Origin of the sequence: Dermatophilus congolensis, assembly GCF_900447215.1 — a bacterium.
Lineage (GTDB): Bacteria > Actinomycetota > Actinomycetes > Actinomycetales > Dermatophilaceae > Dermatophilus > Dermatophilus congolensis_A.
On sequence record NZ_UFYA01000001.1, the window covers coordinates 2,188,030 to 2,303,372 of the forward strand.

The 115,343-nt window shown below is 60.0% G+C and carries 93 protein-coding genes and 3 pseudogenes (2 of these 96 only partly in view); 49 read left to right on the forward strand and 47 right to left on the reverse strand.

Going from position 1 to position 115,343, the window contains the following annotated elements; all coding sequences use genetic code 11:
* Both DXZ77_RS09590 and DXZ77_RS09595 read right to left on the reverse strand, forming a co-directional pair.
* Positions 1–628, reverse strand: the beginning of a protein-coding gene (locus DXZ77_RS09590) for a putative bifunctional diguanylate cyclase/phosphodiesterase (protein WP_181816109.1). Its footprint begins 1,676 nt before the window's first position; only the first 628 of its 2,304 coding nucleotides appear in the window; it begins with the start codon at positions 626–628; the stop codon falls past the left edge of the window.
* Positions 625–1,428, reverse strand: coding sequence for an EAL domain-containing protein (locus DXZ77_RS09595; protein ID WP_115031754.1), 804 nt, complete (start codon positions 1,426–1,428; stop codon positions 625–627). The genes DXZ77_RS09590 and DXZ77_RS09595 overlap by 4 nt, the downstream gene beginning before the upstream one ends.
* 332 nt (positions 1,429–1,760) lie before the next feature.
* Here DXZ77_RS09595 and DXZ77_RS09600 point away from each other — a divergent pair, with 332 nt between their 5' ends.
* On the forward strand, positions 1,761–2,435 hold the full coding sequence (locus DXZ77_RS09600) for a nucleotidyltransferase domain-containing protein (RefSeq protein WP_115031756.1): 675 nt from the start codon (positions 1,761–1,763) through the stop codon (positions 2,433–2,435).
* An 85-nt stretch (positions 2,436–2,520) separates the two neighbouring features.
* Here the strand turns inward: DXZ77_RS09600 and DXZ77_RS09605 are convergent, their stop codons facing one another.
* From DXZ77_RS09605 to DXZ77_RS12490, 11 genes are all read right to left on the reverse strand, one after another.
* Positions 2,521–4,320 carry a bifunctional metallophosphatase/5'-nucleotidase gene (locus tag DXZ77_RS09605; RefSeq protein WP_115031758.1) on the reverse strand — a complete coding sequence of 600 codons (1,800 nt, stop codon included), beginning with the start codon at positions 4,318–4,320 and terminating at the stop codon, positions 2,521–2,523.
* 248 nt (positions 4,321–4,568) lie between these two features.
* A complete protein-coding gene (locus tag DXZ77_RS09610) occupies positions 4,569–5,045 on the reverse strand; it encodes a hypothetical protein (protein WP_147279260.1) in 477 nt (158 codons plus the stop codon).
* 146 nt (positions 5,046–5,191) lie between these two features.
* Complete coding sequence (locus tag DXZ77_RS09615) at positions 5,192–6,250, reverse strand: ABC transporter substrate-binding protein (protein WP_115031761.1); 1,059 nt, start codon at positions 6,248–6,250, stop codon at positions 5,192–5,194.
* Positions 6,247–7,062 carry an ABC transporter ATP-binding protein gene (locus DXZ77_RS09620; RefSeq protein ID WP_115031763.1) on the reverse strand — a complete coding sequence of 272 codons (816 nt, stop codon included), beginning with the start codon at positions 7,060–7,062 and terminating at the stop codon, positions 6,247–6,249. Before DXZ77_RS09620 ends, DXZ77_RS09615 begins: the two co-directional genes overlap by 4 nt.
* Positions 7,059–8,120, reverse strand: coding sequence for a FecCD family ABC transporter permease (locus DXZ77_RS09625; protein ID WP_115031765.1), 1,062 nt, complete (start codon positions 8,118–8,120; stop codon positions 7,059–7,061). Before DXZ77_RS09625 ends, DXZ77_RS09620 begins: the two co-directional genes overlap by 4 nt.
* Before the next feature lie 350 nt (positions 8,121–8,470).
* Complete coding sequence (locus DXZ77_RS09630; protein WP_115031767.1) at positions 8,471–8,746, reverse strand: hypothetical protein; 276 nt, start codon at positions 8,744–8,746, stop codon at positions 8,471–8,473.
* Positions 8,743–9,993, reverse strand: a complete 1,251-nt coding sequence (locus DXZ77_RS09635; RefSeq protein ID WP_051277555.1) for an inorganic phosphate transporter — start codon at positions 9,991–9,993, stop codon at positions 8,743–8,745. The genes DXZ77_RS09630 and DXZ77_RS09635 overlap by 4 nt, the downstream gene beginning before the upstream one ends.
* 231 nt (positions 9,994–10,224) lie before the next feature.
* Positions 10,225–11,691, reverse strand: coding sequence for an amino acid permease (locus DXZ77_RS09640; RefSeq protein ID WP_115031769.1), 1,467 nt, complete (start codon positions 11,689–11,691; stop codon positions 10,225–10,227).
* A 128-nt stretch (positions 11,692–11,819) separates the two neighbouring features.
* Entirely contained in the window at positions 11,820–12,188 is a 369-nt protein-coding gene (locus DXZ77_RS09645; RefSeq protein WP_034401215.1) for an FKBP-type peptidyl-prolyl cis-trans isomerase, read from the reverse strand.
* A 141-nt stretch (positions 12,189–12,329) separates the two neighbouring features.
* A complete protein-coding gene (locus DXZ77_RS09650) occupies positions 12,330–14,150 on the reverse strand; it encodes an ExeM/NucH family extracellular endonuclease (RefSeq protein ID WP_115031771.1) in 1,821 nt (606 codons plus the stop codon).
* A 91-nt stretch (positions 14,151–14,241) separates the two neighbouring features.
* Positions 14,242–14,364, reverse strand: a complete 123-nt coding sequence (locus DXZ77_RS12490) for a hypothetical protein (protein ID WP_258553257.1) — start codon at positions 14,362–14,364, stop codon at positions 14,242–14,244.
* A 36-nt stretch (positions 14,365–14,400) separates the two neighbouring features.
* On the opposite strand from DXZ77_RS12490, the gene DXZ77_RS09655 reads away from it, so the two are divergent.
* Positions 14,401–15,390: a S41 family peptidase gene (locus tag DXZ77_RS09655; RefSeq protein ID WP_115031774.1), complete on the forward strand. Its 990-nt coding sequence runs from the start codon at positions 14,401–14,403 to the stop codon at positions 15,388–15,390.
* Between the two features lie 19 nt (positions 15,391–15,409).
* On the opposite strand, the gene DXZ77_RS09660 is transcribed toward DXZ77_RS09655, so the two are convergent.
* A complete protein-coding gene (locus DXZ77_RS09660; protein WP_208304076.1) occupies positions 15,410–16,072 on the reverse strand; it encodes an HAD family hydrolase in 663 nt (220 codons plus the stop codon).
* Between the two features lie 142 nt (positions 16,073–16,214).
* Here DXZ77_RS09660 and DXZ77_RS09665 point away from each other — a divergent pair, with 142 nt between their 5' ends.
* Positions 16,215–17,414 carry a globin domain-containing protein gene (locus DXZ77_RS09665; RefSeq protein ID WP_115031775.1) on the forward strand — a complete coding sequence of 400 codons (1,200 nt, stop codon included), beginning with the start codon at positions 16,215–16,217 and terminating at the stop codon, positions 17,412–17,414.
* 195 nt (positions 17,415–17,609) lie between these two features.
* Complete coding sequence (ald, locus tag DXZ77_RS09675; RefSeq protein WP_115031779.1) at positions 17,610–18,725, forward strand: alanine dehydrogenase; 1,116 nt, start codon at positions 17,610–17,612, stop codon at positions 18,723–18,725.
* 55 nt (positions 18,726–18,780) lie between these two features.
* On the opposite strand, the gene DXZ77_RS09680 is transcribed toward ald, so the two are convergent.
* Positions 18,781–19,485: a GntR family transcriptional regulator gene (locus DXZ77_RS09680; RefSeq protein ID WP_258553258.1), complete on the reverse strand. Its 705-nt coding sequence runs from the start codon at positions 19,483–19,485 to the stop codon at positions 18,781–18,783.
* Between the two features lie 175 nt (positions 19,486–19,660).
* Here DXZ77_RS09680 and DXZ77_RS09685 point away from each other — a divergent pair, with 175 nt between their 5' ends.
* The 3 genes from DXZ77_RS09685 to nagA are packed head-to-tail and all read left to right on the forward strand — an operon-like array spanning position 19,661 to position 23,690.
* The gene (locus DXZ77_RS09685; RefSeq protein WP_115031781.1) at positions 19,661–21,730 is read left to right on the forward strand and encodes a glucose PTS transporter subunit IIA; all 2,070 of its coding nucleotides are present in this window, start codon (positions 19,661–19,663) and stop codon (positions 21,728–21,730) included.
* A gap of 20 nt (positions 21,731–21,750) precedes the next feature.
* Positions 21,751–22,536, forward strand: coding sequence for a glucosamine-6-phosphate deaminase (gene nagB, locus DXZ77_RS09690; protein ID WP_115031783.1), 786 nt, complete (start codon positions 21,751–21,753; stop codon positions 22,534–22,536).
* The gene (gene nagA, locus DXZ77_RS09695; RefSeq protein ID WP_220181629.1) at positions 22,521–23,690 is read left to right on the forward strand and encodes an N-acetylglucosamine-6-phosphate deacetylase; all 1,170 of its coding nucleotides are present in this window, start codon (positions 22,521–22,523) and stop codon (positions 23,688–23,690) included. Before nagB ends, nagA begins: the two co-directional genes overlap by 16 nt.
* A 37-nt stretch (positions 23,691–23,727) precedes the next feature.
* Here nagA and DXZ77_RS09700 read toward each other — a convergent pair whose 3' ends face one another.
* Positions 23,728–25,584, reverse strand: a complete 1,857-nt coding sequence (locus DXZ77_RS09700) for a substrate-binding domain-containing protein (RefSeq protein ID WP_115031785.1) — start codon at positions 25,582–25,584, stop codon at positions 23,728–23,730.
* Positions 25,585–25,861: 277 nt separating this feature from the next.
* Between DXZ77_RS09700 and DXZ77_RS09705 the strand changes: the two genes are divergently transcribed.
* The 6 genes from DXZ77_RS09705 to DXZ77_RS11880 all read left to right on the forward strand — a co-directional run bounded on the left by DXZ77_RS09705 (position 25,862) and on the right by DXZ77_RS11880 (position 35,647).
* The gene (locus tag DXZ77_RS09705) at positions 25,862–27,334 is read left to right on the forward strand and encodes an NAD-dependent succinate-semialdehyde dehydrogenase (protein ID WP_115032860.1); all 1,473 of its coding nucleotides are present in this window, start codon (positions 25,862–25,864) and stop codon (positions 27,332–27,334) included.
* 1,241 nt (positions 27,335–28,575) lie between these two features.
* Positions 28,576–31,830: a DEAD/DEAH box helicase gene (locus tag DXZ77_RS09715; protein ID WP_115031789.1), complete on the forward strand. Its 3,255-nt coding sequence runs from the start codon at positions 28,576–28,578 to the stop codon at positions 31,828–31,830.
* A 210-nt stretch (positions 31,831–32,040) separates the two neighbouring features.
* A complete protein-coding gene (locus DXZ77_RS09720) occupies positions 32,041–32,676 on the forward strand; it encodes an ABC transporter ATP-binding protein (protein WP_371667521.1) in 636 nt (211 codons plus the stop codon).
* Positions 32,673–33,713, forward strand: coding sequence for a hypothetical protein (locus DXZ77_RS11870; protein ID WP_147279261.1), 1,041 nt, complete (start codon positions 32,673–32,675; stop codon positions 33,711–33,713). Before DXZ77_RS09720 ends, DXZ77_RS11870 begins: the two co-directional genes overlap by 4 nt.
* Positions 33,710–34,288: a hypothetical protein gene (locus tag DXZ77_RS11875; protein WP_147279262.1), complete on the forward strand. Its 579-nt coding sequence runs from the start codon at positions 33,710–33,712 to the stop codon at positions 34,286–34,288. The genes DXZ77_RS11870 and DXZ77_RS11875 overlap by 4 nt, the downstream gene beginning before the upstream one ends.
* A gap of 252 nt (positions 34,289–34,540) precedes the next feature.
* Entirely contained in the window at positions 34,541–35,647 is a 1,107-nt protein-coding gene (locus DXZ77_RS11880) for a hypothetical protein (RefSeq protein ID WP_147279263.1), read from the forward strand.
* A 56-nt stretch (positions 35,648–35,703) separates the two neighbouring features.
* On the opposite strand, the gene DXZ77_RS09740 is transcribed toward DXZ77_RS11880, so the two are convergent.
* From DXZ77_RS09740 to DXZ77_RS09750, 3 genes are read right to left on the reverse strand one after another with little or no spacing between them, the layout of a single operon-like run.
* A complete protein-coding gene (locus DXZ77_RS09740) occupies positions 35,704–36,486 on the reverse strand; it encodes an ATP-binding cassette domain-containing protein (RefSeq protein ID WP_115031798.1) in 783 nt (260 codons plus the stop codon).
* The gene (locus DXZ77_RS09745; RefSeq protein ID WP_115031800.1) at positions 36,483–37,532 is read right to left on the reverse strand and encodes an ABC transporter permease; all 1,050 of its coding nucleotides are present in this window, start codon (positions 37,530–37,532) and stop codon (positions 36,483–36,485) included. The genes DXZ77_RS09740 and DXZ77_RS09745 overlap by 4 nt, the downstream gene beginning before the upstream one ends.
* The gene (locus tag DXZ77_RS09750) at positions 37,529–38,380 is read right to left on the reverse strand and encodes a sugar ABC transporter substrate-binding protein (protein WP_258553259.1); all 852 of its coding nucleotides are present in this window, start codon (positions 38,378–38,380) and stop codon (positions 37,529–37,531) included. The genes DXZ77_RS09745 and DXZ77_RS09750 overlap by 4 nt, the downstream gene beginning before the upstream one ends.
* Before the next feature lie 398 nt (positions 38,381–38,778).
* Between DXZ77_RS09750 and DXZ77_RS09755 the strand changes: the two genes are divergently transcribed.
* The 4 genes from DXZ77_RS09755 to DXZ77_RS09770 all read left to right on the forward strand — a co-directional run bounded on the left by DXZ77_RS09755 (position 38,779) and on the right by DXZ77_RS09770 (position 43,105).
* Positions 38,779–39,522 carry a GntR family transcriptional regulator gene (locus DXZ77_RS09755; RefSeq protein WP_115031804.1) on the forward strand — a complete coding sequence of 248 codons (744 nt, stop codon included), beginning with the start codon at positions 38,779–38,781 and terminating at the stop codon, positions 39,520–39,522.
* A gap of 304 nt (positions 39,523–39,826) precedes the next feature.
* Positions 39,827–41,440 carry an MFS transporter gene (locus DXZ77_RS09760; protein WP_115031806.1) on the forward strand — a complete coding sequence of 538 codons (1,614 nt, stop codon included), beginning with the start codon at positions 39,827–39,829 and terminating at the stop codon, positions 41,438–41,440.
* A gap of 44 nt (positions 41,441–41,484) precedes the next feature.
* Positions 41,485–42,405, forward strand: coding sequence for a dihydrodipicolinate synthase family protein (locus DXZ77_RS09765; protein ID WP_115031808.1), 921 nt, complete (start codon positions 41,485–41,487; stop codon positions 42,403–42,405).
* 10 nt (positions 42,406–42,415) lie between these two features.
* Positions 42,416–43,105, forward strand: coding sequence for an N-acetylmannosamine-6-phosphate 2-epimerase (locus DXZ77_RS09770; protein WP_115031810.1), 690 nt, complete (start codon positions 42,416–42,418; stop codon positions 43,103–43,105).
* Between the two features lie 12 nt (positions 43,106–43,117).
* On the opposite strand, the gene DXZ77_RS09775 is transcribed toward DXZ77_RS09770, so the two are convergent.
* Positions 43,118–43,867, reverse strand: coding sequence for a FadR/GntR family transcriptional regulator (locus tag DXZ77_RS09775; RefSeq protein ID WP_220181630.1), 750 nt, complete (start codon positions 43,865–43,867; stop codon positions 43,118–43,120).
* A gap of 41 nt (positions 43,868–43,908) precedes the next feature.
* On the opposite strand from DXZ77_RS09775, the gene DXZ77_RS09780 reads away from it, so the two are divergent.
* Positions 43,909–44,817, forward strand: coding sequence for an N-acetylglucosamine kinase (locus DXZ77_RS09780; protein WP_115031812.1), 909 nt, complete (start codon positions 43,909–43,911; stop codon positions 44,815–44,817).
* 148 nt (positions 44,818–44,965) lie between these two features.
* Positions 44,966–46,234 carry a threonine/serine exporter family protein gene (locus tag DXZ77_RS09785; RefSeq protein ID WP_115031814.1) on the forward strand — a complete coding sequence of 423 codons (1,269 nt, stop codon included), beginning with the start codon at positions 44,966–44,968 and terminating at the stop codon, positions 46,232–46,234.
* Here the strand turns inward: DXZ77_RS09785 and DXZ77_RS09790 are convergent, their stop codons facing one another.
* Positions 46,235–46,837 carry a GNAT family N-acetyltransferase gene (locus DXZ77_RS09790; protein WP_115031815.1) on the reverse strand — a complete coding sequence of 201 codons (603 nt, stop codon included), beginning with the start codon at positions 46,835–46,837 and terminating at the stop codon, positions 46,235–46,237.
* A 331-nt stretch (positions 46,838–47,168) separates the two neighbouring features.
* Between DXZ77_RS09790 and DXZ77_RS12630 the strand changes: the two genes are divergently transcribed.
* Positions 47,169–47,447, forward strand: coding sequence for an IS110 family transposase (locus tag DXZ77_RS12630; protein WP_115031817.1), 279 nt, complete (start codon positions 47,169–47,171; stop codon positions 47,445–47,447).
* Here DXZ77_RS12630 and DXZ77_RS11885 read toward each other — a convergent pair.
* Positions 47,381–47,872: a hypothetical protein gene (locus tag DXZ77_RS11885; RefSeq protein WP_147279264.1), complete on the reverse strand. Its 492-nt coding sequence runs from the start codon at positions 47,870–47,872 to the stop codon at positions 47,381–47,383. The two genes, DXZ77_RS12630 and DXZ77_RS11885, sit on opposite strands and share 67 nt — an antisense overlap.
* Before the next feature lie 127 nt (positions 47,873–47,999).
* Here DXZ77_RS11885 and DXZ77_RS09805 point away from each other — a divergent pair, with 127 nt between their 5' ends.
* On the forward strand, positions 48,000–48,338 hold the full coding sequence (locus DXZ77_RS09805) for a PadR family transcriptional regulator (RefSeq protein WP_115031821.1): 339 nt from the start codon (positions 48,000–48,002) through the stop codon (positions 48,336–48,338).
* Positions 48,335–49,060 carry a hypothetical protein gene (locus DXZ77_RS09810; protein WP_115031823.1) on the forward strand — a complete coding sequence of 242 codons (726 nt, stop codon included), beginning with the start codon at positions 48,335–48,337 and terminating at the stop codon, positions 49,058–49,060. The genes DXZ77_RS09805 and DXZ77_RS09810 overlap by 4 nt, the downstream gene beginning before the upstream one ends.
* 113 nt (positions 49,061–49,173) lie before the next feature.
* Here DXZ77_RS09810 and DXZ77_RS09815 read toward each other — a convergent pair whose 3' ends face one another.
* Together DXZ77_RS09815 and DXZ77_RS09820 are read right to left on the reverse strand one after the other, a co-directional pair.
* Positions 49,174–49,497: an MFS transporter gene (locus tag DXZ77_RS09815; protein WP_115031825.1), complete on the reverse strand. Its 324-nt coding sequence runs from the start codon at positions 49,495–49,497 to the stop codon at positions 49,174–49,176.
* Positions 49,497–50,078 (reverse strand): TetR/AcrR family transcriptional regulator, encoded by a 582-nt coding sequence (locus tag DXZ77_RS09820; RefSeq protein ID WP_115031827.1) that lies wholly within the window; start codon positions 50,076–50,078, stop codon positions 49,497–49,499. Before DXZ77_RS09820 ends, DXZ77_RS09815 begins: the two co-directional genes overlap by 1 nt.
* 230 nt (positions 50,079–50,308) lie before the next feature.
* Here DXZ77_RS09820 and DXZ77_RS09825 point away from each other — a divergent pair, with 230 nt between their 5' ends.
* The 5 genes from DXZ77_RS09825 (at position 50,309) to DXZ77_RS09845 (ending at position 55,124) form a co-directional block, all read left to right on the forward strand.
* Positions 50,309–51,973, forward strand: a complete 1,665-nt coding sequence (locus DXZ77_RS09825; protein ID WP_115031829.1) for an FAD-binding dehydrogenase — start codon at positions 50,309–50,311, stop codon at positions 51,971–51,973.
* 118 nt (positions 51,974–52,091) lie between these two features.
* Positions 52,092–52,934 carry an undecaprenyl-diphosphate phosphatase gene (locus tag DXZ77_RS09830; RefSeq protein ID WP_115031830.1) on the forward strand — a complete coding sequence of 281 codons (843 nt, stop codon included), beginning with the start codon at positions 52,092–52,094 and terminating at the stop codon, positions 52,932–52,934.
* A 153-nt stretch (positions 52,935–53,087) separates the two neighbouring features.
* Positions 53,088–53,441, forward strand: a complete 354-nt coding sequence (locus DXZ77_RS09835; protein WP_181816110.1) for a VOC family protein — start codon at positions 53,088–53,090, stop codon at positions 53,439–53,441.
* A gap of 26 nt (positions 53,442–53,467) precedes the next feature.
* Positions 53,468–54,004 (forward strand): YdcF family protein, encoded by a 537-nt coding sequence (locus DXZ77_RS09840; protein WP_115031834.1) that lies wholly within the window; start codon positions 53,468–53,470, stop codon positions 54,002–54,004.
* Between the two features lie 82 nt (positions 54,005–54,086).
* Positions 54,087–55,124 (forward strand): lactonase family protein, encoded by a 1,038-nt coding sequence (locus DXZ77_RS09845; protein WP_115031836.1) that lies wholly within the window; start codon positions 54,087–54,089, stop codon positions 55,122–55,124.
* A gap of 16 nt (positions 55,125–55,140) precedes the next feature.
* On the opposite strand, the gene DXZ77_RS09850 is transcribed toward DXZ77_RS09845, so the two are convergent.
* Positions 55,141–58,533 carry a DEAD/DEAH box helicase gene (locus tag DXZ77_RS09850; RefSeq protein WP_181816111.1) on the reverse strand — a complete coding sequence of 1,131 codons (3,393 nt, stop codon included), beginning with the start codon at positions 58,531–58,533 and terminating at the stop codon, positions 55,141–55,143.
* Positions 58,534–58,542: 9 nt separating this feature from the next.
* Positions 58,543–59,313, reverse strand: coding sequence for an IclR family transcriptional regulator (locus DXZ77_RS09860; RefSeq protein ID WP_115031840.1), 771 nt, complete (start codon positions 59,311–59,313; stop codon positions 58,543–58,545).
* Between the two features lie 319 nt (positions 59,314–59,632).
* Here DXZ77_RS09860 and DXZ77_RS09865 point away from each other — a divergent pair, with 319 nt between their 5' ends.
* Both DXZ77_RS09865 and putP read left to right on the forward strand, forming a co-directional pair.
* Positions 59,633–60,094: a PaaI family thioesterase gene (locus DXZ77_RS09865; RefSeq protein WP_115031842.1), complete on the forward strand. Its 462-nt coding sequence runs from the start codon at positions 59,633–59,635 to the stop codon at positions 60,092–60,094.
* A 22-nt stretch (positions 60,095–60,116) separates the two neighbouring features.
* Positions 60,117–61,610, forward strand: a complete 1,494-nt coding sequence (putP, locus tag DXZ77_RS09870; protein WP_115031844.1) for a sodium/proline symporter PutP — start codon at positions 60,117–60,119, stop codon at positions 61,608–61,610.
* Here putP and DXZ77_RS11890 read toward each other — a convergent pair.
* Positions 61,607–62,371 (reverse strand): hypothetical protein, encoded by a 765-nt coding sequence (locus tag DXZ77_RS11890; RefSeq protein WP_147279265.1) that lies wholly within the window; start codon positions 62,369–62,371, stop codon positions 61,607–61,609. The genes putP and DXZ77_RS11890 overlap by 4 nt on opposite strands.
* Before the next feature lie 108 nt (positions 62,372–62,479).
* On the opposite strand from DXZ77_RS11890, the gene DXZ77_RS12495 reads away from it, so the two are divergent.
* Together DXZ77_RS12495 and DXZ77_RS12500 are read left to right on the forward strand one after the other, a co-directional pair.
* Complete coding sequence (locus tag DXZ77_RS12495; protein ID WP_258553260.1) at positions 62,480–62,761, forward strand: hypothetical protein; 282 nt, start codon at positions 62,480–62,482, stop codon at positions 62,759–62,761.
* Positions 62,762–63,048: 287 nt separating this feature from the next.
* Entirely contained in the window at positions 63,049–63,561 is a 513-nt protein-coding gene (locus DXZ77_RS12500) for a DUF418 domain-containing protein (RefSeq protein WP_258553326.1), read from the forward strand.
* On the opposite strand, the gene DXZ77_RS09890 is transcribed toward DXZ77_RS12500, so the two are convergent.
* A complete protein-coding gene (locus DXZ77_RS09890) occupies positions 63,537–66,188 on the reverse strand; it encodes an alpha/beta fold hydrolase (RefSeq protein ID WP_115031851.1) in 2,652 nt (883 codons plus the stop codon). The two genes, DXZ77_RS12500 and DXZ77_RS09890, sit on opposite strands and share 25 nt — an antisense overlap.
* 440 nt (positions 66,189–66,628) lie before the next feature.
* Here DXZ77_RS09890 and DXZ77_RS11895 point away from each other — a divergent pair, with 440 nt between their 5' ends.
* Together DXZ77_RS11895 and DXZ77_RS09905 are read left to right on the forward strand one after the other, a co-directional pair.
* A complete protein-coding gene (locus DXZ77_RS11895) occupies positions 66,629–67,825 on the forward strand; it encodes a hypothetical protein (RefSeq protein ID WP_147279266.1) in 1,197 nt (398 codons plus the stop codon).
* Between the two features lie 149 nt (positions 67,826–67,974).
* The gene (locus DXZ77_RS09905) at positions 67,975–68,730 is read left to right on the forward strand and encodes a DUF305 domain-containing protein (protein WP_115031858.1); all 756 of its coding nucleotides are present in this window, start codon (positions 67,975–67,977) and stop codon (positions 68,728–68,730) included.
* Positions 68,731–68,753: 23 nt separating this feature from the next.
* On the opposite strand, the gene DXZ77_RS09910 is transcribed toward DXZ77_RS09905, so the two are convergent.
* Positions 68,754–69,530 (reverse strand): CrcB family protein, encoded by a 777-nt coding sequence (locus tag DXZ77_RS09910; RefSeq protein ID WP_115031860.1) that lies wholly within the window; start codon positions 69,528–69,530, stop codon positions 68,754–68,756.
* A 128-nt stretch (positions 69,531–69,658) separates the two neighbouring features.
* Here DXZ77_RS09910 and DXZ77_RS09915 point away from each other — a divergent pair, with 128 nt between their 5' ends.
* Complete coding sequence (locus DXZ77_RS09915) at positions 69,659–71,485, forward strand: ABC transporter ATP-binding protein (protein WP_115032864.1); 1,827 nt, start codon at positions 69,659–69,661, stop codon at positions 71,483–71,485.
* 1,523 nt (positions 71,486–73,008) lie between these two features.
* Here DXZ77_RS09915 and DXZ77_RS09930 read toward each other — a convergent pair.
* From DXZ77_RS09930 to DXZ77_RS09940, 3 genes are all read right to left on the reverse strand, one after another.
* On the reverse strand, positions 73,009–74,232 hold the full coding sequence (locus DXZ77_RS09930; protein ID WP_115031866.1) for an ABC transporter permease: 1,224 nt from the start codon (positions 74,230–74,232) through the stop codon (positions 73,009–73,011).
* A complete protein-coding gene (locus DXZ77_RS09935; RefSeq protein WP_115031868.1) occupies positions 74,229–75,398 on the reverse strand; it encodes a peptidoglycan-binding domain-containing protein in 1,170 nt (389 codons plus the stop codon). The genes DXZ77_RS09930 and DXZ77_RS09935 overlap by 4 nt, the downstream gene beginning before the upstream one ends.
* Before the next feature lie 215 nt (positions 75,399–75,613).
* Positions 75,614–76,192 (reverse strand): NUDIX hydrolase, encoded by a 579-nt coding sequence (locus DXZ77_RS09940; protein WP_115032865.1) that lies wholly within the window; start codon positions 76,190–76,192, stop codon positions 75,614–75,616.
* A gap of 42 nt (positions 76,193–76,234) precedes the next feature.
* Here DXZ77_RS09940 and DXZ77_RS12505 point away from each other — a divergent pair, with 42 nt between their 5' ends.
* Positions 76,235–76,363, forward strand: a complete 129-nt coding sequence (locus tag DXZ77_RS12505) for a hypothetical protein (protein ID WP_258553261.1) — start codon at positions 76,235–76,237, stop codon at positions 76,361–76,363.
* 251 nt (positions 76,364–76,614) lie between these two features.
* On the opposite strand, the gene DXZ77_RS09950 is transcribed toward DXZ77_RS12505, so the two are convergent.
* Entirely contained in the window at positions 76,615–77,379 is a 765-nt protein-coding gene (locus tag DXZ77_RS09950) for an alpha/beta fold hydrolase (RefSeq protein ID WP_181816112.1), read from the reverse strand.
* 68 nt (positions 77,380–77,447) lie between these two features.
* A complete protein-coding gene (locus tag DXZ77_RS09955; protein ID WP_115031873.1) occupies positions 77,448–78,386 on the reverse strand; it encodes a DUF808 domain-containing protein in 939 nt (312 codons plus the stop codon).
* 908 nt (positions 78,387–79,294) lie between these two features.
* Between DXZ77_RS09955 and DXZ77_RS09960 the strand changes: the two genes are divergently transcribed.
* From DXZ77_RS09960 to DXZ77_RS09970, 4 genes are all read left to right on the forward strand, one after another.
* A complete protein-coding gene (locus DXZ77_RS09960; protein ID WP_115031875.1) occupies positions 79,295–80,374 on the forward strand; it encodes a trypsin-like serine peptidase in 1,080 nt (359 codons plus the stop codon).
* 23 nt (positions 80,375–80,397) lie between these two features.
* Positions 80,398–80,574, forward strand: coding sequence for a hypothetical protein (locus tag DXZ77_RS12115; RefSeq protein ID WP_181816113.1), 177 nt, complete (start codon positions 80,398–80,400; stop codon positions 80,572–80,574).
* A gap of 336 nt (positions 80,575–80,910) precedes the next feature.
* Positions 80,911–85,002: an MFS transporter gene (locus DXZ77_RS09965; protein WP_115031877.1), complete on the forward strand. Its 4,092-nt coding sequence runs from the start codon at positions 80,911–80,913 to the stop codon at positions 85,000–85,002.
* Positions 84,999–86,006 carry an alpha/beta hydrolase gene (locus tag DXZ77_RS09970; RefSeq protein ID WP_181816114.1) on the forward strand — a complete coding sequence of 336 codons (1,008 nt, stop codon included), beginning with the start codon at positions 84,999–85,001 and terminating at the stop codon, positions 86,004–86,006. The genes DXZ77_RS09965 and DXZ77_RS09970 overlap by 4 nt, the downstream gene beginning before the upstream one ends.
* Here DXZ77_RS09970 and DXZ77_RS09975 read toward each other — a convergent pair.
* Positions 86,003–87,274 (reverse strand): glutaminase, encoded by a 1,272-nt coding sequence (locus tag DXZ77_RS09975; protein WP_115031881.1) that lies wholly within the window; start codon positions 87,272–87,274, stop codon positions 86,003–86,005. The two genes, DXZ77_RS09970 and DXZ77_RS09975, sit on opposite strands and share 4 nt — an antisense overlap.
* Before the next feature lie 165 nt (positions 87,275–87,439).
* Between DXZ77_RS09975 and cobN the strand changes: the two genes are divergently transcribed.
* Complete coding sequence (gene cobN, locus DXZ77_RS09980; RefSeq protein WP_115031883.1) at positions 87,440–91,246, forward strand: cobaltochelatase subunit CobN; 3,807 nt, start codon at positions 87,440–87,442, stop codon at positions 91,244–91,246.
* Between the two features lie 81 nt (positions 91,247–91,327).
* Here cobN and DXZ77_RS09985 read toward each other — a convergent pair whose 3' ends face one another.
* Positions 91,328–92,068 carry a polysaccharide deacetylase family protein gene (locus DXZ77_RS09985; RefSeq protein WP_115031885.1) on the reverse strand — a complete coding sequence of 247 codons (741 nt, stop codon included), beginning with the start codon at positions 92,066–92,068 and terminating at the stop codon, positions 91,328–91,330.
* A 317-nt stretch (positions 92,069–92,385) separates the two neighbouring features.
* Here DXZ77_RS09985 and DXZ77_RS11900 point away from each other — a divergent pair, with 317 nt between their 5' ends.
* Positions 92,386–92,850 (forward strand): hypothetical protein, encoded by a 465-nt coding sequence (locus DXZ77_RS11900; protein WP_147279268.1) that lies wholly within the window; start codon positions 92,386–92,388, stop codon positions 92,848–92,850.
* Here DXZ77_RS11900 and DXZ77_RS09995 read toward each other — a convergent pair.
* Positions 92,847–93,377: a hypothetical protein gene (locus DXZ77_RS09995; RefSeq protein WP_115031889.1), complete on the reverse strand. Its 531-nt coding sequence runs from the start codon at positions 93,375–93,377 to the stop codon at positions 92,847–92,849. The genes DXZ77_RS11900 and DXZ77_RS09995 overlap by 4 nt on opposite strands.
* 36 nt (positions 93,378–93,413) lie before the next feature.
* On the opposite strand from DXZ77_RS09995, the gene DXZ77_RS10000 reads away from it, so the two are divergent.
* Complete coding sequence (locus DXZ77_RS10000) at positions 93,414–93,719, forward strand: hypothetical protein (protein ID WP_115031891.1); 306 nt, start codon at positions 93,414–93,416, stop codon at positions 93,717–93,719.
* A 42-nt stretch (positions 93,720–93,761) separates the two neighbouring features.
* On the opposite strand, the pseudogene DXZ77_RS12725 reads toward DXZ77_RS10000, so the two are convergent.
* Positions 93,762–94,244, reverse strand: a pseudogene (locus tag DXZ77_RS12725) (DEAD/DEAH box helicase family protein); the annotation flags it as partial.
* Between DXZ77_RS12725 and DXZ77_RS10010 the strand changes: the two are divergent.
* From DXZ77_RS10010 to DXZ77_RS10025, 4 genes are all read left to right on the forward strand, one after another.
* The gene (locus DXZ77_RS10010; RefSeq protein ID WP_220181631.1) at positions 94,180–96,750 is read left to right on the forward strand and encodes a VWA domain-containing protein; all 2,571 of its coding nucleotides are present in this window, start codon (positions 94,180–94,182) and stop codon (positions 96,748–96,750) included. The pseudogene DXZ77_RS12725 and the gene DXZ77_RS10010 sit on opposite strands and share 65 nt — an antisense overlap.
* A 58-nt stretch (positions 96,751–96,808) precedes the next feature.
* A complete protein-coding gene (locus DXZ77_RS10015; RefSeq protein WP_181816115.1) occupies positions 96,809–97,792 on the forward strand; it encodes a magnesium chelatase ATPase subunit I in 984 nt (327 codons plus the stop codon).
* Positions 97,793–98,012: 220 nt separating this feature from the next.
* The gene (locus DXZ77_RS10020) at positions 98,013–99,509 is read left to right on the forward strand and encodes a M1 family metallopeptidase (protein ID WP_181816116.1); all 1,497 of its coding nucleotides are present in this window, start codon (positions 98,013–98,015) and stop codon (positions 99,507–99,509) included.
* Between the two features lie 64 nt (positions 99,510–99,573).
* Positions 99,574–100,479: a hypothetical protein gene (locus DXZ77_RS10025; protein ID WP_147279269.1), complete on the forward strand. Its 906-nt coding sequence runs from the start codon at positions 99,574–99,576 to the stop codon at positions 100,477–100,479.
* A gap of 10 nt (positions 100,480–100,489) precedes the next feature.
* Here DXZ77_RS10025 and DXZ77_RS10030 read toward each other — a convergent pair whose 3' ends face one another.
* Positions 100,490–100,780 carry a YciI family protein gene (locus DXZ77_RS10030; RefSeq protein ID WP_115031899.1) on the reverse strand — a complete coding sequence of 97 codons (291 nt, stop codon included), beginning with the start codon at positions 100,778–100,780 and terminating at the stop codon, positions 100,490–100,492.
* 348 nt (positions 100,781–101,128) lie between these two features.
* Here DXZ77_RS10030 and DXZ77_RS10035 point away from each other — a divergent pair, with 348 nt between their 5' ends.
* On the forward strand, positions 101,129–102,607 hold the full coding sequence (locus DXZ77_RS10035; RefSeq protein WP_115031900.1) for a M20/M25/M40 family metallo-hydrolase: 1,479 nt from the start codon (positions 101,129–101,131) through the stop codon (positions 102,605–102,607).
* Between the two features lie 54 nt (positions 102,608–102,661).
* On the opposite strand, the gene DXZ77_RS10040 is transcribed toward DXZ77_RS10035, so the two are convergent.
* The 4 genes and pseudogenes from DXZ77_RS10040 to DXZ77_RS12770 form a co-directional block, all read right to left on the reverse strand.
* On the reverse strand, positions 102,662–103,444 hold the full coding sequence (locus DXZ77_RS10040) for a hypothetical protein (RefSeq protein ID WP_115031902.1): 783 nt from the start codon (positions 103,442–103,444) through the stop codon (positions 102,662–102,664).
* 39 nt (positions 103,445–103,483) lie between these two features.
* Positions 103,484–103,660: pseudogene (locus tag DXZ77_RS12760) on the reverse strand (hypothetical protein); the annotation flags it as partial.
* Complete coding sequence (locus DXZ77_RS12765) at positions 103,582–103,875, reverse strand: CLIPPER-2 domain-containing protein (protein WP_115032868.1); 294 nt, start codon at positions 103,873–103,875, stop codon at positions 103,582–103,584. The pseudogene DXZ77_RS12760 and the gene DXZ77_RS12765, both read right to left, overlap by 79 nt.
* On the reverse strand, positions 103,791–105,605 hold the full coding sequence (locus tag DXZ77_RS12770; RefSeq protein ID WP_442778418.1) for a CLIPPER-2 domain-containing protein: 1,815 nt from the start codon (positions 105,603–105,605) through the stop codon (positions 103,791–103,793). The genes DXZ77_RS12765 and DXZ77_RS12770 overlap by 85 nt, the downstream gene beginning before the upstream one ends.
* 47 nt (positions 105,606–105,652) lie before the next feature.
* On the opposite strand from DXZ77_RS12770, the gene DXZ77_RS11915 reads away from it, so the two are divergent.
* Complete coding sequence (locus DXZ77_RS11915; RefSeq protein ID WP_147279271.1) at positions 105,653–105,877, forward strand: hypothetical protein; 225 nt, start codon at positions 105,653–105,655, stop codon at positions 105,875–105,877.
* 304 nt (positions 105,878–106,181) lie between these two features.
* On the opposite strand, the gene DXZ77_RS12635 is transcribed toward DXZ77_RS11915, so the two are convergent.
* Positions 106,182–108,311: a CLIPPER-2 domain-containing protein gene (locus tag DXZ77_RS12635; RefSeq protein ID WP_115031906.1), complete on the reverse strand. Its 2,130-nt coding sequence runs from the start codon at positions 108,309–108,311 to the stop codon at positions 106,182–106,184.
* Positions 108,312–108,579: 268 nt separating this feature from the next.
* Here DXZ77_RS12635 and DXZ77_RS10070 point away from each other — a divergent pair, with 268 nt between their 5' ends.
* Complete coding sequence (locus tag DXZ77_RS10070; protein ID WP_115031908.1) at positions 108,580–109,851, forward strand: glycoside hydrolase family 10-like protein; 1,272 nt, start codon at positions 108,580–108,582, stop codon at positions 109,849–109,851.
* A gap of 78 nt (positions 109,852–109,929) precedes the next feature.
* Here DXZ77_RS10070 and pflA read toward each other — a convergent pair whose 3' ends face one another.
* The 3 genes and pseudogenes from pflA to DXZ77_RS10090 form a co-directional block, all read right to left on the reverse strand.
* Entirely contained in the window at positions 109,930–110,793 is an 864-nt protein-coding gene (gene pflA, locus DXZ77_RS10075) for a pyruvate formate-lyase-activating protein (RefSeq protein ID WP_115031910.1), read from the reverse strand.
* A 90-nt stretch (positions 110,794–110,883) separates the two neighbouring features.
* Positions 110,884–113,283, reverse strand: a pseudogene (gene grcA2, locus DXZ77_RS10085) (autonomous glycyl radical cofactor GrcA2).
* A 262-nt stretch (positions 113,284–113,545) separates the two neighbouring features.
* Positions 113,546–115,343, reverse strand: the 3' portion of a protein-coding gene (locus DXZ77_RS10090; protein ID WP_220181633.1) for a neutral/alkaline non-lysosomal ceramidase N-terminal domain-containing protein. 374 nt of this gene lie beyond the right edge of the window; 1,798 of the gene's 2,172 nt are visible here — the last part of the coding sequence; the start codon falls outside the window, past its right edge; the stop codon is at positions 113,546–113,548.

The window sequence follows — 115,343 nt, forward strand, 5'->3', positions numbered from 1 at the left end:
TCCAGGCCGCGGCGCAGACCATGAACCAGCGCAGTGATGTGCGTAGGACGTTGGCGTCGGTAGCGAGGTGAAGGGCTAGTACGAGGAAGACGAAGTCTAGGGGTGGGTAAATGGCCCAGACGAGGCCGGAGGCGAGGGGAGTTTCGTTTAGGGGCGCGAGGACGCAGATCCACAGGGTGAGGGTGCTGCCGATGACGGAGGCTGCGGCGTCGAGGCGGGCGAGTCCGTCGTAGCTGCCGAGTTTGTAGGCGCCGCGCGCGAACCAGGTGCCGAGTATGGCGTAGCTGGCGAGGAAGAAGAGGTCGGCGGGGGTGAATTGTCCGAAGATTGTTTTTTCGGACTCGGCTAGAACGGTGCAGGCTAGCAGAGCGCAGGCGATGCTGGTTTGTATCCAGGATCGCAGTGGGGTGGCGCGTAGAAGGATGGGGCCGGCGGCGGCACCGAGGAAAAAGATGAGATTGGTGATGGTGGCGGCGGTGTGGCCGACTCCTTCGGGGTCAAAGGTAATGAGGGTGCTGGCGAGCAGGAGCAGCAGAGTCGCGAGGGCGGGGATAACGCGGTCGGTCGTTCGTCTGGTTGGGGGTGTGTGGCCTCGGGGCGTGGTGCGTGCCCCAAGTGCCAGGTTCATTCGAGGTTGAGGTCGGGGACGGAGTTGGCCAGGGCTTGGTCTGCTTGGACGGGTTTGCCTAGGTAAAAACCTTGGGCCCATTCGAATCCGAGGTCGCGCATGAGGGCTAGTTGGGCTTGGGTTTCAATGCCTGCCGCGACCATGGGTAGTCCTACTTCGCCGACGGTGTCGGCGATGCGGCGGACTCGGCTTTCTTTGGGGTCGGGGTCGGCCAAGAGTGCTTGCGGGTGGAGTTTGAGGATGTCGACGGGAAAGTCCGCAGCGGCTTCGAGTAGGTCGAGGTCGTCTGCGGTGAATCCGTCGAGGCAGAAGGAGATTTCTTCTTCTTGGAGGCGGTGCAGTCGGGTGGTGACTGCGGGGTCCGCTTCGAGGATGTGTCGGAAGGTAGTGGTGGTGATGTCGACGAGTAGTCGGTCACCAGGGATCCCGAATTTTTCGAGGGCAAGGATGATGTCGCTGGGGGCGGTGCGGTGGGTGACGAATTGTTCGGAAAGGTTGACGGACAGGATGAGGGTGCGTTTTTCGGATGTTTGCCAGCGCGCGAAGTGGTAGAGGGAGTCGTGGAGGACGGTGATGTCGATGTCGCGCATGCGTCCGTTTTTCTCCGCGGTGGCGAAGAAGTCGGCGGGCCAGTCCGTGGTGCCGTCGTTGTTGCGGTGGCGGGCCAGAGCTTCGAGACCTTGTAGGTGGCCGGTGTTGAGGTTGTAGAAGGGCTGGAAGTAGGTGATGAGGGGCAGGGGGTCCCGCTGACCGTTGTGGAGGGCGCCGGTATCTACGGGTTCCCTTGAGGGTTGTGTCACTGCCCCACCTTTCTACGTTTCGTTTTTTGATCGGCCGGTAGGCGACCGTTTTGAGGTATCACACCTATTGTTGCGGCGTGGGGGGTCGCTTGTCGGGTTGTTTGTTGTTCTCGAGGGTGGCGTGTCGCGTTATTGTCACTGATTTTCAAAATACAGCGTTGTGCGCGCAGGTTGTGTTGTTTGTCCGAGGATGTGGTTTGTTGATTATTTGAGCGACCGTTTGCTCTGGCACGTCGCGGTGGGTGGACGTAGGTTGGGCGTAAATATGGTGCGCGTTGTGTGTTCCGGTTTGGTGTCGTGGCGCGTGCTTGGACGGTTTCCCGGAGGTAGCGATGGATCCTTTTGAGCTTGATGATGTAGCGCAGGCTGATCTGTATGGGCCGTGGGTGAGTCGGTCCCCGGGTGATGTGGCGGAGTTGTTTCGGGGGTATTTGGGGTCGTGGTGGATTTCGGGTGGGTGGGCGGTGGAGGCCTTTACGGGCGTGTCACGTAAGCATGTAGATCTGGATGTGTACGTGTTGCGTAGCCAGTTGAAGAGTTTGCGGGTGCAGTTGAGCGGGCGTCAGCATGTGTGGGCGGTGACTCCTGGTGGTGCGTTGTATCCGATTGCTCCGGAGAAAAATCCGGAAGGTTCGGCTGAGGAGGTGTTGCCGGAGGGGACGCGAGATGTGTGGACTCGTCGTAATGGCCGTCAGCCGTGGGAGTTCGATATTGCGTTGTCGGAGTCTTCGCAGGAGGAGTGGGTGTATCAGCATGACGGGTCGGTGCGGCGTCCGATGTCCGAAGCGTTGTGGGAGAAGGATGGTGTTTTTTATGTGCAGCCGGAGATGGCGTTTTTGAGTAAGGCGCGCACGATGACGCCGCGGGATGTATCTGATTTTGAGGTGGTGTTGCCGTTGTTATCGGATGAGCGGCGAGCGTGGCTGCGGGGGGCGATCGAGTCGACGTTGGGTGATCATCCGTGGTTGGCGCCGTTGGCGGAAAGCGCTGGGGATAAGGCTGTGTAGGAGTGATTTTATGTGTGCCGCCTCCTCCCGAGGTGTTTGTTGGGGGGAGGCGGCACTTTTATGGCGTTGCCGTTTTGGTCGTTGTTCAGCGGCGGGTTACTCGCTGGGTGGTGACGGGGCTGTAAGGCTGGTGTGCACCGAGGTAGCGGGTGAAGGAATCGATGTCCAGGCCGCCTTGGTGACGTTTGGTGCCTTTGCTGAAGGTGGTGAATCCGTCTCCGCCGTCGGCGAGGAAGGAGTTCGTGACAACTCGGTAGGTGGCGGCGCGGTTGATGGGGGTGCCGTTGAGTTTGACCGAGTTGGGGATGACTTTGCCTTTGCCGGAGCCTTCGGCGCGGTATTCGTAGGTGAATCCGTTACTGACCTGGAGGATTTTGGCTTCGGATCCGGCCCATTGTTGATCGAGGATCTCGTAGATCTGGGCTCCAGTCAGGTCCAGGGAGACGATGTTGTTTCCGAATGGCTGGACGGAGAAGGCCTCTTTATAGGTGACTACGCCTTTTCCTTCACCGGCGGGTGAGGACGCGTGGGTGAGGTCGGCGCGGATACCGCCGGGGTTCATGAATGCAATTTGGGGGGCTTTGCCGTTGGTCGCGGCGCTGGGCTCGCTGCGGAATGCGTCGGCGATCAGGTTGCCTAGGGGGGTGGATCCGGTAGCGTCGCGGTCTGCGGTGACGTCACCGGTGATGGTGCCGACTTTTTTGTTGGCGATGGTTTTGACTTTGCCGGTGTAGGCAGAGATCAGCGCGGTCATGGCGGGGTCTTTGGCTACGTCACGGGTGACGACGTGGTTGGAGGCCCGCATCGTTTCGCGCACAAAGTCTTTGGTCGAGGGGTTGTAGGTGGCATCGACCTGCGCGAAGAGCCGGCCGTAGTGACCTGCCTGGGTGACTAGGCGTGGTTTGCCAGCGGGGTCCAGGACCGAGCAGGTGTAGGACTCGTGGGTGTGGGAGGACATGATGAGGTCGATGTCTGCGGAAAGGTTCCGCGCGATCGGTGTGATGTCGCCGGTGAGTGATTTGCCGTCTTTGCAGTGGTAGTTCCAGGGGCTTTTTGCTGGGACGTTTCCGCCTTGGTGAACCAAAGCCACCATCGCGTTGACGCCTTTTTTCTTCAGGAACGCGGCGGTGCGGTTGCCAGCGGCGACCTCGTCTTCGAAGGTGAGGGAGCGCACCCCGGATTGGGAGACGATGTCGGGGGCTCCTTTGAGGGTCAGGCCGATGAACGCGACCGGTGCCCCGTTGACTTTGCGGATGGCGAAGGGGGCGAGGTTTTTACCTTCTTTGTCTTTGATGTTGGCTGCGACGTAGTCGAATTTGGCGCCTTCGAAGGTGTGCAGCGCACAGGAGGCCTTGTTGGAGTCTTTTTTGTCTTTGAAGCATCCGCCGTTGGCGATGCGGCGCAGTTCGGTCCACCCATGGTCGAGTTCGTGGTTACCGACAGCGGCGACGGACAAGCCGATCCGGTTGAGTGCTTCGATGGTGGGTTCATCGTGGAATGCTTGAGACAGGAATGGGGAGCCGCCAATGTTGTCTCCAGCGGAGACGGTGATGCTTCCTGCTCCGGATGCTGCGGCTTTCTGGCGTGCTTTCTGCAGGTGTGTGGAGAGGTATTCCACTCCACCAGCTGGGATCTTTTTGCCTTGCGCGTCGGTAACGACACCGCCGCTACCGGCAGGAGGTTCTAGTGCGCCGTGGAAATCGTTGATTCCCAGGATCTGCACCTTGCGCATCCCGTTTGTGTTTTTTTCGGGTGCGTCGGGGGATGCTGTCAATGCTGGCTGGGTCGATGTGGCAGCGGCGGCATATCCGGCCGGTGATAGGGCTAGAACAGCGACCGTAGCGATTCCACAGGCCAGGGCTGCACGTGATCGTGAATGTGTCATGACATTCCTTATTTCAGGAGGGGCTGTATTCCAAAGGGTGTCGAGAGCGTTGGGGTGTGCCTGTGGCGGGGCCTGCTCGATCACGTGATCGTGTAGTTGGCTGCCATCGAGCACGTTCCTAATGCTGCTCTTCAATGCCACACGGTACGGCGAAAACGCTCCCGGGTAAGTGGTTCTCGTGACCCACGCAGAGTGAGTTGTCCCGCGATAGTGGCCTGTGGTGTCGCACCTCGCCGTGGCTGTTCAGCTCAGTGGATGCGGTACAGCTCTCGGCATTCTCCTTCGGAGTCGATGTCATCTATGCCGTTAGGGCTGCTTGTTGCGGAGACCATCCATCCTTTGCCGTCGTTGACTGCCACCACACCGACAGGTTCTCTGCCCGGGAGTGTGACGGAGTAGGTGGCGCAGCTGTTGAACTGCACAAATGCGTCGATTTCGGTGTCGGGGCGGAAAAGTCCTTGGGAGTCAGCCCATCGCTGCACGGGAACCCGCACTCGTGCGTCTTGGAAGGTGTCGAATGGTGGGGCGAACAGTCCTCCTAGAAGCAAGCCTGTCACGGATGCTACTGCTGCTAGCGCTCCTGCTGCGATGATCACACCGGTCGCCACACCTGCCCGCTTCATACTGCTTTGCCCTTCGTTACGCATCGTTGCTACGAAGCCCCCCTTTTTCTGCTTCTCCCATCCGTCATCGATTACCGGCCGTGGTGTGGATGAGAGAAGCACCTTATGTCTGTGCCTGCCCCACACTCCCGTAAGGGGATTCGGTTCTTGTAATGAACCGAACCCCCATACGGTGAATCAGATCATGCCGCGTGTATGCCGCTACGGACCAGGGCTATAGCCGCCCTATTTGGCTGGTACTTCGGTGTTTAGAAAGCGTCTTTGGTGTCATCGAACTTGGGTTTTGGCAGTTTCGATTCAGGTACGAGTTCCCATTCTTCGAGGTGAGAACGCAGTTGCTCAGATGCATCGATGTTCAGCGGGCTAGAAACCCACATTGCGTAGGGCAGGTTGACGTAGCGCTTTTCTTTTACTGCAGGGAGGTCTTTGGTTGAGGGGTTAGCTTCGAGCAAAGCAATCTTTTGAGCCATGGATTGTTCGCCGTAGCTGACGAAAACGATGGCGTCTGGTTTGCTGGCTGCAACACGTTCCCAGGACACGGTTGTCCATGTGTCGTTGACGTCTTCCATCACATTGCGGCCGCCTGCGGTGTCGATGACTGCTTGCGGTCCACCGAACTTACCGCTGGTGAATACGGTTTCTGTTCCAGAGTCGAAGACGAGCACGTTGGGCTTTTTCTCGGCTTGCGGTGCGTCTTCGAGGGCTTTACGGCGTTGGCTGATGTCTTCGATGACTTTGGCTGCTTGGTCTGATTTGCCAGTCAGGGTGCCGAGGTTTTTCAGGTCTGTGTCCAGAGCAGTCCATGGGTCGGTGACGCCGCGTGCTTTCTGACCGTCTTTTTGGCGGCAGCTTTCGGTGAGGATGTAGGGGGCAATGTTTTTGCCTTGGAGAACCTTGGGGGTGACTTGGTTTTCCTTGTAACCGTAGTTCCATCCAGCGACGACAACATCCGGGCGCTGCGCGATAAGGGTTTCGAGCGCAGGCATGTTGTTGCTGACTTCCTGTTTACCGCCAAGGGCGTCTTTACCGTAGTGACGGGAGAGGGTTTCGGCGTTCTTTTCGAGGCTGGAGAAGCCGCTGATCTTCTCTCCTGCTCCGATGGCGAGCATCATCGCGATCATTCCAGAGTCGTTAACAAAGAAACGCTTCGCAGAGGCGGGGAATTGGGCCGGTTGACCGCAGTTGGTGATGGTAGTTCCGCCTGCGGCTGAGTTCGTGCCGGGGGCCGAACCACTGCTGCAGGCACTGACTCCTAGTGCAAGGGCTAAGGCTGCGCTGGTGAGGGGAACGAGGTGACGACGTTTCATTGGCTTTCTCCCATGAGGTGACTGTTAGGACGCGGGTGGGCCATGCTTTCGAGAAGCAGATGCTCTTGTCCGCTGTGGGGGTGGGGGGCAGTGGCGATGTGCACACCGAATGCGCGGGCTGTGGCCTCACCGGTGATGACGGTGTGGGATTCGCCTGCATCTTGAATACGGCCGTCGTGAATAACGGCGACGTTGTCGAAATATGCCAAAGCAAGATCAAGGTCGTGGATGGCGGCGATGACGGTTTTGTCGAGTTCGCGCACGAGGTCCAGGAGCGCAATCTGTTGGGCGATGTCGAGGTGGTTTGTTGGCTCGTCAAGGAAGAGCAGCGGTGTGCCTTGCACTAGGCCGCGTGCGAGGATGACTCGGCGGCGTTCACCGCCAGACATGTGTCCCATGGGGCGGTCGGCGAAGTCGGCCATGCCTACGGCGTTAAGGGCTGCCAGGACACGTTCGTGCTCACTGTGGCCGGGCCTGGACCATGGGTTGAGGTGGGGGGTGAGGCCGAGGGCTACGTATTCGCCTGCGTACTGGTCGGCGAGGGGGTTTTCGTCTTGGACGACGACGCTGACCAAGCGGGCTCGGTCGCGGGGGCGTATGGTGTGTAGGTCGGTGTCGTCAACGTGAACGTGGCCTGCTGCGGGGGTGCGGATACCGGCGAGGGCTCGGATGAGGGTGGATTTTCCGGAGCCGTTAGGGCCGACGAGGGCCAGGCTGTGGCCGGCGTGGAGGTGGATGTTGGCGTTGCTGAGGATGGTTCGTCCGTCGATGGCTACGGCTAGGTCGGTGGCGGTGAGGCTGGGGGTGTTCATCGGCTGTCTCCGAATCGGTAGGACTTGCGGCCCAGAAGGAACAGGAACACGGGGGCTCCGATGAGGCCGGTCAGGACGGAGAGGGGTAGTTCGACGGGGCGGACCGCGACGCGGGAGAGCACGTCAACCCATACGAGGAATACAGCTCCAGCCAAGGCTGCGACGGGGATGACGGCTCGATGACGTCCGCCAACAAGGAGCCTGGCGATGTGGGGAACGATGAGTCCCACGAAGCCGATTCCACCGACGACGGCGACGATTAAGCCAACAAGAAGGGCTTGCGATACGAAAAGGCAGATGCGCAGGCCACGGACGGGGACGCCAAGCGCGGCGGCGGTGTCGTCTCCGGCAGCGAGGGCATCGAGCCATCCGGACAGTCCGAGGGCGGCGAGAGCAGCGAGGATGGCGGCGATGACGGGGATCCACACATTGTCCCAAGTTGCGCCAGAGAGGCTGCCGAGCAGCCAGAAGAGTACGGAGTTGGTGGCTTGAGGGTCCGCGGCCCAGAAGACAAGGAAGCTGGCGAGGGAGGAGAAAGCACTGGAGAGAACGGTTCCGGTCAGGATGAGACGTAGCGGGGTGAGTCCGCCTTGGGCTTGGGCGACACCGAAGACGAGGAGCGCAGCGGCTAATGCGCCAGCTAGGGCACCAACGGTCAGTGCCCAGTTACCGGCCCAGGCAGCGAACCCTAGAGCGATGACGGCGGTGGCGCCGACGGAGGCGCCAGAGGAGATGCCCAGGAGGTAAGGGTCAGCTAGGGGGTTGCGGACGAGAGTTTGGATGGCGGTACCGGCGATGGCCAGTCCGGCACCGGCGGCGATGGCAAGGATGGCGCGGGGAAGACGCAGTTCCCAGACGATGAGAGAGGCCGGGTCTGTGCTGGTTACGGGACCGTTGGCGATGGCGTCGACGACAGTGGGCAGTGGAAGTGGCTCGGCACCGAACCCGAGTGAGCAGATCGCACTGATGATGAGGGCGATCAGGAGAGCGAAGCCGGTCCAGAAGGCCGGTAGTCGGCGACTGTGGGAAGGTTTCGCTCGGCAGGTGTGTGTGTCCAACGCGACTCCAGGATGGTTCGCGGTGGGGCCGAGCGGGTATTACCCCGTCGCGAGGAGCGCGACAGGATGCCCAGTGGAGCGGTGTCGTTAATCCTCCGTCGGGGATCGTCCGTCCCCACCGAGTGCGGAAGACAAGGGCGTGGTCTGACTCGCCGCTGGAGGCGGCTCACAGTGGCGGGACCGTGCCGGGGTTTCGCCGGCTTCACGCGCGATGTCGTGTGTTCAGTTAGTGACCATAACCGAGGCGTGGGTACCTATCTGGGCTCAGATATCTGCTTTGAGCTGTCAGCTGCTTCGAATTGCCTTATGGATCTAGCTGTATGGCTTTGGTCACGGCAGTAGTTGGGTGGCTATTTGGATACGAATGTGGGGATGAAACCGTTCAGCTCAACTTTGGCTCCCAGGCCGGAAGAAAGGATGACCAGAAGGCCGAAGAGAACCACAAGGAGAACCAACCCGAAGATGAAGAAAGCCAGGATTCTGTTGCTCGTGGGGGGTGGTGCTGTGTCGCTGACGCCGCTTGAAAGGGAGCGGATACCAAAGGAGTAGAGAGCGGGCAGCCCTGCTCCGACAACTAGCGCTACGGCAGTTACGGCTCCAACTTCGGAAAGGAAGTAGGCGATCATCGGTCCTCCTCGGGGACGGTGGTGACAACCACCGGGGTGATGCGGACCTCGGCGACGTCAACTGGCGGCGTTTCCCAGTCGGCGTTGACGTTGTCATGGTCGACTTTGTCTTTCTGGGAGTGACGCCACATCCACAGTGATGCGGCGACGAGGATACCCGTAACTGCTAGAGGACCAGCGACGTGCCCCAAGGCGGCGGCGAGCCACCAGGTGACGGCTCCGACGATGCCTGAGGCGGGAAGAGTGATAAGCCAGGCGATCACCATGCGGCCTGCCACGCCCCAGCGGACGTCGGCTCCCGGGCGTCCTAGTCCCGTGCCGAGGATGGACCCGGTGGCGACGTGCGTGGTTGATAGCGCAAAACCCATGTGGCTAGAGGTGAGGATGACCGCGGCCGAAGCGGACTCTGCTGCCATGCCCTGGGGAGAGTCGATCTCCACGAGTCCTTTGCCAAGAGTGCGGATGATGCGCCAACCGCCTAGCCAGGTTCCAGCGGCAATAGCTACGGCGCAGGCGATTTTGACCCAAAGGGGAACGCTCTCCAGGTCAGTCCAGTGTCCGCTGGCGATGAGGGCCAAGGTGATGATGCCCATGGTTTTTTGGGCGTCGTTGGTGCCATGCGCGAGAGAAACAAGGGAAGCGGTACCGATCTGACCCCACCGAAACCCGTTCTCCTTATGTCGTTCAGCGACACCGCGAGTGATGCGGTAGATCAGCCAGGTCCCGATTCCAGCTACAAGACATGCAACAAAAGGGGAAACGACCGCCGGTAGAAGAACTTTTCCAAGGACGCCATCCAGTTTGGTTCCGTTGCCTGCCCAGTTAACTCCTGACCATCCGATACCTGCGACGGTGGCGCCGATCAAGCCACCAAACAGGGAATGCGATGAGCTCGATGGCAGGCCGAATAACCAGGTGATGAGGTTCCAGATGATCGCGCCCACGAGTCCGCACAGCAGGATCAGCAAGAGTGTCAGGCCCCCGTCGCTGACCATCTCAGGTCGAGGAGCGCCGTCGGCGGTCTGGATCTTGATAACCGCGTTCGTCACTGTCAAAGCGACCTCGACGGACAGGAAGGCTCCAACGAGGTTGAGGATCGCAGAGAGCGCCACCGCAAACTTCGGCTTCAAGGCGCCGGTGGCGATCGAGGTCGCCATCGCGTTTCCGGTGTCGTGAAATCCGTTGGTGAAGTCGAACGTCAATGCCGTGACGATCACCAGGGTCAGGAGGAGAAGCGCAGGGTCCACCCATCCAGTCTGCGCCCCACAGCCACAGGCCCACGCTGGAAGCGGTGGGGGCGATTGTTGTCTTCCGCACAGACAGCAACCGCCCCCACTAATCCTATGACCTGCGTTTTCCTACCTCATCGGTAGTTGGGAAGGTAAATAAATCCCTACTTGCTGGTATCTCAACAGAAAAATTTGCGCAAGCATTTGCCTTGAAAGCGCCGCCAAAACGCCCCCAATAACAACCAACGATCACGGCCGAGACAGGTCAGCCTCCAACGGATCGACTTTCTTAGACTTCGTCACCAGCTTGTGCCCCCACCACACGCTGAAGAACAAAGGAAGACCGATATACGTCGCCACGATGGCCGGCAAATTTCCCAGCGGGTCAGAAAAGAAGTTGTACCCCTGCCCGACCACAACCACAGCACACATCACCAGCGCAACGAGAGGACCGATAGGGAACAACGCTGCTTTGTACGGCAAATCCTTCGGTTCACCTCCTTGAGCCATGTAGGCACGACGGAACTTCCAATGCGACCACGCAATACCCATCCAGGTAATGAACCCAGCCAGCCCTGAAGCGTTCACCAACCACGTATACGCAGTTCCCTCACCAAAGAAATTCGTAAGAAAACACAAGGCACCCACCGCAGTAGTCGCCAGCAAAGCAGGCAACGGAATCCCACCGGCAGTCACCTTCGTGAAGATCTTCGGAGCTTTCCCCGAAACCGCCAATCCGTACAGCATTCGCGTAGACACATACATGCCCGAGTTACCTGCCGATAGAATCGCTGTGAGAATCACTGCGTTCATGATGGTCGCCGCACCCAGAATGCCCGCGTTCTCAAAGATCAACGTGAACGGGGCAATCGTGATGTCCCCACCCTTCTCCGCACTGAGCAAACGCGAATCCGTGTACGGAAGAAGAAACCCAATCACAGCGATCGCACCGATATAGAACAGCATGATCCGGAAGAACACCGAACGGATCGCCCGTGGAATCGACTTCTCTGGCTCTTGCGCCTCGCCAGCAGTCACACCCACCATCTCGGTTCCCTGGAACGAGAACCCCGCAATCATGAACACCGACAACATGCCAGCAAACCCACTCACGAACGGTGCCTCACCCCGCGTCCAGTTCTCTAAACCTGGAGCATGACCGCCCAAAATCCCCAAAATCATCGCCACACCGACCACAAGGAACACGATCACCGTGACCACCTTGATCGAGGCGAAAATGAACTCACCTTCACCGAAGGTACGTACGTTAATCGCGTTCAACGACACGATGATCGCCAAAAACAGCGCCGACCACACCCAGCCAGGGGTATCTGGAAACCAGAACTGCATCACCAACGCTGCGGCCACCAACTCCACCGCCAACGTGATTGCCCAGTTAGCCCAGTAGTTCCACCCCATCGCAAACCCGAATGAGGGGCTGACAAAACGTGTTCCGTACGCCTCAAACGAACCTGCGATCGGCAAATACGTCGCCATCTCACCCAGAGACTGCATCAACAAGAACACCATGAACCCGATCGCCGCGTAGGCAACCAGCGCTCCACCAGGACCTGCATTGCTGATCGTGCCACCCGAAGCAACGAACAGACCCGTTCCGATCGCACCCCCGATCGCGATCATGTTGATATGACGCGGCTTTAGGCCCCGCTGGAGTTCTGCCTGATTACTCGTTTCCGTGCTTTCGGAACTACTCATGGGACCGCCTTGCCCGTTCGTCTTACTGCACGATTCCCGTGAATCGCGCAGAAATTATCACCCTATAAAAGAATGCAGCGCCGCTGCGCCCGCGTGTCGGGCACAGCGGCGCTGCAGAGCACGTCGTCTCAGTCGACCGCTACAAGGTCAACTACGAACACCAAAGTCTCGCCCGGCTTGATCACACCACCAGCGCCTCGATCTCCGTAACCCAAATGTGGCGGAATCGTGATGCGACGACGTCCACCGACCTTCATGCCGACGATGCCGTCTTCCCACCCTTTGATGACCATGCCCGCGCCCAACGGGAACTGCAGCGGCTCACCGCGATCGAAACTATTGTCGAATTCCTTACCCGTGGACCACGAAACCCCGACGTAATGCGCCGAGACAACGTTACCGTGCGCGGCCGGTGCACCATCGCCCTCAATGAGGTCTTCAAGCAGCAACTCAGCAGGCGCATCGCCCTCGGGAATGGTTACTTGCGGTTTTTCCATGCCCGACACCCTAACCGCAGCAACCCGACCCGTGGCACCACCTTCACCCGTTGTTGGCACACATCAGACACATGAGCGGGGCCAGACACGCACGCCTAGCCCCACTCACACCACTTCATCACAGGCAACTTGCTCCTGTGATCAACGTCCTGTCTGCACCCCCAAAATCATCGGATTGTGGTCGCTGGCACGGAAAGCATCCGGTGCGTACAACGCAGGTACACCGTTGTACTGGTACGCGTATGACTCCTGGGCATTGATATCCCACACCTTCATGCCCTGCACTTTCGCGGCGAATTCTGGCGTAGCGAATGCGTGATCCAACGAACCGGACTCACCGTTGAACACGTACGTGTCCTGCGCAGCGAATTTGGCACCCACATCAACTAGCCCGGCCTTGCGCAGCACATCTAACGGCTGCTCTTTCGTGTACGCGTTGTAGTCACCCACACTCAGCACATCCGCATCCTTGGTTTTGGCTTTCACCTCGTTAACGAATGCCACCAGACTCTTCGCCTGAGCTACCCGATCAGCGTTGGAGTTGCCTTGCCCATCACCAGAGTCAACATTGCCTTTCCCCTGACCAGAACCTTTGGACTTGAAGTGGTTCACGATCAGTGAAAACACCTCACCTTTTGCCGAAAAGGCTTGGGCAATAGGCTCTCGCGCGTTGTCCCACACACTGTTTTCCACAGGCTTCATCGCAGCCCCCACCGGCTCAACACGATCCCGGCGATAGATGATCGCCGTTGTGATGAGGTCGCTAGCCTCATGTGCCTCCACGAAACCCCACACCTGCGCACCCTCAGCTTTGTTAAGCGCCTCAGTCAACGTTCGCACTGCCTTGTACGGGTCCGAGGGAGTCGTCACTGCCGAGTTCTCCACCTCCTGCAGAGCAATCACGTCAGCATTCAATGCGCGCAGCTCAGCAATAATTTTTGCTTCCTGGCGCTTCTGTTCTTCGGGGCTACCTGCCCCTCGCGACTTGCCCCCAAACGTGACGAAGTAGTTCAAGACATTCGCATCAGCGACCTTCAAGTTTCCTGTCACCGGAGCAGGAGCAGACGTCCGGGGGCTCTTGGAGGCAAATGTTGTTCCTTCCCAAGTGCCGTCGGCAGGCTCCAGTCGGTAGGCGTCGAACCCATACGACAACACCGACGGCTGCAACACCGACACCTGATCACCCACACGCACCGGATCTTTCACCGTCAAATACGGAGGCTGCTGCTTATCCTTGGCCAAATTCCCACTACGACCATCATCGAGAATGATCCGCCGCTGACGGTTCTCCTTCATCACCACCTGAGCTGCCTTCCCCGGCTGCGCCACCTCCGTCGGGTTCTTCAACACACCCCCCTCAGAGAGCACAACCTCACCAAACCTGTTGAGGTTGTAAACATCCGTGACAGTCAACGCATCCGAAGGACGGACATACATGCCCTCCAACGCCTCCAACTGCGCAGGCGTAGCCGGCAGATCAAGCACGGTGGCGGCAGGAAGCTCCTGCTTGCCACACACCGTGTTCGCTTTCACTGAAGAGATCCGCGTTAGCCCCTTGTACTCGTTCACCACCCCCTCAACGACAACCACATCACCAACAGCAACGTTCACGTGCGTTGCGCTACCGGCCGGGTCATAAACAAACACACCATCACTAGTGCTTGCCTTGCCATCACCCTTGGCATCTTGAATGAAAAACCCGTTATAGCCACCCTCCTGCAGGTCCCCCACTACAACACCGCGCACAGTGACGGTCTTGCCCTCCATGGGAGAAACATCGCCCTCCCCCTGCACCTGCGGAATCGTCGTCGTGGGTTCGCTGCCACAGCCAGCAGCCCCCGGCATCGAGGCCAGTCCCAACGGCATCGCCACCGCACCGCCGCACACAGGACCTAGCACAAGCCCAGCCCCGGCAAGCGCAGACAAAAGAGCTAATGTTCGGCGACTTTTCTGGATGATCATGGTCTTCACTTTCTGTGAGGTGGGTGCAACTCGCCTGCGGCCACGCCACAGGCGAAACGGAATCGGAAGCAAAGGGAACTAGCCGGCTCCGTTAAGCGAAGCTTGCTCTTCCTGCCCCAAAACCAGCCATAGACATACCGATCCACAAAAACAACATTCGCCACACTCCCGCCCCGGCCAAAGCAGCCGCCACCACATATCCATCCCCTCCCACACGACACCTGCGCTGTCATTTGGCGAGAATGGCTTAATGACTGCCCCCACATCGCGCCGATACATCACGACCCTCGTCGTGCTCGCGATGCTCAACATCGCAGTAGGCGGCGGCCTCGCCTGGTCCATCACCAGCCGAGAAGGTGTCCGAATCATCCCCCCCACTGCCACCGAATACGCCGCCGACGCGCTCACCCATATGGACCACGGCCTAGGCGCACGCGGCCCCGCCTGGACAGCCACCCGAGCCCAGGCACTGCGCACCACCAGCGGTAAAAACAGCTACGAACAAACCTGGTCCGCGCTGGAAGACGCCACTCGGACCGCAGGACGCGGAAAAGGTATCTTCACTCCAGCCGCCACCATCACCCCCCGAACAGACCCCACCGGCCCCATGCCCACCGTCAACAGCGAAAACGGCATCACCACCCTCACCCTGCCCCGAGTTCCATCAAACGCCCCACCACACAACCAGAAATACGCTGACCAACTCGCCTCAAACATCGACGTCACCCGACCCCGCACTACCTGCGGATGGATCGTCGACCTACGCGAACTGAATAACAGCGACGCCCACCCCGTCCTAGCTGGCCTAACGCCCCTGTTCCCCAACGGCCCCCTCATGACCCTGACAGACAACCAGGGCACCACAACCACAGCAGCCATCGAAGGCGGAACCCTCACCATGAACGGCTCATGGCGTTTCGGCACCTACCGCGCCTACCCCAAAACACATGCCCCTGTAGCCGTCCTGCTCAGTCCCCGCACTTCAGGCCCCGGAGAAATCGCCACAGTCGCCCTCACTGGTCGCCCCAACACACGCACATTCGGCGCGCCCACCAGTGGAAACGCCACCATGGACAAAACCTGGCAGCTCTACGACGGCTCACGCCTCACCCTGCCCACCCACCAAGCCACCAGCATCCACGGAGCCCCAGCTATCGGCTCAATTACCCCCGACAGCCCCACCCCCACCGACCAGACTGAGGAACGCGCCCGCACCTGGCTCACACACCAATGCCGCTGACGCGCCCCCACCAGCAGCTCTACCGCTCATGCACCTCACGCAGCAGCATCAACAACTCATCCGGATCTGCCAGAACTAGATCAGCATCACAAGCCCCCATAACGGCGACCGTGACACAACCCGCTTCACGCCCAGCCGCCAACCCCGCAGGAGAGTCCTCAACAGCCAAAGCCTCACTAGGCAAAACCGCCAACAACTCTGCCGCATACTCGTACGGGTCCGGCGCTGGCTTAGGCGCCGTAACATCACTAGCCGTCACCAGCACTGGCGGCTGCAACCCCGCCGCCGCTAGCCGTCGACGGGCCAGCTCCGCCGGTGAATTCGTCACCACAGCCCACGGCATGTCTTGCTCATCCAGCCACTGAGTCAGCTCAAGCGCACCCGGCATAGGTGTGACATCCGCGACATCTTCAACCTCACGAGCAATGTGACGTTCCACCTCTTCAACAATCCGTTCCTCACTCCACTGCGGAGCGAAACGCCGCATAGTCACCGGCGCCGGTTGCCCATGACAAAAACTCAACACTTCCTGCGGGTCAGCCCCCACAGCCTGGGCCCATGCCGTCCAAGCACGCTCAACAGAGGCATTCGAATTCACCAAAGTGCCATCCATGTCCATCAGGAGGGCCCGACAAGGAGCAATCAATTCCGCAGCAGAAGTCATACCTCCATAGAACGCCATCAGAGCACCCGAATGCGTTCAATCACCGTGGAACTCATCTCGTGGGCGTGGCACACGAGACACCACCCAGGATTGAATCTGGCTTAAACAGCGCAAAAAGGGCTGTGCCTCCCCACCACGCACCCAACACCAAGGACCTCCCATGCTCTCCGCCCCATCAGCAACCATCGTCAAAGCAACCGCCGCCCTCGTCGCCGAACACAGCACCCTCATCACCACCCAGTTCTACAGCGACATGTTCCACGACCACCCTGAACTCACAAACATCTTCAACATGGCCAATCAAGCCATCGGAGAACAACCCAAAGCACTAGCAGCCAGCGTCGTCGCCTACGCAACCCACCTCATCTCTCCTGAGACCCCCGACTTCACCCCCGTACTGCGCCGCATCGCGCACAAACACGTCTCCCTAGGAGTCACCGCACCCCAATACACCATCGTCGGCCACTACCTCATGCAAGCCATTGGCAAAACCCTCGGCGACACCCTCACCCCCGACATCGCCGCCGCCTGGAACGAGGTCTACTGGCTATTCGCCACCCAACTTATCGCCGAAGAAGCAAAGCTCTACGCCCTCGCCGGCACCAACCCCAACACCCCCTGGCACGACTACACGGTCACTGACCGCATCCACGAAACCGACACCACCTTCTCCCTGCATCTACGCCCCACCACCGGAACACTCCCCGCCTGGCAACCCGGCCAATACATCACCCTCAACATCGAAATCGCCCCCGGCCACACCCAACCCCGCCAATACACCATCTCCGGACAACCCGACGAAAACACCTTCCGCATCACCATCAAAAAAATCGACAGCCACAACGAAAGCCCCGCCGGAGCCGTCTCCACCTGGCTCGCCGCCAACGCCCATCCAGGCACTCATCTCCAGGTCTCCCAACCCTGCGGCGACATCACCCTCGACAACACCAACACTCCCCTGGCTCTCATCTCCGCTGGCGTAGGCATCACCCCCATGGCCGCCATCCTCGAAGACCTCGCCCAACGACAGCCCGAACGCGACATCTACCTTCTCCACGCTGACCACTGCCCCGCTCTACACCCACTGCGCACAACGATCGCCACCAGCACCGCCACCATGCCCAACATCACCCGTCACTGCTGGTACGAAACACCTGACAACACCGACACCCACACCGGACACATGGACCTGAGCACCATCGACCTACCCACCAACACCCACGTCTTTATGTGCGGCCCCCTGCCATTCATGCGCAACATCCACACCCAACTCACCGCCAAAGGCATTCCCACCACCAATATCTCCTACGAAGTATTCGGCCCCGACATGTGGACCCAAAACCCCAACAACGCCGCCTAAACCACACACCGGCCACTGACAACACCCACACAACCAGTGGCCGGCACGACACCAACACCTCACAGACTCAAACAAACCCGCCAAACTCAGCCCTCACAGTGCCAGGCTTAACCCAACAGGAGCCACCACCACTCCAGCGCAACGGCACACACCGCCGCACGCGCAACCACCGTGAACAAGGCAAGGGAGCCTGACATGAAAATCGCCGTGCCCACCGAGGTCAAAAACAACGAAAACCGCGTCGCCATCACCCCCGCCGGAGTAGCCGCACTCACCCACCACGGACACGAAGTATTCGTCCAAGCAGGCGCAGGCATCGGCTCCCTCATCCAAGACCAGGACTACATCTCAGCCGGCGCAACCATCACCAAAGACGCCGAAACCACCTGGTCCGCCGGAGAAATGGTCCTCAAAGTAAAAGAACCCATCGCCTCCGAATACCCCCTACTACGCGATGACCTCCTCCTCTTCACATACCTGCACCTGGCCGCAGACCGCCCCCAAACCGAAGCCCTCCTCACCGCCGGCACCACCGCCATCGCCTACGAAACAGTCCAACTCCCCGACCGCTCCCTACCCCTGCTACACCCCATGTCCGAAGTAGCCGGATGCCTCGCCCCCCAAATGGGCGCCCTAGCCCTCATGAAATCCCAAGGCGGCATGGGCATCCTCCTTGGCGGAGTTGCCGGAGTCTCCATGGGTAACGTCGTCATCCTCGGCGCCGGAACCGCCGGACAAAACGCCGCCCAAATCGCCGTAGGCATGGGCGCCAACGTCACCATCCTCGACACAGACCTCACCAAACTCCGCACCGTCCACTGGCAATACAACGGCCGCGTCCAAGGACTAGCCTCAAACCCCCTCACCGTCCGTGAACAAGTACTCAACGCCGACCTAGTCATCGGCACCGTCCTCATCCCCGGAGCCAAAGCACCCAAACTCGTTACTAACGAGATGGTTTCCCACATGAAACCCGGATCTGCGCTCGTCGACGTCGCCATCGACCAAGGCGGATGCTTCGAAGACTCACACCCCACCACCCACGCAGACCCCACCTTCACCGTGCACAAATCCGTGTTCTACTGCGTAGCAAACATGCCCGGCGCAGTCCCCAACACCTCCACCTACGCACTAACCAACTCAACCCTGCCCTACGTACTCAAACTCGCCGACGCCGGCTGGGAAACCGCCTGCCGCACCGACCACGCCCTAGCCCTAGGCCTAAACACCCATGCCGGGAAAATCACCCACCGCGGCGTAGCAGCAGCCTTCGACGACCTCGCCTTCGAAGACTTCATCGCCACCCTTTAAAACACCCCGGGCCGGTCACGGAACCACCGCGACCGGCCCAACACCCTTACCCCACTTACAAGCTCACCTGCTGGCGCGCCACATAACGAAATCGATCACCTCGGAACACCGAACGCGTCCACTCCACCAGCGCACCATCAGCGCCCCACCCCGTGCGATGCACCAATAACAGTGGCGACCCCGTCTCCACAGCCAACAAATCCGCTTCCCGCGGACTTGCAAACGAGGTTTCAACCACATCCTCCACCGTCGTAATCACCCGCCCAAACCTCTCCTCCAACGTCAAATACAACGAACCACCCCCCTCCAATGCCTCACCCAAACCAGGTAACGGCCCCGGTAAAAACGCCGTCTCATGCGCTAACGGCTGACCAGCTGCAGTCCGTACCCGCTCCACCCTCATCACAGGTACCCCTGATACCACCCCAAGCCGCTCACACACCTCCCCGTGAGCAGCAACCTCTCCCACGGCAACAATGACCGCCCCGGGCATCGACCCTTCCGAACGCAAATCCTCCGAAAACGACGTCAACTGCCGTACCCGCATCACTTTCGGCGGAGAAACAAACGTTCCCCGCCCCTGCCTGCGCTGCAACCGCCCTTCAACCACAAGCTCAGCAATCGCCTGCCGCACCGTCGTACGTGATGTTCCGAACAGCTGCGCTAGCTCTCTTTCACCTGGTATCGCATCTCCTGCGACCAGCTCACGCATGTACTCGATGATCTCTGTTTTAACCCAGTAGTACTTGGGCACCTTCACGAGCTAAACCACCCCTCCATTAATCCGGTCAGAGAATCAACGCACAACCACCTTCTCTCGTTCTCTTCCGGCTGAAGCCAAGCCATGCCACCCTCGACCACAGCCCACCTGCACCACACCCATATTCTGGTCTAGACCAATGAAGGTAAGGGCCTACGGGCCGAGGAAGGATCCCATGAGTACCACCACCGACACGGCCCCGTCACGGGCCCCACGCAAGGGGCGCTTCAGCGGTCTACAACGCTTCGCCAAGTCTTTGATGCTACCGATCGCACTACTGCCCGCCGCGGGCCTACTGTTGCGCTTCGGACAAGAAGACGTCCTCGGCTGGATCGAAACTCCCGTAGTCAGCCCCTTCTTCGACGCGATGACCGCTGCTGGGGATTCAATCTTCAAACAGCTTGCCATTCTCTTCGCCGTCGGTATCGCCATCGGCATGGCCAAGAAAGCTGACGGTTCCACGGCCCTAGCCGCCGTGGCCGGATACATCGTCATCGAAAGCGTCTTTAAGGCCATGTCCCCGGTGGTCCTCGCCGGAAAAGTCGACATCGCCGGCGCACCTTTGACCATTAACTACGGTGTTCTCGGCGGTATCGTCGTCGGTCTCATCACCGCGAAGCTCTTCGACCGCTTCCACGACATCGAACTTCCCACCTACCTAGGGTTCTTCGGCGGCCGCAGGTTTGTGCCGATCATCGTCTCGTTCACGGTGCTCATTGTCGGCTTCGCGATGTCCTACTGCTACCCCCTGTTCAACGCAGGTCTGACCACGTTGGCAACCAGCATTGCCAGTGCAGGTGCCGTCGGTGCATTCATCTACGGTCTTTTCAACCGTCTACTCATCCCCTTCGGGCTGCACCACATCATCAACATCTACATTTGGTTCCAGTACGGCAGCTTCGCCACCCCAGATGGTGCCCTCCACGGCGAGCTAACCCGCTTCGCCGCCGGTGACCCCACCGCAGGTATCCTCACCTCCGGCTTCTACCCGATTCTCATGTTCGGTCTGCCTGGCGCCGCCCTAGCGATGATGCATTGCGCTCGCCCCAACCAGAAGAAATTCGCCGCCGGTATTTTCGGCGCTGCAGGCTTGACTGCATTCCTCACCGGCATCACCGAACCGCTCGAATTCGCGTTTATGTTCGCCGCGTTCCCGCTTTACGTGCTGCACGCGATCCTTACCGGTTTGTCCCTGGCCGCGGCATACACCCTGGACATTCACCTCGGATTCTCCTTCTCTGCCGGCCTGATCGACCTGCTTCTCTACGGAAACTCCAAGGCAGCCCAAAACATCCCGTTGCTTCTTGGCCTCGGCGTCGGGTTCTTTATCCTCTACTACGTGGTGTTCCGGTTCGCAATCACCGCATGGAACCTACGCACCCCGGGCCGTGAAGACACCACCAACAGCGGCGACAGCGAAAAAGAAGAGCAAGACTCCGCTACGACCGACCGCAACGAATTGGCCACCCAACTCGTCGAGGCTTTCGGTGGACGCGAAAACCTGCTCTATGTCGACGCGTGCATCACACGCCTACGCATCGAGGTAGAAGACACCAGCCGCATCAACAAAGAACGTCTACGTGAACTCGGTGCCGCCGGTGTCCTCGAAGTCGGTAACAACATCCAGGCTGTGTTTGGTCCGCGCGCCGAGTCGCTCAAACATGACATGCGTCAAGTTCTCACCGGCGAAGAACCTACCGCCGAGGAGAAAGAAAAGAGCTCACGTCACGACGCGACCACCGACGCAGAAAAATCTGATGCCTCTGCCTCGGATGAAAAAACTGCCACCACAGATGAACTGGTCATTTTCGCGCCAATCACCGGACGGGTCGTGCCACTGAGCGAAGTTTCCGACGAAACGTTCTCTGACGGTCTACTCGGTAACGGTCTAGCTATCGAACCGGAAGAAAAAACAAAGATTCCAGTTACTTCACCGGTCTCAGGCGAGCTAGTACAGATGTGGCCGCATGCCTTCGTTATCAAGACGCCATCAGGTCGCAAGATCCTCACGCACCTAGGCATCGAAACGGTCGGCCTCAAAGGCAAAGGTTTCACCAAACACGCGAACGTTGGTGACAGCGTGGAAGCTGGACAGCTTCTCATCGACTACGACGTCGCTGCTGTCGCTAAGTCCGGCCGCAGCGTCGTTGTGCCAGTCATGGCTCTGGAGGTCGGCCCGGAGGCAATCACTAACCCGGCAAGCGGACAGATCGAAGGCGCAGACCCCCTATACACGGTGCGCTAAATACAGCTGAGGAGAACGGTATGGAAGTTGTCATCCTGGAAAGCGCCGAGCAAATCGGTCAGGTAGCAGCAGATGCTGTACAAGCACTACTAGACCGTTCTCCTACAGCTGTTTTCGGGCTGGCTACCGGGAGTTCCCCGCAGCCCATCTATGACGAGATCGTGACTCGTTTTCAGGCCGGTACGGTCAGTTTCGCTCAAGCGCGCGCGTTCACGCTGGACGAATATGTCGGCCTGCCTGTCGGTCATCAGCAGCGGTATCGCACGGTGATCGAGAACATGTTCACCGGAAGAGTCGATTTCGCCGCCGACGCGGTTGCCGGTCCTGACGGACTCACAAACGACATACCCGCTGCGTGCCTCGCTTACGAGCGGGCGATCGAGCAAGCTGGGGGTATTGATCTGCAGTTCCTCGGGATCGGCACCGACGGTCACATCGGGTTCAACGAGCCCGGATCCTCTCTAGCGTCACGTACACGCATCAAAACGTTGACGGAGCAGACCCGCATCGATAACGCGCGGTTCTTCAACAATGACGTGAACGCCGTGCCGACACACTGTCTCACCCAGGGTTTGGGCACCATCATGCAGGCACGGCACATCATTTTGGTGGCTTCAGGCAGCGGCAAAGCTGAAGCCGTGCATCACATGATTGAAGGCGCAGTGAGCGCTTCATGGCCAGCCACTGTTCTTCAGCATCACCCTCATGTGACAGTGCTTTTGGATGAGGCAGCGGCAAGCCTGCTGGATCGATCGGACTACTACCGGCAAACGTGGACAAATAAGCCTTCATGGCAGGGGATCTGATGTCGTGTGTGATTTCTGCCGGAGCGGTTGTCTCTGGCACGGATGTGTTGCGTCCGGGGTGGGTTGAAGTAGAGACCGATCGTGTGGTTGCGGTAGGTGCCGGGGCGCCTCCACGGCCAGCTGATCAGAATTTCCCCTCTGCCGTTATCGTTCCCGGTTTTGTCGATACGCATTGCCACGGCGGAGGCGGTGGGGCTTTCACAGATGCGACTGCTGCAGAAGATGACCCAGCGGTCTTATCTGCTTTGGCGTGTCACCGTGCCCACGGGACGACACGGATGATGGCGTCGCTGGTATCAGCGTCACCGGAAGCGTTGATGACTCAGGTGATGGCGTTGCGGCCGCATGTGGAGGCTGGTCGGCTCTTGGGTATCCATTTGGAGGGGCCGTGGATGTCACCGTGTCGGTTGGGTGCCCATGACCCGACAGCGGTTCGTCATCCCAGTCTTGAGGAGATTGATGCACTGCTTGAGGCGGCGAATGGCACTATCGCGATGGTGACGCTTGCTCCGGAGTTGCCTGGTGGTTTCGATGCAGTGCGTCGTTTCGCGCAGGCTGGAGTGGCGGTGGCGGTGGGGCATACGGATGCGACCTATGACGTGACATGTGCAGCGATTGAGTCCGGTGCCAGGGTGGGAACGCATCTGTTCAATGCGATGCGGGGTGTGCATCACCGAGAACCAGGTCCGGTGATTGCTTTGACTGGAGATGCTCGGGTAACGGTTGAACTTATTGCGGATGGGGTACACGTACACCCTGCCGTGTACACGGATGTGGTTCGTTCTGTGGGCGCGCACCGGGTCGCGTTGGTCACTGACGCAATGGCCGCAGCAGGCATGCCTGATGGCAGGTACGGGCTGGGAACACTCGATGTTGATGTGGTGGACAAAGTAGCGAAAGTCGCTGGCACCGAAACAATTGCGGGCAGCACCGCCACGATGGATGGTCTGTTCCGATTTGCGATCACTCATGGCGGTTTGCGAGAAGATGACGCGTTAGTTGCTGCGGTGCAGCAGACTGCTGTGACACCGGCGCAGGCGCACGGTGTCGAGGTGGCAGCGCTACGCGTGGGTGACCGTGCTGACCTCGTTGCGCTGGATGAGCAGTGCAACGTTATCGACGTCATGCATGCGGGTGCGTGGCTGTCGAGCTGAGCACCCGCATGCACTAGCAGCATGTGCCCATTGCCGGTCAGGGCAGTGGGTTGCCCGCCTTCGCGGTTGGTGAGAAGTCCAGGAGAGCTTTGGCCACCATCGGGTCAACGTCCTCGGGTTTTTCGGCGTAGTAGAACGCTCCGTTGGTGACTTCGGCGATCTTCTTCAAAGATCCCTGATCGACGTCCTTACCGATTCCGACTGCAGCCACCGAAATACGACGACCGTTGTTGGTCATGCGCTGCAACGTTTTGGACAGACCAGAAAGGTTCATCGAATCTGGTGAGTCGTTTTTTCCGTCAGTGAGTACCAGGACAACATTCATACGTTTGGGGTCGTAGCCCTCTTGTAGCTTCAGGACGGCATCGAGCAATGTGTCGAAGAGCGGGGTGTTGCCGCCTACTGCTCCAGGGATGCTTTGTGCGGCTGCTTTGAGTTTGCCGCGCTGATCACTTTTTTCATCACCGAGCGGTCCAAAGGGAACAACTTCTCGCCAGTTGCCTGGCTTGGCTGGGTTTTGGGAGAACTCCCACAAACCGACGTCGTTGTTGCTGGGCAGACCAGCTAGACCATTCGCCGCTGACCCGGCAGCGTGGGTGATGCGGTTACCTGGGCCTGCGCCAGGGGCGCCACCGGCTGCGGCAGTGCCATCAACGGTTCCCATTGACTGGGAGGTATCTACAAGGGTGATCAAGCGCATGCCGTGGGCGACTGACATCCATTGGGTAAGGATGCTGCGGATGTGTTCGGTGGAGGGCTGGTCCATCCGGTCAGTTTTGAGGCGGGTGGGGCCATCGGGTGCAGGGACCTCTGGGGCGTCCTTGCCTTCTTCGTTACGGAACCCAGCATCGGTGGCGCGCTTCTGCCCTGCCTCGCTGCTCAGCGCTTGGATAAGAGCATCTGTTGCGTGAGCAGTGTTGGGGTCGGTGGTGGGCATGGTGACAGCCCGGTAGCTAAGGAAGACGGAGCCACCTTCGGGCGCCAACGCAACGAGTGGGGAATCGGCGTGTTCTTTGGCGTAGGCAGCGAAAGCTTGCTCTGAGGTGACGAAAAGACCCTGTCCCCATTCAGGTGCTTTGGTGGGCAGTTCGGCTGGATGCACGTTGCCGGGCTGCGATGCCTGGAAGAGAGCGATCGTGCGCGGACCAGTGGTGGGGTGTTCCAGGGGCTGGATGCCGATAGAAGCGGCTGCGGACAGCAACCCTAGGAGGCCAGCGGCGTTGGATTCAGGGTTGGGCAGCGCGAGTTCTTTGGGGTGTTCGAACAGCGCTTTCCAGGTGATTTCGTTTTTGGTTTGGGCGGCGCGTTCTTTGGGGGTAGCGACGATGATGGGCGAGGTGTAGAGCACGTCCGAGGCATTCATGTTGATGCTGGGGTTTTGGCTACGGGCGCGTTCAACTTGGGTGTCTGCTGCAGAAAGCCACAAGGCAGGTCGTTTACCTGGGTCTTTGATAGAGGCTAGGACGACGTCGTCAGTTTCGGCAGTGAGTTCAAATTTGGCGCAGGTGTTAGGGGTGACCTCATCAATCGCAGCCTGTACCAGGGGTTCGAGGGTGGGAGGAACACTCACCTTGACTGCTGGTGGCCGGGCGCACCCAGGTTTAGAGGAAGCGAAAGCAGCAGTGTTCGATTCGCTTCTAAGAGTGATGAAGGTGGACAGACCAGCGAGCAGACAGAGCGCGACAACGAAAGCGGTCATGGGAAGCCACAGGCGGGCTTTGCTGCTGTTCGTCGCAGTGTTCGAGGTGAGTTCGGTAGCTCCGCGCGTGGGTGAGGTGTCGTTACGACGGGTTCGTCGGCGTCCGCTGCGGCTGGGTGTGTCTCCGCTGGCGCGCCTTCTGGAGGCACGTGTTTGTTTAGCCGTGCCCTCTGGAGCGGTCCCGTCGTTTTCCACAATTAGTCCTTTGTGCGATCTGCTGCCGGGCCAGGTAGCTGCCCTTGGCCTGGTCGTCGTGACATTGTGCCTTGCATGTCAGGTGTGGGTATTTCAACCACGAGAGACACAAATCTGCTGGCCAGGTGTTTTTCTTTGGGGCGTGGGCGGTTCAGGCGTTCTTTAGGAGGTTCAGTGGCTACGCTCGCGGGGAAGGATGGGCCTCGTCGAGCGCGGACGAGCGGCGATGCCCGTAACCAGGTTTTCGTCCGCCACCGGTCTCGGAGGCGTTACGCGTATGTCTACTCAGTTGGTTGATCGTTCTCTTCCTGCAGATCTACCTCGTGGAATTTTTGTGGGTGGTTCGTGGCGTGAGGGAGCGCGGGGTGTGGTGGATGTAGAAAACCCAGCGACGGGTGAGGTGCTGGCGCAGGTAGCCAACTGTGATGTGGCACAGGGTGTTGAAGCGTTGGATGCGGCGGTGGATGCGGCGGCTGCGTGGGCGCGGACCTCGCCTCGGGACCGTGGTGAGTTGTTGCGGCGGGCTTTTGAGGCGGTAACTGCTCGGGCTGATGATTTCGCGCGGTTGATGACATTGGAGATGGGCAAGCCGCTGGCGGAGGCCCGGGGTGAGGTTGCGTATGGGGCGGAATTTTTGCGGTGGTTTTCTGAGGAGGCTCCGCGGGTGAGTGGGTCGTATCGTCCTTCTCCGGGTGGGGCGATGCGTCATTTAGTGACGAAACGTCCTGTGGGTCCGTGCTTGTTGATTACTCCGTGGAATTTCCCGTTGGCGATGGCGACGAGAAAGGTGGCTCCTGCGTTGGCGGCGGGGTGCACGGTGGTGTTGCGTCCGGCGACGTTGACGCCGTTGACGACGTTGTTGTTTGCGAAGGTGTTGGCTGATTGTGGGTTGCCTGCGGGGGTGGTGAATGCGGTGACGAGTGTGGATCACGATGTGACGGATGCATTGATTGCTGATCCTCGGTTGCGGAAGTTGTCATTTACAGGTTCGACGGGTGTGGGGCGGACGTTGTTGAAGCAGGCGGCGCAGGGGGTGCTGCGGACGTCGATGGAGTTGGGTGGAAATGCGCCGTTCATTGTGTTTGAGGATGCTGATCTTGATGTAGCGGTGGAGGCGGCTACAGCGGCCAAGCTGCGCAATATGGGTGAGGCGTGCACGGCAGCGAACCGGTTCATCGTGCATGAGTCGATAGCGGATGAGTTCGCGTCTCGGTTGGCGGAGGCGTTTAGTCAGTTGCGGGTGGGTGATGGGTTGGCTGATGGCACCGATGTGGGGCCGCTGGTTTCTGAGGGGGCGCGTGCGGGGGTGGCGTCATTGGTGGATGCTGCTATTGCTGAGGGCGCGTCGGTGTTGACTGGCGGTAAGCAAGTGGAGGGTGCTGGCTGGTTTTATGCGCCGACGGTGCTGTCGGGGGTGGGTAAGGATGCGGCAATTGTGGGTGAGGAGATTTTTGGCCCGGTGGCTCCGGTGGTGTCGTTCTCGGATGAGGCGGAGGCGTTGGAGATCGCGAACCGTTCTGAGGTGGGGTTGGCCGGGTATGTGTTTACCCGGGACATGGATCGGGTGTTGCGGATGGGTGATGTGTTGGAGGTGGGGATGATTGGCGTTAACCGAGGTGTGCTTTCTGATGCGGCGGCACCGTTCGGTGGGGTGAAGCAGGCTGGTTTAGGCCGAGAGGGTGGCGGTGAGGGGATTGAGGAGTATTTGGAGACTATTTATTTGTCGCTGAATGATCCACACGCAGGCTGAAGCGGTTTTTCTGACGGTGCGCTCAGAGACGTAGTTTTTGGCTATTCCATCGTTCTCTGAGCCACCGGTCATGTGAAGTAACGATGAGTGTTCCTTCGAATGTTTCGAAAGGTTTTTCTTTTCTGACCGATACTTAGGTCTGTGATTTTTTCGAAGCAGAAGCCGAGTAGTAACCCGAAGTGTTCTCGTGGTGTTTTTGTAACTGTTTCTTCACCTAGGGCATCGATGCAGGTTCCCTGGCAGTGGAGCTGGTGAGGTGTACTTCTTAATAGAGGAGCGCAACTTAATAGAGGAGTGCGACGCGGGCCTCAGCGGGAATCGAAATTGTTTTTGGCGAGCCGATTGTTCCACAGACACTTCGAGAAGTAATCTTTCCCCTGATCTATTTATACTTTCTTTGAGGAGAGATTCACCTGCGATAAGCAGAATGTTGTGGACTTGATTCTGCTATTCGCAGCTATCGCATTAACACTTACGGGACAGCCTGGAGCTTTCCTGTTTTTCTCACCTGGCATTCCTGCGAATTTGAGCCGCTGGGATGGTATCATCCTTTTTCTTTATCGAGACGTTGCAACGCGGTACGCGCATTATTCACCCTGCGTGAAACAACAGTGGCGTTGCGGTATGCGTAGAACTTTTTGGATTTCCTCACTTCAGAGCGAGGGCCGCGCCCCTCATGCCCCACACTGTGATCTGAGTGAACTCTGGAACGTCGACGTTTGAGTTAGTTTTGTTCTCGCTGGAATTGCTCCTGCCATCGTTGTCTCTCTAGTTCCACCTGAGCGACATATTCTGAATACGTTCCAGAAAATTTACACACTCCAGTAATGCCGTGGTTTTCTGTTCTAGCCGCATGTTTCTCAGGGCGGGTATCGAGGTCGATCAAGTGTGAGATTTCTGTATCAAGGAACCACCTGTCGTGGTTGGCCAGAAGGACCGGACCAGGCCAGTCACGCAACGTGTGCGCGAGTATCTCCACCGCACCGTCATCAAGATGGTTTGTCGGTTCGTCGAGAAGCGGTGTTTCTGGACGCCGAAGCAGCAGCCACAGCAAACTCAACCTGGCTAATTGGTCTCCAGAAATGCTGTCACAGCATGCCTGATCGGGGATGCTCGCTACTCCTAAACCTTTAAGAACCTCCGCTACATGAACGACTACCCCTGGCGGAACAACACAGTGGCCACACCTCCTGCCGGGCTGCCCGATAAGGTGAGCGGCAGCCACGTCATGGAGGACACCGATGTCACAGGCACGCAGCCAGAACCAGGTCATCAAAGCCTGGCAAGACATGGAGCTGTTTTCACCCCAAACAGTGAAAAAAGCAGCACCAGCAGACCAAATGTTTCCCTCCATCAACTGGCGCTCTGGAATGCCCCTGCCCTGGCAATCAGGAAGCTACCTCGCACGGCGAAACATCAAACCCGGCCACGTATGGCGCCACACGGTCTACCTATGGATATACGACCTCACGGCCATGTACGAATGCCTCGACCACATCTACGCCCCCATCCTTGAAGCACACGACGCGCGCCCCCTCGGTCAATCCGCTGCCGCCTGCTTCAGCGTCGACGAACACGGCCGCCTAATTCCAGACTCAATCGTCCTATCCAGTGCCGCCTGGGGATTGGGCCGAGCGCTGCGCTCAGCCCACCGCCACGATCACTGGTTCACGGAATTCACGAAAGCATCCAAGACATACATCGAAACAGTCACCGAACTCGTCGAACTCGACACCCACGACCCCGAAGACAGCCGCTTCATCACCCCCGAGCTACTCCTCCACCTAGGCCGCCTCACCCGCACAGCTACCGGACTTCCTCGCTCTTACACCTTCGCTCCCCCGCCAGGAGAAAACCACGAACCGGCCACCCGCGATCCCCTACCCGTGGCCACCATCGCTCGCATCCAAAGCCGCGCCATCAACCCCGATAACGACGACTACACCAGCGACTTTCTCAACAGCTTCATTCTGGAAGATCTCGCACGCGCCGCAACAGCAATCGACAATGCAACCGCCTCCCCCACCCTGACCACCTACCTCGCTGGTGCTGCCGGTCACGAACCACCACACCGAACCGATACCGTCACCACACCCCACAAGACCTACCCGGCAATCAGCCCTGCAGCAATGCCCTACGGGCGCTGGCCGACCAACCCCGCACACTCCCTAGCAACAAGCCAACAATTAGCAGTCAACCTCTCCCTGCGTGACCTGCGCGAGAACACCCGCACACTGCGCTCAGTCAACGGACCGCCAGGCACCGGAAAAACCACCCTCCTGCGCGATGTCTTCGCTGGTCTCGTTGTCGAACGGGCTCGTCGACTCGCAGCCCTGGACCATCCACGAGATGCATTCACCGGCGAAAAGAAACGCTGGAGAGTCGGCGACTACACCCGAATTGTTCACCTCATCCACCCCGAACTCACCGGCTTCGAGATGGTTGTCACCTCCAGTAACAACAAAGCCGTTGAAAACATCTCCGACGAGCTACCCGCCACCGACTCCATCGCAGAGACGTGGAAAGATGCCGACTACTTACGCGACATCGCCACCCATGTCCGCCGCTGCAACAACAACGACACCGATGCCTGGGGAATGATCGCTGCCCGGCTCGGCAACCGCAGCAACCGCAGAGCCTTCGCAGACGCGTTTTGGACCAACAAACGTCAATGGGAAAACGAACCGAAAACTTTCCGGTACTTCCTCGAAAATGCCTCCAGCAATCCCACCGCCTCCTGGGACGAAACAGTCCACGCGTTCCGCGACGCCCTCGAACGCGTCGACGAACTTATCCATGAAGCCAGCTGCGCAGATAAGCGCATCAAGCGCACCCTCGATCTACAACAGCAGCTGCACACGCTCGAAAAACATGAAGCAGAGCTCACCCAACACCATCACTACGCTACTGAGCATCACAGCGAAACCACGCGGGCACACGACATCGCAACAGCCCAGCTCGACCACGCCAACGCCCACCTAGCCGAACACCAACGTTCGCGTCCCGGATGGTGGAAAACACTGGTTACCTTCGGCGCAGCACGCCGAGCCTGGCACCAAAGCGCAGCGCCGCTACGTATCGCTGCTGAAGCCGCAGCCACAGCACACGCCCGCACCCTGGAGGCCTCAACCAATTCCCGCGAGCGCCTGGTGCGTCTACACAGTGATGTGGTGGGGGCGCAAAAACGCCAGGCGCGTTGCCGTGAAGAAATAGCAGAGCTGGCAGTGGTGACTGATAGGGACCGGCGCCGGTGGGGGGCTGCGTATCCCGATGCTGCCTGGTTTGAGGATGAGCGTTCCCGCGAGCTCACTGCGCCGTGGAGCGAGGCTGCGCTCAATCGTGCTCGTAGTGAGGTTTTTCTTGCTGCTTTGCGGCTGCATCGTGTGTGGTTTGAGCAGTGCGCCACTGGTGAGGCAGGTGAAGCGTCGCTGGTGCAGTCGATGCGGGCGGTGATGGATGTTGTCCGCGGAGATGTTCCTGAAGATGTTGATCCGTGTGCTGTGTTGGCTGCTTGGCAAACGTTCTTTCTGGTGGTGCCGGTGGTGTCGACCACTTTTGCGTCTTTTGGGCGGATGTTTAGCCATGTGGGTAGTGAGTCGTTGGGGTGGGTGTTTATTGACGAGGCTGGCCAGGCGACACCGCAAGCTGCTGTTGGGGCTTTGTGGCGTGCCCAGCGTGCTTTGGTTGTTGGTGATCCGCTTCAGCTCACCCCTATCGTGACGCTTCCTACTAAGGCTGAGGCCAATATTGCTGGTGTTCATCAGGTCCCGGATTGTGCTTTGCCGTCGTTGACGTCGGCTCAGGGTGTCGCGGATCGGTGTAATTCGTGGGGGACGTGGCTTGGTTCGGGGGATGAGCGTCTGTGGGTAGGGACTCCGTTGCGTGTGCACCGGCGCTGCGATGAACCGATGTTCACGATCTCTAACACTGTGGCTTACGGGGGGCTGATGATTCAGGGAAAGCAGTCCCGCTCCTACCAGCTGGCACATGGTGAGGAAGTGGTCGCTGAACTTCCTGAATCGTGTTGGCTGCATGTGCCTGCCGCTGCTGGAAGTGGGCACGCGCTACGTGATGATCTGGCCATTGCTGAGCAACTCACGCGGAATTTGTTGGATGGAGCTGCTCCTACAGGGGCTGCTGCTATTCCTGCCGACGAAATCATTGTTATCTCGCCGTTCCGTGACATGGCCGAGGCGCTTAGACGGTTTCCTGACCGGTTAGGCAAGCCCGTGCGTGCAGGGACTGTTCACACGGCGCAAGGGCAAGAAGCCCAGGCGGTGCTGTTTGTGCTGGGCGGTGATCCTTCTAAACCGGGAGCGCGTCATTGGGCTGCTGCGACCCCGAATCTGGTGAATGTTGCTGCTAGCCGCGCGGCCACCCGGCTGTATGTGGTCGGTGATCATCGCGCGTGGTCTGGGTTGCCGCACGTGGCCACCATGGCTAGTTACCTGCCCTGCCGGTCTTCCACGCCTCAAGACCCGTGGGGGCTGGGGTAGCCCCACCGGGGGGCACTGGCTGGAGGGGTGACGAGGTAAGAAGGAAACCTGTGAAACGGGCCCATGCTGCTGTTGTCTTCCATCGATGATCGATAGGTGAGTTCTTTTGTGCCAGAGAAGGGCGCTTCGGGCGTGGATGCATCGTTGAGGTGTGAGCAGCTCGGGGTGCGTTACCAAAGCCGGTGGGCATTGTCGGGCTTTTCTTGGTCTGTGGGTGAGGGTGTGCACGCGCTTCTGGGTCCAAACGGTGCGGGAAAGTCTTCTCTCATGTCGGTTCTGTCTACGTCCAGGCGCCCTGATGCGGGCAGTTGGTCTTTCGCTGGGCTATCTGGTGAAGACGTCACTGGAATGCGGCGCATCATGGGGTATTTGCCCCAAGACATCCGGTTTTACCCGCGGTTGAGTGTTCTAGAGAATCTGCAGTATTTCGCGTGGATGCGGCAGATACCTTCGAGTGCCACGGCGTCGAGTATTTCCCGGGCGTTGGAGTTATGTGGCTTGCACGAGCGTGCAGATGATTCTGTGCGTTCCTTGTCTGGTGGGATGCGGCGACGTTTAGGGATCGCGCAGGCAATTCTGGCCCGGCCACAGTTGGTCGTCCTGGATGAGCCGACTGCTGGTCTCGATATAGCTCAACGCATCGCCCTAGCCCGGACAGTGCGTGAACTGGCTACCGAAGGGGCTTGCGTGATCATGTCGACTCACTTGCCTGATGATGTGGAACGAAGCGCCGATTCGGTTCTGCTGCTACGTCAAGGGCACGTCGTTCATGCTGGTGATGTCGCTTCCATGACTGGCTCGGGGGAATCATTCGAGGATGCGTATGTGCGCTTGATCGGCGCATGAGACAGGCAGTGCGCATCGTTGCCCTCAGCGCGAAGGAATCTTTCGCTGTTGCTGCATTGGCTGTGCTGACATTTGTGGAAGTCGGGCTTGCCTGGATGGATATCAGCATGTGGGGTGGTTCGCCTTCGTTGGCGGTGGCAAGCATGGCTACCGGGTGGGCCGTGTCAGCCCCGGCTGTGGCTGCGTGGGCGTGCTGGTCTCAGGGGCATCGTCGTCGTTTGGGTGTGCAGAACGTGTTGCCGTCGCTGCCGCGATCACGGTGGGCTCAGTGGGTTTTAGATGGTGTGCCGTTGTTGCTTGGCGCGTGGTTGGCCAGGTTATTGGCTACAGCGGTGCTGCTGGGTGTGGCTGTTGTAGGTGGTGGTCAGGTAGGTGCCGGGTGGGTGTGGGTGTTGATGGGGTTGATGGCTGGGGATGGTTTGGCGTGCGTGGTCGGCGCTGTTGTTGGTTCGTTGACTCGTTTTCTTGTGATGCCTGCAGTTGTCGCTGTGTTTGGGTATGCCTTCGTGGTGGCGGTGCATGTTTTTCTGCCAGCTTCTGCGGTTGCTGCTGATCCGATCGATAAGGCGCCGCGGACAGCGTTGGTGTGTGCCGGTTCTGGGCCGGTGGTGTGCACCCTTGCGGAGAATCGGGGTTACGTCACAGCCGCGGCGCACACGATGCGTGAGATTTACCAGCACAGTGCTCTTGCTGATGAGCTGCCGAGGACGGTGTATCTGGTTGATACGGCCCCTGCAATCGGTGCTGCTGAAACTTTGTGGCCGAGGGTCGGGTTGCCTACTCAACGTTCGCTCACTCCCAGGCAGGCTTTACCGAACTCCAAGCGGGCGGTTGAAGATTTCGTGACGAGTCTTGCTGCTGGGCGGTGCGCCACGGCGCCTTCGGTTCCTTCGCTGGAACCGTTATTTGTGGGAAAGGGGCCTGCTTCGCGGGAGTACCGGGATTGGTTTCGGCGTTGGTTGCAGGCCTCGATCACGTGTGATGTGCCCTCAGTGCAGCGGTTGGTCGCAACAGAACCGGAGAGTGTTGGCTCATGAGGTTTATTGAGGGTGGCTGGTGGGTGTGGGCTCGGGCTCGGCACATACCGGAGTCTTTGGTGGCGACGGTGCTGATTTCGGGTGTGGGGTGGGCTGCTGCACGCGGGCTGAGGTCGGTTGATGGTTTGGCTCAGGCGGAGGGGCGGGCCCCATTGGCGCTCTGGTTACCGATTTTGATGACGGTGGCGTGGAGCAGTGGCTTGGTTTCACGAACAGCGCTGGTGGATGAGACGTGCGCACGTTCTAGCAGTTGGTTGCGTTTGTGTTATCTGGGGGTGGCGCTAATGGCCGGTGTTGCTGGTCTTGTGGCTGCGCTTCCTGCAGATCCGGGAGTTTTTGGGTGGGGTGCTGCGGCGCGTACGTATGTGGGCTGCCTGGGGTTTGCTGCTGTGGTGGGCTGCTGGGTGCCTGCGGGATTGTTATGGCTTGCCCCGACAACTATCGGTGTGGTTTGGGGTTTAGCGTCTTCGCCTTTTCTGCCGACTGCGGCACAGACTGTGCTTTTTGGCCTAAACAGCCCGGCGGGGTCGTCACGGCCACGGGCCAGCCAGATTTATCTTGGGCCGTCGCGTTAATTCTCTTCGCATGTGGTGTAGCCGCTAGCCCCAGACGAGTAAACCCTGCTGCTCTTTTCACCGAAACCGAATCAGCTTGACATCAATTTGCAAATAAAATTACTTAACTTTAACAAATATCCATTTAACCCCAGAAGGAGAAACAGGTGAAAATGAGATTATTTCCATTTCAGAAAAAAGAGACTCAAGAGGAGAGACTCAGGAAGCCTTCCCTAATGGAGCGAGTTCTAGTAGGAAAAAGGACTCCCCCATGTGGAGCTCATCAACCCAAAGGATGATCTACATGAAGTGAACTCTGAAATAAAAAAGATACACACATCCGATGCATTCTTTTTATTCTCAATTGTCATTACAACACATGGCCCCACTGCTCTAAATACCTTAATAGAACACTCAAACAATATAACCCTACTAAGGGGATGGGATGCCTTATTTGCTTACCCAACTCTAAAATTCCTTAATTTACCCGCAGAGCAGAGCTCACTTACAGTATCCATATCATTACTAATCGCGGGAACCGGCTTACTATACAAGCAAAAAGAAACAGTCAAGAATAAATCCCCAAGGGAAGAACATGCTGAAGGTACAGCAAGAGAAGTTACGCTCGATCGAGTTTGCCCTCTTTGGCTCTATGTTGCAGCAACACTCAGCTGCCTTAGCATCAGAATACCCGACAAAGAAAGCCTTATGGTCTTTATATTGCCCCTCATAAGCACTATACTTCACTGCTTCTTATTAGCCATACAAGAACAGTCAGAAGAAACAAAAAACATACGAAGACTGACCGAGGAAGCTCGATTAAAAAACCTCAAAGAGGCGTATAAAACCTACTCCACATACACCCCAGACCGAGCAAACCTAACCCTACTGATACCCTTCAGAAAGAGAGTACTCATATACATAAAGAACTCCCCTTGGTTAGCACTACTAGCGGTGTTCATAATCAGCACCATGATACCGTTCGCCCCAGTTTTCCAAATCCCTAAAGAAAAATCCTTAGCCTTACTGATAATATTAATATTTTTAATGATTTTCCTAGTGTTTGCTGTCGATTCAGCCGTCGATTCAATTATTAATCGAGCAAAAAACGGGAAAACTGGACTAGTGCATTTCTTTTTCCTGCTCCATATACTGATGATATTAAGCTTTCTTCTTCAAGTAGTGGTGATTCTCCCCTACTTTCCCGATACCATTATTCCAGGAATGGTTTCTGTTGTTATTCCATTTTTAGCACTGTGCTTCTTCTTAAGGAGCGATAAATTCCTTACATTGATAGGGCTGTATTTACACAGGAATATCCAGCTCGCAGAACTACCTTCTGGCACGGAATCGAAAAATCAAATAGAGAATCCCACATAGAGAAAAACAATTATTAGCTATCAATGGCAGCTTTTTGCATCTACTGATGCTCGTTGTTAGGGGCGGGTGAGTTCTGCTGCGAGGTCAGCGAGCTCGGTCCCGCCAGCCATGTGTGTGGTGAGCTCATCAACGGTGATATCGGCGCGGTCAGCTGCCAACGCAACCCTGCCCAGCGTGAGCACCACGAAATGATCACCCACCAAATAAGCATGCTGCGGGTTATGCGTAATAAACACCACCCCAATACCGTCCCTGCGCATCCGGTCGATATACCGCAACACCACACCAGACTGCTTCACCCCCAACGCAGCCGTCGGCTCATCCAACACTACCACCTTCGCGCCGAAAAACACCGCCCGCGCGATAGCGATACATTGCCGCTGCCCACCAGAAAGCGCCCCCACCGGACGATCCACATCAGGCACATCGATCCCGATCCTGCGCAACTCACGCCCCGCCACCTCCTTCATCGCCGCGACATCAAGACGACCAAACCCCCGTGTCAACTCATGGCCAAGGAAAAAATTCCGCCACACACTCAACAACGGCGCCAACGCCAAATCCTGATACACAGTCGCGATACCAGCAGCATGCGCCTGACGCGGCGAAGAAAACACTGTCGAAACGCCCTCCACCTCAAACGTGCCCGACGTATGCGAATGAAGACCCGCAATGATCTTGATCAACGTGGACTTACCGGCACCGTTATCGCCCAGAACACACGTCACCTCCCCCGCCCGGACAGTCAGATCCACGCCGCGAAGAGCATCAACATTGCCGTACGACTTACCAACCCCACTCAACCGCAACAGCGGCGCACCAGCAGCGACCTCACTCATCGCCCAGCCACCCTCCGCCGAATGTACAAATTCACCACACACGCCAAAAGCAACATCACCCCAAGAAAACTGGAGAACCAATCAGGGTTCCATCCCGCATAGTTGATGCCCAGCTGGGTCATACCGAAAATCAGCGCACCCGTGAACGCCCCCACCACAGACCCATACCCACCAGTCATCAAACAGCCTCCCACCACCGCGGCAATGATGAACACGAACTCCTTACCAACCCCCTCACCGGACTGCACTACCTGGTACTCAAACAACAAATGCATACCGAGAAGCCAGGCACAAAAACCAACAAACATGAACAACCCCACCTGCACAGCCCGCACCGGCACCCCCATCGCCCGCGCCGCATCCGGATCACCCCCCACCGCGAAAACCCAGTTCCCCACCCGTGTGCGCAGCAGCACCCACGACGCCACCGCCGTCAACACCACCCAATACACCACGATCGCGCGGACTGTCACCGGACCCACCTGCACACTGCTAGCAAACACGGCATGCGCGCTATCCCAGCCCTGCATGTCAGAGATCGTCGGAGAAGCAACAGAACCCGTCACCCAGCGAGTAACACCAAGGTTCACGCCCTGCAAAGCGAAAAAAGTCCCCAACGTCACCAAGAAACTCGGCAACCCGGTGCGTGTGAGCAGCCACCCGTTCAGGTAACCGACCCCCACAGAAACAAGCAGCGCGAACACCACCCCTACCCACACGTTCAACCCGAAATACCACGCCCCCAACGACGCCGACAGACCCGAGGTGGTAGCAGCCACCCCCGTCGACAAATCAAACTCGCCACCAATCATGAGGAACGCCACCCCCACCGCAACCACCCCGATCGTGGAAGCCGCATACAGCACCGTGCCCACATTCGCGATGTTCCGGAACGCCGGCGACACCGCGAAAAACAACACAAACACCGCAGCCAGCCCGAAAAACGACCCCACCTCCGGCCGCGTCAACACACCCCGGAACCAGCCACGATCACGGACACGGTCCTCATGTGCCCCCTCAACCACAGAAACCACGCCAGCACTCATCGTTTACCTGCCTCGACATAGCGAGAAACTGCGTCAATGTTTTTCGCGTCCACGAACGCTGGGCCCGTAAACACTGGCTGGCCACCACCAGTGACATTCCCGTTCGTTTTGTTCAACCACAACGCATCCACGGCCAAATAGCCCTGCAAATACGGCTGCTGATCAACAGCCCAGCGGATAGAGCCATTCTTGATATGCCGGACTGCTTCTTTAGAAAGATCGAAAGTCACCGTGGCCGCCGAACTACCCGCATCCTGGACCGCTTTCGACGCAGTGATCGCGAACGGAGCCCCCAACGCCACCACATGAGTAACAGATGGGTCTTCCTGGAGCTTGGCAGTGATCTTGGTTTGCACATCAGCCATGTCCGTGCCGTCGACATACAACTTCTCCGTGGCGGGGAAAGCATCTGCCACACCTGCGCAGCGCGCCTCATGGCCAACATTGCCTTGCTCATGGACGACGCATAGAGCTTTCTGCGCGCCCTCCGCTACAAGCCGCTCACCTGCCGCTTTACCCGCGACCCGGTCATCCTGCCCAAAAAACGACAACGCCCCCACCGACTTCCACGCTTCCTGACCGCCGTTGAGCCCCACCACGCTGATCCCTGCCTCGCGGGCTGCTTTCACCTGGGCACTCAACGCATCCGGTTTCGCCAAAGTGACAGCGATGCCATCGACTTTCTTATCGATGGCTTGTCGTATCAGGTTGGCTTGGTTAGCGCCGTTGGGATCTGAGGTGTATTCCAGGACGACGCCGTCTTTAACCGCTGCATCTTCAGCGCCTTTACGCACCACATCCCAGAACGTGTCCCCAGGAGCAGCGTGACTAATGAACGCGACCGTCATGAACTTGGGCGCTGCACCCACTACTTGAGCGTTGCGTTCAGCATTGAGGCGCCCCCCTGTGGCGGAACAGCCCGCCACCGCGAAGGTCACCGCGAATAACGCGCTCAGCGAGAGCATGACACGTCGTGAACGCTGCACGCCCATCCCCCTCTTTCGTGACCTGTGTGCGGTCGTTTGTGCAGGCACCGAACGGCACCACCGCGACTGTACCAATCTTCAAGTATTGACATGAAAGTCAACACATCACTGATTCTGCTGCGAATTCACCCGAAAACACGGGATCTACCGCTGCACAAGCAATCCGTTCCGAAGATTATGTCCAGACATAGATACCTAGCTTGGCGAACGGTCCTCATTCATCGCACTCCCCCCGCTCAACGCCACCTATCCTGGAAGACGTGACCCGCGAACTGCCCGTTGACATCGACCGGAGCAGCACCGTTCCCCTCTACCAACAGCTCGCCACCCAACTCACCGCCGCCATCCACAACGGCACCCTCAGACCTGGGGACCCCATCGAGAAAGAGGTCGACCTCGCCCACCGCCTCGACCTGTCCCGACCCACCGTCCGTCAAGCTATCTGCGAAATGGTCACTCGCGGCCTACTCGTACGCCGCCGCGGCATCGGCACCACCGTCGCTCACCAAGTCACGCACCGACGCGGCGAGCTCACCAGCCTCTACGACGATCTCCTCCAAGCCGGACACGAACCCCGCACCGAACTGCTCACCCTCGACACCGACTCCACCTACCCACCAGCTGCCGAAGCGCTCCACCTGCCCTCGCACACCGGGCTAGTGAAAATCGAACGCTTGCGCTACATGAACAACCAGCCCCTAGCGATCCTGTGCAACTGGCTCCCACCGGCTTTCGCTGAGGTGACCGCCACCGAAATCGACCACGGCAGCCTCTATGCGTGGCTGCGCAGCCACGGACAACGCCCTTGCGTAGCCCAACAAACCATCGGTGCACGCTCCGCCACCGCACACGAACGCCGCCACCTACGCCTAGAAGACCCACACATCCCGGTCTTAACCATGGCTCGCACTGGTTTCGACGCCACCGGCACCCCCCTGGAATACGGGGAGCATCGGTACCGAGCTGACCGATACACATTCGGCCAAACCGTCCACGAAAGCTGACCCAGCCCACCCGGTCACACTCAGGGCGTTTACCCGGCGCGAGCAGCATGGATTGCGCCACACCCAAACAGAACCCCTTGAAGAGCAAACACCTCAAGCTATTCGGTAGTGGTGGATTACCGGGTCTGGTTTACCCCGTGTGACAACACGCACTCGTGAACACTCCACACCAGACATTGGACGTCCTACATCTAGGGTGTGGAGTACCCACCAACCACATCAGAAAGAAACCACCACACACGGACACATCCACCACACACCCTGCGAGCCCCCCGTTCCTCCACTACACCGAGATAGGAGCCACGTGACTACGGCAACGGCGCCCAGCACTTCGTGGCGCACTGAACTCACCCCCACCCAATGGAAATCATTCTGGGCTGCCTGGGTCGGATACCTGCTAGACGGATTCGACTTCGTCATGATCACTCTGGTCTTGACAGAAATCGGCACAACATTCCAGGTCAACGCCGCAATGACCGCGACCTTGGTATCAGCAGCCTTCATAGCCCGATGGTTCGGTGGCCTCCTACTCGGAGCAGTCGGAGACCGCTTCGGCCGCAAAGAAGCCATGGTCATCTCGATCCTCCTTTACGCAGGAGGATCAGTCCTATGCGCAATCGCCCCCTGGTTCTGGGTGATATTCGCTGCCCGCGTCTGCATCGGCATGGGCATGGCCGGCGAATACGGCTCCAGCGCCACCTACGTCATCGAATCCTGGCCCACCCACCTACGCAACAAAGCCTCCGGATTCCTCATCTCCGGGTTCTCCATCGGCGCCGGAATCACCGCACAGGTCTACGCCCTCATCGAACACCTATGCAGCGCAACCCCCGCCGAACCATACGCCTGGCGCATCCTGTTCGCGCTGGGGATCATCCCGATCGGTTTAGCACTGTGGCTACGCCGCGCACTCCCCGAAGCCGGCGACTACGCCCAGATGCGCGCCGAACAAGAACGCCTAGAAGCAGCCGGCCACACAATTCAACGCACCGACATGGTCTCGATCCTGTTCGCAACCACCACCAGTCGCAGCATCGCCAACGTCGCAGCAGCACTCGTAGCGTTCTCCTCACTCGTAGTGCTCTACCTGTTCAAAGACAGCGTTTCCGGCGGAATCCAAATATTGCTATGGGCACTCGTAGCAGCAGTAATGGTCAGCTACATGGTGCAGTTCGAAGGGCGCCGCTGGCCGGTCGGAGTGGGCGTGATGCTCACCGTTTTCGCCGCATTCATGTACTCCTGGCCCCTGCAAGCCCTGCTCCCCACCTACTACAAACAAGCCCTGGGAATGAGCACAGAAGTGGCATCAAACCTGGTCACGGCCACATCCTTCGGCGCCGCAGCAGGCTGCATCATGGCCGGATTCCTCGGAGACCGGTTCGGCACCCGCAAGGCCTACTGGTGCTCGCTGCTGTTCTCCGAAGTGTTGATCCTGCCAGTGTTTCTAATCAGCCGAGACATGGTGCATTCCTCGCTCTGGTGGATCGTGCTGCTCGGCGTGTTCATCTTCGTGCAGCAAATGTTCGGGCAAGGAATCGCTGGGCTACTACCCAAGTTCATCGCCAACTATTTCTCTGTTGACAAACGCGCCGCAGGGCTCGGGTTCTCCTACAACGTCGGTGCCCTCGGCGGAGCAATCGCACCCGTTCTCGGCATCGCCCTGGCCGGCGATCCAAAAACCGGCTCCGGAGGGTTACTACCCGCCGCATGGGGGCTGGGCTGGACGTTATGCATCTTGTCCCTCACGTTCACCGCAATCGTCATCGCCATGATCGCCTTCAACTTCCCCTACCAGTTGCAGAAACTTTTCGCCCCCGAAGCCATACGCCCCACCGACCGAGCAGATTTCGAAACAGCGCAAAAAAACATGCTGCTCTCCCGAGAAATCGTCAACGAAAAACCGCCCGCACACGCCTGAACACGTTCATCAACCAACCAAGCTAGAAACGGAAAAACACCCCTATGAGCACTGCTTTCACTGGCGTTATCCCCCCAGTAGTCACCCCCTTAACCGAACAGGGAGAACTCGACATTCCCTCCTTCGAGAAAGTGATCAACCGTCTCCTTACCCACGGCGTCGACGGCCTCTTCATTCTCGGATCAACCTCCGAAGTGGCGTTCTTCGAAGATGACATGCGCGACCACGTCCTACAAGAAGCAGTACGCATCACCGCCGGACGCGCACCCATCCTGGCTGGCGTGATCGACACCGAAACTCGGCGAGTAATCAGCCACATCCGCCGCGCCGAACACATCGGAGTCGACGCTGTCGTCGCCACCGCGCCGTTCTACGCCATCACCGGCCCCACCGAAATCAGTAACCACTTCCGTGCACTCCATCACGCCACCAACCTGCCTATCTTCGCCTACGACCTGCCCGTATGCGTTCACGTAAAACTGCCCGTAGACCTCCTTGTCGAGCTGGGGAGAGAAGGCGCCATAGCCGGAGTGAAAGATTCTTCCGGTGACGACGTCTCCTTCCGCCGTCTGGTCACAGCCAACAAAGCCGCCGGGTCACCTCTATCCGTGCTGACCGGGCACGAGGTAGTCGTTGACGGAGCGTTCATGTCCGGGGCCGACGGTGTTGTTCCCGGCTTAGCCAATGTTGACGCCCGCCCCTACGTCGCCATGTACAAGGCCTATCGTGAAGGCGACTGGGCTGCGGTACGCGCCGAACAAGACACAGCCGCAGCCCTGTTCGAGATCGTGTTCGCCCCGGTCGGTGTCACTGGCCCAGCAGCCGGAGTCGGCGCCTTCAAAACAGCGATGCACCTGCTCGGCATCATCACCAGCAACACAATGAGCGTTCCCACCCCCACCCTCACCGGGGAAAACGTCGAACGCGTAGCTGCCGTGCTGCGCCGCGTCGGCATGCTCCAATAAACCCCTGCCCATGCGGAAAGAAAACACGATGATCGAGAAAATGCGCGGCGGACTCGTAGTGTCCTGCCAGGCCTACCCAGGTGAACCCCTACGCCACCCCGAAACCATGGCCCAAATGGCTGCCGCTGTTGAACACGGCGGCGCTGTCGCTGTGCGGGCCCAAGGGATCGCTGATGTGGCAGCAGTCAAAGGACGCACCACAGTCCCTGTTATCGGCATCTGGAAAGCCGGCGAACAGGGAGTTTTCATCACCCCAACCCTGCGTCACGCCCGCGCTGTCGCACTTGCTGGCGCCGACGTGATCGCCCTGGATGGAACCCGACGCCCCCGCCCCGACGGACTCACCCTGGCCGAAACAATCACCCGGTTCAAAGAAGAGTTTGACCTTCCCGTCATGGCCGACTGCGGATCCCTCGCCGATGGCCTAGCCGCAGCCGAAGCCGGGGCAGACCTGATCGGCACCACCTTGTGCGGATACACCGATGAACGCCCCCGCAGCGACGGACCTGACCTAGAAGTCATCGAACAGCTGGTGCACCACCTCGATGGTGCACGCCCAGTAGTGGCTGAAGGACGTATACACACCCCCGCTCAAGCACGACAAGCACTCGACCTAGGTGCACACAGCGTGGTGGTAGGAACAGCGATCACCCACCCCACCAGCATCACCGGATGGTTCGTGAACGCCCTGCAGCAGTGAAGAACACACAGCTCACCGCGCAGCGCGGTGAGCCAACGCCAACCGGGAACGAATGTCATCGAAGTGATGCCACATCGCCTGCCGCGAAGCGTTCGGGTCATCCCCCATGACGCACTGAGCAATCAGCAGGTGCTGCTGGCTCGTGGCACTGACCGCAGGAGTTGACGGGATGCGGTCCTGCGCGCAATGGAACGCATCCCAAAACACATCAATCAGCTCCGTAGCTAAGGCATTCGAGACACCGGAGTACAGCAACTGGTGAAAAGACCGATCGTCTTCAGCGTGAGAGGACGTCCCATCCATCCGGGAGGCCAACTCCATGAGCCGCTGCCCCGTCTGCGGCGACAACGTCCCCGTCACTTCTGCCACCAGTGAGCATTCAAGCAATGCCCGCACTTCAACCAGCTCCCGCATGCCTGCCAAGTCGCGACAGCTATCCCCACCAGTAGGTGACTTCAGTGACCGGAACACCAGACTCGGCCGGATCGCGTCAATCGATGCCGCGCCCACATACGTGCCCAGGTCACGACGAACTTCAACAATCCCCAAAGCTCGCAGCTCCCGAATCGCTTCACGTACCGTGCCGCGCGCCATCGTGAACTGCTCAGCTAGTTCCTGCTCCACCGGCAGCGGATCTCCCTGAACCAGATCGGAGGCAAGGATCCAGTCGAAGATCGCGCGGGCGGCAGGGTTCAAATTCGCACCTACCACCTGGGGAAGAGCAGCACACATGGAGGCATCCTCCCAGAGGAACGAACACATATTGCTCTTACCTCAACCACAATCTACAAGGAGAAACACTTATGACCGCCACCACCGTGGCCCTTGACGTAGGACAGTCTGGGACGCGCTGCCGCCTAACCAGCCATGAAGGCTTAATCACCCAGCATGAACGGCCCGGCATCACCTCTTCAGCGCCAGCACTATCCCAGATCGCCGCGATCATCTCCTCGCTGCCACTAACCAGCCCAACCCGGGTGCTGGTAGGCGCCTCTGGAATCAGCACCAATGACACCGCCAATCAACTACTGACACTGCTACCCGCTGCTGTCACCGAGGTTCGGCTCGCTCATGACTCAATCACCAGCTACCTGGGCTCAGTAGGAAACACCACAGGAGTAGTCACTGCTGCAGGCACAGGAGTAGTCACAATCGCAGCAGGACGCCACGGCCTCGCCCGCGTCGATGGGTGGGGGCATCTGCTCGGCGATGCCGGATCCGGCTATTGGATAGGCCGCGCCGCTCTTGAAGCCGTACTGCGTGACTTTGATGGGCGTGGCCCACACACTGCCCTAACCTCCCTCGTGCAGGACACGTTTCCTGATCTGGGCAGCGCATACGTGCAGCTCCAGTCCGATCCCGATCGAGTGCGACGTATCGCCGCATGGGCGAAAACCACAGCTGAGCTAGCCGCAACAGATGCGGTGTGCCGCACCATCTGTGAAGAAGCAGCCACACAGCTAGCGCACTCAACTATCACTGCACTGCACCGCGTAGGAGAAGACAACCGCACCGACCCTGCCGTGTGCACCGCAGGCAACGTATTCACCAGCAACCTCATCCGCGCCAGCGTGCAAGCCCAGGTCCGGGACCGTTTCCCTCAGGCACGCATCACCACCTGCGCCGGGAGCTCCCTGGAAGGAGCCGCCCTGCTCGACACCCTAGATGCTTCATCGGTGCTGTTCACACACATCTCCACCGCCAACCGGTGACCCCTGCCCTCCAGACCCCACACAGAACACGACCACACCCCAATACCCCCTCACCGCTCCCACCTCCCTACCCTGGAACAGAACCAACATCAGCTCGCCCCGGCCCTGCCCGGGCCACCCCCTCACGTCCCTGCCAGGAGAGGACCCCATGCAGCCGCCCGCCCCCCTTGCCGACACCGAGCTGCGCCGACTCCTCACCTACCTGGCCGCTGCCGCCGTTGCCGGCGGCCAACCCGTCCACGAGGTGGAAGCCGACATCCGCCGCCTCGCGACACGTTTAGGACACACCGGCGTCCAAGTGACGGCATCCCCCACCGGCATCATCCTCTCCCTCGGCGGAGGAACACCTGCCACATTCGAGACCGTCGAAGGCACCCTGCGCCTAGACCAAAGCGCCGACGTCCACGACATCCGAGCCGGACTCATGCGCGGCGACCTCACCCCCACCGACGCCCTCGAACGCCTCTCCCGCCTGCGCGCCATGCCACACAGGTACGGCTTCGGCGAATTCAACGGCGGCATGCTCTGCGTCGGCGCCGGCATCGCCCTCATTCTCCAACCCGCCTGGCCAAGCATCCTCTTCGCCGTCCTCGCAGGCCAGGTCACCGCCACCCTCATGCGCGCGTCCCGTGGGCGCGCCGCCCTGGGAGCCATGCTCCCGTTCCTCGTCGCGTTCCTCGTCGCCGTCGGTGCCTTCGGAGCCGCGATGGCTGGCCTCATCGACAATCCCATCCGCAGTCTGCTGCCACCGATCGCCGTCCTCCTGCCCGGGGCGCTCATCACCACCGGCATCTCCGAACTCGCCAGCGGCGCCATGACGGCAGGAACCTCCCGACTCGTGTTCGGCGCGGGCCAGCTACTCCTCTTCTCACTGGGTATCGCGGGGGCAGCATGGATCCTGCGCATCCCACCATCGCTACTCGACACAAGCACCCGCGGTGACCTCGGCTTGTGGGCGCCATTCGTCGGTGTTCTGCTCCTGACGGTCGGCATCAGCGCGATGGAGTCCGTCCCACCGCGCCTCATCGGCTGGATCGCCTTCATGCTGACAATCACCTTGACCGCCCAGATGATCGGCCAGAACCTCTCGGGAGCGCCGTGGTTCGGTGCCTTGCTCGGCGCGATGGTTGCCAGCTTCGGCGCCGCCATCATCGAGCTCTACCGGCCACAGCTTCCCCGCCTCGTCATCTTCCTACCCGCGTTCTGGCTGCTCGTGCCCGGCTCCCTGGGCCTGGTGTCGGTAGCACAACTCGGACTCGCCCCCGCCACTGCCGGCGCGACGCTTCTCATGTCCGCGGAGATCTTCTCCTCCATCGCACTGGGCATCATGCTCGGATCCACTGCTGCCCGCGGAATCACCATCGCCCAACGTCGCCGCCACGCCGCGAAACGGCGCCGATCAGCCCAAACCTCCTGATCACCCAGCGCTGCGCCACATACGAACCTGCGCCTCAGCGCCACCAGCTGCCGCTGAGGTACCGATGTCAACGAACCCCTTGCGGGCGTACAAGCGGACGCTGCCAGGAGTAGTGGCCTCGAGATAGCAGGGGTATTGACCAGCGCGGTCGATGCCGTGATCCAGGAGCATGCCTCCGATACCTTTCCCCGGCGTGGTCACTCCCATGAAATGCAGATACCAGTGCGGGGTGCTCGGGTGTGTCCGAGCATCGCGGACCTCCTGAACGAAGATAGTGGCGATGCGCCACCCCAACGCCGGCACGAGAGGCCCGTAGATCCGGGCCCGTTCCCGCACGGACAAGTCGAGTTCCCCCGGCGCCAGCCACGCCGCCGCACCCACGACCGTCCCGTCCTCGACGGCGACGTCGATAGCCCCTCGCCTCAGGTGATGCTGCGGCAACAGACGCTCCATCCACGCGCTGAACAGCGGCTCCTGATTTTTCGCGCCGCCAAGCATCCCCCTGGTCACAGGATCATCGGCGAACGCCCTCGCCAGCACGGCCGCCACGATAGGCATCTCATCGGCACGGGCGGATCGGATCTCGATGACAGAATCAGCCATACTCCGATCTTCCGCGACACCACCCACTCCCGGCGCCCCAACCCGACACGTTTCACTCAAAACCACACCCAAGAAACGCCACACGAACCGTTACCTTCTTCGCGCCCCGATGATGAGGGGGCGTCCTCCAGGCCCGGCATGACTAATCGCCCCTGTCGAACGCATGATCCCCCGCGAGACGCCAACCGGGCCTGGTGACGTCGTTGGACTGCTGGTATGGACACGGCCCGCGACAGTGCTCGTGAGGTCTCAACGCAGACGTAGGTGCCGGCATCCGACGCCCGACTGGTGACCAGCGGAACATAAGTCCGTCGCTCATCAGGAGGTTGCGATGCACGGTCTACTCGACCGCTCTTACGCGGTGTACCTCGGCCTGGACGTCAGCAAAGGCGAACACCACGCCTGCGCCCTGGCCCAGGACGGGAAACGCTTGCACGACAAACCATTGTCACAAGACGAAACCCGCATCAAAGATGCTGTACAACAAGCTCACGGCCCACGGGGCCGAACTCTGTGCCGTGGACGCAACGGGGCGGGGCCGGGTCAGTCCTGGTCGAGGAGACTCAGGAGGGGAACGCACGCGCCCCACAGAAGACCGGTCGTCGTGTAGGGGTGTTTGACGCCGCGACGCGCGAACCATCCTGCGACCACGTCGTCGGTTTTCTGTCCGAGCACCATGCCACCGGCGAGTCCACCGATGCCGGTCGCGGCTGCAGCGACGGCGACTGCCGGGCGGTAGGCCTCGGGGATGAGTTCCCACAAAGCGGCGATCTGCATTTCGTCGGAGGAGTCGTCCTGAGCGTTGGACCCCGATTCGGGGCGGGCGCCCTCTGCCGCCTTCTCACGGTCCAGCGTGGCAGAGCGGATTCCTACGACTCCGGCAGCCGCGGCGATGAGACTGGCTCGGACGAGGCGTCGCGTGACACGGCTGTCCGTGTAGTCCGGGAGGGCGCTCCACGCCACCCCGACGAGCACTGATACGGCCATGACGACCGGATCACTCGACATTGACGAGGAACGGTGCAGATCAGTCATGCCACCACCCTGGCAGAAGCGACGTGACGAAACCATGACGACCACACGCATGACACGGCGACGCCACCAAACAACTAGTCCGACTATCTGAATAGACAGACTTACTACATAGGCGTACTGTCTAGTTATGGCCGAACAACCCTGGCCGAGCGACTGGCTCCGCGGCCTGCTATCCCTGGCAGTGCGACGGGTCCTCCTCGACGGCCCCACCTACGGATATGCCATCTCCACCGCCCTGACCGACGCCGGATTCGGCGACATCAAAGGCGGCACGCTCTACCCCCTGCTCACCCGCCTCGAAACCTCCGGTGACGTAGTCAGCGAATGGCACGAAGGCGACGGCGGACCCGGCCGCAAATATTTCCGCCTCACCCCCGACGGCGAGGCCCGATTCCATGACGAGGCAACACGCTGGGCCGAGTTCGCCCGACACACCACAGACTTCATCAGCAAGGAGAGGACATGACCACCCTGAGCGCCAACCAGAAGTGGATCGACGATTTCGTCATCGAGCTTCGACTCCGCGGAGTCGGCGGCGCCGCCATCGGCGATGCGGCCGCAGCTGCCGAATCTCACGCCACCGAGGCCGGTGAGTCCCTTCCCGACGCTTTCGGCGATCCCCGCACCTATGCGCGCAACCTGGAGTTCAGCCCCGACGCGATGGCGACGACCCTCGTACGGGACTGGGCGGCGGTACTCGCCCCGGTCGCCTGTGGCCTCATAGCACTGTGGCTCGGCCCCACGACGGCTAAGGCGGCGCGCGTTGGCAGCGAGGTTCCAGTGACGTGGGGAAACCTGACCGAAGCAGTTGTTCTCACCCTGGGCGTCGTCCTCCTAGCCAAGGCGTTGCGGGCCGTCGTGGATCACCTCGTCATCGCAGCGCTGATGATGGGCGGCATCGTGGCCGTGGCAGTGGCGTCAGGGGCCCTCATCACAGCTCGGGCATTCGAGCTCCCCATCTGGGTCGCGGCGGCCCTGACCGCGGCACTCCTCATCGCCTCAGTCGCCCTCGAACGCCGCTCCGAGTCAGCGGCCGAGGATCGGGTCATCGACCCCCTCACCGGCACCGGCCGCTTCGACGACGACACCCACACCAGCCGCTGGACCGAACGCGCATACCGATACCAGGTATGGTTTTTCCCCATCGCCACCATCGGCCTGTCCGCCCTGGTCTGGTTCCTCGCCTAACTTCGAACGTCGCCTCGACCTTCCGGCCACCGGCTCTGCGTGACAGCACACCACTCGGACACCGGCCCCTTGCCCCGCCCTGCGAGCACCCGGTAGATGCTTGAGCATGCAAATCACGACTCTGCACGGCATGCGATGAGGGAGCCCATTGATGTGGATGCCATGACCCCGCATGTGCCCATGCCGAAGACTGTCAATCCCCAGGCGTACATTCGCCAAGCTCCCACGCGATCGGTGAAGATCCCGGCGACCGGCAGGACAAGGGTGGACGTCAGTAGATAGGCGCTGGTTACCCAGGCGTAACAGGCGGGGTGTCCGAGCTCGGTGACGATCGTTGGTGTCGCGGTTGCCAGCAGGGTTTGTTGCAGCGTGGAGGCCACCATCCCCAGCAGGGCCGTCGTCAAGGCGCCCTTCGGATGCAGGGATGGGGTGGTCATTAGACCGCCAGCGCTGACAGCGCTAATTCCAGTTGCGCCGATAACTGGTCTGCCAGGGGGCGGTCGCTCTGGCTCCAGGCCCAGGCAGCAACCGGAGCGAAGTAGGCAGAGGCGAGCAGCATCACTGCGGAGTCGAGGTTGACAGGGCGGAGCTCATTGGCGGCCATCCCGTCCCTAATGATCGTGGCGAGCAGTTGCAGGAGCGGTTCGCGAGAGGATGTCACGTCTCGGCTGGTCAGCGTGGACAGGCACGCGATGCACATCTGCCGAGCTGGCTCCTCGTTCGCTGCGAACCAGTCGGCGGCGGCAGCGAAGATGGACCTCAGTCGCTCGGGTGCCGCTGCCTCGGGGCGATCTGCGGCTTTCATTGTGTCGAGGACCTGTTCGCCGAGGAAGGACAGCACGTCCTGCTTCGTTGCGAAGTATGTGAAGAAGGTGCCCTTGCCGATGTCGGCCGCCTCGGAGATCTGCGCCACGGACGTCCGTTCGAATCCTTGGGCTAGGAACAGGGCCATCGCCGCTTCGACGATCCTTTGTCGTGTGGACTCCTTGCGCCGCGCCACTCGCGCGCTCGTAACCATAATATTATGGTTACTCTATTCATGACCGCGGTCAACATTGCATAGCTGACTCATTCAACCGACGATGTTGTGCGGGGTTCGGGTTTGCAAGGAAGACATCAACGCCCCCACAACGCCCACCAGCCACCACACCCTCACCCAGCAGCACCCAACCACGGGGTTACTGTTCCAACAGACAGAAACTGCCTAAAAAGGCAGCGAATACATTTGGGCGAGAGGCAGATAACAACGTGGACGCGGACATCATCGTCGTAGGAGCCGGACTAGCCGGCCTCGTAGCCGCAACAGAAGCAGCAGATGCCGGCCGACGCGTCCTGATCATCGACCAAGAAGGCGAACAAAACCTCGGCGGACAAGCCTTCTGGTCCCTCGGCGGACTGTTCTTCATCGACTCACCCGAACAACGCCGCATGGGCATCAACGACTCACACGAACTAGCAACCCAAGACTGGTTCGGCAGCGCACAATTCGACCGCGAAGAAGACTACTGGCCACGCCAATGGGCCAACGCCTACCTCGACTTCGCCGCCGGTGAAAAACGCGCCTGGCTCCGATCCCTCGGACACCGCATCTTCCCCATCGTCGGATGGGCCGAACGCGGCGACGGCCGCGCCGAAGGACACGGAAACTCTGTCCCCCGCTTCCACATCACCCGCGGCACCGGCCCCGCCCTGGTCAAAATCTTCGAACGCCGCATCCGCAAACACGCCAAAAACGACCGCATCCGCTTCGCCTTCCGCCACCGCGTCGACGAACTCATCACCACCAACGGAGCCGTCACCGGCGTCCGCTGCGCCATCCTCGCCCCCGACGACGCCCCCCGCGGCGCCGCCACCAACCGCGACATCACCGGCGAAACCGAATTCCACGCACCCGCCGTACTCGTCTCCTCCGGCGGCATCGGCGGCAACCACGACCTCGTCCGCCGCGCCTGGCCACAACGCCTCGGCACCCCACCAAAACACATGGTCACCGGCGTCCCCGCACACGTCGACGGACGCATGCTCGCCATCACCGAACGCAGCGGCGGACGCATCATCAACCCCGACCGCATGTGGCACTACACCGAAGGCCTCCAAAACTGGGACTCCATCTGGCCCAACCACGGAATCCGTATTCTCCCCGGCCCTTCCAGTCTCTGGCTCGACGCCACCGGAAACCGACTCCCCGCCCCCTACTTCCCTGGCTTCGACACACTCGGAACCCTGCGCCACCTGCGCACCACCGGATACGACCACAGCTGGTTCGTTCTTACCCAAAAAGTCATCGAAAAAGAATTCGCCCTCTCCGGATCCGAACAAAACCCCGACCTCACCAACCAAAAAATCGGGCTCATGCTCTCCCGCATCGCCAGCCGCGGCGCCCCCGGCCCCGTCGAAGCCTTCAAAAAACACGGAGCCGACTTCATCGTCGCCGACACCATCCACGACCTCGTCACCGGCATGAACACCCTCGAACCAGGCCCCAACGGCACCGGCCTCATCGACGAAGAAACCCTCGCCCACCTCATCACCTGCCGCGACCGAGAACTCAACAACGAAGTCACCAAAGACACCCAACTCACCTTCATCCGCGAACACCGCCGCGGCTGGGGAGACCGCGTCCTACGCACCGCCGCACCCCACGCCTTCAGCAACCCAGCCAACGGCCCCCTCATCGCCGTGCGCCTACACGTCCTCACCCGCAAAACCCTCGGCGGCCTCGAAACCGACCTCCAAGGACGCTGCCTACGCCACGACGGAACAGCAGTCCCCGGCCTCTACGCAGCCGGAGAAGTCAGCGGATTCGGCGGCGGCGGCATGATGGGATACAACGCCCTCGAAGGCACCTTCCTAGGCGGGTGCCTATTCTCCGGCCGACAAGCAGGAAAAGCGATGGCCCAAGCCCTGGCCTAACACCACCAGCCCTGCCCCACCGGCACGATTGTTAGCATCCTGCACAGGCGGCGCCCCCAAACAACAACCTCACAGGCGCCGCCATCACCCACCAAACACCCAACCCGTAAGGACACGTATGGACTGGGGCCAAGCGCTCTCTCTCGGCGTCGTACAAGGACTCACCGAATTCCTCCCCATCTCCTCCAGCGCACACGTGTCCCTCGCCGGCCGTTTCTTCGGCAAAGACCCCGGCGCAGCATTCACCGCCATCACCCAGCTCGGCACCGAAGCCGCCGTCCTCCTCTACTTCCGTAAAGACATCGGCCGTATCGCCAAACGCTGGTGCAAAGCCGTCACCGGAAAAATCCCCCACTCCGACCCCGACGCCCGCATGGGCTGGCTCGTCATCGTCGGCTCCATCCCGATCGGTGCCCTGGGCATCGTCCTATCTGACCTCATCAAAGGCCCCTTCCGCAGCCTCTGGGTCACCGCAACAATGCTAATCGTCTTCTCCGCTGTCATTTGGTTCGCTGACCGCAACGCACGCCAAACCAAAGACCTCACCAACCTCACCATCAGCGACGGGCTCCGCTACGGACTCTGGCAAGCCTGCGCACTCATCCCCGGCGTTTCCCGCTCCGGCGGCACCATCTCCGGCGGACTCCTCATGGGATACAGCCGCGAAGCAGCCACCCGCTACTCATTCCTCCTAGCCGTGCCCGCCGTCCTAGCCTCAGGCTTCCAACAACTGTTCGATATCAGCTCTGACCCAACCCCACCAGCCTGGGGCCCCATCATGGGCGCCACAACCGTGTCTTTCTTCATCGGATACGCCGTCATCGCATGGCTGCTGCGCTACGTCTCCACCCACAACTTCACCCCCTTCGTTATCTACCGCATCGCCCTAGCCATCGGCCTCATCATCGCCCTCAGCACCGGCACAATCCCCGCCATCGACCCCGGAACCAGCCAATCCTGACCTCTCCCCCGGCGATCTGGCTCCTCCTGACCCACCGCACGGGTTAAACACCCATGCCCCAACAAAGGGCACCCAAACTCCAGCGATCCACCGCCACCTGCCCGATGAGGAATGCAGAAACACACCCCGCGGCAGCGAGAAGGAAGGACCACCATGCTCGGCTTCCACGTGACCATCGTCCCTGCTCCTGACCTAGCTGCCTCCCGTTCCTTCTACGCCGCTCTCACTGGAACCGACCCCGTAGTCACCAACGACGAATACGTCGGTTTCCAAATCGAAAACATGCACCTTGGCCTTGATCCTCACGGCACCCCCTCCCCCAAAGGAATCACCCCCTACTGGTCCACCGAGAACATCACCAATCTGCTGCGAATCCTCGCCGACAACGGCGGAACCGTTTTGACTACCCCGTTCGATGTGGGTGGTGGACGTCTCATTGCCAGGGTCTCTGACCCTGCCGGTAACGTCATCGGCATCACTGAAGACCCCGAACCAGCTCCAGCCTGACCTGCAAGCAAAGGAGAAGCGCCCCGATGCCACCTCGCCTGCGCATCAAACGCATCATCGCGGCCGTTGTCGCTGCTGCGCTGGCCCTCATCGTGGCTGTCCCCGCTGGCCTTGTTTTCTTTCCTGTTGCTGATGAGCCCACAACATCGGATGCGATCCTCGTCGTAGGACCCCCGTTTCCGGGACGAGTTGCTTTAGCTGACAAGCTCATGCGCGAAGGGAAAGCCCGCACCCTAGTTGTGGCGACTTTTGCTGGTCAAGAACGCCGTCAAGGCGTAACCATCTGCAACCAGAAGCAGCCTTACCCGGTTGAATGCTTTGTTCCTTCGCCTTACACCACGCGCGGTGAGGCGCAGAACTTCTCGCAGATGGCGCAGCGAAATAACTGGAATTCGATGCAGGTGATCACGTTCTGGCCGCACGCGAATCGGGTACGAACTCTTGTGAATCGGTGTTTTGACGGCAAGGTTGATGTTCTTGTCGCCCAAGACCATGTGGGCGCCCATGAGGTACTGCACCATATGGGCGGCTGGGCCAAGATGCTGACCTATTGGAGCTGCTGAGCAGCTCCAATCTCGTTCTGTTCTTGCATCATCAGATGTTGGATGAGCACAAAGAGTTGCTGGGGCGGCATAGCCTGGTTGCATGACATACCTGGTTCTCACAGCCAATGCTGGTGATGGCACCATCTCGACTTTGCGACTGACTCCACGTGAGGATGGTTCTGCCGCGGCGATGGATGTGCTTGCGACAAGCCCAGGCGGTAAAGGAAACTCGACTATCGCGGTCGATGCGCGTCGTGACTTGGTGTACACGACATATAAGCCCGCTACAGACAAAGACCAGGCTGGTATTGCGGTGCTTGAGCTGGACCGCTCCTGCGGCGCGCTGACTGAACTGCACCGGTTCGATGTCGATGCAAGTCTGGCGTATCTAGACCTGTCTGATGATGGTGAATTTCTTGTGGGGGCCAGCTACCACGGTGGTTTTGGTGCTGTATGGCGGGTGCGCGATGGGGTGATTGGTGAGCAAACCTCCCGGGTGGAGTTCGCGAACGTGCACTGCAGCCGGGTAGTGGGTGACCGGGTGTATTTCGTTGCGCTGGGTGATGATTTGGTGGCGCAGTATCAGTTGTTGCCCAATGGGTCACTGGTGGCTTTGGGTGGGGAAACCGTGGTGTTGCCTTTCGGTAGCGGGCCTCGCCATCTGGTAGTTGATGGCGATAACGCGTATGTGGTGACAGAGTTTTCTGGTGAAGTGATGCGCCTTTCGGTGGGAGTAGATGGTGCGCTGTCGCCAGGTGAGGCGATGTTGCAGGTGCGCCCTGATTCAGGGTTGCGGCACAGCCGGTTTGGGGCCGACCCGTTGGCAGAGGGGCTGGTGTGGGGTGCGGATGTGCATATTGCGGGTAGCTGGCTATTGGCATCGGAGCGGAATGCCTCGACGTTGGCGGTGATTAGCAGGGATGAGCAGGGTGTTTTGGGTCAGGTGGTGGACATAGTTACCACGGAAAAGCAGCCTCGTGGCTTCGGTGTGACGCCAGATGGCCAGTTTGTGGTGGCAGTGGGAGAAAAATCGACGACAGCGCGGCTATACCGCGTGAGTGAAGAAGGATCGCTGCTCGATATTGGGTCTGCGCAGGTTGGGGCCGGCGCGAACTGGGTCAGTTTCATCGAGGCCTGATCTGTTGTTGGTCGTTTCAGTCGAGAAGGTTGCGTAGGTCTTCGACGGTGAGTGCGCCGCGCAGTGAAGCTGGATCGTTGAGGATTGTGTCTGCGATGTGGCGTTTGTGCTCTCCCAGGGCGATCACTTTGTCCTCAATGGTGTCTGTGGCGACCAGTCGGTACACCATCACTTGACGGTGTTGGCCGATACGGTGCGTACGGTCGATCGCTTGTTGTTCAGCAGCGGGGTTCCACCAGGGGTCCATTAAGAACACGTAATCGGCTTCGGTGAGGGTGAGTCCGACTCCGCCTGCTTTGAGGCTGATAAGGAACACGGGCGCATCACCCTCACGGAATTCTTCGATGACGGCGGCGCGGTTCCGGGTTGCCCCATCTAGGTATGTTGTTGTGATTTTTTCGTCGCGCAGCCGTGTCTGCACCATGTGTAGGTATCGAGTGAATTGGCTGAACACCAGGGCTCGGTGACCTCCGTCGATGACTTCGCGGAGCAGGTCCACGAGTACGTCGATCTTTGTTGAAGATATTGACGTCATAGCTGGGTCATCGGGGACGACTAATGCTGGTGCTAGGGCGAGCTGACGCAGCATCGTCAATGACGAGAAGATCGCTACTTTGTTGCGGGCCATGTCTTCGCTGAGTTTGAGGACACGGCGGCGTTCTCGGGCTAGGCGGGTGTCGTAAGCGCGTCGGTGTGCTGGTGCGAGCGCTACACGCACGGTTTGTTCTTGTTTGGGTGGCAGGTCGGCGGCGACGTCTTCTTTGGTGCGGCGTAGCAGCATGGGGCTGATGCGTTTGAGGAGGTGTTCTGCGCGGGTGGGGTCGGTGCCTTCTTCGATGGGGCGGCGGTATGTGTCGGTGAAGGTTGCGGGGTCGGGTAGGAGGCCTGGTGAGGTGATGGACAGTAATGCCCATAGGTCCATGAGGGAGTTTTCGACTGGGGTGCCGGTGATGGCGAATCGGATGGGGGCTTTGATGTGGCGTAGTGCGCTGTAGGTTTTGGATTGGTGGTTTTTCGCGATGTGGGCTTCGTCGAGGATCATGCCGCTCCAGGGGATTTGGGCGAATTCTTTCTCGTCGATGCGGGCGATTGTGTAGGTGGTGATGACCAGGTGGGCGTCGGCGATGCGGTCGGTGATGGTGTGTTTGGATTTGCCGGTGGTGGTCAGGGTGGTGATGCGTAGGTCGGGGGTGAAGGTGGTTGCTTCGTTTACCCAGGTGTTGACGACGCTGGTGGGGGCGATGACCAGGAGGGGGTTGTTGTCGAGTTCGCCGTTGTCGTGTGCGGCTGCGGCGGCGGCGAGGACTTGGAGGGTTTTTCCTAGTCCCATGTCGTCGGCGAGGATGCCGCCGAGTTTGGCGTTCCAGAGGCGGCGCATCCAGGTGTATCCGTGGATTTGGTAGGGGCGTAGGTTGGCGTGGAGGGTGGCTGGTAGTTGGGGTGTGGCGTGGGGGGTGGTGAGGGTGTTGATGCGTTCGCGCCAGGTGGTTGCTTCGTGGGTGATGATGCCTAGTGCGGTGAGGTGTTCGTAGAGGCCTAGGTGGGCTGGGGTGATGTGCAGGGTGGTGCGGTCAGGGTCGATGAGGTGGCGGGATTCGTCGATGAGTGTGCGTAGTTGTGTGAGTTCGGGTAGGTCCAGGGGGAACCAGGCGCCGTTGGGGAGCATGATGTGGGTTTCGCCGGTGGCGAGGGCGCGGAAGAGTTCGGTGAAGGTGATGGTGTGGTTTTCGACGCGGACGGTGATGCCGAGGTTGAACCAGTCGGTGTGTTTGAGGCGTTGGGCGCCGCGAGCGGGGCTGGTGGTGCCGAGGTGGTCGTCGATGCGGAATTCGATGGTGGGGGTGCTGGGGGTGGGGTGGTATTCGGGTGGGTTTCCTTCGGTGGTGATGTGGATGTTGGGCAGGGTGGTGAGGGTGGGTAGGAGTTGGGTGGCGACGGTGATGAGGTCGGTGCCGCTGTAAGACTGGGTGGGGGTGAGGGTGGGGTGTCCGGCGGTGTTGGTGATGAATCCTGGGGGTGTTTTGGTGGTGGGGATGGTGTTGATGAGGTGTTGTTCGGCGGTGGTGTCGCGGTGGGGGTAGGTGGTGGCGGGGGTGTTGCCGTAGGTGATGGTGCTGGTCAGGGTGACGCGGTGGTTGGTGGTGAAGCGGGCGTGGATGTGCAGGGTGGGGTGTTCGGTTTGGGGCAGGTTGATGGTGGTGTCGGTGGTGAGGGTGATGTGTTGGCGTAGGGCGGGTAGGAAGTGGGTGGTGAATCGGGGGATGTCGGTGGCGGGGATGCGGATGGGTAGGGGGCCGGTGGCGAGTTGGCCGATGGTGGGGGTGAGTTGTGTGGTGAGGGGGGCTAGGAGGAGTTGGGTGTCGGTCCATAGGGCCATTCCGTGGGGGGATGTGCCGATGAGCCAGGGGTATGTGGTGGGTGGGGTGGGGGTGGTGAGGGCGCCGGGGAGGTTTTCGTTGAGGTTGAGTTCATGGTGGTGCAGGCGCAGGTTGAGGAGGATGTCGGTGGGGGTGGTGGGTTGGGCGGGGGTGGCGTGCATGTGCACGGTGGCGGGGGTGGTGAGGATGTGGGGGGTGGGTAGTTCGTGGCCGATGAGGTCGATGCCTGCGTTGGTGGCGGCGGTGAGTGCGGGCCAGATGTTTTCGCCGAGGGTGGCTAGGGGGAGTTCGTCGGGGATGTTTTGGTAGGAGTAGCGGTTGGTTAGGCGCAGGCGGCGGATGGCTATGAGGGCGTTGTAGTGGCTGGGGATGAGGGTGTTGCGGTGGTTGTCGAGGTTTTCCCAGGTGATGCCGGTTTTGACCCAGCGGCCTGAGGGGCCTTTTTTCATGGGTCGGATGGTGATGTCTGGGGTGGTGGTGGGTGTGGTGGCGCCGAAGCGTTTATAGGTGGGGCGGGCTTGGGTGAAGCGTAGGGCTGCGGGGGTGTGGTGGGTGGTGGGGGTGGGGGTGCGTTGGGTGGTGGTGAGGGGGTGGAGGAGTTGTTCCCATTCGGGGGTGGCGGTTGGGGGTGTTTCGGGTGGGGTGGGGGTGGTTGTTCTGCCGAGGTTGATGTTTTCGTTGCCGGGGCGGGTGCGGGTGTTGCGGGCGGTGATGATGGTGGCGAGGGTGTGTTTGCAGTCTTTGCGTAGGGGGCAGGTGCAGGTGCAGGTGAGCCAGGTGGTGGTGTCGTGTGTGTGGTGGCGGATGTGTGTTTCGTAGGGTTCGGGGCAGTTTCCGGTGACGAGGGCGCCGATGGTGGTGTGGCCGTCGGTCCATAGGTCGGTGACTTTGTTGAGGTGGGCGTAGGAGTGTGCGCGTTGGAGGGTGGTGGTTCCGTAGCGGTTGCGTAGGTGGGTGTCGTCCCAGTGGTCTAGCCATTGCAGGTCGGTGCGGTCGAAGGCGTGGGGGTGGTGGTTTCGACGCGTCGCCATGGGGACAAACTAGCGGCGGATGGTGACGGGGTTTGGTTCTGGGGTTCGTAGGGTACGTAGGGATTCGGTGATGCGTTCGGCGCCGTGGCGCATGTGGGTGAGGGTGGGGGCTAGGCGGCCGGTGGAGTAGTGGGACATGGGCATGGCGACGATGAGTGATCCCAAGGCGGTGCGGTCTGCGCCGAGTATGGGCATGGCGATGGAGATGGTGGGTGGGTTTTCGTTGAATCGGTGGAGGGCGTAGCCGCGGCGTCGGGTGGATTCGAGTTCTTCTTTGAGTCTGTGGATGTCGGTGGGGGTGATGTTGAGGTCTGGTAGCCCGGTGTGGGGGTAGAGGTTTTCGAGGTCGGTGTTGTTCATGCCGGCCAGGAGTGCTTTTCCGCCGGCGCTTTCGTGGGCGGTCAGGAGTGGTTTTTCGACGCGGGTGGGTGTTGCTGATTCGGAGATGAGGACGTGGAGGTTTCGTTCGACGAGGATGCCTAGGAAGGCTGATTCTTCGAGAGCGTGTGCGACTTCGCGCACGATGGGTCGGGCTAGGCGTAGCAGGCTTGCTCTGTTTCCGACCATTCCGCCCATACGGAACATGGCTGGGCCTGCCATGTAGGTGCGGTCGGGGGCTTGGACTGCGAATTGTCGGTACATGAGTGTTGATAAGAGTCGGTGTGCGGTCGACGGTGCCACGCCGAGTTCGTGGGCTACCGCGGTGACCGTCACACTCCGGCCATCGCTGAGCAGTGCCAGTAAGCGAAGCGAATTGTCTACGGACTCCAGATACGCCATAAACGACAACCGAACTCTTTCTGTGTTTTCCCGACAAGGCCGGTGGGTGGTTTTCGAGGCTTGCCCCGGCTACCCGGATGCGTTCACGCCCCGAAGTCGCTATGAATTCACCTGTGAAACAACGGGATCAATGTCGACTGTGACGTGGCTCACGTTTATCAGGTTTCCAGTGAATACCCAACCCGCCCGCACATGCAGACACATCCACGTCCAACCTGATCATGGCGATACAACTATGCGGCTCCCGTTCATCCACACGCACAAACCTTCCGCTCAGCGGAAACCTCGCTCACCCCGCCACCCCACGTACCGTGAGCCCATGTCACATAGCGACACGCCCACCAACCCCGACAGCTTCGACCCCCTCAACCTGGACACCCTCAACGATCGCTCAGGAGCCCTGTGCCACCGCATGGGCATCACCTTCACCGAAGCAATCCCCACCCGCTTCACCGCCATCATGCCCGTCGAAGGCAACACCCAGCCTTACGGTCTCCTCCACGGCGGAGCATCAGCCACCCTGGCCGAAACCGTCGGCTCCGCCCTGGCCATGCATCTAGCTGGCCCCAACCGCATCGCTGTGGGAGTCAATATCAACGCAACACACCACCGCGCCGCCGCCCACGGCAACATCACCGCAACAGCAACACCAATCGCTTACAGCCGCAACACTGCTACCTGCCACATCAGCATCACAGACGAAGACCAAAACCTCATCTGCACTGCGACTTTGCTCACAAATCTGCGTAACTCAACACCCAAACCACACCAAAACCGATAATCACCTGAGCTACTTTGACGCAATGACCGACACCGCGTTCCAAATCGTCGCCATGGTGATCTACCTGGCAGCAATGCTAGGCATCGGCTGGTACTCCTACCACCGCACCAACGACCTCGGCGACTACATGCTCGGCGGGCGCGACCTCCACCCCGCCGTCGCAGCCCTATCCGCCGGCGCCGCCGACATGTCCGGATGGCTCCTCATGGGCCTACCAGGAGCCATCTACCTCAAAGGCCTCGTCGAAGCCTGGATCGCCGTCGGCCTGACCCTCGGCGCCTGGATCAACTGGAAACTCATCGCCCCACGACTACGCGCCTACACCGAAGTCTCCGGAGACTCCATCACCGTCCCCAGCTTCCTAGAAAACCGCCTCCGCGACCACAGCCACGCTCTACGCATCGCCTCAGGCCTGATCATCCTCATCTTCTTTACCTTCTACGTCTCCTCCGGAATGGTCGCCGGCGGCACCTTCATGGAAAGCTCCTTCGGCACCGACTACCTCACCGGCATGCTCATCATCGCCGCCGTCACCGTCACCTACACCCTCTTCGGCGGCTTCCTCGCAGTCTCCTACACCGACTTCGTCCAAGGTCTCATGATGGTCCTGGCCCTCATCGCCGTCCCCATCGCCGCACTCATCGCCATCGGCACCGGCAACTTCACCACCGAAATCAACGCAGCCAACCCCACCGCCCTGTCCTTCACCCACGGCGCCACCACCATCGGCGTCATCTCCTCACTCGCCTGGGGCCTGGGCTACTTCGGACAACCCCACATCGTCACCCGCTTCATGGCCCTACGCAGCCCCGCCGAAGCCATCGCCGGACGCCGCATCGGCATCGGCTGGATGCTCTTCTCCGTCGGCGGCGCAATCATCACCGGCCTCGTCGGCATCGCCTACTTCAGCCGCAACCCCGACCTAGCCATCACCAACCCCGAAACCGTCTTCATCCGCCTAGGCCAACTCCTCTTCCACCCCCTCATCGCCGGATTCATGCTCGCCGCAGTCCTGGCCGCCATCATGAGCACCATCGCCAGCCAACTCATCGTCACCTCCTCAGCACTCATCGAAGACATCTACAAAGCCCTCGGAAAAACACCCCACCACGACAGCCACTACGTACGCCTCGGACGCCTCGCCGTCCTAGCCGTATCCGTCATCGCCGCGCTCCTAGCCCTAGACCCCAAATCCACCATCCTCGAACTCGTCGCCTTCGCCTGGGCCGGATTCGGCGCCGCCTTCGGCCCCACCATCCTGCTATCCCTCTACTGGCGAAAACTCACCACCGCAGGAGCCCTCGCCGGCATGATCACCGGCGCCACCCTCGTAGCCATCTGGCGACCCCTCAGCGGCGGAATCTTCGACATCTACGAGATCATCCCCGGCTTCCTCGGACACCTCCTCATCGCCTGCGCCATCAGCCTGGCCACCCACAAACCCAACCCCACCATCGACACCGAATTCGACGAACACAAACGCCGGGCAAACAACTTCACCCAACCGGCCACCTAACCCCCAACCCGAGGCAACAACACCTCCAACTCACCGGTACCGTCCCGGAGGCGAGCACGCGCCAACGGAGTCTTCTCCACCTGCACCAACGCATCCACCACCGGGCGGTACCGGGCACTAGACAACGACGAAAACTCACCCACCCGCTCCCCAGCAACCCGCACCTCAACACCCGGCTCCCCCACATGCCGACCACAACTCAACGTCGTCGGATGCAACGTCACCCACTCCACCACCTCACGCGCCACCCGAGCCACCGCCTCAGCACTCATCGACCGCGCCGGAACCGTCACCACACACTCCGGCACCAACGGCTCCACACCCTCAGGAGCACCCAACATCAACCGCAAATGCTCCGGCTCCACCACCCGCAACGACAATACCGGCACAAAACCAGGCCCCTCACCAAAGGTCACCACCCCCTCACAGGAGACCCGCACCCCCTCCTGCTGAGCCCGCAACAACGTCCCCCGCCACAACGGCGCCTGCCCCGCCGGCAACACCCCCACCACCACACCATCAACCTCAACCACCACACCACCACGGCCCTCCAACGCCACCAACCACGCCGTCACACTCACCCGCCCCGCACGCCCCGACACCCGCAGACCAGAAACCAACGACGAGATCACCGACTCCAACGCCACCCCATACACACCCTCACTGACCACACGCATCCCCCGCACCGACGGCAACCGCACCACCGAACCCCGCCGCGCCACAACCTCACTACTGACCAAAACAACCCGCTCCCAACTCACGCCCCCAACGGAGACACCCAACACAACACAGCCCACCAACGGCAGACCGACATCACGTCGGCACCCCCACCCCAACCCTGAGCCAAACCCCCTCACTACCCTTTCCTCATGACGCCACGCCGCCTGCCCACACCCGACATCGCCCGCGGCGCCATGCTCCTACTCATCGCCCTAGCCAACGCCACCAGCTGGGCCCCGCACCCCCCACCAACACCACCCCCACCATCGGACCCAACGAACTATGGGTCCTCATCCGCGGACTCTTCATCGACGCACGCGCCTATCCCCTCTTTTCCATCCTCGTCGGATTCGACATCGCCACCATCGCCAGCCGAGCAACCACAACCCCCACCATCCTCTACCGCCGCGCCGCCGCTCTTACCCTCATAGGCCTGCTCCACAACTTCCTCTTCTCCGGAGACGTCCTAGCCACCTACGGCCTCACCATCGCCCTACTCACCCCGCTCATCACCACCAAACACCCCAACACCACCGCACTGACCATCACAGCCCTTGGCTTCACCGCCCTCGCACTGGCCACCACCACCTTCATCGGCTTCAACCCCACCGATCAAACCCCCGAATCCAACGGCCCCTACCTACTCGAATGGCTCGGAAAAACCATCTCCTCAATACCCACCACCGCCGTCATCCCCTGCATCATCATCGGCATATTCATCCAGCGCACCACCCTCCTAAGCCACCCCCACCGCCACCGACGCCTCCTAGCCACGACCGCAGCCACCGGCCTGCTCATCGGCGCACTCACCGCCATCCCCCCGACCCTGACCTACATCGGCATCACCATCAGCCCACTAATCCCCTGGACTATCGCCCTCGACACCCTGGGCAGCTATTTCGGCGGCCTAGGCTGGCTCGCCCTCATCACCCTGACCCTCAGCTACACCAACCCCACGCACCACCCCACCACCAGCGGATACAGCCCCCGCGCCATCCTCACCGCCATCGGCAAACGCTCTATGACCTGCTACCTGCTCCAAAGCGCGCTCTTCGCTCTGCTACTACCCGCCAACAGCGGCCCTGTCACCGAAATCCACGCCGCCGCCATCGCCGTCATCATCTGGCTCATCACAGCATTGACCGCCACCATCTTCGACCGAGCCGGAATTCCCGGCCCGGCCGAATGGGTGACACGACGCCTCATCTACGCAGGCGTTCCCCGCGACTGACCCTGCTGACCAACAGAACTCGCCTCACGCAACACCTCACGCTCCAACGGGCCACATGCCTGCGCAGCCTGCTCAACCTCCGCAGCGATCAACCGCGCCAACCCCTGCGCATTCGGATCACGCAACATCGTCATGTGATCACCCCCGGTCTCCACCAACTTCCACGAACCGGACAAAAAGTCCGACCAATGACGACGCATTGCCTGCTCAGGACTATCAGCCACCACCACTAACACCCGCCCCGCATACGGGTCCGTCCGATACCGTGCAGTCAACACTTGACTCTGGGCGTGGAAACGCCAGTACTGCCCCAGCCCTGGCGTAGGTACCAAACCAGTCACAGCCAACCCCACCAAGTCACGGGCCCGCCGCTTCAACGACTTCTGCGGAGTTTCCGGCTGCCACTGCGGGTCCGGGGGGAAAGAATCCAGCACCATCAACGTGGCCACTTTCTCCCCCGCGGCTTCCAACTGCTTAGCCACCTCCAACGCCACCAAGCCACCAAAGCTATGTCCGGCAATGAAATACGGTCCGTGCGGCTGGATACTACGAATCGCACGCACATCACGACGCGCTACCGCCTCCACTGACCAGTCCGGCAGCCCACGCACTTCCAACGCATGGGATTGCAACGCATATACCGGGCGTCCTTGCGGCAGATGACGCACCACCGGCACAAACCCCACACCCAAGCCACCGCCACCAGCGATAAAGAAAATCGGCTCTTGGTCACCAGCAGTACGTAATTCGCTGACAATCTGGTGACGCCGCTGCGGACGACGCCGAAGCTGCCGCGCATACTGCGCCAACGTCGGCGCCTCCACCAGTGTTTGTGATGTCACCTGATCGGGGCGAATACGCAGATCCTCAACAACTCGGGTCAGCAGCTCCTCCGCTGCTAGTGAGTCACCGCCGAGTTCAAAGAAGTCACTATCGCGCCCAATCTGGTCAGTTCCCAGTACTTCTTCCCAGATACCAGCAACTAACCGTTCCCACTCTGTCTTGGGTGCTTCTCCCACCGCTGGGGCCGGAACCGGTGGCAAAGCGGCACGATCTAGCTTGCCCCGCTCTGTGCGTGGCAACGCATCAACGAACACGACAGCTTCGGGAACAAGGTGGCTCGAAAGGCGTATGCGCAGCTGGGCACGTACTGAGGCGGCTCCTGGGCGCTCTGCAGAGCTCACCACGTACGAGACCAGACGGTACTGGCCGTTGTCTTCAGGTCGAGGCATCCCCACAGTTACCGACTCGATCACCTCGGGCAGCGTGGACAACACCGCATCAACTTCACCGGGCTCGACGAGGTAGCCACGCACTTTCACTGAATGGTCTCGCCGTCCCAACAGCCGCAGATTGCCGGAATCGTCGAAGGTGCCGATATCCCGGCTGAGGAACCATGCGTCCCCGATGGCGTCATGGCCGAACGCAGCCGCCGAGGCTGATTCGTCTCCCCAATACCCACTCGCCACGTATTTGCGGTGAACGGCCACTAATCCTGTGCCTGGTGCCAGTGGAGGTAGATCGTCTTGGCCGCCAGTGATATGTGCAGCTGTTGCTGCGTCCACGAGTTCCACACGGGTGAATCCGACCGGGCGCCCTACTGGCAGTGCACCTTCGAGCGTGGGGTGGTCTGCAGCAATAACGTATTCAGCGATGAGGCCGGTCTCAGATGATCCGTATCGGTTCCGCACCACGCATTCGGGTGACAGCAGCGTCCGGATTCGCTCTACGTCGCAGCCTTGGGCTGCTTCTCCTGCGATTGTTACTGAGCGAAGACGTTCTAGCAGTGCTGGGTCGGGCCCGGTGGCGGCGAATGCGCGGCAGATGGCTGGGCTGGCTTGCATGACGGTGCATTTGTTTTTGTGTAGCCAGGCTGCCAGGGGGGCGATGCCGTGTTCGCGGGTGTCGAAGAGTCGAGTGATGGCTCCGACGGTGATACCGGCGATGGTGGCCATGAGGCCGGCGTGGAATGCCATGGGGAGGTTGTGGGCGATGATGTCGTTGGCGTCGTAGCAGCCGGTAGCTAGGGAGTTGTCCCAGGCATCCATGACCAGCATGCGTTGGTCGTTGACCACGATTTTGGGGGTGCCGGTGGAGCCGGAGGTCAGGGCGAGGACGGCGGGCAGGGCTGGGTCGGTGGGGTTACGCCAGAGGTGGCGTGCGCGGGCGTTGGGCAGGGTGGTGACGTCGATGGTGGTGGTGCCGAGGTCGGCGGCGACTTTGGCGAGTCCGTCGGCGTGTAGGACGCAGCGGGCTCCAGTGCGTTTGATTTGGTCAGCTAGGCGGGGGGCGGGGGCGCGGGAGTCCAGGACGACAACGGGGTGTCCGGAGCCGATGATGCCGAGGATGGTGGCGACGGCGCGGGCGGTGTGTCCTTGGAGGACAGCTACGGGCAGTGGGTGTCCGGTGTCATCGACGGCGTCGGTTAGTGGTCCGAGGTGGGTTTCGATGAGGGCGCGGATGCTGGCTGCTTCGGCGGCCAGGGTGTTGTAGGTGACGTTGCGGGTGGCGTCGGTGATGGCCAGTGCTTCTGGTGCGGCTTTGACGATTGTGGCGATGCGTGCGATGACACCGCGTTCTGCGTCTTCACTGGTGAGTGCCGGGATATTTCGCAGCGTGTTTTTCATTATTGGACCTCTCCCCCGCGGTGGTTGTGGTGTCCCCACCGGTTCCCCTGTTTTTTCAAGGCCGTTCTTAGTTCGGCACGAGCGAGTATGTCCAACGGGGTTAGGGGTGAGTCGGGGTGTGGGCGCGCTTCCACAGATAAGCGAAATGGGTGCGCTGTGAATGTGGTTGTGGCGTTGTCGGGTTGATGCGGCTTGTTGGTTGGTTGGGTGTCGACATCAGGGTGGGGGTGGCTGGGGTGGGGTCGTTCGTAGCCGAATCGTTATCGCTGTCAGATGACATACGCACTAGATGGAGTGATCCAATTATTTTGCCGGCATCGAAGACCGGCTCACGTGACGGTGCTTGTTGGGGGATGGCAGGGCCGCGCACGTAGCGGCCCCCGAGGGGTGAGGGAGTTGGCCGCTTATTGACACACGCTTCTACCCATAAGGGGAACAACATGTCTGTGATCAGTCGTAGTGGTGTATCTGCGTTCGTTGCTGTGGGGGTGGGCCTGTGTTCGTTTGCAGTTGCCGCCATGGCGGCGCCACCTGCTGCTGGATCTGATGTTTTTTCCGCCCGGCAGGTCAGTGCGTTGGCTCAGGTTGGTGGTCGGGGTAGTCAGGTAGATGGTGCAGCTTCAACGGGGGTGAGGCGTTCGCAAGAGGTGGCTGGGTTTACTCCGGTGGTCACGCTTGGGTCCTCTGCTGAGTTGGGGCGGGCGATCTCTGCAGCCAGTCCTGATGAGCAAACTGTGTTTGTTTTGTATGCCGTAGATGGCCAGGCCGTGGTGCAGCGAATCGTGACGAAAGAGGATGGGAAACCGTGTATTTCGACGTGGCGTTTGGGTAACTATCAGCCAGGTCACACGAATACAGGTGTGGTTGATGCGAGTTCTCCTGAAGATGTGTGGGTGACTACGGGATCGCAGCTGCATCATTTTGATGGGCGTCGTTTCACGTTAGTGAAGTTGCCTGAAGGAATGGGGACTACACAGACGGTTAAGGATGTGCCTGGCCCCGGGGCTTTTGTTTCCTTGGGTGGCGATAGGGGTGGCCAGGTGTATCGGGCGGTGGTGCGCGATTGTGGTGTGAGGTGGCAGCGTTTGCCGGTGGCGTCTCGACCTGATCGTCCTGGGGAAACGTATACGTTTCACAAGCTGAACTATGCCGGGGGGACGCTGTTCGGTATGGACAGCACTGAGGTGAATGGGTATTTGCCGTTCACTGTGTTTGAGATGGGCAAGGATGGGTGGGTTTCCCGGTATGAGGCAGCTCACTTTTTTGCTGGTGGTGGGGTGCGGAGTTTTACATGGTTGACGCCTAAGGCAGATCGGCATATCACGTTGGGGTTGGCGTCTTCTCCTCGCGGTGAGTTGAAGCCGTATTGCAATGGGTGGAATGGGGATGCTGCGGCTGCTTCGGGGGTGTCGTGTACGTCGACGGCGGGGTCGGGTAAGGCAGCGTTGTTGGCTGATGGACGCATGGTGACGGGGTCTTTTACTCAGCGTCCTGCCTCGGGTGAGGACACTGAGGTGCAGTTGTCGGGGGATCTTGGTGGGGGTGTTTACGCGATGGCGGGGTCGTTGGTTGGCAGTGCTGCGTGGGCGGTTACTGGTGATGGAGAGGATCTGGTTTTGCAGCGTTATCGGGGGTGAGGTTATGGCTGGAGTCGGGGCGTCTGTTGTTGGGGCGCACCCGGCTTGGCCGTGTGGTTGGGTGGATTCACCCTCCATGGTGAATTCTTTGGGTCTTCAGCGGTTCTAGGATGAGATCACTGTTTTGACTCGATTCGTGGGGAGTCACCGTGACACATCATCGCTTTGCTGCCGCCGTGTCGCTGACGTGCGCCTTGGCTCTGGCTGGCTGCGGTAAGTCTGCATCCTCGCCGACGCCTGCTAACACGAGTCGGCCTGCATCGTCACATGCTTCTGCTGCTACTTCGGGGGCGGCAACGGCTGATTCGACGGGTGATGCAGAAGATTTGGGATATGTGGCTGCGACGATTCCGTTGAATGACGAGATTGTTGAGGCGGCGCGTTTGGCGTTGGATCCGCGGCATCGGGCGAGCGCGAAGGTGCAGGCCGCGGCGACGCAGATTCGGCGTACTGCTGAGGTGCGTGCGGCGATGTTGACGAGTTGGCGTGATGAGTGGACTCAGAATGCTGAGCAGACTGCGGCGCCGACGAAGGCGACTGATCCTGCGCAGAGTCCGGGTAAGCCATCTGCTGGGCGCCATGGGGCTACCTCAGCGAGTTCCTCGCAGTTGTCTTCGGATGAGGATATGGGTGATGAGGAGAAGGATGGCGCTGATCCGGATGATTTGGAGGGGTTGGCGGCGGCCTCGGGTACGCAGTTTGATGCGTTGTGGCTACAGCACATGATTGACCTGGATACGACGCATATTGATTTAGCGGAGAATGCCGCGGAGACCACGGAGAATCCGGAGTTGCGTGAGTTCGCGTTGCAGGCGGCTAAGCAGCACACTCAGGAGGTGCGGCAGCTGCGGGCGTTGTTGACTGGTGGTCCGGATGATTCTCGTGGCGCTAAGGGCAAGCGTTGAGTGGTGTGGCGGCTTGGCGCTGCTTAGGTGAGGCTGATGCCTAGTGCTGTGCCGATGGCTGCGGCGGTGAGGGTACAGGTGAGGTTGGCGGCGGTGTTGATGCAGGCGGTGGCGTAGCGGTGGTGGCGTAGCTGGTTGGTGGTATCTGCGGCGAAGGTGGAGTAGGTGGTGAGTGCGCCGCAGTAGCCGGTGGTGAGCAGGAGTTGCCATTGGGTTGAGGTCAAGGGGGTGAGGGTGTGTTGGGTAGTGATGGTGGTGATGAGGTTGATCAGGAGTGAGCCGAGGGTGTTGGCGGTGAGGATTCCCCAGGGGAAAGTGTGGTGTGGGGTGTGGGTGGTGATGAGGTGTCGGGTGATGGCGCCTATTGCGCCTCCGATGGCGACGAGGAGGGCGTTCATGGGGTGGTTTTTTGGTGGCGAGGTGGTGTCCGAGTGCTGCGGCGCTGATGGCCAGGGTGGGGGTGAGGATGAGGTAGAGGGCGGCGGTGGGCCAGGTGGGGGGGTGGTGAGGAGGTTGGTGTTTTCGTGGGCGTAGGTGGAGAAGGTGGTGTAGCCGCCGAGGAGGCCGGTGCCGAGGAAGGGGCGTAGGTAGGGGGAGGTGGTGCGGTGGGTGAGGGTGCCGGTGAGGGTTCCCATGAGGAGGCATCCGGTGGTGTTGATGAGCAGGGTGGTGGTGGGGAGGGTTCCGGGGGTGGTGGGCCAGGTGGTGGTGAGTGTCCAGCGGATGAGGGCGCCTAGGGCGCCTCCTGCGCCGATGATTGCGGTGATTGTGGTGGGGTGGGGTGGGGTGGCGCTGTTCACGTGTTCACGGTAGTTCGGGGTGGGGTGGTTCTGTGTTTGGGGGGGCGTTGGTGTTGTGTTGAGGGGTTGTTGAGGTTGGGTTGTCGGAGACTGGGGCACGTTGGGTTTTTCTGGCGGAGAGGGTGTGCATGGTGAAGCGGGCGTGGGGTGGACCGGCGGGGTTGGTGCGGGCTGCTGATGAGGCTGAGCGGGAGCAGTTGCGTCGTCATCCGGTGCCGTTGCGGCGGGTCTTGGTGTTGTTTGCGCCGTATCGGAAGCGTTTGTTGGCTGTGATGGCTGTGATTGTGGCTAGTTCGCTGGTGGGGGTGGTGCAGCCGTTTTTGGTGCGGGAGGTGGTGGATGTGGCGATTCCGTTGCAGCAGGTTCCGTTGTTGTTGGTGTTGGTGGGTGGGATGGTTGCGGCGACGGTGGTCACGCAGTTGCTGGGTGTTTTGCAGACGTTGTGGGCGACGATGATTGGCCAGCGGGTAATGCATGACCTGCGGGTTGCGGTGTTTGAGAATTTGCAGCGTCAGTCGTTGGCTTTTTTTACGCGTACGCGTACGGGGGAGGCGCAGTCGCGTCTGGTGAATGATGTGGGTGGGATGCAGTCGGTGGTGACGAATACGGCGACGTCGATTGCGGCTAATGCGACGACGACGATTGCGACGGTGGTGGCGATGGTTGCGTTGAGTTGGCGTTTGTCGTTGTTGAGTCTTTTGGTGGTTCCTCCGGCGGTGTGGATTACGCGCAAGGTGGCGTTGGCGCGGCGGGCTCTTGTGGATCGTCGTCAGGAGACGATGGCTGATTTGCATACGCAGATCGAGGAGGGTTTGTCGTTGTCGGGGATGCGGCTTATCCGTACGTTGGGGGCTTCGCGGGCTCGGTCTGAGCTTTTTGGGGTGACTTCTGGTGCCTTGGTGGATCTTGAGGTGCGGTCGCAGTTGGCGGGGCGGTGGCGGTTGGCGGTGATGCAGATTGTTTTCGCGGTGATTCCGGCATTGGTGTATTTGGTGGCGGGTTTACCGGCGACTTCTGGGGGAATGACAATTGGGACGTTGATTGCGTTTACGGGGTTGCAGGCGGGGCTTTTTCGTCCGTTGATGAGCATTTTGAATGTGTCGGCAGAGTGGATTAGTTCGATGGCGTTGTTTGGGCGGATTTTTGCGTATGTGGATGTGGAGTCTGATGTTCCGGAGCCGGTGAGTCCGGTGTTTGTGGATCCGGTTTTGGCGCGGGGTGAGGTGTGTTTGGAGGGGGTGTCGTTGCGGTATCCGGGTAGTGATCGTGATGCGGTTTCTGGGGTGGATTTGTTTATTCCTGGGGGTGGGACGGTTGCGTTGGTGGGTGCTACGGGGTCGGGTAAGTCGACGGTGGCGTCGTTGGTGCGCAGGTTGGTGGATCCTTCGCTGGGGCGGGTGATGATTGATGGGGTGGATGTGCGGGATATTGCTGAGGAGAATTTGGCTGCTTTGGTGGGGATTGTTTTGCAGGAGACGTATTTGGTGCATGACTCGATTCGGGCGAATTTGTTGTTGGCTCGTCCGGGTGCGAGTGAGGGTGAGTTGTGGGCGGCGTTGGAGGTGGCGCAGATCGCGGATGTGGTGCGGGGGTTGCCGTTGGGGTTGGACACGATTGTGGGTGCGAGGGGTTATCGGTTTTCTGGTGGGGAGCAGCAGCGTATTGCGGTGGCGCGGACGGTGTTGCGGGATCCGCGGGTGTTGGTTCTGGATGAGGCGACGAGTGCGTTGGATAACACGACTGAGCGTGAGTTGCAGGTGGCGTTGGATGGGGTGATGGCGGGGCGGACGACGTTGGTGATTGCGCATCGTCTTTCCACGATTCGGGATGCTGATGTGATTGTGGTTCTGGATTCTGGGCGGGTGGTGGAGCGGGGATCTCATGCGGAGTTGGTGGCGTTGGGGGGTGCGTATGCGGCTCTTGTTGCTGGTGATGGTGGAGGTGCTGTGGGGTAGGTGGGGTGTTGGGGGAGGTGGTGTTGGTGGTTTTGGGGGTGAGTTGGGGTGTATGTGCGCTTAGTGTGATGTGGGAAGGCCTACGAGAGGCACGGCTGGAGGGGGTCGGGTTTCTCGTAGGCCTTCTATTGCTATATGAGATTGCTCGTAGTGACGCCCTCAGGAAGAGATTGCCTGTATGAAACTTTTCAAGACGTGGGCGTTTGAGTGCTGCGATTGGGGCAGCACCGCGGATGCCCATGTGATGGCCAATAGCTTGCACGTCTTGAAGCACTGGTACGACCAATGGGCGGACGGGCTCGTCTTTTACTGCAGCGGTATTGCTAACTACGTTCCGCGCCTGAAGGTCGCCTATCTCAGCCTATGACCACTGTGCCAGCGGCTTCGACCTCCAAAAGACCTGACGGATGGCGTCTTGCGGCGCTGCTCGGCCTAGTGGCCTTCGGCGATGAAGCCTTCTCCATCAGCCTTCCCCTAGTCCTGTTGACCTTAGGAGCGAGCGCATCGGCGCCCGTTCTCATCCACGGAGCGCTCTACACATCCCTGGTTATCGCGGGGTTCATGCTTGGCGGGGTGGTGGATCGCTACGAGACTTACTGGGTTGTTAGGCGATGCTTGTTGGCCTCTTGTCTGATCGTTTCGCTCGGTGGCTTTTTGATCTACGCCACGGGGTGGACGGTTAGCGTGGCCGTTGGCACCGTATTGCTGCTCGGTGTTCCGGGCGCGATTGAGGCTCTGCGCACAGCGTCTGCGACAGTGGGTCCTCTCATTGGCGGTTTTGTCGCAAGCGCAGGTCTCAAGGGCGTCTTTGCTGGGTACGCACTGATTTTTGGAATCGGCTCCTTGGCCCCTCGAGGGGACTTACCTCCAGGATCTGACCATCACGAACCTCCTGAAAAGGGAAATAACACTCAAGGATCGGCCGTAACTGAATTTAGGACGAATCGATCGCTTGTTCGCGGAGTGGCCCTAAGCTCGTCGCTCAATGTCGGTCTAGCAGTTATGGTGCCGATCAGCATCGCCAGATTGAAGCTGGAAGGCGGACTGTCCGCCGCGCAAATTGGGGTTTGTCTGGCGGCTGTTGGGGTTTGTTCAATTGTTGCCGCCCAGGTCGCGGGCGGGGTAGGGGGAAAGTCTCTGGCTTTTCCGGCTCTGCTTACCGCATCGTTAGTCTCATTGGCCGGGTGGTTTACAAGCGTTTTTATGATCAGTGCCCTTATGTCGTTCGCCAGTGCCACTGCCATATTTTTCAACGTCCGATGGCGGACTTACCGGCAACTAGTCACAACGCCTCAGCGACTCGGGGCAGTGTCCTCCTGGTGTCGCAGTATCGCCTACTCCTGGATCGCCCTTGTGAGTTTTATAGGCGCACGTTTCGTATCATCTGGCATCAGCGCATCAACGGTTCAGACTGCAGCAGGGGTGGCTTCTCTGGTGTGCGTAATCATCGTTTTAGCGGGCTTTCGTTCTGAGCGGGCGTAGGGCTGGCGAATGAGTGTCTCCGTACATCTAGTGGTGTGGGGTTAGGGGTGGATGACGGTGGTGGGGCTGATTCGGGCTACTCGGGTTGCTGCTGCAGTTCCGCCGAGTCCGCCGAGGATGGTTGTAGCGGCTAGGGCTGCAGGAATCGACCAGGGAGTGATGTAGGCGGGTTGGTCGATGAGTACGGCGGTGATGGCCAGGGTGATCATGCCGATGATGAGGCCTAGTATTCCGCCGGCTAGGCCGATGGTGCTGGAGCGTAGGAGCAATTCGAGGAAGAGGTGTTTGCCGCGGGCGCCGAGTGCTTTTTTGAGTGCGTATTCGTTGAGGTGTTCTGCAACGGCTGCGTATTGGATGATGCCGATAAGGAATGCGCCGAGGAGAGCTGCGGTGGTAGTGAGGTAGTGGGTGGGGGTGAGCAGTTCGGGGGTGATAGGGGATTCGGTGGGGTGGTTTGTGACGGCGGTGGCGGTGGGGTGGATGGAGTTTTCGTAGCCGGGGGCGATGGCGTGTGGGAGCAGTTTGGCGTAGGTAGTTGCTCCGGCTGGTGGGGTGAAGCCGGTGAGGTTCATGTGGGTGGGGTTTCCGCCGAGGGTTACTGCTGTTTTGTCTGAGACGAGGATGGATCGTAGGAGTTCGGGGCGTTTTCCTGCGTCTTCGATGATGTCGGTGATGGTGATGGGGTGGTTGTTGATGCTGATGTGGTCGCCGATGCGGAGTTTTTCGGTGGTGGCCAGGGTTTTTCCTACGGCTGCGGCGCCGTCGGTGGAGAGCATGGGGGCAAGGGCATGACGGGCGTGGATGTCGCTGCGTTGGGCGATGTGTTCGGTGGCTGCGGTGATGGGCCAGGTGTGGGTGGTTTGGGTGCCGTTGGGCATGTTTCGGGTGGTTTTGGCGTCGTGTATTCGCCAGGTAATAAGTGGTTCTCGTAGGCCGATGCGGGTGCTGGCTTGGGTGATGTTGGTGGGTTGAGCCAGGGCTGGGGGCAGTTCTTCGGTGTTAATGGAGACGGTGACGTGATTGGTGAGCATTGAGTCCAGGCGGTGCGCGGCGGCGGCGTCGTTGATGCCTTGCATGCCTGTGGAGAGGATGAATGCGGCGCTTGCGATGGCGATGGCTAGGGCGGGTATGAGGGCGCTGAGGGGGTTGTGGCGGATGGGGCGCAGGGCTTCTGTGGTGATGGTGCGCAGGATGTTGGTGCGGTGGCCGCGGTTGTGGCGGCGGCGTTCTCGGCGGCTGGGGGGTGTGGTGTGGGGGGTGTTCACTTATCGCTCACCAGGACTTCGTCACCTACTGAGAGGCGTCCTTCGAGGGGGGTGATGGTGACGAGGTTTCCGTCTGAGATGCCTGTTTGGACGGGGATGTCGCGGTTTTGGGTGTTTTTGGCGAGGCGGATGCACGGTTTGCCGTTGCAGGTGGTGATGGCGGCTAGGGGAACGTGGAGGCTGTCGGCTGGGGATGCGTTGAGTTTGATGGCGGCTTTGATGGGCTTGTCGTTGGGGTCGTCGTTGGAGGGCAGGGTGAGTTGTAGCTTGTAGAAGCCGGGTTTGATGTTGCCTGGTTCTAGTCGGGTTGTTTCGGGGGTTTCGTTGCTGCCGGGTGGATTGGGTAGGCCTTGGATGGGTGGGTTTCCTGCGGCTGAGGCGGTGTGGGTGGGCATGGTGACGGCGGCGACGGAGGCGACGATATTTTTGCCTGATGCCATGGTGACTTTGATGCTTTGGCCCATGTGGAGTTCGTTGGCGAGGGCGGGTTCGAGTCCGCCGATGGCGGTGAGGGGGCCGCCGTCGAGTTTCATCAGAGGGGCGCCTTCGGGCAGGACTTGACCGAGGGTGGCGCCGAGTTTGGCGATGCGGAGTTTTTTGACTTTGTCGGGTACGGGGACCAGTTGTCGCCAGTGGATGGTCTCGGGGATGGGTTTGTAGGGGCGCATGAGGGCGGCCCATGCGGCTGCTGTGGATTTGCCGAATTTGCCTGGGGGGTCGGTGACACGGTGGCCGCAGGCGGTGAGTCCGCGTTGGAGGGCAGCTACGTCACTGCCGGTGGCGCCGGGGGCGAGGTCGCGGAAGAAGGGGCGTTGTCCGGGGATGAGGAGGACGGGGACGTCGTTGACGGAGATGGGTGAGGTGCAGCGGGGGGTGTGGGCGCCTTCGCGGAGGGTGAGGCGGGTGACGACGCGGCGGGATGCTTCGATAGGTACTTCGGCGTTGGTGGTCCATTCGCTGACTTGGGTGAGGGGGACGTCGGCGAGTTGAGCGACTGATCCTTTGCCGATTTTGGCGGTGGGGGGTGGGGTGTCTTCGGGGTCGGCTGGGGTGGGGGTGCCGATGGTGAGGTAGCCGGTGGCGAAGGCGGTGCTGAGTCCGGCTACGAGGATGAGGGATAGGCTCGTTAGCGGGGAAGGTAGTTTTTTGATTTTGGTGGTCCTCACGTGGGGTGGTTTCGCCGGCGTTGAGGGTGGGTGCAGCGGGGGGTATTCGGGGGAGGTTAGTTGGGGCGCAACGTTGCTGGCTTTTTAGGCTGGGTTGGTTGCTCTGGTTTGAGCATGCTTGTCGGGCACGTGGTCATCGTGCAACCTGTGGATGCCGGGTTTGTGGCCGGGTGTGTGTATTTATGCATTCACTCACACGCACAATGTGGTGCAGATCACTTTTCTGGGGCAGCTGCGCGGCGCCTGGCAGCTAGCTGCGCTTCGGGTAGAGGACGCACGATGCTGTGGTCATAAGGCAGGGTTAAGCCTGCAGCGGTGATTACTGCATCGAGCAGCATGGCGGTGAATCCCCAGATGAATAATCCCTGAGCTGTGAATCCTGGGCCGCGGTGACCACTCGGTGATATGACCGAGAATCGGTTCGCTGGGTTAACCAGGTCAGCTATTGCTATTCGTTCAACGCGGGCAACTTCGCGGGGGTCACGTGCTTCTAGGCGATGTGGGGTGTGCCACCAGCCTATTACCGGGGTGACGCAGTTGCGTCGTGGCCGCATGAATAGTGCCGGTAGCGTCGAAATGATCTCTACGGATGCTGGTTGTATTCCTACTTCTTCGTGGGCTTCTCGGAGTGCGGCTGCGTTTGGCCCATTGTCGGTTGGTTCTTCGTGGCCGCCGGGGAAGGCTACTTGTGCAGCGTGTGAGCGCATTGAGTGCGCACGTTCTGTCAGCACGATTTCGATGCTTGCCGGGTCGTGCAGCTCGTCGGTGATGTGTGGGGCGGGGCCGAAGAGCATCAGCACAGATGCTCTTCGTTGCGGATGTGGCGGTGGCGTGAATTGCGTGAACCAGGCGGGTCTTTCGGTGGTGATTTGGGTGCTGGCGCGCGTGAGCCAGGTGGGGATTTGTGGGGTACTGGCGGTGTGGGGCACAGCGCTTATGTGCCTGTGGTGGGTGAGCAGCCGTGAGGGCCACAGGCGGGTGGGGCTTCAGCGCTGGTTGGCTGATCTATCACCATGCGGAAAGGGTTTGTGACCTCGAACTGATCGGGGACATGTGCATTCTGCCCCTGACTGGGGGCTGGGCTGCGGTTTGTTTCCTTGTGTCTTGTGCTGCGCAGTTGCCCAGCTTGGTGTGACTGGTTTTGGGAGGTCATAGGTGTCTCAACCATGTTGGTGGGTTGCCCGTTTCGTGATTGGTAAGCTTCCCAGCTTTGTGTTTAGTAGGTGTGCGGTTCAACGCCGAGGAAGTCCCACAGGCGGGTATTGAACTCTTCGACATTTTCATTCATAGGTTCAGTGCTAGCGCCGGGGACGATGAAGACCTCGGCTTGCGCGATGTTGGCTGCGATGTGTTCGGCAGCGGCGCGTCCTGCTCGGTCTCGTTCACCGGCAACGAGCAGTGTTTTTGCGGTGATTGCATCGAGATGGTCGCCTGCTTCGAAGGTGGCGATCATGTCCAGGGCGGAGGCGACGCGGTTTTTGGAAACACCCATCGCTTCGAAGCGGGAGCGTGGGGTCATTTTGAGGGCCATTTTTTGCGCTTTGAGAGCTGCGGCGGGTGGGCGGATTTGCGCGCCGATGAGGACGAGGTGAGAGATGGTTTCGGGAGCGTCGACGGCCATTTGCATGCCGACCATGCCGCCGAGGGTATGCCCAATGATGGCGGTGCGAGGTGCCCCTTCGAGTTGGAGGTTCATGAGGAGGTCTCCGGCGGCTGCGGAGAAGTCGAAGGTTTCGTTGGCTGCTGGGCGCATTCCCCGCAGCCAGGGGGCCTGGGCGCGGATTCCTACGGGTGGGAGCTTTGCGACTTGGTTTTCCCAGGTCAGGGGCGATCCGCCGAGGCCGTGCAGGAAGGTGAGGTGGCGGGCGCGGCCGTCCCAGAGGCGCGCTTGGGGATCGGGCGCAGACTCGGCAGCGAACATCGCTTCGAGGGCTTCGTTGTCGGGCAGGTCGCCTGGGAAGTTGCCGGGAAGATCGCTCACGGTTTCATGATCCCAGGCGCGGCGGCGTGTGGCGACTCTGCTATCGCCACACGCCGCCGCGCCTGGATTTAGTGAGCGGTTTTGCCGGGGATGAGGTGCGTGATGAGCACAACGATCACCCCAACGATGAGTCCGGCCAGGGCAGAGAAGGCTGTGTTGGTCACCCATCCGAGTGGTCCACCTAGTGGGCCGGTTGCTGCGGTGACGGCTCCTTCGAGGTGGTGCACTACTGCGTAGGGTGCTGCGAGTCCGAGCTCAGCGGCTCCGGAGAGCAGAATGTGGCCACCAACCCACAGCATGGCGACGGTGCCTACGGCGCCCAGCGCGGCGAGCACTTTAGGCATTCCGGTGACCAGGGCGCGGCCGAGTGTTTGCGCCGCTCCGGACCGTTGGGTGGTCATGGCGATGCCAATATCGTCCATTTTCACGAGTAGGCCGACGAATCCGTATACGCCTGCAGTGATGAGCAAAGCTACGACTACGAGGATGATTGCTCTTTCCCAGAATGTTTGGTGAACGACTTCATTGAGGGAGATCACCATGATTTCTGCAGAGAGGATGAAGTCTGTGCGGATTGCACTTTTCACCATCTTGTCTTCCGTTTCTGGTCCCTGCAGAACTGCGGGAGATTCTTCTTTTTCTTCCTCATAACCTGTCACTTTGTCCCAAATTTTTTCTGCGCCTTCGAATGACAGGTACAGCCCACCGAGCATGAGTAGTGGGGTGAGCAGAAATGGCGCAAACTGGCTCAGGATAAGGATTGCCGGGAGAATAAAAACTATTTTATTTACCAGAGATCCTTTGGCAATTCTCCAGATGGCTGGAAGTTCCCGATCTGGGGTGAATCCTGTGACGTAGCGGGGTGTCACTGCGGTGTCATCGACGACGACGCCAGCAGCTTTGATGCTGGCTTTACCTGCGGCAGCGGCCACATCATCAATGGAGGCGGCAGCAAGTTTGGCGAGCATAGCGACGTCATCGAGTAAAGCAACCAGACCAGCGGCCATGAAACCTCCTGAGCATATGGCAGGCACGGAAGCGCTGCCCGATGAAGCGGGGCGTTTACCACCGCTGTCCTACCGTACCTATTCGCATTAACGGGATGTTGCCGTGACTACAGCCGGCTTGTAGACGCACCTAGCCCTGGTCGCCACATGCTCAGATTTTTAACATTCTAGGAAAGCTTCTTGAATTAGCTTTTCCACTATTGGATCAGCCTTTCCCACCTTTAGGGTCTCGATAGCAGATTCTTCAATGAAGATCACAGGTTTTTGCACAGAACTCATGAGTTAACTAGGGCTTGCGCGATTTTCAGACCTAGCCGCCTCATCTTCCCTTCTGGAAACGCAGCACCTGCACCCCTCGACCACCGGACCCCGAAGCGTCTGCAGTTCACTCTTACCTGGGCGCAGCGGATCGCTTGTAGTCATCCACCGCTAGCGCGCCAGCGCAGCTACCCGGCCCGCTTTTCGGAACCTCTGAGCAACGAATGGAGGTTTGTTTGCGGATTGTCACAGTTTCGTCTCAGTTTGCGAGATCACTGAAACTAAACTTTTTGAGTGAGCTCAATATCACCGAATCTGCCGAAAACATTGACTTAAGCATCGCTTCTCTAACGAGTTCACCCCCGCCTCAAACAGGCCCCCAGAAGACTTCATATATACGTGAATGCCAGCTGAATCTGACACGCCGACAAGCAAACACACTGTTATCAAACCGTTACTACGCATCTCATTTGCTGTCGCGAACGACTACTGTCCCCACTGGTCGGATCTCTCCGCCTGGCGACTGACACCAACGCATGCACAGGACACCCGCAACACGTCCTGCCCCCCTGCAGGCATTTGGACCGTCAACCCCCTTTTCACCAGGGGGTACGCCCAACCCTTCTCCAGCAGAAAGTACGAGTAGGTTGATGAAGTCTTTCACCACCAGAGCAGCACGGCGTCCCCTGATCGCCGCCGCAATCGCCCTCACCACTCTCGCCACCCCTGCACTGGCCTACACGGCCAGCGCCAACCCTGGCGGCCAGAACCAGCCCTCAGCCACCGCACCGGCTGGCCCGGGCGCGTCCACCCCCACGGGCCACCAGGACCCGAACAAGCCATTCATCACCCACGAGTTCACCCAGCAGAAGAAAGCTGTCACGGACTACTGGACTCCGGAGCGCATGAAGGCTGCGATCGACATGACGCAGGACTTCAACTCCGACCAGAACGGACCGACGGCCGCCCCCACGGCCAAGCCGACCGAGCCAGCGAAGCAGCAGAGCGCTCAGCCGATGTCCTACGCCGGCACCACGGTTCCCCGCGCCGCTGCTGAGGCACCTCGCCCCACCATCGGCAAGGTCTTCTTCAAGATGCGCGGCAAGGACTACGTCTGCTCCGCGAACTCCGTGCAGTCCAAGAACAAGTCCGTTGTCGCCACCGCTGGCCACTGCGCCAACGACAAGGGCCAGTACGCGGACAGCTTCATGTTCGTCCCGGCCTACGAGAACGGCAAGGCTCCCCTCGGCGAGTGGGTCGGCGTGCGCGCCTACACCCCCACCGACTGGGTGCAGCGTGGCGAAATGAACATGGACACCGCGTTCGTGGTCATCGCTCCGGCTGAAGACGGCAGCAAGCTGGCCGACAAGGTTGGCGCCACCGGTGTCGCCTTCAACCAGCCCCGCGGCCAGGAGTACTCGGCCTTCGGGTACCCGGCAGCTAAGCCCTTCGACGGCCAGACCCTGAAGTCCTGCCACGGCAAGGCCCAGGACGACCGCCACAACAGCAAGCGCACCTCGCAGGGCATCCCCTGCGACATGACCGGTGGCTCCTCCGGTGGCCCCTGGTTCGTCGGCAACGGCTACGACCCGGCCAAGTCCGTGCAGAACTCCGTGAACTCCTACGGTTACAAGAACACCGGCACCGACATGTACGGCCCGTACTGGGGTAAAGAAATCCAGCAGGCCTACGAAGACGCTTCGGCGGACAACAACACCAACAAGAAGTGACAACCCAGCGATAAGGAGTAACCATGAGCAGCCCCGAAAAAGACCACCACACCTCCATGGGGGAAATGGCCGAAGCTCAGGGCACTCGTGAATACTTCACCGCTGCCCGTCAAGCTGCAGCCGAGCCGGCCCCGCTACTCCAGGATCTTCCAGATGATGCTGACGAGCACTCATCTGAAAAGACTGAACAGCAGCCGTAACGGCGACACAGCAGAATGACCCCCGCCTCGCCCGCCAATTCCCGGCGGGCGAGGCGGCGGCGTATTCACACAAACGCGTCGGGACCTGGAGAGAGAATCACTGGGTTAAACGACATTCCCTCCCCAGGTCCAGCACCTCCACGGCCTCTTATCGGCACGTGGTCACCGACGCCACACGCTCATTTTCCGTAGCCTCGACGTGGCGGTCACACCTATCGGGGGAAGGTGATCCGCGCACACGCCGCACTACTCGGTCACATTGGTGCAGGTCACAACCTGCAGAGATGTCCGTCTCCCCCGAACTCATCACGAGAGAAACCCCTCGGGAGACTTGCCATGTACAAAGCACCTACCGGACCGATCCCCGTGCCTCCACGGGGCGAACGGCAGCGCAATCAGGGCGAGCGACCCGAACTTCCTAGCCGCCGCAGCCGCCGCGAACAACCGAACGCTCAATGGGATCAAACCGCACCTGCTAGGCACGCAGCGCCCTCGAGCGATTGGTCCTCTCCCTCGTCTTCTTCGTCTACTTCTGGTGGGTACGCTTCAGCTGCAGATGCATGGAACGCTGCACTGGCCAACAACAAAGAAGTATCTGGCTCCCAAACATCGACTCCCGGTGCTACCTCTTCTTGGAATAGCGGCACCTCGACTTCTTCACCATGGGGAACAAGTAGCACCTCAAACGGGTGGGAAAACACCTCAAACAGCTGGGAATCACGTACCTCTTCCAGCTCGTACGGAACTTCTGGCAGCAGCTGGAGCAGCTCTGCCCCCAACGGGGGCACTTCTTCGACCTCAACTGCATCGTCCCCACCTGAAACTCCTAGTCGCCGCAGCCGCCGCGAACAACGCGCCGCCGATTCTTGGAGTTCTCCTGCCACCAGCGCTAGTGGCAGTAATGGCTGGTCTACCACCAGCAGTGATGCATGGGCATCACCCAGCACCAGCAGCACTCCCGAAACTCCTAGTCGCCGCAGCCGCCGCGAACAACGCGCCGCCGATTCTTGGAGTTCTCCTGCCACCAGCGCTAGTGGCAGTAATGGCTGGTCTACCACCAGCAGTGATGCATGGGCATCACCCAGCACCAGCAGCACTCCCGAAACTCCTAGTCGCCGCAGCCGCCGCGAACAACGCGCCGCCGATTCTTGGAGTTCTCCTGCCACCAGCGCTAGTGGCAGTAATGGCTGGTCTACCACCAGCAGTGATGCATGGGCATCACCCAGCACCAGCAGCACTCCCGAAACTCCTAGTCGCCGCAGCCGCCGCGAACAACGCGCCGCCGAACAACGCACCAGCACACCACCAGCCGAAAGCTGGAACTGGGACCAGCCCACCAGTTCCACAAGCACCACTGACACCTGGGGAAAAACCAGCAGTACTAACGCCCCCTCCACCAGCACCAACGGCGGCACCAATAGTTGGTCTGCCACCAGCGCTAGTGGCAGTAATGGCTGGTCTACCACCAGCAGTGATGCATGGGCATCACCCAGCACCAGCAGCACTCCCGAAACTCCTAGTCGCCGCAGCCGCCGCGAACAACGCGCCGCCGAACAACGCACCAGCACACCACCAGCCGAAAGCTGGAACTGGGACCAGCCCACCAGTTCCACAAGCACCACTGACACCTGGGGAAAAACCAGCAGTACTAACGCCCCCTCCACCAGCACCAACGGCGGCACCAATAGTTGGTCTGCCACCAGCGCTAGTGGCAGTAATGGCTGGTCTACCACCAGCAGTGATGCATGGGCATCACCCAGCACCAGCAGCACTCCCGAAACTCCTAGTCGCCGCAGCCGCCGCGAACAACGCGCCGCCGAACAACGCACCAGCACACCACCAGCCGAAAGCTGGAACTGGGACCAGCCCACCAGTTCCACAAGCACCACTGACACCTGGGGAAAAACCAGCACCCCCGAAACCAACAAAAACAACAACTGGTCTACCACCAGCACCAACGGCAGTAGCAGTAGCAGTAGCAGTAGCAGTAGCAGTGAAAGATGGTCCAGCAGTAACAACAGCTGGGACCAACCCGAGACCACCAGCAGCTCTCCTCGCCCCGGCGCTAACTGGGGCTGGCCTTCCCGATCCGATTTTGGTCCGGCGACCCCCTCCCCCAACCAGCGCGCCCAAACCCCCCAGCGCCCAGCACCACAACACCAACCACACCCCGAAACCCCCGACTCACAACCCCAAAAACAACACACCCCAACCACCCCACGCCCAGAAAACCGCGCCACCAGCGCTCAAGAAGCCTGGGACCATGCCCGCGGCATCACCAGCACCCCCACCGAAGCAGCAACCACAGAAGAAACCCCCAAAACTTCGCGTCCAGGGGCGAACTGGGGGTGGCCATCCAGCTCTGCATTCGGAACCATCAAGAAAAAGCCCGAAGAACACACCACAGCCCCAGCTAAAGAAGAACCCTCCCCTGAGCCACGCCCCCGCCGCACCCAAAAAGAACAGTGGACCGAACCGGCCACCCCACCCATCCCCGCACGCCACAACGCCCACGACACCGACAGCACTCACGACGACTGGGATACCCCCAATATCAGTGACCGCTGGGACCAAGAAAACAATCAACCCACGCGTCAGACCCCGTGGGACCAGCGCCGCAACGAATCCCACCCCCGCCAGCGCCAAGAACAATCCCACTCCCGCCGCAACGAACACGAGCACGACCACGACGAATCTGCACGCACCACCCGCATACCCAGCGGCGACGATGACAACTGGGCACAACGGCGCCGCCCACGCCGCCCCGAAGAATGGGGCCCCACCGGCAACCCACGCCACCCCCACTGGGGAGAAAACGACGAACGCGAACGAGCTCGCAGCCACGAACGGGAACTACCTCACAACTACTGGGACGAAGACCCTGACGACGAAGAAGAGCCACCAGACCAAGCACGCACCCAGGCGCTACAAACACAAGTAGCCCCCCGAGATAACCGCAATCGTCAAACCCACCACGACGAGCGCGACCAACCTCACGAACGTAGCCGCGAGCGCGAGCAGCCGTTCAACCCTCACGAAGCCCGCACCGAAGCGATCCGTGCACGCCTGGACCAAGCAAAAACCCAAGCTATCCAGGTCCGGCCAGAACGTCCCGAACCTCATGGGGTCACCAGCAGGCGACTTCGCCAGTACCAAGAACCCCAGACTCGTAATGCCCGCGATGACTACGAGGAGGACTACGACAACGACAGTTACGAGGAATACACCAGCCGCGGCCCCCGCATACTCGCTGGCCGTGCCTCACACAAACTCACTGCACTGCTGTGCTGGCTGACCATCGCTCTTGAAGGGTTCGACTTGGTTGCTTTTGGCGCAGCCATCCCCACTCTCTTCGAAAACAAATACCTCGGCATGACTCCCGGCGACGCCACCCTCATCGCCACTGTCTCCTTGATCGGTGTAGCAATCGGATCCATCCTGGGGGGACCACTCACCGACAAATTCGGGCGACGAGGAGGGCTCATGGCAGCCATCGCCCTTTTCAGCTTCTCCACTATCGCTGTGCCCTTAACCCCCAGCATCCCCTTCTTCGCCGCTGCACGATTCCTGGCCGGTATTGGCTTAGGCGCCAGCATGCCGATCGCGATCGCAACCGCCACCGAAAGCGGCCGTCACGATCGCAAGGCCTCATCAACCACAATGACCATGACCGGCTATCACGTCGGAGCCGTGCTGATCTCCATCGTCGCTATGACAGTGCTTCCGCACTGGCAACTACTGTTCTACATCGGTGGTGCGGCAGGGCTGCCGCTCATCCCGCTCGTGTGGCTGTTCTTCCACGACTCGCACAGCGCACTCGTGCCTCGCCACAACCGCAGCACTTTCGGTGACCTGCTCAGCAACCACAAAGGCGCCATTCTTGGCTCCTGGGTAGCTTCCTTCCTGAGTCTGCTGCTCGTCTATGGCCTCAACATTTGGCTACCCCAACTGATGCGCAGCGCAGGCTACTCACTGGATGCTTCCCTGTCTTTGCTGTTCATCATGAATGCAGGAGCCATCACTGGTCTGGCCATCGCAGGCATCGTCGCCGACCGCGGCGGAATCAAACGCTCCACCGCCATCTGGTTCGCAGCCTCCGCGGTATTCCTCGCTCTCCTGTCCATCCACTGGGAGAACGAATTCATCCTGCACATCCTCATGTTCATCACTGGACTCTTCGTGTTCAGCGCCCAAGGACTCATCTACGCCCACATCGCCCACCTCATCATCCCCAGCAAACGAGGCACCGCCCTCGGCCTGGCCAGCGGTATCGGCCGTATCGGCGCCATCACTGGACCAGCCATCACCGGTACCCTGCTATCTGCAGGGCTGGGGCACCCATGGGGTTTCTACGTGTTCTCAGGTATCGCGCTGCTAGGCACTCTTGCCGTGCTACTCATGCCAGCCACCCCGCGGAGCCTACGGTGAGCCCCACCCCCACCCACTTCACCCTCGCCGCTGCTGCCCTGGCAAGCATTCTGCTCACCACTGCCTGCGCGGTGCCGCTCACCCCGCAGGAGTACGCCTCCCACCACCCAACAGTCACCACCCAACCCACCCCCATCACCCCCCAACACCTCCTTGACCAGCCCTACGTAGCCAAAGGTGACCCCCGGCAACGACTCGACCTGACCGTCCCCCCAGGCCAAAAAGGACGCATCCCCGTGGTCATGTTCATCCACGGCGGCGCCTGGTCCGGCGGTGACCCTCGCAGCTTCGAATCTTCCAAAAACGCTAACTTCGCTGCCCTACGATCAGCCCTGCTGGCACAAGGATGGGCGACCGCTTCCATCGGCTATCGGCTCACCCCCGAAGCTGTGATGCCCGCCCAACTCCACGATGTCAAGGCTGCCACCCGATGGCTCCACGCCCACGCCGGACGCTACGGACTGGACCCTCAGCGCATCGCCGTCATCGGTGAGTCCGCTGGCGGGCACCTCGCCCAACTCCTGGGAACCACCCGCGGAAACCCTTCAGCCGAAGGCACCATCGGCATCACCAAAGCCTCCAGCAGTGTCGCCGCAGTAGTGAGCCTCTACGGCGTCTCTGACCTGACTAACCTCGTCCAGCAACGCGTCGATGCTGGATGCGGCACTGGCGACCACGGCCCGGACTCTCCCGAAGGAAAACTCATCGGCGGTAAAGACCCTGCCGATGCAGCCAACGCTGACGCCGCAGACGCCGCCAGCCCCATCACCCAAACCTCACGCAACTCTGCCCCCACCCTCTTCCTCCACGGCACCCACGACTGCATCGTCCCCCACACCCAATCCGAACGCGCCGCCACCGCCCTACGCAACAACCAAGTCAACACCGAGGTCCACCTCATCGACGCCGGTCACGCCGACCCCACCTTCTACACCACCCCCGAAATACGCGCACACATCATCACCTTCCTCAAACACCACTTCACCACCCCCACAAACCGCTAAAGCACCACCTCATCCAAACTGTCCGCCAACCGCAACGACCCCCCTTCCCCCGGCCACGGCACCGGACCACGCCACCCCACCCACCACACGTCATACCCCTCCAACGTCATCCGCCGCGCCAACTCCAACAACATCCGCCGCGCAACATCATCCAGATGCGGCACATCAATAAGGTCAAACACCACCGTCCGCTCCGAGGGGCCCTCATCAGAGACCATCCGCACCACCCGCTCCACCGCAGCAAACCGAAGCGCCCCTTGCAAGTCATACACAAACACCACCCCACCAGTGACCTGCACCGGCCCAGCAAACCTCACCACCGACATCGCCGGCGGCGGCACCTCCATCAAATGCATCCCCATATCGCCAGACAACCGCTGAAACACCTCCACCCCACGCACACTGTTCCCATGCGCATCCAACGGCGGAGACAACGTCGCCACCCCTAACTGGCCCGGCAACGCCCCAATAATCCCCCCGCCCACACCTGACTTAGCCGGAATCCCCACCGACGTAATCCACTCCCCCGCCTCGTCGTACATGCCACACGCAAACATCACCGACATCACCTGACGTACCACCGGAGCCAACACCACCTGCTCCCCCGTCAACGGCTGCACACCACCATTGGCCAACGTCGCCGCCATCAACGCCAAATCACGCACCGTCACCCGCAACGCACACTGCATCGTGTACCCACGCACTACATCCTCCGGCTCGTCCGGAAGAACCTCATACCCCCGCAACATATTCGCCAACGCACGATTGCGATACGCCGTCTGCAACTCAGACTCAAACACATCCTGATCCAACGACAACTCCCGACCAGCAAAAGCACTCATCCCCGCACGAATCCGTTCAAAACGCGCATCCGCCCCATCACCAACCCCACCCACCAACGCGTGCGCAGTCAACGCCCCCGCATTAATCATCGGATTCAACGGCCGTTTAGACCCCACATCCAACGACAACTCATTAAACGCCTCCCCCGAAGGCTCCACCCCGATATACGCAGCCAACTCCGGCAAACCCCGATCCACCAACGCCATCGCATACACAAACGGCTTCGAAATCGACTGAATCGTGAACTCCACCTCCGTATCCCCCACCGCATACACCTGACCATCCACCGTCGACAAAGCCACCCCAAACAACGACGGATCCTGCTTAGCCAACTCCGGAATGTAATGCGCGTTCTCACCCGCCAACCACGCATCCGAACACGTCTCACAAATCTGCCGAACGTAATCCGGAATCATTGACCTCATCCCCCCATCCTGACCCCACCAACCACAAACAACCCCACCTCGACACCCCCAAACCCACCACCCACCAACACCACCCAAGCAACCAAACCGCACCACCACCTACCTCACTAAGATGATCAGAACCGCGTTGCACCCCACAGCAACACCCCCAAGCGAGGAGCCTTCGTGACCCGCATCGCCCTGCTATCCACCTCCGACACCGACCTCCTCGCCGCCCGCGGCAGCGGAGCCAACTACATCTACGCCAACCCCAGTCGCCTCGAACGCGAAGCCTGGCACCACATCGGAGAAGGCAGCGGCAACCACCACGAAGACACCCGCAAAGCCACCACCCACATCACCCAACAACTCCACCAACTCACCAACGACGCCGACCTCGTCATCTACCGATACCTCGGCTCCGCAGCCGGCATGCCCGAACACTTCCCCCACCTCCAAAACCACCTCAACCACACCAACACACCCCTCATTGTCCTCGGCGGAGAACAAGCCCCCGATGCCTCCCTCATGGCCTACTCCACCGTCCCCACCGGCGTCGCCGCCCAAGCACACATCTACCTGGCCCAAGGCGGCCCAGAAAACCTCACTAACCTCCACGCCTTCCTCGCCGACACCGTCCTACTCACCGGCGACGCCTTCGCCCCCCCCACACAACAACCTTTCTGGGGAACTCTCCCGCGCACTCAACCCACCACCCCCCGCCCCGACGGATACCCACGCCCCCGCATCGGCATCATCTTCTACCGAGCCCAATACACCGCTGGAAACACCACCTACGTCCACGCTCTGGCTGACGCCATCGACAACGCAGGCGGTGTCGGAACTCCCATCTTCGCCGCCTCCTTACGCGAAGCCCCCGACGACCTCCTCGCACACCTGAGCACCTACGACACCCTCATCACCACCGTCCTAGCCTCCGGCGGAGCAGCAACCAACACCGCCAACGTCACCGCCGGCGGTGACGACGAAGCATGGAATGTCGAAGCCCTCGCCCGCCTAGACCTACCCATCATCCAAGGGCTCTGCCTCACCTGGAGCCGCAACAGCTGGGAAAACAGCGACGACGGCATGAGCCCCCTAGACGTCGCCACCCAAGTCGCCATCCCCGAATTCGATGGCCGCCTCATCAGCACCGCGTTCTCTTTCAAAGAAATAGACAACGACGGCCTCCCCCACTACGTACCCGACCCAGAACGCTGCGCACGCGTCGCCGGAATCGCCGTCCGCCACGGCCTCCTACGCCACATCCCACCCCACGAACGACGCATCGCCATCGTCCTATCCGCCTACCCCACCAAACACTCCCGCATCGGCAACGCTGTCGGCCTCGACACCCCCGTGTCCGTCGTACGACTACTACGACGCATGGCCCAAGCCGGATACAACATCGGAAACCCCGGAGACATCCCCGGCATCCAACCCCCCAGCGACACCGAACTCGCAGCCGCGCCCGAACACGAAAACCCAGAAACAACCAGCGGAAACGCCCTCATCCACGCCCTCATCGACGCAGGCGGACAAGACCCCGACTGGCTCACCGCCGAACAACTCTCCGGACAGCCCATTCGCATCCCGGCCGCCACGTACCGGCAATGGTTCGCCAACCTGCCCGAACCACTCCAAAACGACATGACCCAGCATTGGGGAGAAGCACCCGGAAAAATCTACGTCGACCACAACAACCCCAACTGCCAAGACCCAGACGGTGAAATCGTCGGCGCTGCGCTGCGCGCCGGCAACGTCGTCCTACTCGTCCAACCACCACGCGGCTTCGGGGAAAACCCCATCGCCATCTACCACGATCCCGACCTCCCCCCCACACACCACTACCTGGCCGTATACCGCTGGATTGACGAAATCTTCGGCGCCCACGCCGTCGTCCACGTCGGCAAACACGGAAACCTCGAATGGCTTTCCGGTAAATCCCTGGCCCTAGATGCCACTGCAAGCCCCGACGCCGCCCTCGGCTCCATGCCACTCATCTACCCCTTCCTCGTCAACGACCCCGGAGAAGGCACCCAAGCCAAACGCCGCGCCCACGCCACCCTCATCGACCACCTCGTCCCCCCGATGGCACGCGCCGAAACCTACGGCGACATCGCCCGACTCGAACAACTCCTCGACGAATACAGCTCTGTGTCGGTCATGGACCCGGCCAAAGCACCCGCCCTCCAAGGCGAAATCTGGACCCTGCTCCAAGCAGCCAAAATGGACCGCGATCTTGGTCTAGAGGCACGCCCCAGCGAGGACGAATTCGACGATATGCTCCTGCACGTCGACGGCTGGCTTTGCGAAATCAAAGACGCCCAAATCCGTGACGGACTCCACACCCTCGGCCAAGCCCCCACCGGTGAAGCACGCGTCAACCTCGTCCTGGCAATCCTGCGCGCCAACCAAATGTTCGGCGGCACTATCGGCGCTATCCCCGGCCTACGAGTCGCCCTCGGCCTCGATGAAGGCGCAGACCGCGGCGGCGCCCGCAGCTGCGTTGACACCATCGAAAAACAAGCACGTGCCCTCGTCCAAGCACTCGAAGACGCCAACTGGGACATCACCGCTATCGACGAGGCAATCACTACCGTTCTCGACACCAGCGCCAATGAATCACCCATCGACATCGACGCAGTCCGCGCCTCCTTGGTATTTGCCTGCACCGAAGTCATTCCCCGCCTCGCAGGCACTGCAGAGGAGATCGAGGCAGTTATGCACGCTCTCGATGGCGGGTTCATCAAAGCGGGACCATCCGGTTCCCCGCTGCGTGGCCTTATAAACGTCTTGCCAACTGGGCGTAACTTCTACGCAGTCGACCCGCGCGCTATCCCTTCGCGCCTGGCATGGGAAACCGGCCGCCAGCTCGCAGACACTCTTCTCGAGCGTTATCTGGCCGAGACTGGCGAATACCCGCCTAGCGTCGGCCTGTCCATGTGGGGAACCTCAGCCATGCGTACCAGCGGTGACGACATCGCCGAGGTACTCGCGCTGATTGGTGTACGCCCTGTGTGGGACGAAGCTTCCCGCCGCGTCACCGGCGTTGAACCGATTCCTTTGGAAGAACTCGGTCGTCCGCGCATTGACGTCACCGTTCGTATCAGTGGATTTTTCCGTGATGCCTTCCCCTATGTCGTCACCATGCTCGATGACGCCATCTCCTTAGTGGCAGAACTAGAAGAACCTGCTGATCAGAACTATGTTCGTGCCCACGTCCACGCCGATGTAGCCGAAGGCACCGAAAAACGCCGCGCCACAAGCCGCATTTTCGGGTCCAAGCCTGGCACTTATGGGGCAGGGCTGTTGCCTCTGCTTGAGTCAGGTAACTGGCGCAGCGATGCCGATCTGGCCGAGGTGTACGCCACGTGGGGTGGATATGCCTATGGCCGTGAACTCGATGGCGTGCCTGCGCGTGGCGATATGGAACGTGCTTATCGACGTATCACGGTAGCTGCGAAAAATGTTGATACCCGTGAACATGACATCGCCGACTCTGATGACTATTTCCAGTACCACGGCGGAATGATCGCCACGGTGCGTGCGCTAACAGGTAACTCACCAAAGAGCTACGTCGGTGACTCAACAACTCCTGATGCGGTACGCACCCGTTCCTTGGCAGAAGAAACTGCCCGTGTTTTCCGAGCACGTGTGGTCAACCCACGATGGATCGGCGCGATGCAGCGGCACGGCTACAAGGGCGCCTTTGAGATGGCCGCCACCGTGGACTACATGTTCGGATTCGATGCTACTGCTGGCGTGGTTGAGGACTGGATGTACGAGAAACTCGCTGAGTCCTACGTGCTAGATGAAAAGAACCAGGAGTTTTTGAAACACGCGAACCCATGGGCGCTGCACGGCATTGTTGAACGGTTGAAAGAGGCTGCAGATAGAGGGCTATGGGAGAACCCGGACTCGGAGCTAATGGATCAGCTGCTCGAGGTGTACATGGATGTTGAGGGAGATCTAGAAGATTCCCAAGGCTAGGCAGACGAGCTAGAAGATAGGGCTCTGCTTGGGAATGCTTGCGTAAGCATTCCCGGGCAGAGCCCTATCTCACGGGGTGTCTCAGCGGCACTGAGGCAAAGTCTCGAACCGGTAGCCAGCTTTGGCTAGCTTCGGCAAAACCTGCCCGAGGGCGGCAACGGATTGGCTGCGCGGGCCGCCACCGTCGTGCATGAGCACGATGCTTCCGTTGCGGGTGTTTTTCATGACGCGGTTAACGATGGTGTTGACTCCTGGGCGGGACCAGTCAGAGGTGTCAACAGTCCACATGACCACGCTCTTACCTTGCTTGGCAACGGCGTTACGGACCGTTTGGTTAACGAATCCACCGGGGGGACGCATGCAGCTGGTGCGGCTACCAATCGCGGCATCGGTGCTGGTGAGTTCGTTGGCGATGCGGTTAGGCGCGATTTTGGTCAGCCACGAGTGTGTGTAGGTGTGGTTGCCGATGGCGTGGCCACCTGACCGGATCCGTTTGATAAGGCTTGGGTTGTTTTTTGCGTTGCCGCCGAGCACGAAGAAGGTGGCTTTGGCGTTGTGCTTTTTGAGCAGGTCCAGAACCTGGGGTGTGTATTTGGGGCTGGGACCGTCGTCAAATGTGAGGTAGACGACTTTGCTGTTTTTTTTCGTTTTGCTGCTGGGCTTGGCTACTGGCTTCGCGGCCGTGGCAGATGTGGTGGCAGTTGGTTTACGTGTTTCTTTTGGAGCTGCTTGGCTTGTCGTGGCCGTCCCGATGCTGGCGACGACCAATCCTGTTATTGCCGCTGCGGTAATCGCTTTGCGGCATCCCCCTGATGTACGCATAGTTTAGAACTATCTATCGTTCACCGATGTGGGACAAGTGGAGTTCTTTGTCCACGCAGGCCAGAGGGCTTTTATGTGGGACATCGGTGATGAATGCCTCACTGTGGGGTGAGTGGGGTGATGAAAAAGGGCCTCATGTTCAGGGGGTCTCACATTTGACTCACAATCCCCTTCCGATCCGAAGTATGGACAGTGCTTTTTCGTTTTATGGGAGCTTCTGTCTCTTTTTCGATATGTGCTGTTGGGGCGTTGGGGTGGGTCGATGGGGGTCTGGGCGTGTTGGTTGCCCAATGCCCTGTCGATGTGGAGGTTTTCGCGTGCTTGCGTGTTCGTTGGTTGCCGGTCCTCGGGATCGGGTGGGGTCGTTGCCGCACCACGCGGATGTGCTGGGTCAGTTGTTGACTCCAGGTGGGTGGACGTTTCGGTGTGTTGCTGATGCGCCTCGGGGTGAGGGGCCAGTGGCGCATCCGTCGTGGTCGTTGCGGCCAGCTTTTGGTGCCACGGAGTCAGGGGTGTTGTTGTTAGGGGTGGCTTTGGCGCTGGGGGGTGTGCGGGGGGCTGATGAGGTAGGTAAGTCGTTGGTGAGGCGGGCGCAGTTAGATCCGGGTAAGGATGTGTTGGCCTCTTCAAGGCTGGTGGATGCGTGTCGGCCGTTGCGGGGGTTGCCGTTGGCGGTGGTGTTGGTGGCGTTGCTGCCGGACCGGCAGGCGGCGTTGGGTGAGGTGGGTGCGTCGTTGGCGGGGTTGACGGGGTGGTCTGTGACGGTGGTTGGTGAGGTTTAGGGAGTGAGGAATTCGCGGGCGGCGGCCAGCCCCGCGGGGAAGGTGAATTGTTCGGTTGCTTGGGCGTTGCGGAGCATTTCGTTGTAGACGGCGTGTTGTTGGGGGGTGTCTTCGATGGTCTCGAGGGCGTAGAGGACGATGCCGCGGGCGATGCGTTGATTGGTGGGGTCAGAGGTGGGTGTGACGAGGCAGGCCAGGCGTCTAGTCATTTGTCGTTTGCTGCGGGTGGGGCTCAGGACGATGCCGATGTTTGCGGTGGGGGCGGTGATGCCTTCGTGGATGGTTTCGGTTGTGGTCTTGGTGTCGGGGGGTGTGTGCAGTGTGGTGCGTTGGATGTTGGAGTCGCCTGGGTTGGCGGTGTGGATGGCGAGGCTGTGGGGGTGGATGGTGGTGAGGGCTTGGGTGATGCGGGGGGTGGTTTCGGTGCCTTCGGTGAAGATGATGAGGTCGTCTTGGCTGGTGATGATGGGGGTCAGGGCGGTGATGGCGTCGAGTTTTGCTTGGGCTGTGGTCAGGGTGGTGCGCATGTTGGTGAGGGTGTTGAGGTATGTGGTGGCGCTGGTGTGTCCGGGGTGGTCGGGTTGTGTGGTCAGGGTGGTGGCGTAGGCGTGGAGGTTGGTATTGGGGCGGGCGCCGTGGTGGGTGATGAGGTCGGTTGTGGTGGCGTGGAGCTGTTGGATGGCGTGGGTGTATTGGGTGTGTTCTTCGGGGGTGAGGTGGATACCGATGCGGGCGATGCGGTAGGGGGTGATGAGGTTGTTGTTGATGGCGTCGCGGTAGCCCAGGCGGTGGACGACGTGGCGGAAGTAGGGCCAGAGGTGTTGGGCGTCGCCGGTGTCGCCGCGTTTGTATTCGGCGGTCAGGCCTAGGCGTCGGGTGTATTGGGGGGTGAGGGCGGGGGTGGTGTCGTCGGTGGCGTATCGGTGGACTTCGTCGGCGATGAGGAGGGCGGCTTCGTTGGGGTTGAGGGGGTTGTGTGTGGCGAGGTTGGTGGCGGTGGTGATGGTGACGTGGGCGTTGGGTGTGGTGGTGTCGCCGAGGGTGAGTTGGGGGTAGGCGTGGTGGATGCGTTGGTGCCATTGGTTGGCGAGGGCGTCGCTGGGGGTGATGAGGACGGTGCGTAGGCCTTCGCGTAGGGCGTCGGTGATGGCGGCGAGGGCTAGGGGGGTGCGGTCGGTGTCGACGGTTTCGATGACGCCGATGTGTCCGGCATTGTTCCAGGCGGTGATGGCGGTGTGTTGCCAGGGTTTGAGGTGGGGGTTGGGGAGGGTGGGGGTGTTGGTTGCGGTGGGCTGGTAGGTGGGTTGGGCTGGTTGGGGGGTGGTTTCGGTGGTGGTGTCGTCGGTGGTGGTGGTTTCGGTGTTGGCTAGTACGCGGGCGAGGAGGTTGGGGATGGGGGGTGTGGTGTTTTTGGTGAGGGTGGCGTTGGTGGCGCGTTGGGCGTCGGTGGCTTGGGCTTGGGCGGCGCGGGTGAGGGTGGGTGGGGTGTTGGAGGGGTGGTTGGCGCGGGCGCGGGCGCGGTTTTCTCGGGTTTCGGTGTGGGGTGGGACTAGGCGTAGGTCTGGGGTTTCGTCGGTGGGGGTGTTGTTGAGGGTGGTTTGGAGTGCGGCGATGCGTTGTTGCAGGTCCGAGACGGCCGCAGCGATGTCGATGACGGCTATTGCGAGGGCTTGTACTTGGGTGACGGCGTCGGCCCTGTTTTTTCCGTTTTTGCCCGCGATGGGTCTCGCCTCCTTGGTGGGTGCGGTGTGGGGGCCGCGGTGGTGTCTTGGTCGTACGGGTGTTTGTGTTGTGGTGCTTGTGGTGTCTCATCGGCGGGTTGGGGCTTTTTTTCAAGTGGATTCGTGTGTTTGTTGGGGGTTTGGTTGGGTGTCGTGGACGGGTGTTGGGTGGGAGGATGGGGGTGTGTCTGGGGTTGTTGGTGGCGATGTGAGTGGTGTGTTTCCGTTTTCTGCGTTGGTGGGGCAGGAGCGGATGTGTACGGCGTTGTTGTTGGTGGCGGTGGCCCCGCGGGTGGGTGGGGTGTTGTTGCGGGGTGAGAAGGGAACTGCGAAGTCGACGGCGGTGCGGGCGTTGGCGGCGTTGTTGCCTGGTGTGGATGGTGGGGTTGCTCCGATGCGGACGTTGCCGTTGGGGGTTACGGAGGATCGGGTGGTGGGTGGTTTGGATTCGGAGGTGACGATGCGGACGGGGGTGCCGTCGTTGCAGCCGGGGTTGTTGGCTGAGGTTGATGGTGGGGTTTTGTATGTGGATGAGGTGAATTTGCTTGATGATCATGTGGCGGATTTGGTGTTGGATGCTGCCGCTAGTGGTGTGAATCGGGTTGAGCGTGAGGGGTTGTCGTTGTCTCACCCGAGTCGTTTTGCGTTGGTGGGGACGATGAATCCTGAGGAGGGGGCGTTGCGTCCTCAGGTGTTGGATCGGTTTGGTTTGTGTGTGGAGGTGCAGGCGGAGCGGGATCCGCAGTGTCGGGTGGATTTGATGGTGGCGCGGGCGGCGTTTGATGCCGATCCGGTGGGTTTTTGTGCTGGTTTTGCGCAGGAGGAGGAGTTGTTGGCGGCGCGGGTGGCTGCGGCGCGGGTGGCGTTTGATGGGGTGGTGGTTCCGCGGGATGTGGAGTCGCACATTGTGGGGTTGTCGCAGCAGGCGTGTGTGGCGGGGCATCGGGCTGATGTGGTGATGGCTGATGCGGCGCGGGCGTTGGCGGCGTTGGAGGGGCGTTCGGTGGTGTCGGTGGGTGATGTTGATGTGGTGGCGGAGATGGTGTTGGTGCATCGTCGGCGTGAGGTGGGGCCGCCTCCTGGTGTGTCTGCTGAGCAGGAGGGGGTTTCGCAATCGGATTCGCAGTCAGATTCCCAACCGGGGTCGCAGCAGTCTCAGGATGTTCCGCAGTCGCAGGGTCCATTGTCTTCTGTTGATGAGGGTGTGGGGGGTTCTTCTTCGTCGTCTTCGGGTGCGGGTGTTGATGGTGAGGGGGCTGAGAGTGGTGAGGCTGGTGGGCAGGTTGCTCCGGTGGTGGCACCGGTGGGGGCTTCGTTCCGGGTGAAGCCGTTGGCGCCGACGCAGGATAGGTTGGCACGTAAGGGGTCTGGGCGGCGGATGCGGACGCGTAGTGCGGGTCGTCAGGGGCGGTATGTGCGTGCGCGTCCGGCGATGGATCGTGATGTCAGTGGTGTGGGTTTGGATGTGGCGGTGGATGCCACGTTGCGGGCTGCGGCTCCTTATCAGCGTTCGCGTCGTGAGGCTGCTGGGGTGGGGGCTGGGGTGTTTATTCGCCGTAGTGATTGGCAGGTGAAGGTTCGTGAGCGTCAGGTGGGGACGTGTCTTCTTTTTCTTGTTGATGCGTCGGGTTCTATGGGTGCGCGTGGGCGTATGAGTGCCACTAAGGGTGCGGTGTTGTCGCTGTTGATGGATGCGTATCAAAAGCGGGACAAGGTCGCGTTGGTGTCTTTTCGTGGGCAGGGTGCGCAGGTTCTTTTGCCGCCGACTGCTTCGGTGGAGCGTGCTGCGGATCTTTTGGAGGAGATGCCTACAGGGGGTCGTACTCCGTTGGCGTCGGGTCTTGTGGCAGCTGGGGAGGTTTTGCGTCCTTTGCTGATTAAGGAGCCTAATTTGCGGCCTCTTGTGTTGCTTATTTCTGATGGTCGCGGGAATGTGCATCTTGATGGCAGTAGGGGTAATGGGGCCGGTGAGGCTGAGCGGGTTGCGCGCGATTTGGGGCAGGATTCACGTGTTGAGTGGATAGTTGTTGATACTGAGCCCAGTGAGGCATCGCGGGGGCGTCGCGGTATTCGTCTTGGTTTGGCTTCGCGTTTGGCTGATGCGTTGGGGGCTACGTGTCACAGTGTTGAGGATTTGCGCGCTGAGGAGCTTGTTTCTCTTGTGAGGGATCGTTTGTGATCGTCTTGCTAATTTTTTGTGGGTTTTTGCGTTTTCTTTCTTTACGAAAGGTTTGTCGATGAGCCGCCCTGCTTTTCCTTTTACTGCAATTGTGGGTCAGGAGGATATGAAGCTTGGTCTTATTCTCGCCATCGTTAATCCTGCTCTTTCTGGTGTGTTGATTCGTGGCGAGAAGGGCACTGCTAAGTCAACGGCGGTGCGGGCGTTGGCTTCGATTTTGCCTGAGCAGGAGGTGGTGGCGGGGTGTCCGTTCCGTTTGGCTCCTGGTGAGCAGGGTGGGTTGTGTCATGAGTTGGGTTTGTCGTGTACGGGTGATGAGCAGGTGGTGTTTTCGCCGGTGCCGGTGGTGGAGTTGCCGGTGGGTGCGACGGAGGACCGGGTGGCGGGCACGCTTGATTTGGAGCGGGCGCTTCGGGAGGGTGAGCGGCATTTTGAACCGGGGCTGTTGGCTGCGGCGAACCGGGGGATTTTGTATGTGGATGAGGTGAATTTGCTTGATGACCATGTGGTGGATTTGCTTCTTGACTCAGCCGCGATGGGTGTAAATACGGTTGAGCGTGAAGGGGTTTCGCTGGCTCATCCTGCGCGTTTTTCTCTTGTGGGGACGATGAACCCTGAGGAGGGTGAGTTGCGTCCGCAGTTACTTGATCGTTTCGGGATGGTTGTCACGGTGGAGGGTTCTCATGATCCGCAGGAGCGGATTGAGGTGATGGAGCGGCGTTTTGCTTTCGAGAGTGATCCGGTGGGGTTCGCTGCGGAGTATGCGTCTTCGGATGCGGATTTGGCTGCTCGGGTGACGGCTGCGATGGGGTTGTTGCCGAAGGTGACTACTTCTCGGGAGGTGATGCTGCACATCGCGAATACGAGTTTGTCGGTGGGGGTGGATGGGCATCGGGCGGATTTGATGATGCTTCGGGCGGCCAGTGCTTTGGCTGCATGGGAGGGCAGGTTGGAGTCTTCTGTTGCGGATGTGGACCGTGCTGCAGGTTTTGTGTTGCCGCACCGGATGCGGCGGCGCCCGTTTGAGAGCGTGACTGGGTGAGATGTCAGGGGTAGGGAAAGTTTCAGTGGTGGCGACACGCCCGAATGCAGGAGTGTTTCTGGCGAGGTATTTCGCGGCTCTAACAGTCCCTTCTCCCTGCCATTTTGTTGATGTGTCTCTTACTTAGGTAATGCTTTTCGTCTTTTTTGGTCACGATGGGGGGGCTTTGCGTAGGAGGATGCTGGTCGCGTCCGATCCCTTCGCACCGTCGAGGACCATCATGACGAATTTTTCTTTCCGTCGACCTATTGCCCTGTCATTGGCTGCTGCGCTCGCTTTGTCGGGTTCAGCGATGGCTGCAGTTTCTCTTCCTGCCATGGCGCAGTCTTCTTCTGCTCATACGGCTGTCGTGCCGAGCAGGGATGGCTCTGTGGGTTCTCCTGGTATTGGTGATTCGTATTTTCCTGATCATGGCAATGGGGGGTATGACGTTCAGCATTACGATGTGAACGTTTCGTACGAGCCGAAGACGCGAACCGTCACAGGAACAACGTCTATCACTGCTTTGACTACGCAGAATCTCACGCAGTTTAATCTTGATTTGGCTTTAACTCCTGAAAAGGTGTTAGTGGATGGGAAGCCAGCTTCTTTTTCTCGCCAGTCCACTCATGAGCTGGTAGTTCGCCCGTCGCAGGCTTTGACTAAGGGCGCGAAGACGAACATTGTTGTTACCTATAAAGGCGTTCCTGAAAAGATTGAGATTGATGGCGAGAAGCCGTGGATAACGACTTCTGATGGGGCTGTTGCTGTTGGTCAGCCGTATATCGCTTCGTGGTGGTTCCCGAGCAATGATCACCCCCGGGATAAGGCAACGTTCTCGATTTCTTTGAATGTTCCTAAGGGCCTGAAGGCTTTGAGTAATGGCTCATTGCAGAAGGTAACGAACCAGGGAAGTACAGATACGTGGTCGTGGCAGGAGTCCACACCGATGGCGCCTTATCTGGCTTTCGCTGTGATTGGCCGTTATGACATTTTGCGCGGGAAGACGAGCTCGGGGATCCCGTGGTTGACGGCGACACCGCAGAGCAATGAATCGTGGGTGAAGCGTGCCAAGGAAGATTTGGCGAAGACTCCAGCGGTGATTGATTGGCTGTCGAAGACGTACGGCCCTTACCCGTTTACGACGACTGGTGGTATTGCAGCTAACGCTGATATGGGTTTCGCGTTGGAGAACCAGTCACGTCCGGTGTATTCGAGCAAGTTCTGGGCTAAGGGACATGACTTGTCACTCATTGTCCATGAGCAGTCTCACCAGTGGTTTGGTGACTCCACGTCGGTGCGGGACTGGAAAGATATCTGGATCAATGAGGGTTTCGCGACGTGGACTGAGTGGATGTACGCCGAGAAGCACGATGGCCCCAATGCTGATGAGGCTTTTGCTCAAGCCTGGAAAGACTATGCGCAGGATTCTTCCTTCTGGAAGATCAAGATTGGTGATCCGGGCCCGAAGCAGATTTTCAACCGGGCTGTCTATGACCGTGGCGCTATGACTGTGCAGGCATTGCGGAATAAGGTTGGCGAAGAAGCTTTCTGGAAGATTGTTCGAGGCTGGGTGGCTTCACACCGGCATGGGCATGGCAGTGTCCAGGAGTTCATGACGTATGCCAATAAGCACACTTCGCAGGATTTGCGTCCGTTCTTTGAGGCGTGGTTGTTCACTCCGGGGAAGCCAAATCCTTCGGCTGATCTTGGCTTTCCGAAGTCTATGATTCGCTGATAGCGGTTATTTCAGCCCGAGAGATGCTAGTCACTTCCTTCTCTCGGGCTGATTAACTTTGCCTATGTCATCGGATACAACAGAGACTTTTGAGCCAAGTGGCGATAGTCAGGTGAAGCAGACGTGGACGTGTCGGCTTCGGGGTGTCTCGTACGAGCTTGATGTGTATCCGAGCAGGCAAGCACGACTTGTGTTGCGTGTTGATGGAAAGCAGATTTACGACAAGAAAAACAGCACTGATAACCGGACTATTACTGTTGACAGAGATTGTCGAGTTCGGGTTCGCCTTAGCTTTTTAGGCAAGGTAAAAGATGCTACTGCTTATGACGGTAATGCTGAGTTAGATTTTGATGCTCCACCGGGTAGCCGTGCAGAGAAAACGCAGTCATGGGGGCGGAAGCATCCGGTGTTGTTTGCGTTGCGGCATGTGGCTTTTAAAGCTGGCGGAATCCTCATTGCTTTTCTTGGAGTAACGGCGTTTGTGAAGTGGCTTTTGGCGCCGGTGATTGAATGGATCGCTGATCATATGCCACGTATTTCGTGGCCAGAGATTCATTTGCCGCGTATCCCGTGGCCTGAAATACATCTTCCGCGTATCCCGTGGCCTGAGATACATATTCCGTGGCCACAGGTCGCGTTGCCGTGGTGGCTGCAGGCAGCGCTCGACTGGTTAACGGAACATGGCGAGATTATCAAGCCGTTATTGATTGGGCTGCTATTGGCGCTTGGGGAGATGCGTCGGCAGCGTAAGCAGCGAAAGCAACGTGAGGCTGGCGTTGCGGATGATCCGAATGCTGCGCTGGAGGAAACGTGGTTGAGTAGGCGGATGGATCGGCTTGATGCGCAGGCTGCGGACACGCCGATGGCGCGTCGGAAGGAGCGGGCCAAAGTGGCGGCGGCGCTGCGTGCCTTAGAAAACAAGCGCCGCGCGCAGGAACAGGCGTCAGTGAACTCTGATGATCCTGTTTGAATGGGTCGGATTATTTTTCGGCGAATACGCCGATGACTGGGGCCCAGGGGGTAATGGTCCAGTCGGTGACGTAACCGTGCACCTGGAACGGGTCGTTTGCGAGGGCTTCTCGGATGTGGCTTTCTCCCTCGGCGCGGAAGATGAGCAGGGCGGAGGCCGGCCTGGTGCTCAGGGGACCGGAAGCGATGAGCAGGCCATTGTCTGCGAGGTGCTGCAGGTGAGCTCGGTGGGATGGGCGTAGCTCATCTTGTTGTGCTGCGGTAGCGGAGTCGTAGTGATATTCGACGGCGTAGTACGGCATGTTGTTGACACTACGAGGTGTGTGGCAGTGATGGGGCGGTTTTGTTGGTGCTCACCACAGGTAGTTGTGCGCTGGGCTGGGCCGTATCCGCAGGATGGTTCACTCATTTTTCGAAGATGGGCTGAGGTTTCACTTCCCTTGCTAATGACTATTAGCGCGACACGAATTTTTTACTTGACTTTTACTTATCGGGTTATTTCCCACTTCATGCCCCTAATACCGAATATTTTTGAAAAGTATTTTCACCTCAGCCTTTTTATCTTCCGTGACTACCAGGTTTCTCCATGCTTCAGTTCAGGTTGAGCACACTCCAGTGCTTATGAGCCGAATAGTTTCAGGAGGATTGTCGTGCGAGTTCATCGACGCACCGCGACGGCTGCCTTGGCCGTTATTGGATTAACTACTGCCACGCTGGGTCCAGCAGGTTTGATGGCTTCGGCGGCTCCTACACCGCCTGAACCTCCTACTGCTACACCGGCACCAAAGAATCCTACGCAGGCATCCCAGAAAATTCGCAAACAGGTCCGGCCAGAAAATATTGAGGCTCACCTACGTGCTTTTCAGGAAATTGCTGATAAAAACAACGGAAATCGCGCTGTCGGCACGAGTGGGTATGAGCATTCTGCTCGCTATGTTGAAGCTGTTCTTCGTAAGGCTGGGTATCGCACTCAGCGGCAGCATTTCGAGTACACCCATGACGAAGTGAAGTCTTCAAAGCTCACGGTGGCAGGAAAGGCTGTTGCCCATCAGGTGTTGAGTTATAGCCCAGCAGCTAAAGAGGGCTTTACTGGTCAGCTTGTCCAACCCAAGGTGATGACCGGGTGTGATGCTGCAGCATGGTCTGGGATCAACGCGAAAGATAAAATCGCTGTTGTGCAGCGAGGGGGGTGTTCTTTCTCTGATAAGTCCAGCGCTGCAGGAGCGGCTGGGGCGGCTGCTCTGATTGTCTACAACAATGGTGATGGCGAGCTCAACGGCACTCTTGGCAAGGTTGATCAAACGCATATTCCTACCATTACCGTCACGAAAGCGGTCGGCGCTGACTTAATCAAAGAGACTGGCCCGCAGGTTGAGGCCACTCTTGTTTTGGACAAGCTCACCGAGAAGCGACGCACTTTTAACATTCTTGCCGAGACTAAAGCTGGACGAGCAGACAATGTCGCTTTGGTCGGCGCACATTTGGATAGCGTCCCGCAAGGTCCGGGCATTAATGACAATGCCTCGGGTTCTGCCAGCATCCTTGAGGTAGCTGTGCAGATGGCTAAACAGAAGGGCATCACTAATAAGGTGCGTTTCGCCTGGTGGGGCGCCGAGGAGATTGGCCTACTGGGGTCGACTCATTATGTGGAGGACATGAAGAAGAAAGATCCTGAGTCGTTGAAGAAGATCGCTGCGTATCTGAACTTCGACATGGTTGGTTCGCCGAATTACTCCATCGGTGTGTATGACGCTGACCAGTCCACTCACGAGGCACCGGTGAATGTCCCTGAGGGGTCTATTCAAACGGAGAGTATTTTCACGGACTATTTCGACTCGGTGGGGCAGCCGTGGATTGATTCAGAGTTCAACGGGCGTTCTGATTATCAAGCCTTCATTGAGAACGGCATCCCAGCTTCTGGTATTGATACCGGTGCTGATGGGAAGAAGTCCAAAGGTGAGGTTTTGATGTTTGGTGGTGTTGAGGGTGCCCCGTATGACGGCAATTACCACACACCTAAGGATTCGATGACGAACGTGAATATGCACGCGGTGGATGTGATTTCTGACGCGATTGCGCACACTGTTTTCACGATGGCCAACAGCACAAAAGACATTAACGGTCGCTGATATCTGGCGATTTCGAACGGTTCTTGTGATCTGCTGATCACAAGAACCGTTCTTTTATGGGCGGGTGCGCTTTCGGCGGTTGCTCAGTATGTAGGCGATTGCGCCGCTGGTCGCGATGAGGGTCAGCAGTGTTGCAGCTATGGGTGGTTCTGTGCGTGTTTCTGCGGTGGGTTGGTGGTGCGCTGAGGTGGGGGTGTTAGGCACAGCTGTTGTGTGTGGGCTGACGTGGCCGGTGCGCCAGGTGGGGTTGGGTGTGGGTAGATGCCAGGCGCTGCTGGGAATGCCTTCTGCGTTGCCTTTTCCCCATCGTTGTGTGGGTCCGTCGATAATATTTCGTGGTGGGATGAGGGTTGGGTTTGTGCTGGTGGAGTCATTGGTGGGGCGGTTTGGACGGTCTTGGTGTCCGGGGCTGCCGGGTCTGTTTGGTGGGTTTGTGGGGCCGTCTTCGGGTAGGGGTGGTAGAGGTGCAGTGGGCGAGGTAGGAGGAGCGGGTTGGGTAGGCGCAGGAGTGGGAGTTGGAGGGTCGGTAGGTATTGGGGTGGGGGCGCCGGGGTCAGCGGGGGGTACAGGTGTGGCGATGAGGGCATCAACGAGTGGGATGGTGGCGTGGGCTGGGGGTGAGAACACGTCGAGAGCTGGTTTACCGGTGGTTGGTTCTGGTGGGGTGGTGCCGTGTGCTGCTGCTGTGTTGGGCAGGGTGTGGGTTCCGGGGATGGTGAATGGGGTGATGTTTTCTGGGTTGATGGTCATTGGGGTATCGGTGGTGCAGGTGGTTGTCTCTGTGGGCGTCAGGGCTGTTTCGGTGCAGGTCACGGAGGTTTTGGCGCTTTGCAGCATGGGGTCGTTGATGCTGAGGTTGTTGATGGTGGTGGTGCCGGTGTTGGTGACGGTGAAGGTGTAGCGGGCGGTGTCGTTGGGGTCGGCGAGGTGGTTGTGGTTGGGGTCGTAGTCGAGTTGGGCTGTTTTGGTCAGGGTCAGGGAGGTGCGGGGGGTGGTTGCCAGGTTTGTGGTGTTTGTGTCTTGGCCGGTGATGATGTCCCCTCGGTAGGTGATGGCGGTGGCTGTGGCGGTGTTAGTAATGGTGGCGCCGTTGGTGATGTCGCTGCTGGTGAGGGTGTAGACGGGGCGAGGCAGGTGGTGGATGTGCCGGGGGCGATGTCGAGGTTTCCGCAGGAGTAGGAGTTCATTTGGATGGTGGCGTCGTCAACGGTGAGGAAGCGCAGGGTGGCGTTTCCGGTGTTGGTGACGACGAATCGGTAGTGGAGCAGGTCTCCTGGGGTGGGGTGGTGGAGTTGTCGGTGTCGTCGAGTTGGTCGAAGTGTTTAGTGACGGTGAGTTTTCCGGTGGGTGTGATGGTGGTGAAGGTGTCGGTGGTGGTGGCTTCGAGGAGGGCGGGAGTGTCGTCGCTTCCGGACAAGGCGTGGCCGGTGGCGGTGTTGGTGGCGCCGAGTAGGTCAATTTCGCGTTGGGTGACGGTGTGGGCGGGGGTGGTGCAGGTGATGCTGGCTCCTGGGGCCAGGGTGGTTGTGGCCTCTTGGCACCAGGCGTGGTCGAGGCCAAGCATGGGGTCGGTGATGGTGAGGTTGCGTAGGGTTCCGGCGCCTTCGTTGGTCAGGGTGATGGTGTAGGTGATGGTGTCGCCGAGGTTAATGCTGCCGTTGGATGGGCCGGTGTGGGTTTTGGTGATGCTCAGGCGCGGTAGGGGGATGAGGGGGGTTGTGGTGCTGGCGGTGGGTGGGGTGAGGGTTCCTTGTGCGGGGGTGGCGGTGGCGGTGTTGGTGATGTGGCGGGCGTCGATGTCGGGTCGGGTGATGGTGTAGGGGGTTGCGGCAGTGCAGGTGAGGGTTTCGCGGGCTTGGATGGTGGTGGTTGTGGCGCCGGTGGTGTTGGTGCAGGTGATGGAGGGTAGGAGTGGGTCGGTGATGGTGAGGTCGGTCATGGGTAGGGCGGTGGGGTTAGTAACGGTGAAGGAGTAGGCGATGGTGTCGCCTTTGCTAGGGCCAGCTGGGGTATCGGGGGTGATGGTGGCTTCGGTGAGAGCACCGGCGATTTTGGTGAGGGTGAGGGTGGGTGTGTAGGTGAGGGGGGTGGTGACGCTGGGTTGGTTGGAGGTCAGTCCACCGTCGGCGGTGGCGGTAGCAACGTTGATGATTTTTCCGGCTGTGAGGTCGGCTGTAGTGATGCGGTATGGGTTGCTGAGGCGGCAGGCGGTGGATGCGCCGATGTCGAGGGTGGTTTCGTCGCAGGTGACGGTGCTTCCGGCTTTGGTATCGGTGACGGTGATGCCGGTGATGGTGGCGTTGGTGAGGTTGCGTACGCGGAAGGTGTACCAGAGGGTGTCGCCGGCGGAGTGGTCGCCGGAGCTGTCGGCGTCGATGACGGTGCCTAGTTGGGATTTTTCGAGCCAGAGGCCTGTTTTTCCGGCGATTCTGGTCAGGGTTGCGGTGGCTGAGTCGGTGATAGGGGCGGGGTCGTCGGTGCCGCCGGCGGTGCCTAGTGCGGTGGCGGTGGCGATGTTGGTGAGTCGGCCTCGGTCGATGTCGGCTTTGGTGAGGGTGTAGGTGGCGGTGCAGCTGGTGGTATCGCCGATGGCGAGATCTCCGGTGCCGCATGGTTTGTTGGTGATTCCCAGGATGGGGTCGTCGATGGTGGGTTGGCGCAGGGTTTTGTTGCCGGAGTTGGTGATGGTGAAGGTGTAGGTGATGCGGTCGCCGATGGCGGCGTTGGTGGTGAGGGCGTTGGTGTCTTGAGCGGTGGCGGTTTTGTTGAGGGTGAGTGCGGCGGTGGAGTTGACGGGCAGGGTGCTGGTGGCGGTGGTGGTGACGCGGTTGGTGGGGTCGAATCCGGCGGGCAGGGCGCTGGCGGTTGCGGTGTTGGTGATTTTTCCGGCGTTGAGGTCGGTGGTGGTGATGGTGTAGTTGCCGCGGCAGGTGGTGGTTGTTCCGGCGGGTAGGCGGTTGTTGTCGCAGGTGATGTTGTTGATGAGGGGGTCGGTGATGGTGAGGTCGGTGAGGGCTGTTGTTGGTGACGGTGAAGGTGTAGGGGATGGTGGATCCGGCTGTGGCGGTAGCTGGTGGGGTTCCGGTTTTGACTAGTGCGATGGCTGGTTGGGGTGGGTGGGGTGCGTCGAGGCAGGTGGTGTTGTCGTTGGTGGGTGCGTTTTCTTCTCCGGTGGGCAGGGTGGCGGTGTTGCGGATGCCGCTGCCTTGGTTGCAGTTCAGGGGCGGGGTGGCGCTGTTTGTCCACAGGAGTCGTACGCGCACGCGGTAGCGTTCGGTGGCTCCGCCGGGTAGGGGGCGCTGGGTGGTGTTGAGGAGGTAGCTGCCGTTGCCATCGTTGGGGGCGGTGCCGCTGCCGGTGATGGTGTCGCCGTCGAGGCGTACCCATTCGACTGCGGTGACTTTCATGCCAGCTGGTGGGGTGGGGGTGTCGGTGAGGGTGCTGTAGCTGCCGGTGGCTTGGCCGGTGTTGCTCACGAGGACGGAGTAGGCGGCGACCATTTCACCTGTGTCGGAGTCGGGTCCGATGACGGTGCCGGGTTGTTTGGTGATGTTGATGTAGGCCGGTTGTGGTTTTAGGGGGTGGCCAGGGCGGAGGTGGAGGTGACGGTGGTTCCGGAGGTTTGTCCGGTTCCGGTGACGGTGGCGGTGTTGGTGATGGTGGTGCCGTTGTCGGTGTCGGTTGTGGTCCAGGTGAGGGTGTCTGTGCAGGTGTAGGTCCAGGTTTCGTAGGTGTCGAGGATGGTGTCTTTGTTGGTGTCGCCGTTGGTGAGTGTGGGGTTGGTGCAGGTGTAGGGGGCGATGGGGGTGGAGCCGCGGGTGGCGTTGTCGGTGAGGGTGATTCCGGCGAGGGGTTCGGCTCCGATGTTGGCGACTGTGTAGGTGTAGGTGATGGGTGCGCTGCCGGTGATGGAGGGGGTGTTGGCGGTTTTGTCGATTGTGATGGCGGGTCGGGCGATGCGTACGGAGGTGGGGTCGGTGGCGCCGGGGGCGGAGGGGTCGTCGGAGAGGAGGCCGTTGGTGTAGGTGGTGCTGGTGAGGGTGGCTTGGTTGGTGATGCTGGTGGTCTGGGGGCTGGTGTTGTTGACGGTTACGGTGAATCTGATGGTGGCGGTGGAGAAGGCGGGGATGATGCCGGCGCGGGTGGTGTTGTTGGCGTGGATTTCGCGGGTGGTGGTGTAGGGCATGGTGCCGTTGGTGTCGGCGATTTTGATGCCGTTGAGGGTGGTGCTGCCGGGTAGGTAGGTGGTTCCGGCGGGGATGTTTTCTTGGAGTCGTACGTCGACTGCTGCCAGGCCGCCGAGGTTGCGGGCTTCGATTTCGTAGGTGATGGTGTCGCCGGGTTTGACTGCCGGGGTTGGGGTGTCGGCGCGTTTGATGAGGTGGAGTCGCGACAGGGGTTGTGCGCAGGAGCCGAGGTCGCCGATGGATCCGTTGCCTGCGCTGGGGGCGGCGGAGATGCGGGTGGCTTGGCCGGTGGCGATGTCGACTTCGTAGAGGGTGTTGGTGGCGGTGGTGGAGGATGCGGCTCCGGCGGAGGCGAGGAGTTTTCCTGTGGAGCTGAAGGCCAGGCCGGTGTAGAAGCCGCCGTCGGTGGGGCGGTTCATGAGGCCGACGATGACGGGGGTGGGGGCGGGTTTGATGCTTTCGTTGGCGTTGATGCTCAGTAGGTAGGTGGTGTTGGTGCCGGTGTTGGCGGCAAGTAACCATAGGTCGCCGTTGCCGCTGGTGACGAGGTCGCCGGCGCTGAGGTTTTTGATTTGGTCGGCGGTGAGGGTTGTTTTTCCGTCGGTGCTGCTGGCGGCGGTGAGGGTGTGGGCTGTCCAGGTGGTGGTTCCTGGGGCTAGGGAGTAGAGGATGCCGTTGGTGGCCCAGGACCATAGGGTGCCGTTTCGGCTGGCGGCGAGGCGGACGCTGGTGGTGGCGGTGGTGTTGGTGGTGATGCGGGTGGCGGTTCCGGTGGTGGTGTCTAGGCGCCAGAGTCCGCCGTAGTTGTTTCCGGCTTTGCTGGGGATGAAGTAGATGTGGTTGGGGTTGGCGGGGTTGACGTCCAGGGCTGCGGAGGAGTCGTAGGCGCCGTTGGTGAGTTGGGAGATGGTCCAGCGGGGTTGCATGGCGGAGGTGGGTTGGGTGCCGAGGGTGCCGATGCGTCCGGTGTCGCTGTTGTTGAGTAGGGATGAGTACCAGAGGGTGTCACATTGGCTTGTGGTGAGGGTGATGGCGGTGGTGGCTTGTGCGGTGGATTCGTGCCAGGTGTTGGTGGTGTTGTAGGTGGTGAAGGTGGCGGTGATGGTGGTGTCCAGGGCGATGCCGGCGAAGAAGTCGCAGCTGAAGTTGGCGGTTTTTCCTGCTTCTATGTACCAGCGGATGGAGTCGGTTTTCAGGCCTCTGGTTTGCCGGACGGAGGGGCATTTGTCGTCGAGCATGCTGACGAGGTAGGCGCGTTCGGCGGTGTTGTTGGTGACGGTGTAGGCCATGCTGACTTGGGAGCCGCTTGGGGGGATGCTTGCTGGGGTGGCGGTGGTGGTGACGGTGATGGCGTTGTCGCTGGAGGTGCCGGTGTTGGTGGGGGCTGCGTGTGCGGCTGGGGTGGGGGCGTGGATGGCGCAGAGAACGGTGAGTGTGATGAGGGCCAGGGTTGTTATGAGGGCGGTGATGTTTGCGGGGGTGCGCGGCAGTGAGGGGTTAGGTAGCAGCTTGGTCATGAAGGGGGTCTGCTTTCTCGCGCACGACGGGGCAAGGCTTGAGCAAGGCGTGGGCCCTTATTCGGTTTCTTGTCGGCAGTTTGGTGCTGGTGTGTAGGGGTTTTGTTGTTGTTTAGTGGGCGGGTTTTGTTGTGTCCGAGCAGGCTCGCTGTTGTGGCGGTGGCGGAGTTTTATGGGTAGGTGCTTCGTGTGGCGCGGCGGTGCGTGGCGCCGTTCAGTGACTGGTAGGGCGTGCTCTGCTGGCGGGTGAAAGGTTGCGGGGTTGGTTATGCGTCGTCGGTTTGGGTCGTTGGTCGTTGCTGGTGCTGTGGTTGCTGCTGCGGGGCTGGGTGGTGTTGCGCCGGTGGCGGCGGCACCGGTTTCGGCTGGGGTGCCTCAGCAGATGAGGGCGCTGTGGGTGGATGCGTGGGAGCCGGGCTTGTTTTCGGGGGCGGAAGTGTCTTCGTTAGTGGCCACAGCTAAGCAAATGGGTGTGAATACTTTGGTGGTGCAGGCGGTGCGCCGTTCGGATTGCTTGTGTAATAAGTCGATTCTTCCGCGGGCAGCGGGTACGGGTGCGGCGCAGTTTGATCCGTTAGCGGATGTGGTTGCTAAGGGGCATGCGGCTGGGTTGCAGGTGCATGCGTGGGTGGTTGTGGGGAAGATGTGGAGTGGCGCAAATGCTCCTTCGGATCCGCGGCATATTTTTAATGTGCATGGCCCGGGCACGAAAGATAGTTGGTCTGATCGCCGTTATGACGGCACGGTGTTGGCTGATGGAACGACGTTTTTGGATCTGGGGAATCCTGCTGCTCGTAAGCACGTGGTGGCCACGGTGGATTCGATTCAGAAGAATTACGCCATTGATGGTGTGAATTTGGATTACATCCGTTACCCCGATCAGACGGCTTCGGGTCGATTGGATAATGACTGGGGGTATACGCCGGTTGCTTTAGCTGCATTTCGGCGAACTTTTAAGACCACGGGTACGCCTGCTCCTGGTGATCCGTTGTGGCATCGGTTCCGCAGGGATCAGGTCACTGCTGTTGTTCGCGGCGTGCATGATCAGATGATGCGTCGGGATAAGAGGGACCGGTTGTCTGTGAATGCGATTGCGTTCGGTCAGGGACCAGGGGCTTCAACGAATTGGACGCGTACAGATGGGTTCCGGCAAACGGTTCAGGACATTCCTCGCTGGACTCATCAAAAGATTGTGGACAGCGTTTTTGTCATGAATTACCGATCGGCTTCTGATGCGACTCAGCGCCGATATTTCACGAGTTGGGTGCAGGGAATGGCTGCTCTGCAAAAGCGTGATGGTCGCACGATGGTTAGCGGTAATGCGATGTGGAATAACACTATCGCGCAGTCTATTGCGCAGTATCAGGAAGCAGCGCGGGCCGGTGTGGGGTGGGCTGGGTATGCCTACAGCACCATGACGATTCCTGATCCTCAGGTTGGGGTCTCGGCGCAGCGTGCGTTGGTGGCTGCGGCGTTCGGTAATGGCCCGTTCCGGGGTAAGGCTGCAGTGCCTTCGATGCCGTGGAAGAAGCTCAAATAGCTGGTTCTCCCGGGCTGGCTACTGGCATTTGTGTTGGTTTTCCTGTTTCTTGGCGCCAGCCCGGGTGAGGGCGTGTTTTTAATGCACCTGGAATCCGCGTTCACGGAACACGTTTCGTACTTTTTCGATGGCTTCAGGTGTGGGCGGTTGGGTGTTTTCCAGGTTGTAGCGCATACCTAATTCGCGCCATTTGTCTACGCCCATGTTGTGGAAGGGCAGCACTTCGATGCGTTCTACAGTGCCTTTCCAGCGTTGAACGATGTCGGCGACGGCGGTGACGTTTTCTGGTGTGTCGGTCAGGCCTGGGACCATGACGAACCTGATCCAGGTGGGTTTACCCAGGGCGTGGAGCCGGTCTCCGAATGCGATGGTTGGGGCCAGGTCGCGGCCGGTGACGGTTTTGTACAGGTCGGGTAGTCCTGATTTGACGTCGAGGAGGACAAGGTCGATGTGGCTGAGGTCTTCGTCGCTGAGGCGTGCTCCGAGGTAGCCGGAGGTGTCGATGCAGGTGTGAATACCTTCGGCATGGATTGCTTGCAGTAGGCGGCGAGTGAATTCGATCTGGAGGAGGGGCTCTCCGCCGGAGATGGTGAGTCCGCCGTGAGAAGCGCGGAAGACTGATTTGTATCGCTTTACTTTGGCGATGATTTCTTCGATCCGCTCGACAGTGCCGGTTTTCATGGCCATCGTGTCGGGGTTATGGCAGTACTGGCAGCGCAGCGGGCAGCCGGTGAGGAATAGCGTCATCCGTGTTCCGGGGCCGTCTACGGCGGTGACCAGTTCCCAAGAGTGAACGAGTGCGACTTCGCCGGTGCGGCGGGCTTCGAGCAGTTCGGGGCGGCCGAGTCCGATGCGGTCGTATCCGATTCCTGCGGCGATTCCGCGGACGCGGTCACCGTCGGTAGGTTCGAGGGTGACTGTGCCGGTGATTCCGTCGGCCATGTGTGGTGGTGTCCTCTGTGCGTTGCTGGATATGTCGAGTCCCGGCTGGGGTGTTCCAGCCGGGGCTCGATGGTTTTATCTATTGGTGTCTCAGGCGCCTTGGTGGAAGGTGCGGGAGATGACGTCGCGCTGCTGCTCAGCGGTGAGTTTGACGAAGTTCACTGCGTAGCCCGAAACGCGGACCGTGAGGTTGGGGTATTTCTCGGGGTGGTCCATCGCGTCGGTGAGGGTGGCTTCGTCGAGGACGTTGATGTTGGCATGGTAGAGGCCTGAGGCCATGTTGTTTTTGCTGCGGTTTTCTTTCATGGAGGAAAGACGTTCTTCGAAGGTTTTCGCGCTCATTGATTGAATCTCCTTATCTGTCGTGTGACTTTTATCGTCGGTTCAGCTCTGGCACTGGTCCATGATGAAACCGGCGTCGAGGATGCCGACGAGGTTGCTGACCTGCTCGTCTTTGGTGCGGCCAAGGCCGGCTGGCGAGATCGTGTTGGTCAGGGAGATGCCGTCGAGGGCGTCGTTGTAGTCGAGTTTTCCGACGGAAAGCATGGAGGCGACCATGCCGTGGCTGTCCATACCGTTTTCTGGGTTGGCGCCTGGGGCGAAGGGGGTGCCAGCTTTGTGTCCGGATGGGAAGGATCCGGTGGCTTTGCCGTAGACGACGTTGCTGGTGATGGTCAGCACGGATTGAGTGGGGATGGCATCGCGGTAGAGCGGTTGTTCTTTGATCTTGCTCATCACGGTGTGGACGATGGTGGCGGCGATGTCATCGGCGCGGTCGTCGTCGTTGCCGTAGACCGGGAATTCCCCTTCGGTGCGGTAGTCCACGATCAGTCCGGTTTCGTCGCGGACTGGGTAGACCTTGGCGTATTTGATGGCCGAGAGGGAGTCGGCAACGATCGACAGACCTGCGATGCCGCATCCGAGGGTGCGGATGATGTCGGAGTCGTGCAGCGCCATTTCGATGGCTTCGTAGGCGTACCGGTCGTGGCAGTAGTGGATGATGTTGAGCGCTTCGACATAGGTTCCGACTACCCAGTCGAGCATGAGTTCGTACTTGTGCCAGACGTCTTCGAAGTCCAGTGGGCCATCACCTGTGACAGGTTCGAATCCGTATTCGGGGCTGGTGATCTGTTTGCCGGATACTTCGTCGCGGCCGCCGTTGATTGCGTAGAGCAGTGATTTGGCTGCGTTGACGCGGGCTCCGAAGAACTGCATCTGCTTGCCGACTGCCATGGGGGAAACGCAGCATGCGATGGCGGCGTCGTCGCCCCATTTGTCGCGGATTTGTTTGTCGGATTCGTATTGGATGGAGCTGGTCTCTACTGAGATCGCGGCGCAGAATTCTTTGTACCCCTCGGGTAGCTCGGGGTCCCAGAAGATGGTGATGTTGGGTTCTGGGGCTGGTCCGAGGTTGCGTAGTGTCTGCAGGAGGCGGAATGAGGTTTTTGTGACCTGGGGGCGCCCGTCAACAGAGAAGCCGGCGTCGGACCAGGTTGCCCAGTAGGGGTCACCGGAGAAGATTTGGTCGTAGTCGATCGTGCGCAGGAATCGCACGATGCGCAGTTTGAGCACGAGCGAGTCGATGATTTCTTGGGCTTGTTCCTCGGTGAGGGTGCCGTTGGCGAGGTCGCGTTCGAAGTAGATGTCGAAGAAGGGTGATAGTCGGCCGATGCTCATGGCTGCGCCGTCTTGGCTCTTGATGGCACCGAGGTAGCCGAAGTAGGTCCATTGGACGGCTTCGTGGGCGTTGGTTGCGGGGCCGGAGATGTCGACGCCGTAGGAGGCGGCCATCACTTTGAGTTTTTTGAGCGCTTTGATTTGTTCGGCGTGCTCTTCGCGGTATCGGGCCCAGTGTTCGGAGAATTCTGTGCCGGCGACGGCGTCCTTGGCTGCTGTTTTTTCGGCGATGAGGGCGTCAACGCCGTAGAGGGCGACCCGGCGGTAGTCACCGATGATGCGGCCACGTCCGTAGGCGTCGGGTAGGCCGGTGATGACGTGTGAGGATCGCGCGGCGCGGATGCGGGGGGTGTAGATGTCGAATACTGCGTCGTTGTGGGTTTTGCGGTATTTCGTGAAGATTTTCTTCACGTCTTCGTCAGGTTCGAGGCCTGCTTCTTTGATAGCGGTTTCGACCATGCGCCAGCCGCCGGAGGGCATCATGGCGCGTTTGAGTGGGGTGTCTGTTTGGAGGCCAACGATGACGTTGTCGTCTTCGCTGATGTATCCGGCGGGGAAGGCGTCAATGTCGGAGGGGGTGTGGGTGTCGACGTCGAAGACGCGTTTGCGGCGTTCGACGCAGAGGTATTCCTTTTCGAGGGTTTCCCATACACGCAAGGTTTTGGCGGTGGGCCCTGCGAGGAAGGACGCGTCGCCGGTGTAGGGCGTGTAGTTACGTTGGACGAAGTCGCGGACGTCGATACCTTCGCTCCACGGGCCTGTTTCGAACCCTTCCCACGCTGTGGTTGTTGGGGTCTCTGCTGTCGCGGTCACGTCGGGTGCCCTCCAAAGTGGTCGGCTTCAAGAGGTCGCTTGTCTGTCTTATCGGCCTCGTGTTGGGGGTGCCATATCGGACACGCCCTTTCTTTTGAATCTACGAAATGCCATCGGTGCTGAAATCGTTTACATCCTTATGTGTGTATGTGACACCCCTCGCATTTCCGTGACGCAGGCCATGTGGGGGCAAACACAGCAACGTGATGCACCTTTCACCCCCACAAAACCCACTAACACAGTGACGGAAATCACGAAAAAGTTAACGCACTGCAAAAGGCCGAGACATTCCTACATATGGCGAAATTTTTCCACCTTGAGCATTTTTCCAGTCACCGGTTTGGACGAGTCGATATGTTCCCGCCGGAGTTCCTTTCGGAATGCGCCACTGCACACTCGCCCGCGAAAAGGCCACTCCTTCCCGCTTCCACGCATACGTCGTATCCCAATCCCGATCCGTCCGCACTGTCTTCCAGGCTCCGCCTTCCTGACGCTGCACCTGCAAAAACGAACCCATCGTTCGGTAGTCATTCTTCGGGTGACCTGCCCGGAACACCGCCGAGGCCACCTGACCAGAGGTGTAGGACTGCGATGGTTGTTCCAGCACCTGCCCAAACTGCTGACGTGCTGGCTTACTGTCGAATAGCACTCCTGGACGGGCAGGAGTCTTGGCCGTGAAACTTCCAGCCGGAGAAGCCGCGTCACTGACTGCAACGCCTCTCTTCATCGCTGAGGCCAAACCAGCAGCTTCTTGCTCGAAAGCAGCAAATTCGAACGGCCCAAACTCTGTCGAGGCCCCTTCGTAATGCTGCGCCGCGTATTCCTCACGAGTGGCCAGATAACCGTTGTAACCATTAGCTACACCGGCAATCACTACCCGGTTCACACCTGTTCCCGCCAACTCAGCAGCAACTCGTTCCTGCAACCTGCGCGAAGCCACCGTGGTCGGCTCGACCGGCAATGCCAAAACCGCCGTGTTCCCCACCCGAACTAGCTGCACCTGCACCACCGAGCTGACCATCTTCCACGCCCCTGTGGGCAGGAGAATAGGTTTCTCCGCATGGCACTTGTCTTGATGCACCGCTGAGATCCCCGCAAACGCCAGCCGCGTCAACCCACCCAGCGCAGAGGTATCAACCTTGTTGACTTTGTCGGAGATAGAGAACGAGTCACGTGTCATCCCCTCATACATTCCTGGGATCTTTGAGGGACCATTCTCACCACCGGATGCAAACGAGAACCCCCGCGCGGCCTTGCATAACTGCACAGCCTTACCACCAGCATATTTGGCATCCACTGTGTAGTTACGCAGATCAATGTGTCGGGAACGGAAATCAACTGGACCGCCCTGTACCGCCCCCTGCGCTTGCCACAGTTGGCGTGCTTTTCCTAACTGCGCTTCTCCAGCAACTTGAGTGTTGTGGTATTCATCAGAGCTGCCCCCGTATCCGGGAGCCGAGTGAGCGTTGCCCTGTGCAGGAACGACATCACCTACCGCACTGTTGGCGAACGCAGCGACAAATGATCCTGCCTTGCTCGGGTCAGCTCCCATCTGCTTCTCGAACATGTAAGAGGCGTAGCCCTTGTTATCGCCGCTGAGTTTGGTGAATTTTCTGCTGAAGCTCGTCGGGTGGATCGCGAACCAGTTCAACACCCCGACCGCTTGTCCGTTAGACCTTCGAAACTCCAGCTGTGTCATGGAGGAATCCACTTCATTGCCTGGGTTTTTATTAGCTCGGTGCGCAGGAAGAGAACGGTTACGCGTGGCTCCTTTAAGCTCTCCCTCCGAACGCTGCACCGTGCCCGGAGCCAGGTTTGTATGCGCGCGACTAATGGACTCAACAATGCCGTTCACGACGGTGTCAAAGTTTTTCTTGTCGTAGCCAGCCGAGGTCGAGTCGGCGCCAGCTACCTGATACAGCCGATCGCCGGACATACCTGAATTGCCGACGTGAGTGTGCGTCGCTGCAATGAGCACATTTTGAGAGGTGTACTTGTCCCCAAACTTTTTCTGCAGTTTGGCAACCACGGCAGAGGTGATCGAGGGGAACATAGCCCCC

Excerpts from the sequence above, each read along its gene's own strand:
- DXZ77_RS09840 (WP_115031834.1), top strand. The coding sequence starts at position 53,468 with ATGCCACCTCGCCTGCGCATCAAACGCATCATCGCGGCCGTTGTCGCT.
- DXZ77_RS12495 (WP_258553260.1), top strand. The coding sequence starts at position 62,480 with ATGACGCCACGCCGCCTGCCCACACCCGACATCGCCCGCGGCGCCATG.
- DXZ77_RS12115 (WP_181816113.1), top strand. The coding sequence starts at position 80,398 with ATGAGCAGCCCCGAAAAAGACCACCACACCTCCATGGGGGAAATGGCC.
- DXZ77_RS09745 (WP_115031800.1), bottom strand. The coding sequence starts at position 37,532 with ATGAGTGCTGGCGTGGTTTCTGTGGTTGAGGGGGCACATGAGGACCGT.
- DXZ77_RS09785 (WP_115031814.1), top strand. The coding sequence starts at position 44,966 with ATGCAGCCGCCCGCCCCCCTTGCCGACACCGAGCTGCGCCGACTCCTC.
- DXZ77_RS09965 (WP_115031877.1), top strand. The coding sequence starts at position 80,911 with ATGTACAAAGCACCTACCGGACCGATCCCCGTGCCTCCACGGGGCGAA.
- DXZ77_RS09655 (WP_115031774.1), top strand. The coding sequence starts at position 14,401 with ATGACTGCCCCCACATCGCGCCGATACATCACGACCCTCGTCGTGCTC.
- DXZ77_RS09640 (WP_115031769.1), bottom strand. The coding sequence starts at position 11,691 with ATGAGTAGTTCCGAAAGCACGGAAACGAGTAATCAGGCAGAACTCCAG.
- pflA (WP_115031910.1), bottom strand. The coding sequence starts at position 110,793 with ATGGCCGACGGAATCACCGGCACAGTCACCCTCGAACCTACCGACGGT.
- DXZ77_RS11885 (WP_147279264.1), bottom strand. The coding sequence starts at position 47,872 with ATGACTGATCTGCACCGTTCCTCGTCAATGTCGAGTGATCCGGTCGTC.
- DXZ77_RS09685 (WP_115031781.1), top strand. The coding sequence starts at position 19,661 with ATGAGTACCACCACCGACACGGCCCCGTCACGGGCCCCACGCAAGGGG.
- DXZ77_RS09650 (WP_115031771.1), bottom strand. The coding sequence starts at position 14,150 with ATGATCATCCAGAAAAGTCGCCGAACATTAGCTCTTTTGTCTGCGCTT.
- DXZ77_RS09995 (WP_115031889.1), bottom strand. The coding sequence starts at position 93,377 with ATGCGCACCACCCTGACCACAGCCCAAGCAAAACTCGACGCCATCACC.
- DXZ77_RS09740 (WP_115031798.1), bottom strand. The coding sequence starts at position 36,486 with ATGAGTGAGGTCGCTGCTGGTGCGCCGCTGTTGCGGTTGAGTGGGGTT.
- DXZ77_RS09810 (WP_115031823.1), top strand. The coding sequence starts at position 48,335 with ATGACCACCCTGAGCGCCAACCAGAAGTGGATCGACGATTTCGTCATC.
- DXZ77_RS09645 (WP_034401215.1), bottom strand. The coding sequence starts at position 12,188 with ATGGAAAAACCGCAAGTAACCATTCCCGAGGGCGATGCGCCTGCTGAG.
- DXZ77_RS09890 (WP_115031851.1), bottom strand. The coding sequence starts at position 66,188 with ATGAAAAACACGCTGCGAAATATCCCGGCACTCACCAGTGAAGACGCA.
- DXZ77_RS09830 (WP_115031830.1), top strand. The coding sequence starts at position 52,092 with ATGGACTGGGGCCAAGCGCTCTCTCTCGGCGTCGTACAAGGACTCACC.
- DXZ77_RS09975 (WP_115031881.1), bottom strand. The coding sequence starts at position 87,274 with ATGAGGTCAATGATTCCGGATTACGTTCGGCAGATTTGTGAGACGTGT.
- DXZ77_RS09715 (WP_115031789.1), top strand. The coding sequence starts at position 28,576 with ATGTCACAGGCACGCAGCCAGAACCAGGTCATCAAAGCCTGGCAAGAC.
- DXZ77_RS11895 (WP_147279266.1), top strand. The coding sequence starts at position 66,629 with ATGTCTGTGATCAGTCGTAGTGGTGTATCTGCGTTCGTTGCTGTGGGG.
- DXZ77_RS12635 (WP_115031906.1), bottom strand. The coding sequence starts at position 108,311 with ATGACCAAGCTGCTACCTAACCCCTCACTGCCGCGCACCCCCGCAAAC.
- DXZ77_RS09960 (WP_115031875.1), top strand. The coding sequence starts at position 79,295 with ATGAAGTCTTTCACCACCAGAGCAGCACGGCGTCCCCTGATCGCCGCC.
- DXZ77_RS10030 (WP_115031899.1), bottom strand. The coding sequence starts at position 100,780 with ATGCCGTACTACGCCGTCGAATATCACTACGACTCCGCTACCGCAGCA.
- DXZ77_RS09620 (WP_115031763.1), bottom strand. The coding sequence starts at position 7,062 with ATGAACACCCCCAGCCTCACCGCCACCGACCTAGCCGTAGCCATCGAC.
- DXZ77_RS09940 (WP_115032865.1), bottom strand. The coding sequence starts at position 76,192 with ATGCTCTTCGGCCCCGCCCCACACATCACCGACGAGCTGCACGACCCG.
- DXZ77_RS09915 (WP_115032864.1), top strand. The coding sequence starts at position 69,659 with ATGGTGAAGCGGGCGTGGGGTGGACCGGCGGGGTTGGTGCGGGCTGCT.
- DXZ77_RS09630 (WP_115031767.1), bottom strand. The coding sequence starts at position 8,746 with ATGATCGCCTACTTCCTTTCCGAAGTTGGAGCCGTAACTGCCGTAGCG.
- DXZ77_RS11875 (WP_147279262.1), top strand. The coding sequence starts at position 33,710 with ATGAGGTTTATTGAGGGTGGCTGGTGGGTGTGGGCTCGGGCTCGGCAC.
- DXZ77_RS09660 (WP_208304076.1), bottom strand. The coding sequence starts at position 16,072 with ATGGCGTTCTATGGAGGTATGACTTCTGCTGCGGAATTGATTGCTCCT.
- DXZ77_RS09705 (WP_115032860.1), top strand. The coding sequence starts at position 25,862 with ATGTCTACTCAGTTGGTTGATCGTTCTCTTCCTGCAGATCTACCTCGT.
- DXZ77_RS09955 (WP_115031873.1), bottom strand. The coding sequence starts at position 78,386 with ATGGCCGCTGGTCTGGTTGCTTTACTCGATGACGTCGCTATGCTCGCC.
- DXZ77_RS09615 (WP_115031761.1), bottom strand. The coding sequence starts at position 6,250 with ATGAAACGTCGTCACCTCGTTCCCCTCACCAGCGCAGCCTTAGCCCTT.
- DXZ77_RS11915 (WP_147279271.1), top strand. The coding sequence starts at position 105,653 with ATGGTGGATCCGGCTGTGGCGGTAGCTGGTGGGGTTCCGGTTTTGACT.
- DXZ77_RS10020 (WP_181816116.1), top strand. The coding sequence starts at position 98,013 with ATGACGAATTTTTCTTTCCGTCGACCTATTGCCCTGTCATTGGCTGCT.
- DXZ77_RS09665 (WP_115031775.1), top strand. The coding sequence starts at position 16,215 with ATGCTCTCCGCCCCATCAGCAACCATCGTCAAAGCAACCGCCGCCCTC.
- DXZ77_RS10070 (WP_115031908.1), top strand. The coding sequence starts at position 108,580 with ATGCGTCGTCGGTTTGGGTCGTTGGTCGTTGCTGGTGCTGTGGTTGCT.
- DXZ77_RS09605 (WP_115031758.1), bottom strand. The coding sequence starts at position 4,320 with ATGACACATTCACGATCACGTGCAGCCCTGGCCTGTGGAATCGCTACG.
- DXZ77_RS09765 (WP_115031808.1), top strand. The coding sequence starts at position 41,485 with ATGAGCACTGCTTTCACTGGCGTTATCCCCCCAGTAGTCACCCCCTTA.
- DXZ77_RS09860 (WP_115031840.1), bottom strand. The coding sequence starts at position 59,313 with ATGGCGTATCTGGAGTCCGTAGACAATTCGCTTCGCTTACTGGCACTG.
- DXZ77_RS12630 (WP_115031817.1), top strand. The coding sequence starts at position 47,169 with ATGCACGGTCTACTCGACCGCTCTTACGCGGTGTACCTCGGCCTGGAC.
- DXZ77_RS11870 (WP_147279261.1), top strand. The coding sequence starts at position 32,673 with ATGAGACAGGCAGTGCGCATCGTTGCCCTCAGCGCGAAGGAATCTTTC.
- nagB (WP_115031783.1), top strand. The coding sequence starts at position 21,751 with ATGGAAGTTGTCATCCTGGAAAGCGCCGAGCAAATCGGTCAGGTAGCA.
- DXZ77_RS09600 (WP_115031756.1), top strand. The coding sequence starts at position 1,761 with ATGGATCCTTTTGAGCTTGATGATGTAGCGCAGGCTGATCTGTATGGG.
- DXZ77_RS09750 (WP_258553259.1), bottom strand. The coding sequence starts at position 38,380 with ATGACGGTCGCGTTCATTAGTCACGCTGCTCCTGGGGACACGTTCTGG.
- DXZ77_RS10040 (WP_115031902.1), bottom strand. The coding sequence starts at position 103,444 with ATGCTGCAAAGCGCCAAAACCTCCGTGACCTGCACCGAAACAGCCCTG.
- nagA (WP_220181629.1), top strand. The coding sequence starts at position 22,521 with ATGGCAGGGGATCTGATGTCGTGTGTGATTTCTGCCGGAGCGGTTGTC.
- DXZ77_RS09775 (WP_220181630.1), bottom strand. The coding sequence starts at position 43,867 with ATGTGTTCGTTCCTCTGGGAGGATGCCTCCATGTGTGCTGCTCTTCCC.
- DXZ77_RS09865 (WP_115031842.1), top strand. The coding sequence starts at position 59,633 with ATGTCACATAGCGACACGCCCACCAACCCCGACAGCTTCGACCCCCTC.
- DXZ77_RS09790 (WP_115031815.1), bottom strand. The coding sequence starts at position 46,837 with ATGGCTGATTCTGTCATCGAGATCCGATCCGCCCGTGCCGATGAGATG.
- DXZ77_RS10025 (WP_147279269.1), top strand. The coding sequence starts at position 99,574 with ATGTCATCGGATACAACAGAGACTTTTGAGCCAAGTGGCGATAGTCAG.
- DXZ77_RS09780 (WP_115031812.1), top strand. The coding sequence starts at position 43,909 with ATGACCGCCACCACCGTGGCCCTTGACGTAGGACAGTCTGGGACGCGC.
- DXZ77_RS09850 (WP_181816111.1), bottom strand. The coding sequence starts at position 58,533 with ATGGCGACGCGTCGAAACCACCACCCCCACGCCTTCGACCGCACCGAC.
- ald (WP_115031779.1), top strand. The coding sequence starts at position 17,610 with ATGAAAATCGCCGTGCCCACCGAGGTCAAAAACAACGAAAACCGCGTC.
- DXZ77_RS10015 (WP_181816115.1), top strand. The coding sequence starts at position 96,809 with ATGAGCCGCCCTGCTTTTCCTTTTACTGCAATTGTGGGTCAGGAGGAT.
- DXZ77_RS09805 (WP_115031821.1), top strand. The coding sequence starts at position 48,000 with ATGGCCGAACAACCCTGGCCGAGCGACTGGCTCCGCGGCCTGCTATCC.
- DXZ77_RS09835 (WP_181816110.1), top strand. The coding sequence starts at position 53,088 with ATGCTCGGCTTCCACGTGACCATCGTCCCTGCTCCTGACCTAGCTGCC.
- DXZ77_RS09985 (WP_115031885.1), bottom strand. The coding sequence starts at position 92,068 with ATGCGTACATCAGGGGGATGCCGCAAAGCGATTACCGCAGCGGCAATA.
- DXZ77_RS09770 (WP_115031810.1), top strand. The coding sequence starts at position 42,416 with ATGCGGAAAGAAAACACGATGATCGAGAAAATGCGCGGCGGACTCGTA.
- DXZ77_RS09815 (WP_115031825.1), bottom strand. The coding sequence starts at position 49,497 with ATGACCACCCCATCCCTGCATCCGAAGGGCGCCTTGACGACGGCCCTG.
- DXZ77_RS09845 (WP_115031836.1), top strand. The coding sequence starts at position 54,087 with ATGACATACCTGGTTCTCACAGCCAATGCTGGTGATGGCACCATCTCG.
- DXZ77_RS09820 (WP_115031827.1), bottom strand. The coding sequence starts at position 50,078 with ATGGTTACGAGCGCGCGAGTGGCGCGGCGCAAGGAGTCCACACGACAA.
- putP (WP_115031844.1), top strand. The coding sequence starts at position 60,117 with ATGACCGACACCGCGTTCCAAATCGTCGCCATGGTGATCTACCTGGCA.